Raw genomic sequence first — 113,945 nt, 5'->3', positions numbered from 1 at the left:
GAGACGCTGTCGACGGAACCGAGGGGTCCGTGAACGCGGTGCGAGCGGATGCGACCGACCCCGAGTCGCTCGGAGCCCTCCCCGACGCGCGCGCCGTCGTGTTCGCCGCCAGTTCGGGCGGGCGGGGAGCGGCGGCCGCTCGCGATGTGTACGTGGACGGGCTCGGAAACGTGATCGAGGAGTACGGTTCGCGGGCGTCGCCGCCGGACCGACTCGTGTACACGTCGTCGACCGGCGTCTACGGCGATCACGGCGGCGCGTGGGTCGACGAGGGGACACCGATCGAGCCGACGACCGAGAAGACGCGTGTCCTCGCCGAGGCCGAGCGGCTCGCGATCGAGGCGGCGGCCGAGGCCGAGATAGACGGAAGCGTCGCGCGCTTCGCCGGGCTGTACGGCCCGGGCCGGTACCGGCTCGACCGCTACCTCGACGGCCCGGTCACCGCCGGGTACCTCAACATGGTGCACCGCGACGACGCGGCGGGCGCGATTCGATTCCTCCTCGAATCGGACCGCGGACGCGGTGAGTCGGTTGTCGTCGTCGACGACGAGCCGGTCGACAAACACGCGTTCGCTGACTGGCTCGCTGACGAGTGCGGCGTGCCGCGGCCCGAGAAGCGGTCGAAGCGCGACCGTATCGCCGAGGGCGACCTCTCTGCGGCCGCCGAGCGACGGATCCGAACGAGCAAGCGGTGTTCGAACGACCGGCTCCGCGCGCTCGGGTACGAGTTCGCCTATCCGACCTTCCGAGAGGGATACCGAGACGCAGTGCGAGGGTTCCGCTCGTCAAACAGATAAACGGCTCGTTCACGGTTTGAGGACGTCGATTTGGGCAGATTAGAACGGTGACGAAGCTTCATGTGCCAGGGGGAAGTGAGATAGAAGTATGAGGGGCCTGACCACGGCCGACGAGTGGCTCTCGCTGGGGGTGTCAGTCGTCCGCGAGAATCCGGAACTGACGGCGGCTGCCGTGCTCGTCGGATTGGTCGTCGTCGCTGGGGGCTACCTCCTGCTCCGCGCGCACCGGACGCCTGGCATCCGGTTTCGTCGGTTGCTGGCCGAGCAGGACGAGATCGCGGTTCTAATGCATCCGAATCCGGACCCGGACGCGATGTCGGCCGCCCTCGGCGTCGCGTCGCTCGCGGACCAGCTCGACGTCGACGCGACCGTACAGTACCCCGGCCAGATTCGCCATCAGGAGAACCGGGCCTTCCGTACGGTGCTCAATCTCGAGTTAGATCCGATCGAGCACGTCAGCGACCTCGCGGCGGAGTCGGTCGTGCTCGTTGACCACAACGAGCCGCGCGGATTCGCCGGGGCCGACGGCGTGTTGCCCACGGCAGTCATCGACCACCACCCCGGCGACGGGTCCGGGGACGAGTTCACCGACGTTCGAACTGACTACGGCGCGACCGCCTCGGTCATTGCGGAGTACTTCAAAGAGAACGACGCCGTCCCGGTACCGCCGGACAAGCACGCGAGCGAGACGAACAGCGATCTCACGCTACCGACGGACACCGCGACCGGCCTCCTGTACGGGATATTGGCCGACACGAAACACCTCACCGTGGGCGCGAGCGAGCCGGACTTCGCGGCCGCCGCGTACGTATACCCAGGAGTCGACCAAGACAGCCTCGATCGGATCGCCAATCCCGCGGTCGACGCGGAGGTATTAGAAGTGAAGGCGCGGGCCATCGCGGGTCGTCGGATCGAAGGATCGTTCGGCGTCGCCGATGTCGGCGGCGTGAACAACGTGGACGCGATCCCGCAGGCCGCCGACGAGCTGATCCAGCTCGAAGGGGTCAGCGCGGTGATCGTCATGGGCGAGCGCGACGGGACGATCCACCTCTCGGGGCGGTCGCGGGACGACCGAGTCCACATGGGCAACGCGATCGACTCGGTGCTGTCGGGGATCGACAACGGAAACGGCGGCGGCCACTCCCGAATGGGCGGTGGGACGATCTCTCCGACGGTCGACCCGAACAGCGGCAACGCGGTAGAGACGGTGAACCGCGACGACCTCACCGACGCGCTGTTCCGCGCGATGGCCGGAGACGTGTGAGCAGCGGGAGGCGTCGGTACTCGGCAGAGATTTTACCTTCCGAGCGTGAGAACGGAGCGTATGAATATCGACCTTCCGACCGACGACGGCTGGCGCGCTCTCGCTGGCGTCGGCGCAGGCTACGCGGCTGCGACCGGACTGATCTTCGTGCTGTTCTTTCTCGTTCCGTTTCTGATCGTCCGAGCGCTGTAGCTGGGAAAGACGGTCTATCGACAACGGCCGGGAGAAACGCGACCCGCTGCGTCAGGCGAACGCCAGCGAGTCGTCGGCGCCGTGCTCGTCGTCCTGCTGGAGCTTCTCGTGGGCTTCGAGGAAGTCGTTCAGGGTGACTTCCGTGCGGTCGTCGCGAATCGCGAACATCCCGGCCTCGGTGCAGATCGCCTTGATGTCGGCACCGGAGGCGTCCGGCGTCATCTCGGCGAGTTCGTCGAAGTCGATGTCGCTCGCGAGGTTCATCTTCCGCGTGTGGATCTGGAAGATGATCTCGCGGCCCTCCGTGTTCGGCTTGGGGACCTCGATGAGCCGGTCGAACCGACCCGGACGGAGGATGGCGGGGTCGAGCATGTCGAAGCGGTTGGTCGCGGCGATGATGCGGACCTCGCCGCGCTCGTCGAACCCGTCCATCTCGGAGAGCAGCTGCATCATCGTCCGCTGGACCTCGGCGTCGCCGGACGTCTTCGAGTCCGTCCGCTTCGAGGCGATGGCGTCGATCTCGTCGATGAAGAGGACGGCGGGCTGATTCTCGCGAGCGACCTCGAACAGGTCGCGGACGAGCTTCGCGCCCTCGCCGATAAACTTGTGGACGAGCTCGGACCCGGCCATCTTGATGAACGTCGCGTCCGTCTCGTTGGCGACCGCCTTCGCGAGCATCGTCTTCCCCGTCCCGGGCGGACCGTACAGGAGGACGCCGCTCGGCGGCGTGATGCCGACGTCGGTGAACATGTCGGGGTGTTCGAGCGGCATCTCGACGGTCTCGCGGACCTCCTGCATCTGGTCTTCGAGGCCGCCGATGTCGGCGTAGGTGACATCCGGTGAGTGTTCGACCTGCATTACGCGGGCGCGAACATCGGTCTCCTTCTCCAGCTTCTTCACGACGGACAGCGAGTTGTTCACGGCCACTCGATCGTCGGGGTCGAGCTTCTCGCGCATCTCCGCCGTGATCTCGGTGAGCGCCTCTTGATTGTTCCCGTGTTGTTTGATGACGGCGCCGTCCGGCGTGATCTCCTGGACTGTCGCCACGAACAGCGGGGACTGCTTCAGCTTCTTGTTCTCGTGGGTGAGCCGCTCGAGCTTCTGCTGGTACTTGTTGTTCTCTGCGTTCGCGTCGAGCAGCTTGTCGCGCATCTCTTCGTTTTGCGACTCGAGCACGTCGAGCTCCTCTTGGAGCGACTCGATCTTCTCCTGTCTCGACGCTGTCCCCTCGTCGTAGGGCATCTCAACGTCGTCGACGGTATCGGTCATTGTCAGTTATAAGGCGTCTCGCGGGTAAGAGGTTTCGGGTGGGGGAGAGACTGGAACCCGCACGGGGAAGCGATTGGAATCCGAGCGGGGAAGCGATTGGAATCCGAGCGGGGAAGCGATTGGAATCCGAGCGGGGAAGACACTGGAGCTGCCACCCATAATCGATGCCCAATGGTAATAAATTAGGATAGTAAATATTATCTTCCGGCATGAGAGAGGGAGAGGTACGCATGAGTACGACCGACACCGTCGCCGCCGAGGAAACCGCGGGGGACCGCTGGAGCGCCGTCCGAGACCTTCCGCCGAGTGCGAAGCTCGTCGCAAAGGTGCTCGACTACAACGACACGCTCACCCAGAGCGAGCTCGCCGAGGAGACGCTGTTGCCTCCGCGGACGGTCAGGTACGCGCTCTCGCGACTGGAAGACGAGGGCGTCGTCGACTCGCGGTTCTCCTTCTCGGACGCGCGCAAGCGACTGTACACGCTCGCGCTGTGACGGCTTTTCGCCGCTGACGGCCTTCCGAAGTCGGCCTCGTATCTCGTCGTGGTGCCGACCGCTTATATCCGATACCGCCCCAGCGACCCCGTGGTCTCGACTATCGCCGTCAAACGGGCGCTGACCGCGCTGGCAACGCGAACGGACACCGCGAGAGGCTCGTACGTCGCGATCATCGACGAGGCCGACGCCGCGCGGGCCGACCTCCGCCGCGCCGCCGGATTCGTCGAGTCGGTGGGACTCGGCCGGCTCGACGAGGCGATCGGGGCCGCCGAGCGCGCTGGCGACAAGGAAGCGGCAGCGCGGGGCCGCGAGGCGCTCGCCGCGTACCGCGCGTTCCGGGAGGTCGCCAGCGGTGACGGGGGGTGAGCCGCGACGGAGCGTCGAGCGTCGACCACTTTCACCGCGGCCCCGGAACCCCTAAACCCGATACCGGCCAAGAACCGGCCAGATGACACGGGTGATCCACACCGGCGACACCCACATCGGGTACGCGCAGTACCACTCGCCGGTCCGACGCCAGGACTTCCTCGACGCGTTCGGCGCCGTGGTCGACGACGCGATCGACGGCGACGTCGACGCGGTGGTCCACGCGGGCGATCTGTTCCACGACCGACGACCGGAACTCGACGATCTGATGGGAACGATATCGATCCTCCGGCGGCTCGACGACGCCGGGATCCCCTTCCTCGCAGTCGTCGGAAACCACGAGTCGACGCGGGGCGGGCAGTGGCTCGACCTCTTCGAGCGACTGGGGCTCGCGACCCGACTCGGCGACGAGCCGACGGTCGTCGGAGACACGGCCTTTTACGGGCTCGATCACGTCCCCGTTTCCCGCCGAGACGAACTCGACTACGCGTTCGACTCACACGACGCGGAGTACGCCGCCCTGGTCGCCCACGGGCTCTTCGAGCCGTTCGGCTACGCGGACTGGGACACCGAGACGGTGCTCGCGGAGAGCACGGTGGCGTTCGACGCGATGCTCCTCGGCGACAACCACACCCCCGACGTCGCCGAGGTCGCGGACACGTGGGTCACGTATCCGGGCTCGACGGAGCGCGCGAGCGCGAGCGAACGCGAGGGACGCGGCTACAACCTCGTCGCCTTCGGCGTCGACGCCGCGGGCGACGACCGCGTGGAGATCCGCCGTCGAGCGCTCGACACTCGCCCGTTCGTCTTCGTTGAGGCCGATCTCCGTGAGGGCGAAGGCGAATCACGAGTCCGCGAGCGGGTCCGCGAGTACGACCTCGACGACGCCGTCGTCCTCGTCGACGTGACCGGCGAGGGCGACCCCGTCACCCCGGCCGCGATCGAGGAGTTCGCCACCGACGAGGGCGCGCTCATCGCTCGCGTGAACGACCGTCGCGAGGTGGAGGCCGACGCCGAGTTCGACGTGAGCTTCGCCGACCCGGAAGACGCCGTCCGCGACCGGATCGACGAGATGGCGCTCTCGACCGCCGCCCGCGACGTCGACGAGGCGGTTCGAGCCGAGACGATCCCCGACAGCAACGTCCGAGAGACGGTGAAAGGGCGCGTCGAAGAGCGGATCGACGACCTGGACTCCTTTGAACGGGGTGCGGCGGCCGCGGGTGACGAGGTGGATTCGGAGGATGGTGGCGAGGACACGGACACCGAGGGCGACGATGGGGACACGAACGCGGACGCGGAGGGCGACGATGAGGACACGAACGCGGACGCGGAGGGCGACGATGAGGACACGAACGCGGACGCGGAGGGCGACGATGAGGACACGAACGCGGACGCGGAGGGCGACACCTCGAACCACAAAAACGATCGACACGACGAGGAAAGCGCGACCACTGAAACGCCCGGAAACGACGGCCAGGTCTCCATGGAGGACTACCTGTGATCTTCGATCGAATCCGGCTCACGAACTTCAAGCCGTACGGCGACGCCGACCTCCGGCTCACCGACGGCGTCACCGTTATCCACGGACTCAACGGCAGCGGCAAATCCTCGCTGTTGGAGGCCTGCTTCTTCGCGCTGTACGGGTCGAAGGCGCTCAGCGGGACCCTCGACGACGTGATCACGAACGGCGAGGAGGAGAGCGAAGTAGAGCTGTGGTTCACCCACGACGGGGCGTCGTACCGCGTCGAACGCCGGCTCCGCGATTACGGGGACCGCGTCGACCACCAGTGTACGCTCGAAGCGACTGACGGGAGCGACGTGAGCCGCGACGGTGCCCGGGCGGTTCGCGAGTTCGTCACCGAGCTGCTGCGAATGGACGCCGAGGCGTTCGTCAACTGCGCGTACGTCCGTCAGGGCGAGGTGAACAAGCTGATCAACGCCAGCCCGCGAGAGCGGCAGGACACGATAGACGACCTTCTCCAACTCGGGAAGTTGGAGGAGTACCGCGAGCGCGCCGGAAACGCTCGCCTCGGCGTCGAGGACGTGCTGGAGAATCGGCGCGGGCGCCTCGACCAGCTCGACGATCAGATCGCGGAGAAAGAGGAGAAGGACCTCCACGACCGGCTCAACGGGCTCGAAAGCGACCTCTCGGCGGTCGCCGACGAGATCGATCGCTACGAGACGCAGCGCGAACAGGCAAAGGAGACTCGCGAGGCCGCCGCGGAGACGCTGTCGACCCACGCGGCGAAGCGCGAGGAACTGGAGTCGGTGGCGGCGGAGATCGACGAGATCGAAGCGGCGATCCGGACCGCCGAACGCGAACGTGACGCCCACCGCGACGCGGTCCGGGAGGCCCGCGAGCGGATCGAGGAGATCGAGGCCGCGATCGACGACCGGCTCGACGACGCCGGGCTCGACGCGGCGAGCGACGAGGCCGTCGCCGCGCGCCGCGAGGAGCTCGACGACCGAGAGAGCGAGGTCCGCGAGGAGCTCGACGACGAACGGGTGAGCGCCGAGGCGTTCCGCAACCAGGCGACGAACCTCGCCGGAAAGGCCGACGATCGCGCCGACCGCGCCGCGGAGGTCGAGTCGGCCGCCGAGGGCCTCGCCGACGAGGCCGAGGCGGCCGCGGACGAGGCCGACGACCGTGAGTCCTCGATCCAGGAGCTCGGCGAGGAGGCCGAACGGCTCCGCGAGCGGTTCGCGGCCGCCGACGCCGACGTGGGGCGCGACGGCGTCGCGGACGAGCGCGAGGCGCTTCGCGAGCGGCGGGGCGAGGTCCGCGAGCGGATCGCGGAGCTGTCGGCGGAGCTGAAGAACGCCCGCGAACGCGTCGCGGAGGCCGAGGAGCTGCTCGCGGCGGGGAAGTGCCCCGAGTGCGGGCAGCCGGTCGAGGACTCGCCGCACGCGAGCGGGGTAGGCGAGGACCGCGAGCGGGTCACCGAGCTGGAGGCGGAGCTTGAGGACGCCCGCGAACGCGAGGACGACCTCGACGACCGGATCGGGGTGCTGAACGGGCTCGCGAGCGCGGCGGACCGGCTCGACGATATCGACGAGACGGTCGAGACCCTCGAAGACCGTCTCGAAGAGAAGCGCGCGGAGGCGGAGCGGAAGCGGGAGGCGGCGGGAGAGAAGCGCGAGCGCGCCGCCGAACTCCGCGAGGAGGCAGAGGAGACCCGTGAGATCGCCGCACAGAAGCGCGAGGAGGCCGAAGAGGCCGCGGCGCGCGTGGAGGACCTCGAGGACGCGCTCGCGGCGGTCGAGGCCGCGCGGGAGGCGGTCGACGCGGTCGACGAGCGCCTCTCGGCCATCGCCGACGCGGAAGACGAGATCGAGCGTCGACGCGAGAAGCGCGAGAGCCTCAACGAGGTGAACGACGAGCGGCGCGACCGGCTCGGCGACAAGCGCGAGCGCCGCGACGAGATCGCGGACGCGCTCGACGAGACGGCGATCGACGAGGCGCGAGGGAAGAAGGAGCGGGCCGAGGAGTACCTCGAGAAGGTCGACGGCGAGCTCGACCGGCTCGCCGACCGGCGGACCGAGCTAGAGAACGCGATCGGCGGGGTCAACGGCGAGATCCGGGAGCTGGAGAACCGCAGGGCGGAGCGCGACGAGCTGGCCGAAACCGTCGCGGCGCTGGAGGACCTCCACGGGGAGACGAGCGAACTGGAGGCGATGTACGGCGACCTTCGGGCGGAGCTCCGACAGCGCAACGTCGCCGAGTTAGAGCGCACGCTTAACGAGACGTTCGAGCTGGTGTACGGAAACGACGCCTACTCCCACATCGAGCTCGACGGCGAGTACGTTCTCACCGTGTATCAGAAGGACGGCGAGGCGCTCGATCCCGAGCAGCTCTCCGGCGGCGAGCGCGCCCTCTTCAACCTCTCGCTACGCTGTGCGATCTATCGACTCCTCTCCGAGGGGATCGAAGGGGCGGCGCCGACGCCGCCGCTCATCCTCGACGAGCCGACCGTCTTCCTCGACTCCGGACACGTCTCGCGGTTGGTCCGGCTCGTCGAGGAGATGCGCGGGTTCGGCGTGCGACAGATCCTCATCGTGAGCCACGACGACGAACTCGTCGGGGCGGCCGACGAACTGGTTACCGTCGAGAAGGAGCCGCGCTCGAACCGCTCGACGGTTCGACGCGAGGACGCCGCCGAACTCGATATCGCGACCCTCACGGACGACTGAGCGGACGCGCTCGACGGACGGAGCTCAGTTCGTGAGTACGGCTCAGTCGTGAATCGTCCGAAAGTCGTCGTTGAGGCATGCGTTCGCTCGGCGTCAGAATCCGAACGGCTGGAACGTGTTCGAACGGCTCAACAGGTCCTTCGCGGTGCGCTCGTCGACGGCGTCGATCGCGTCTTCGAATCGAACGATACCGAGAAGGATGCCACCGCTGTCACACACCGGAAGCGCTGGATATCCGTGGGTCGCGAACGCGTCGGCGACGTCGGAGGCAGACGCGGACCCGGGGACGTCGACGACGTCCGCGGTCATCACATCCGTGACGGACGCGCCGCCGTCGGCGTTCAATAGCTCGCGGAGCGATGCGACGCCCGTTAGCCTGCCGTCCGCGTCCGTCACGTACACGTAATAGATGGTCGCTGCGGCCTCGGGCGTGTACTCCCTGACGGCGTCAACGGCCTCGTCGACGGTCGCGGCGGTGGTCACTGAGATGTACCCCTCGCTGATCAGTTCACGCGCTCGCGCCATGCGCGGCGATACGGTAACGTTCGTAATAGGTGTTTTTGCCAAAGTACGGATATACCGCTACCGTACCGGGTGAGCTACTGGTCGGGCCAGCGCTCGATGTACACCGTCTCGTCGGTGTAGAACCGGACGACGTCTTCGGCCTGTGCGTGGAGGTCACCGAAGAACGAGTCCTTCCGGCCGCCGAAGTGGAAGAACGCCATCGGCGCGGCGGTACCGACGTTCACGCCGATGTTGCCGACCTCCGCGCGGTTCCGGAACTCGCGTGCTTCCCCGCCCCGCGCGGTGAAGAGACTGGCCGCGTTACCGAAGTCCGTGGCGTTGAGCGTCTCGATGGCGTCGTCGAAGTCGTCGGCGCGGGCGATTCCGAGCACGGGTCCGAAAATCTCCTCCTGACCGATCTGTGAGTCCGTGTCGACCTCACCGAACACCGTCGGTCCGAGAAACGTCCCGTCCTCGAACCCGTCCACGGTCGCGTTCCGCCCGTCGCGGAGCAGTTCGTTCCCGTCCTCGACTCCGGCCTCGATCAGGTCGGCCACGCGCTCGGCGTGGTCCGGCGTGATCAGCGCGCCGATATCGGTCTCGGGTTCGAGGCCGTAGCCGACGACCTGACCGTCGACGACGTCGAGTACCTCCTCGACGAACGGTTCGTAGGCGTCGCCGACGACGACGGCGACGTCGTTGGCCAAGCAGCGCTCGCCGCCGCAGGCGAACGACGAGGAGACGGTCTTTTCGGCGGCGTGCCGGAGGTCGGCCGAGTCGGAGACGACCACGTAGTTCTTGGCCCCTCCCTGTGCCTGAACGCGCATGCCGGTCTTCGCGGCGGTCTCGTACACGTGCCTCGCGACCGGGGTGCTCCCCACGAACGACGCGCCGGCGAGGCTCTGGTTCTCCAGGAGCGCATTGACCGTGTCGGGACCGCCGTGAACGAGGTTCAACACCCCGTCGGGGAATCCGGCCTCGTCGATCAGGTGGAACAGGTACTGCGCGGTCAGCGGGTCCTGTTCGCTGGGCTTGAGAATGAAGGAGTTCCCGGTCGCGACCGCGTACGGGAGGAACCACAGCGGGATCATCCCCGGGAAGTTGAACGGCGTGATGGCGGCGAACGTCCCCAGCGGACGCCGAACTGCCGTCTCGTCGATGTTCGGTGCGGCGTTCTCGAGGAATCCGTCCTGCATGAGTCGAGGGATGCCGCAGGCGACCTCGACGTTCTCGATGCCGCGTCGGAGTTCGCCGCGGGCCTCGTTCAGGTTCTTTCCGTGTTCCTGAACGAGCACCCGTGCCATCGCGTCCTGATGCTCTTCGAGCAGCTGTTTCAGCCGGAAGACGGGCTGGATCCGGTCTTCAACGGCACGGTTCCGCCACTCCTCGTAGGCCGCGTCGCCAACGTCGACCGCTTCGTCGACGGCGTCGGGCTCGGTGAAGGGGACGTGGGCGAGCGTCTCGTCCGTTGCCGGGTTCACGACGTCCTTGCCGTCGTCACCGTCGATGACCGTCCATTCGCCGTTCACGTAGTTGCGAAGCGTTCCGTCGGTGATATCGTTGATTTCCATGATGTGGATCGTGTGGGTCGCGTCAGTTCGTGTGTGAGTTCCGTTCCTTCCGATAGGGGCGGCGCGTCCTCAGAACGCGTTGTACGGGAGGACGAACAGGATGACCGCCAGGTACGGCGTCAGCAGGATCAGCATCGTGATCGCGTACCCGAACATGTCGCGGGCGCGCATTCCGGTGATGGCGAGGAGCGGAATCGCCCAGAACGGCTGGAATAAGTTCGTGTGGGCGTCACCGACCGCGTACGCCATAATCGTGTGTCCGGGCTCGACACCGAGCGCCTGACCGGCCTCGAGCATGGAGCCGCCGATGATCGTCCACTCGCCGCCGCCGGACGGGACGAAGATGTTGAGGATTCCTGCGGTGATCCAAGCGATGACCGGGAACGTCTGGGGAGTAGCGATGCTGATCAGGAACTCGGTGACCGTGTTCACCAGCCCCGTCCCAGTCATGATACCGATAATCCCCGCGTAGAAGGGGAACTGGAGAATGATCCCGGCACTCGATTCGACGGCGTCGTAGAACTCTTCGAGGTAGTCGATCGGGCTGGTGTACAGCGCGAGTCCGATCATCATGAACCCGAAGTTGAGCACGTTCAGGTCGAGCGCGCCGAGGCCCTCGGTGAGGAACGTGTACGCCGTGACTCCGACGCCCGTCAGCGCGATGAGCCCGCCGAGAATCTTGTTGTTGTTGATGCGGTCGGCCGGCGTCGGTGTCGCGTCTTCCCCGCCGTCCGCGACCACGTCCGGCTCCTCGTCGGTGGACGTTCCGGCGTCGAGGTCCTCTTGTTCCGTGAACTCCTCGTCGTCGTGGTCAACGTCCATGTACTCGGTGATACCTCGGGCGTTCTCCTTCGGCGGACTCAGCAGGTAGAGGACGATGAGGGCGTAAACGATGCTGACGCCCGTGAGCGTCAGCGCGTACGGGTGGAAGATCGTCGCCGTTGTGCTGATGACGGCGTCGACGACGCCCTGTTCGATGAACACGTTTCCGGGGGTGTTCATCAGGAGTCCGGCGGAGCTGGAGAGCCCCCAGTGCCAGGTGAGGCTCATTCCCATGTACCCGGCGACACAGAGGAGCGGGTAGTGAACGGCCATTCCCTTTCTATCCGCGAGCTCGCCCATCTCGCGGGCAAAGATGGCTCCGACGATGAGGCCGAGTCCCCACGAGATCCATCCCGTTACCATCGAGACGAAGCCGACGAGGAGGATCGACTGGCGGCCGCTGTTCGGAATGCGGATCAGCCGGTCGATCACTGCCTTCACCCAGGGGTGATACGCGACCACGAACGCGGTCACGAGGATGAGTACCATCTGCATTCCGAACTGGAGAAGGTCCCAGAAGCCGCCGAACCAAGAGAGGGCGAGCTCCGTCGCACCGGCACCCTCGGAAAGGAACGCGGCGATTGCCGCGATGTACGTGAGGATGATCGCGAAGAGGAATGGACTCGGCATCCATCGTTCGACCCGAGCGGACATCGCCTGTCCGAACTTCTGTATCGCTGTGGGATCCGGATTGGTGCTAGACATGCACAACCCTCCGATCCTACCTTGTATTATTAAGTTTTTATCATTATACCAGAATACAAACATGTATTACAACGTATGTTTTATGGGAGAATACGCTCTTTAGCTCGCTCTAGTATTGCGATCTCATGTTGTGAACTCGCGTTTTGATTACTTGTATTTCTTGTATTACCATTCATCTGTTAATAACGTTGTTTCGGCATCGTCGAAACGCGCTTCGATACCGAGTAGCAGACGTTTCTACGCCGAATGACACGACAGCACCCGCTTCGGCGTGTTATCTCGCCTCGGGTGGGTCATGTCCGCGTGAGATGGGGGTGTCCGGGCCGAGATGCGCTTCGGCGATGCCGAACGGGCCGAGTCTCTGTGAGTTGTTCACAAACACTATACGTAGAGAAATGAACTACTGGTTATGTCGTCGGACACAGTGAGCGGTGACACGGTCCAAGCGAGCGAACGGACGCTCGCTATCGTCGAGGCGCTTGGCGACGGGGAAAAGCGGACCCTCACGGAGTTGGCCGCCGACCTGGATTTGCCTCGGAGCACGTTGCACGGATACCTTTCGTCCATGGTGAACGCGGAGTACCTCGTCAAGGAGGACGGCGCGTACCGCCTCGGACTGCGGTTTTTGGACCACGGCATCGCCGTCCAGCGAGCGAACCTCCTGTACGAGGCGGCCGGGCCGATCCTCGAACAGGTCGCCGACGAGACCCGGGAGAGCGTCTGGCTCGTCGTCGAAGAGTACGGACAGGCGGTGTGTCTCCGGAAGGCGAAGGGAGACCTCGCCATCCAGCCGTACAAAACGCTCGGCGGGAGGCTCCACCTCCACAGCATCGCGGCCGGGAAGGCGATCCTCGCGCACCTCCCCGAGTCGCGGGTTCACGAGATCATCGATCACCACGGTCTCCCCGCGTTTACCGACGCGACGATCACGGACCGCGACCGCCTGTTCGACGGGCTCGAACGGATCGCGGAGACGGGCGTCGCGTTCAACGACGGCGAGTCGCTCGAACGGTTCCGCGCCGTGGCCAGCCCCGTCTGTCTCGACGGGGAGGTACTCGGATCGCTCGTCGTCTCGGGACCGAAGAACCGGCTTCGCGGGGACCGGTTCACGGAGGAGATCCCGGACACGGTGACCGGAGCCGCGAACGCGCTCGAACTCGAGGTAAAGTGCTGACGAAGCGCCCGTTCGCTACCGCCACTTTTTGTCCGTACTCACTCCCTCCGGAGGAAATCGAGCGCGTCAACGGCAGTATCGGTTGCCTCGTAGCCGCGACGGTCAACCACCTCGGCCTCGTCGACCAAGCCCGCCGCCCGAAGTTCGGTGACCGTCCCGTGAAGGTCCGACTCGCACATATCAGCGGCGTCGAGCAGGTCGATCACGGCGAGCGGCCCCTCGTCCGCGATCACCGCGAGCAACCCGAGTGATCGGTCGTCGTGGACGGCCCGGAGCAGTTGACGGACCGACTCCGGAACGCCGGACGCGGCGGTCGTGAGCGGCGATTCGCCGTCGACGACGACCAACTCGTCGTTGTCGACGTATCGCTCCTCTCCCGTCGCCGGGTCGCGCACTCGGCTGGACTCGGCGGACCGTTTCACGAGGAGGTACGTCTTGTCCTCGCCGTCGCGAACCGTTTGCATAGATGAGAGAGAGTGGGCCGCCGGTTATGACGCTTCCGTGGGCGGGGTGTCATCGGATGGCGAGGAGTCCTCGTCGCCATCGGCGGTCGTCTCGGTGTCGGCCTCCTCGCGGTCGGCGTGTTCCGAATCGTCGGCTTCGGTCTCGCTCGGCTTCGTCGCGCTCGGCTTCGTCTCGTTCGGTTCCGTCTCGTTCGGTTCCGTCTCGTTCGGTTCCGTCTCGTTCGGTTCCGTCTCGTTCGGTTCCGTCTCGTTCGGTTCCGTCTCGTTAGCTCTCGCTTCCTCCGAGTCACGATCCGCTTTGGAGCGCTCCCACGCGCGGTACGTCTGATAGGTCCGAATCCCCGCGAGAAGCCCGGCGACGAGCAGCGCCGGTCCGATCCGCGACCAGCCCTCGAAGTACCACACCATCGGACCGAGCGCGACGAAGAGCACCGCGACGTTTGCGTAGATGACGGCGACGACGAACGCGCGGAGCGTCCCCGAGTCGACGTCGCTGGCCCCCTCGAAGTTGCCGCCGTCGTCGAACGTCTTCACCGAGGGCGCTTTCGGAATCTTGGGCGTCATCTTCCGCTCGGCGTCGGAGCTCTCGCCGAACGAGACTTCGCCCTCGTCGTCCTCGTCGAACGGAAACACGATGTCGAGTACGTCGGGGCGGGTCAAAGGGGTTCCGTCCGGAAAACCCGACGGTCCCGGTCAGGTCGCGTCGGCGAGCCGGACGGTTCGGCTCGCTTCGACCCACGCGAGGGGGTTCGCGGCGTCGAAGAGCACCACGTTCCCGTCGTCTTCGTACACCTCCACCTCGGCGGCGACCGCATCGCGACCGACCGGGCGAGACACCCTGCGTTCCGAACGTGGGTCCGAAGACATAGCCCGTGGTAAGGCATGACACATTAAAGCCCTTTCCGTGTCGGGAGTCTTCGCCGGACCCGAAAGCCGAGTTTTTTAGCCGGGTGACGCCGAAGTAGACGTATGACTCAGTCGGGGCTGTCAGACTTTTCGCCGACCGACGACGCCGGTGGCGGGTCGGGAGACGGTGCGGAGGCCGAGCGCGATGATCTGGCCGCTCAAGAGGCGGCCGTTATCGCCGGCGGTGGTCGAGGCCACGTCAGCGACGTCGTCGACATTGACGAGGCGAAGTTCCCGGAGTCGACGGGGACCGTCGAGCTGATGATCACGCAGATCGATTACGCCGTCGAGGGATACGGCAGCGACGAGTACCCGGTCGTTCACGTGTTCGGTCGTCGACCAGCAACGGACGCCGACGACGTCGATCACGACGTTCACGAGCACGTCCGCGTGCTCGGCGTGGAGCCGTACTTTTACGTTCCCACTGCCGACCTCGACCGTGACCCAGTCGAGGAGTACGATGTCGTCATCGGCACGCGCGAGGAGAACGCCGAGGGAGAGCCGTACGAGAGCATCCGCGGCGAGCCCCTCACCCGGATCGTCACCCGCACGCCCCGCGACGTGGGGAACATCCGCGACGACTTCGCGACGAGCTTCGAAGCGGACATCCTCTTCCCGAACCGCTTCCTGATCGACAACGGCCTCAACGGCAGTATGCGGGTGGAAGAGCGGCGGCTCGACGACGGCTCCGAGGCCATCCAAGTCCACGAGGGGATGCTCGAACCGGCCGAGGTCGACGCCGACCTCCGGGTGAACACCTTCGATATCGAGGTCGACGACCGCCGCGGCTTTCCCGAAGACGGCGAAGAGCCGATAATCTGTCTCACGAGCCACGACTCCTACGACGACGAGTACGTCGTCTGGCTGTACGACGCGCCGGAAGCCGAGGTGCCCCCGCCGGAAGACCTCCCCGACTACGAGGGGATCGTGGGCGACGGGACGGTCGATTTCCGCGTCGAAGTCTTCGAAACGGAGGCCGCGATGCTCGACGCGTTCGTCGGGTACATCGACGAGACCGACCCGGATCTCATGACCGGGTGGAACTTCGAGGACTTCGACGCGCCGTACCTCCTCGATCGGATGGAGGTGCTCGACGACGGAAGCCAGTACGACCTCTCCGTCGATCGCCTCTCCCGAATCGGCGAGGTGTGGCGCTCCGGCTGGGGCGGCCCGGACATCAAGGGCCGAGTCGTCTTCGACCTGCTGTACGCGTACAAGCGGACGATGTTCACCGAACTGGAGTCGTACCGGCTCGACGCGGTCGGCGAGCGCGAGCTCGGCGTCGGCAAGGAGCGCTACACGGGCGATATCGGGGATCTCTGGGAGCAAGACCCCGAACGGCTGCTGGAGTACAGCATCCGCGACGTGGAGCTGTGCGTCGAGATCGACCGGAAGCAGGACGTGATCGCCTTCTGGGACGAGGTGCGAACGTTCGTCGGGTGTAAGATCGAGGACGCGCCGACGCCCGGCGACACCGTCGACATGTACGTTCTCCACAAGGCGTTCGGGAAGTTCGCGCTCCCGACGAAGGGCCAACAGGAGTCGGAGGAGTTCGAAGGCGGTGCCGTCTTCGACCCGATAACCGGCGTCAAAGAGATGGTGACGGTACAGGACTTAAAAAGCCTCTACCCGATGTGCATGGTGACGATCAACGCCGGACCCGAGACGAAGGTCGACCCCGCCGAGTACGACGGCGAGTCGTACGTCGCACCCAACGGGACCCACTTCCGGAAGGAGCCGGACGGGATCATGCGCGAGATGGTCGACGAACTCCTCTCCGAGCGCGAAGAGAAGAAAGCGCTGCGGAACGACCACGACCCCAAGACCGAACCCTACGAGCAGTACGACCGTCAGCAGGGAGCTGTCAAGGTTATTATGAATTCACTCTACGGTGTGACGGGTTGGGATCGATTCCGTCTCTACGACAAAGAGGGTGCGGCAGCCGTCACAGCGACCGGCCGCGAAGTTATCGACTTCACCGAGGAGGCCGCAGAGGAACTAAACTATCAAGTAGCGTATGGGGACACCGACAGCGTTATGCTTTCTTTGTCTAACATGTCGAAAGCGGAGGCGATCGAGACCTCCTTCGAGATAGAGGACCACATCAACGAGCGGTACGACGACTTCGCGCGTGAGGAGTTGAACGCCGACGAGCACCGCTTCCAGATCGAGTTCGAGAAGCTCTATCGTCGGTTCTTCCAGGCCGGCAAAAAGAAGCGGTACGCGGGCCACATCATCTGGAAGGAAGGAAACGACGTCGACGACATCGACATCACCGGCTTCGAGTACAAACGGTCGGACATCGCCGGCATTACGAAGGAGGTGCAACAGAACGTCATCGAGACGATCGTCACGGGCGACGACATCGACGAGGACATGGAGGAGGTGAAGACGTACCTCGTGGACGTCATCGCTCGCGTGCTCGACGGCGACATGGATCTCGACGAGATCGGGATTCCGGGCGGGATCGGCAAGAAGCTGGACGCCTACGAGACGCCGACCGCGCAGGTCCGCGGCGCGAAGTACGCCAACCTCATGCTCGGTACCAACTTCGGGAGCGGATCGAAGCCGAAGCGGCTCTACATAAAGAAAGTCCATCCAGACTTCTGGCAGCGGATGGAGTCGGAGAGGGGACTCGACCCGCAACGCGATCCGTTGTACGGCGAGTTCAAACGCGATCCGGACGTGATCTGCTTCGAGTACGCCGATCAGGTCCCCGACGAGTTCGAGGTCGATTGGGAGAAGATGCTAGATAAAACGCTTCAAGGGCCGATAGAGCGCGTCATCGAGGCGCTCGGCATGTCGTGGGAAGAGGTGAAAACGGGTCAGGAACAGACCGGACTCGGCTCGTTCATGTGAGATTGAAGAACGACATCGGAAACCAGTTTTCGATCGGTGGAAAAATTCTTGCTGGATTTGAGAGATTTGACGGGTAAATGCGTAACCATTAACCTCCTCAGCCACCAGTGTGCAGGTACGAGGCACGAGACCACATATGGCAACTCTCGAAATTAACAATCTCCACGCACGAGTGGCTGAAGAGGGCGGCGAACGCATCCTTCGCGGCGTCGATCTCACGGTTAACTCCGGCGAGATTCACGCGCTGATGGGACCGAACGGCTCCGGTAAGTCGACGACGGCGAAGGTTATCGCTGGCCACCCGGCGTACGAGGTGACCGACGGCGAGATCCTCCTCCACCTCGACGAGGCGGACGTCGCCGACATCGACGTCGAACTCGACGACGAGGATTACCACTGGAACCTCCTCGAGATGGAGCCAAACGAGCGCGCCGCGCTCGGGATCTTCCTCGGCTTCCAGTACCCCGCGGAGATCGAGGGCGTCACGATGACGAACTTCCTCCGGCAGGCGCTCAACGCGAAGGCGGGCGAGCGCGAGGAGCTCTTCGAGGGCGAAGACGAGGAGAGCGAGGCCGACGCAGACGACGCGGGCTACGAGACCTCTCCGATGGAGGGCCCCGCCGACGACGGCGAAATCGGCGTCGCAGAGTTCCAGCAGATCCTCAGCGAGAAGATGGAACTGCTCGACATGGACGAGAAGTTCATGCAGCGGTACCTCAACGCCGGTTTCTCCGGCGGTGAGAAGAAGCAGAACGAGGTCTTGCAGGCCGCGATGTTAGAGCCGGCGATCGCCGTGCTCGACGAGATCGACTCCGGGCTCGATATCGACCGACTCCAAGACGTCTCGAAGGGGATCAACGCGCTGCGCGACGAGCAGGGCACCGGTATCCTCCAGATCACGCACTACCAGCGCATCCTCGACTACGTCGAGCCCGATCACGTTCACGTGATGCTCGACGGCAAGGTCGCGAAGAGCGGCGGTGCGGAGCTCGCAGAGCAGCTCGAAGCGGACGGATACGACTGGGTTCGCGAGGAAGCGTTCGCTGATGCGTAACGTATCGTGATTACACAACAACACTATACCCCTAAGACGGTAACCAATTGATATGAGTTCACAAGACCACCTGAAGGAGACGAACACCGAGGAGCGCTTCGAGTTCAAGAAGGAGGAAAAGTCCGCCTTCAAGAGCGAGAAGGGCCTCACCGAGGAGACGGTCCGCGTCATCTCCGAGGACAAAGACGAGCCCGAGTGGATGCTCGAGCGGCGCCTCCGCGCGTTGAAACACTTCCAAGAGATGCCGATGCCGACCGACTGGCCCGAGGCACCGGATCTCTCCGAGGTCGACATCGACGAGATCGTCCCGTACATCCGACCCGACATCGACGTGCGTGGCGGCGTCGACGACTGGACGGACCTCCCCGATGAGATCAAGGACACGTTCGACAAGCTGGGCATTCCGGAGGCCGAAAAGAACGCGCTCTCCGGCGTCGGCGCCCAGTACGAGTCCGAGATCGTCTACCAGAACATGCAGGAGCGGTGGGAGGAGAAGGGCGTCATCTTCTGTGACATGGACAAGGCGGTCCGAGAGCACGAAGAGCTCGTCAAGGAGTACTTCATGACGAAGGCCGTGCCGCCGAGCGACAACAAGTTCGCGGCGCTACACGGTGCGATCTGGTCCGGCGGCTCGTTCGTCTACGTCCCCGAGGACACGACGGTCGACATGCCGATCCAGGCGTACTTCCGGATGAACTCCGAGGGGATGGGCCAGTTCGAGCACACGCTCATCATCGCCGAGGAAGGTTCAGAGGTCCACTACATCGAGGGCTGTTCCGCGCCGAAGTACTCGGCGTTCAACCTCCACTCCGGCGGCGTCGAAGTGTTCGTCGGCGAGGACGCTCACGTCCAGTACTCGACCGTACAGAACTGGTCGAAGAACACGTACAACCTGAACACGAAGCGCGCCATCGCCGAGAAGGGCGGGCGCATGGAGTGGATCTCGGGGTCGATGGGGTCGAAGGCGACGATGCTGTACCCCTCGACGATCCTCAAGGGTCGCGGAGCGTCGGACAACCACATCACCATCGCGATGGCGGGCGAAGGGCAGGACATCGACACGGGCGCGAAGGTGTACCACAACGCGCCGGAGACCAAGTCGACGGTCGAGTCGAAGTCGATCGCGAAGGACGGCGGCCGCACGAACTACCGCGGACTCATCCACATCGCGGACGGCGCGGAGAACTCCTCGACCGCGGTCGAGTGCGACGCGCTGATGTTCGATAACGAGTCGACGTCGGACACGATGCCGTACATGGAGATCAACGAGTCGAAGGTCGACGTCGCCCACGAGGCGACGGTGGGGAAGATCGGCGACGAGGACATCTTCTACCTGCAGTCGCGCGGACTGGACGACGACGACGCAAAGCAGATGATCGTTTCGGGCTTCATCGAGCCCATCACCGAAGAGCTGCCCATCGAGTACGCGGTCGAACTGAACCGGCTCGTCGAACTCGAAATGGAGGGATCGCTCGGATAACATGAGCACGAAAGCAATAGAGAGCCTCTCAGAGGACACGGTACGACGCATCGCCGACGAACGCGACGAGCCCGAGTGGCTCTTGGAGACCCGTCTGAACGCGCTCGCAGCGTTGGAGACGGCGGAGCTGCCGAACGTCATCCAGACGCCGGGCCGCCGCTGGACCGACCTCGAGGCGCTCGACTTCGAAGCGCTCGTCGATCCGCTGAACCAGTCGGACGAGACCGATCGGGCCGCCGGTGACGACGACGTCGTCGTGCTCCCGTTTACCGAAGCGTTCGAGGAGTACGGTGACATCATCGAGGCGAACTTCGGCACCGTGCTCGACCCCGAGCACAACTACCTCACGGCGCTGTCCGTCGCGCTGTTCACGACCGGCACGTTCGTGTACGTCCCCGAAGGTGTCGACGTCGAGGACGTGACGGTTCGCGCGGAGATGAACTCGCGATCGCTGTTCAGCCAGACGCTCGTCGTCGCCGAGGAGTCGTCGTCCGTGACGATCCTCGAATCGATCACGTCCGGCGACGAGAGCGACACCGGCGTCGACGGCGACCGGTACTTCTCGAACCTCGTCGAGATCGTCGCGGGCGAGAACGCGAACGTCCAGTTCGGCTCGCTACAGAACCTCAACGACGACTCGTACACCTACTCGCTGAAGCGCGGCGACACCGACGCGTACGCCACGATCAACTGGATCGAGAGCAACTTCGGCTCGAAGCTCACGCGCTCCGACGTCGAGACGGATCTCAACGGCGACGGCTCCGAGAGCCAGATCGTCGGGACCTTCTTCGGTACCGACGCCCAGCACTTCGACATCAACGCCCGCGTCTGGCACAAAGCCGAGCACACGACGGCCGATCTCGTCACGCGCGGCGTGCTCGACGACACCGCCCGCTCCGTCTACGAGGGCGTCCAAGACGTCGGCGAGGACGCGTGGAACACCTCCAGCTACCAGCGTGAGAACACGCTGATGCTGTCGGACGACGCCGAGGCCGACGCGTCGCCGAAGCTGATCATCCACAACCACGACACCGAGGCGTCGCACTCGGCGACGGTCGGACAGGTCGACGCCGAGGACCTGTTCTACCTCGAGAGCCGCACGATCGACTCCCGGACGGCGCGAAACATGCTCGTCGAGGGCTTCTTCGTCCCCGTGTTAGAGGAGATCGCGGTCGACGAGTTCCGCGACGACGTCCAGGAGCTCGTCCTCGAACGACTGCAGTAGACGGATTCGGCCGTCGGTGGGTCCGCCCGTGGATCGGTCCGCCCGCTGCCGCGGGATCCGGCGACGAGCGATACCGATTCCGACGACGCCGTCGTGGGAACGAAACTGACAGACCGGCCGTGACGTTCATTATTTCGATTATGTTTTATTTTCATACTACCTACAGGACTATACGATCGAGAGCCGTAGGTACGGGAATGGCAGACGACAAGGACGGGCGAGACAAACAGGCACGAGACGCAAACGACCGCCAGCGACGACGCGACGTCGCCGCGGAGCTGGAACGCGGCGACGAGCCGGAGCCGGAGGTCGACGCCGCGGACCTCGGCGAGGTTGAGGCCGAGCTCGGATCGCTGGAGTTCCCGGCCTCGGGAGCAGAGATAATCGCGGCGATCGGAGACCGCGATATCGGGCCGTCGGACGAGCGATACACCGTCGAACAGCTGGTGCCCGAGACGGACGAAGTGCTGTTCGACTCGCCGGATCGCGTCCGTGTTCGGATACAGCGCCCCACGGTCGCCGCGGCCATGAAACGGATCGTGGAGCTCAGCGAGACGCTTCCGAACGAGGAGCTCGGCGGATCGCAACACGACGCCTACGAGAAGACCTTCCTCGAGCTCAAGCGGCTCAGTCCCGACGACGACGACGAGGAGATCGGAGTCATCCGGGACTGGGTCGTCGACCGGATCCGCGACAAAGAGAAGCTCCCGACCTCGCGGCAGATGCGTCGACAGGCGGCGAAGGTCTGCCGACAGAACGGGTACCCGATCCGGAAGGACGACTGGCTCGGGATCTGACATCCCCCTCACCGTGAACGGCGGGATTCTCCCCCTGATGCGGATAGCGCGCTGGCGTCGTCTCGGTTCAACATATTTCGAAGTCTGGTTTAGGCCCCCGATGACGATCGGTTCCCGCGCGCGGACTCGACGCGGCGGAGGGAACTTCTTAAGTCGGACTGTACCTGAGTTTACCTGTATGCGAACGGGCGTATCGAACGACGACGGGTGGTCGCGGTGAGTGTGAGCCAGCGGGTCACCTCCGACGACCAGCTCGCGAGACTGCTACAGATCGGGATCGTTTTAGAGGAGGTCGTTGAGGCGCGAGCCCATCATCACTACCAGAGCCTCGACGACGAGCTCGACGCGGAGATCGAAGCGCTGCTCGCGGACGCGGCCGAGGAGTCGGCCGATCACCGCAAGCGTCTGGAGACGCTGATCGAAGGGCTCGGCGTCGACAGCGTTCCGTTCGACGAGATCGAGTCGCTGGTCGGCGCCCGATACGGCCGGACGCGTCCGGAGGACTTCGACGGGGTGTTGTACGACCAGCTGTGTAACGAGGAGACCGCCTACAAGTTCTACGACGATCTCATCGAGGCGATCGAGGCGTCCGACGCCGAGTTCTCGATCGACCGCGAAACGTTACTCGACACGCTGGAGACGATTCGCGAGGAAGAGGCCGAGGGAGTCAGCGACGTCACCGATATCATGGAGCGACGATGAATCGGGAGTTCGAACCGCCGACGAGTGCCGACGGAGGAACGCCGTGAACACCGCAGACCAGTACCTCAAGACGATATACGTCGTGCAGAAACAGGAAGACGGCCCCGCTTCGACCGGGTCGATCGCCGACGCGCTCGACGTGAGCCCGGCCAGCGCCAACGAGATGATCGGCAAGCTCGAAGCGCGCGGTCTCGCCGAACACGAGAAGTACAAGGGAGTCCGCCTCACCGACGACGGGATCATCCGAGCCCGAGACGCGCTCCAGACCTACTGTATCATCGAGCGCTTCCTCGCGAACGTGCTCGGCGTCGAGGAGTTCCGCGAGGAGGCACACGAGCTAGAAGCGGTCATCGACGACACCGTCGCCGACCGGCTCGACACGATTATCGACCGGAAGCCGGAGTGTCCGGACTGCTTCGACCCCGAGACGGACGCCTGCGCGTGTCTGGAGATCGCGACCGCGCCCGTCGAATTCGACTGAATCGACTACCGCCGTGTCGACGGTCTCAGACGCCCGTCGAATAGCGAAGAATGCCCGCGATTCCGCCGAACGCGTCGAGCAGCTGCTCGCCCTTCTCGAAGTCCGTGGAAATGAACTTCGTATCGGTGCCGCGCTGGTCGGCGATGTTCATCAGGTGTTCGATGACGTCCTCGCGCTCGTCGACGGCGGCGTCTTGCCCGCACTCGGCGCACTCGTGATCGGGCGTAGAGTGTCGCGAGTCGACGACCTCGTACTCCTCGTGGCCGTTCGGACACTGGTAAACGACGACGTCCGAGCGGAGGTCCTCGGAGATGAGTAGACGGTCGACGGAGCCCATGATCAGGTTTCGGCGGGTCTGCTCGAACCCGTAGGTCGCCTCCTCACCGGTGTTGAGCTTCTCGAAGAACTCCTCCATGTTCCGTTTGTCCTCGACGATCTCCTGATCGGCGAGCGCCTCGCTCGCGTTGTCGACGAGGTCTTTCAGCCCGGACTCGTCGGTGTACGCGACGTCGAACTTGCCGAGCACCTTGTCTTGGAGCTCGTGGTGGAGGTAGTCGCCGTCGAGGAACTCGTCTTTAGTCGGCGAGGGGCCGCCGACGAGGATACCGTCGATCTCGTGGCGCTTGTCGACGAACAGGTCGTCCGCCATCCCCGCGACCTCCTGATAGAAGTTGTCGATCGCTTCGAGCCGGAGGCGGGCGAACCGCTGTGCGGACTGACCCCCTTTGCGCTGTTTGCCGGGAACGAGCGACGAAGCGGACTTGACGGGCTCGATCCGCTTGCCCTTCAGCCAGCCGACGTTCGCCTCGCGGCGGTCCAAGACGATGAGCCCGAACAGCCCGGCGTCCTCCAGCATGTGCTCGAGCGGCTCGGTGAGGAACTCCGAGTCGCAGTGGTAGCGGAACGACTCGACGGGCTGCGGCGGCGATTCCAGCGTCCGGGTGACCATATCGGTCTGCCCGCCGCCGGCGTCGATCGCTCCCGAGAATATCACCATGCCGTTCTCCGGCGGATAGGTGTCGTAGTAGCGGAGGCGGTCCTTGATCGACGTGAGTGCGTCCTGTACGGCCGTCCGGGTCTGCTTGGACTTGATGTTGGCCGCCTCGCTGTGCTCTTGGGTGACGTGCGCGACCACGTCGGAGACCTGCCGATCCTCGGGGATGTAGATGGTGACGAGCTGCGTGCCGGAGCCCTCGAAATCGCGGAGCTCCTCGATGACCTTGCGGAACTCGTACTTCCGCCGGTCCTCGCTCGCCTCTTTGGCGTCGCTACTCATTACCCTAAATACGGCGGCGTGCGTGTAAGTAAGCTTTGACCTGACTATTGGACCGAAGTCGGAACGCGCGGCGACGACACCTACCGAATCTACATCGACTCCGGCGCTTCGACGCCGAGCACGTCGAGCGCGTTCGCCATCGTGTGCTTCGCGGCCGCGACGAGGGAAACACGGGCCGCACGCACGTCGTCGTCTTCGGCGGTCACGACGGGGCATTCCCGGTAGAACGCGTTGTAGGCGTCGGCGAACTCGCGGGTGAACGTCGCGATCGTGTGCGGCTCCAAGTCGTCGGCCGCCGTGTCGATCACGGCCGGGAAGCGAGCGATCTCGCGGAGGAGCGCGCGGGCTTCGTCCGTTTCGAGCACCGACGCGTCGACGTCCGGGGCGGGCCCCGTCTCGGACACGTCCACACCGGCCGCGGCCGCCTCGTCGAGGATACCGCAGCACCGCGCGTGGACGTACTGGACGAACGGAGCGGACTGCCCCTCGAAGTCGAGCGCGTCCTCCCACTCGAAGGTGATCGCCTTCGCGGGCTGTTTCGAGACGATGTCGTATCGGACCGCGCCGACGCCGACCTGGCGGGCAATGCGTTCGACGTCCTCGTCGGTGAGGTCGTCGTCGCGAATGCGGTCGTCCATCCGCGTTTCGACCGCCTCGCGGGCGCGGTCGATCGCCTCGTCCAGCAGGTCGTCGAGCATCACGCCGGTTCCGCGGCGCGTGGACATCTTTCCGTCCGGGAGGTTGACGTACGAGTAGATGACGTGGCCGAGACGGTCGGTATCGTTTCCGAGCAGCTCCAAGGTCGCGTCGAGCTGGTCGGCCTGCAGCTTGTGGTCCTCGCCGAGCACCGTCACCGCGCGGTCGTAGTTCGCGAACTTCCACTCGTGGTGAGCCAGATCGCGGGTCGTGTAGAGGCTCGTGTCGTCCGAGCGCAAGAAGACGAGGTTCTTGTCGATTCCCCACTCGCCGAGCTCCAGCTGCCAGGCGTCCTCTTCGTAGACGGCCTGATCGGTCTCCTTGAGCCGTGCCGCCACGTCGTCGGTGGAGCCGTCGCGCATGAACCGCGTCTCCTTGACGAACTCGTCGAACTCGGCCGGGAGTCGAGCGAGACACTCCTTCATGCCGCCCAGCACCGTGTCGACGACCTCACCGACGCGCTCGTAGGTCTCTTCGTCGCCGGCTTCGAGCCCCTGAAGGATTTCGGTGATCTCCGCCTCCGCGGTCTCGACGTCGTCCGGGTCGGCCTCCTCCAAGTACGCGTTCCCCTTCCGGTAGTAGCGGACGAGGTCGTACTCGGCGCGGTCGCGGGCGGGTTCCCCGTCGAGATCCGACTCGTCGAACCGCTCGTACGCCCACGTGAACACCGCCATCTGGCGGCCCGCGTCGTTGACGTAGTAGTGGCGGTCGACGTCGTAGCCCGCGTACTCCAGGAGGTTCGCGACCGCGTCACCGACGATCGGGTTGCGCGCGCGACCGACGTGAACCGGGCCGGTGGGATTCGCGCTCGTGTGCTCGACGACGACGGAGGTGTCCCGGTCGGGGAGCGCGCCGTACCCCGCGTCGACCGCGGACGCGTCGAGGGTGTCGACGAAGTAGCGTTCGGTGACGTGGAAGTTGACGTACGGCCCGGCAGTGTCGACCGCACCGAGGTAGTCGTACCCGTCGAGGTCGATCGCCTCGGCGACATCCGCGGCCACGCTTGGCGGGGCAGCACCGACCTCGCCCGCGAGTCGGAAGGAGACGCTGGAAGCGAGCGTCGCGTCCATGTCATCTGGCGGGCGTTCGATACCGAGGTCGTCGGTCGGGAGGTCGAGCGAGGCGAGCGCGTCACCGAGCGCGTCGGCCACCTCCGACCGGAACTGCCTGAACATACCCTTCGTTCGTCGGTCGGGCTAAAAGGCCCTTCCGAAGCGGGCGAGCGGCGACGCGAGCGTGCCCGTCGATAGCGCGCCACCACCCATCGATGGCTGCGGGAGAGAGTCGGAATATCGCGATCACAGCGAAAGACAGTTGTGTGCAGACGTCGAAATACTGACCATGTCGAACTCAGACACCGAGACCGTCCGCATGTGGCTCGTCGAGCGAACGTACTCCGACGACGAGCAGAACATGGTGATCCTCACCTACGCCACGCCCGACGGCGAGCGCTACTTCCGAAAGGAGCGCGCGCTCACGTCCTTTTCGGACGTTCGGGATACGACGGCAGCCGTCGACGCGAGTCCGTCGAACGTCGGGACGGTCGACGACCCGGACGACCGCGAGCGGTACGCGACGGAGGCACAGCGAATGGCGAGCGTTCACGATCCCGAGGACGTGATTTAATCACCGGATCCGTCGCCGTGATCTGATCGCCGGATCCGTCGCCCTGTTCGGGTTTAAGAGACTGGACGCACAAGGATACGCACGACCATGCGCGCGACCCTCCAGACCCTCGCGATTATCGGACTGGTCGCGGTCGCTCAGAGCGCGCTTCGCCTCATCGGGATCGCCGGAATCTTCGCGCTCTCGGCCCCGCTATCGCTCGCGCCGTGGACCGTCGTCACCAGCGTGTACGCGCACGGTTCCATCGGTCACCTGCTGGCGAACGCCGTCGGACTGTTGCTCGTCGGCCCGCTCGTCGAACGGCGGACGACGACGATTCGATTTCACGCGTTCGTCGTGACTACCGGTGCGCTCGCCGGGATCGCACAGGTAACGCTCGGCGGACTCGTCGGTCCCTCTCCCGCGGTGTTGGGACTGAGCGGCGCGGTGTTCGCGCTCGGCGGGTATCTGCTCGCCGGCAACGTCGCGAGCGCCCGACTGTTCGACCGGCTCCGGCTCTCCCCGCGAGTGCAACTGCTCCTCTTCGGACTCGTCGCCGTCGTTCTCACCGTGATGACCGCCGCGCCGGGCGTCGCGCTCGTCGCCCACGCCGTCGGCGCGTTCTGCGGACTCGTCGCCGGACGAGTCGGTCTGTTAGATATCCGATGAAGCCACACTCGGCAGCCGGGGCCGAACCGGGCGTGACCGGTCGGTGAAAAATCGAAATCGAACGGCGGCAGCGCCGCTACGGGATGGTAAAACAAAGAGAGCGTGAAAGACGCCCTAGCGCTTAGTCTTCGAGAACGATCTCGATGCTGACGTCGTTCGGCACTTGGACGCGCATGAGCTGGCGAAGCGCGCGTTCGTCGGCGTCGATGTCGATCAGACGCTTGTGGACGCGCATCTCCCAGTGCTCCCACGTCGCCGTCCCCTCACCGTCCGGGGACTTTCGCGACGGGATCTCGAGCGTCTTCGTCGGCAGCGGGATCGGGCCCGACAGGGCGACTCCCGTCGAGTCCGCGATCTCGCGGACGTCGTCGCAGATGTCGTCGAGGTCCTCGGGGCTCGTGCCGGCGAGGCGGACGCGTGCCTGCTGCATCGATTATCGCTCGTTGACTTCGAGCACCTTGCCGGCCGCGATGGTCTGACCCATGTCGCGGATGGCGAAGCTGCCGAGTTCCGGAATCTCGCCGGACGGCTCGATGCTGAGCGGTTTCTGGGGGCGCACGGTGACGACCGCGGCGTCGCCGGACTTGATGAAGTCCGGGTTCTCCTCGGCGACCTCACCCGACGACGGGTCGATCTTCTGGTTGATCTCCTCGATCGTACAGGCGACCTGGGCCGTGTGGGCGTGGAAGACCGGCGTGTAGCCGGCGGTGATGACGCTGGGGTGCTGCATGACGACGACCTGCGCCTTGAACGTCTCGGCGACGCTCGGCGGGTCGTCGGCGGGGCCACAGACGTCGCCGCGACGGATGTCGTCCTTGCCGATGCCGCGGACGTTGAACCCGACGTTGTCGCCGGGGCCGGCCTGCGGCACTTCCTCGTGGTGCATCTCGACCGTCTTCACTTCGCCGCCGACGTCGGACGGCTGGAAGGAGACGTTGTCGCCCGTGTTGAGCATCCCGGTCTCGACGCGTCCCACGGGGACGGTCCCGATACCGGAGATGGTGTACACGTCCTGGATGGGGAGTCGGAGCGGCGCGTCCGTCGGCGGCTCGGACTCCGGCAGGTCGTTGAGCGACTCCAGCAGCGTGGGGCCGTCGTACCACGGGGTATTCTCGGACTCCTCGGAGATGTTGTCGCCTTCGAACGCCGAGATCGGCACGAACGTCGTGTCGTCGGTCGCGAAGCGAACCTGGTTGAGCAGGTTCTTGACCTCTTCGACGACGTCGTCGTACTTGGACTCCTGGTAGTCGACCAGGTCCATCTTGTTGACGCCGATGATGAGCTCGTTGATGCCCAGCGTGCGGGCCAGGAACACGTGCTCTCGGGTCTGGGGCGCGACACCGTCGTCGGCCGCGACGACGAGTACCGCGTTGTCGGCCTGCGAGGCGCCCGTGATCATGTTCTTCACGAAGTCACGGTGGCCCGGGCAGTCGACGATGGTGAAGTAGTAGTTGTCCGTGTCGAACTCCTGGTGGGCGATGTCGATCGTGACGCCGCGCTCGCGCTCCTCGGCGAGGTTGTCCATCACGTAGGCGAACTCGAAGCCGCCTTTGCCCTTCTCTTCGGCTTCCTCGCGGTGCTGCTCGATTACGTGCTCGGGGACGCTCCCCGTTTCGAAGAGGAGGCGACCCACGAGCGTACTCTTGCCGTGGTCGACGTGGCCGATAATGGCCAGGTTCTGATGCGGTTTGTCACTCATGGGGTAATCACGCGCTAAGGCGCTCTGTGAGTAAGTTTCGGTAGATTCCACTAAAACGGTTTCGATACGGACCACAGACAATCTCGCCGCCGTCCGGCGATCTCGACAACGCGGATCACGGGAACACAGCACACGGTCAGTTTCTGCGGCTGCGTTCGTGGAGTCGGTTCCTGTGGCTGCGTTCGTGGAGTCGGTTCCTGTGGCTGCGTTCGTGGAGTCGAGTGTGACCCGGCGACCGCGACGCCGCCGCTACTCCAGTCGACCCACGTCACCGAGGACTGCGCTGGCCGTCTCCGGGCCTCCCGCACCGCGCCCGGAGATGTTGAGTCGACCGGCGTGAGACGTCTCGATCTGAACGATGTTCTGCGTCCCCGAAACCGCGAGCGTCCCGTTCTCGGGGACGAGCCGCGGTGCGACTCGAACCGTCTCGCCCGTCGCCTCGCCGATGAGTCTGACCGTCCGCCCGTCCTCGGCGGCGAGTCGGAGCGCCGATCCGGGCACGTCACGTATCCCGGAGACGTCGGCGTCGTCGAGCGTGAACTCACGGGCGTCGGCCGGGTCGTCGGCCGCCCCGAACGAGAGCACGTTCGCGAGGATGACACACTTCAGCGCCGCGTCCGTCCCGTCGACGTCGAAGGAGGGGTCGGCCTCCGCCACGCCGAGGTCCTGCGCCTCCGCGAGCACGTGGTCGTAGTCGAGCCCCTCGGCGGCCATCCGGGTGAGAATGAAGTTCGCGGTTCCGTTGAGCACGCCCCGGACCGCCGTGACGTGTCCCGGTTCGATGTCTTCGACGGTCGACACCGCGGGGATCGCGCCGCCGACGGTCGCCTCGAACCGGATCTCGCCGGCGCTATCGGCGACGGCCGCCTGCAGGTCGCCGAACCGCTCCGCGACCGGGCCCTTGTTCGCTAACACGGCGTGGCGGTCGCGTTCGAGCGCCGTCGTCACGTGGGAGAAGCCGGGTTCGGCGTCGCCGAGCGTCGTCGGCGTCGCCTCGACGAGGACGTCGTAGTCGGCCGCCAGCGCGTCCGCGGGGTCGTCGTCGCCGACGATCCCCCGCTCCGCCTTTCGGGCCACAACGGCATCGGGGTCGACGCCGGCGTTTCGACCGTTCGCTCCGTCCGCGACGACCGCGGTCGAGGAGTCGGCGACCGCGACGATCTCGTGGCCGTACTCCGCGGCGAGGTCGACGACCGACCGACCGACCGCGCCCGCACCGATGACGGCGAGTCTCACGCCTCCACCCCCGTGAGCGGCTCGACCAGACGCAGATCCTTCTCGTCAGCGAGGTCACGAACCGCCGCGAGCGCCTGTTCCGTCTCGCCCGCGCGTGCCTCCAAGCGGAACCGGGCGCTCGACACTTCCTCGGTTCCTTGCGGTGCCGCGAGCGACACGTCGGCGACCGACGCCGACTCGCAGGCCTCGATCCGCGAGAGCGTGTCGGACAGGTCCGTGTCGATGAGGTGGCCGAACAACAGCAGCGTCACCTCCTCGGCGTACCGCTCCGTCCCCGCTTGCATCACATTCACGCCCTCGCTTCGAAGCGCTTCGACGATTCCCTCGAACCGCTCTTGGGTCGCCTCGAAGTCGACCTCGACCGGGATCCGGCCGCGAGGCGTCTTGTTCCCCCGCTCGTGGTAAATCGAGAGGAGGTTTCCCCCGTTGTCCGCGATCGGGTGGAGCGCCGCGAGCAGCTGTCCCGGCTCGTCGACGAGTTCGAGCCGCACCGTGTGCGTCGAGGGCGTGGTCGCAGCGTGACCGCCGTCGGGCGAGGCGTCGGCCCCGGCTTCCTTGCCGTCGACCGATTCAGGCGCACCGTCGCGACCGTCGCTCACGCGACCACCCCCGGGCTCGCGCTCGTCGATCCACCGGTCCAACGGGTCCGCTGGCACGTCCCTGTCGGCGACGCGGAGCGGTCGCTTACTGGCTCCATCGCGATGCGCCGAGCGGGAGTCGTGCCCGTCTGCATACGCGAAAGGAGTCGGGCGATCCGGTATAAGCCTTCGGCGATGGCAGGCGTTGCCTCGCGCGTCGGCGTGTCAACGTACGACATGAAATGTAACATGAAATCGGCGAGACGAGTTTCGACGGTTCGGATCAGAAGGGAAACGGCGGGAACGACGAATCTCAAATGCTGAAGAAAACCGCGAACGGCGAAACCGCGAAAATCGGCGAAACCGCAGAAGCCGAACCGGTCGATCGAGTTAGAAGTAGTCGATCGACGACGGCAGTTCGAGCTTCATTCCCTTGCGCTCGCGGATCTCCATGATCTTCTCGCGCTGGAGGTTGTCGACGAGCACGCGGAAGCCCGCGTTCTCGGTGTTCCACGAGGCGCGGCCTTCAGTGGCCGAACGAATGTCGGAGGAGAATCCGATCATCTCCTCGACGGGCGCGATGCCCTCGACGACCATGAGGTCGCCCTCCTGGTACATGTCGTCGACGCGGCCGCGGCGACCCTGAATCTCGCCGGACGCGGCGCCCATGTGCTCCGAGGGAACGTCGATCCGGACGTCCTGAATCGGCTCCAACAGGCGGACCTCGCCGTCGATCAGCGCGCGGTGGACCGCGTTGCGGACCGCGGGGATGACCTGTGCGGGACCGCGGTGGATGGTGTCCTCGTGGAGCTTCGCGTCGTGCAGGCGGAACAGCGACCCCTGGACCGGCTCGGCCGCGAGCGGCCCGTCGTCGAGGGCCTCCTGTAGCCCTTCGAGGACGAGTTCCATCGTCTCGTTGAGGTGCTGGATACCCTTCGTGTCGTCGATGAGGATGTTCGTCCGGTGGATATCCTCGACGTTCTGGGACGTGTCCTTGTCCATACCGGCTTCCTGCAGCGCCTCGCGGCGCTCCAGTTCGGGCATGTCCATGGAGACCTCGCCGAGCTGGATCGCGTCGACGATTTCCTGGGCCATCGGCTCGACCGTGAGGTAGAACTTGTTGTGGCGGTTCGGCGACTGTCCTTCGACCTCGCGGGACGCCTCCTGCGGCTGCTCGCGGAAGACCACGATCGGTTCGCCGGTGATGACCGGGATGCCCTGATTGTCGCGGATCCGCTGGGTGATCACTTCGAGGTGGAGCTCGCCCTGCCCGCTGATGAGGTGCTCGCCCGTGTCCTCGTTGATCTCGATCTGGATCGTCGGGTCCTCCTTGGCGACCTGCTGAAGCGTCTCGATGAGCTTCGGCAGGTCGTCCATGTTCTGCGCCTCGACGGACTTCGTGATGACCGGCTCGGAGATGTGCTCGATCGACTCGAACGGCGTCATCTCCACGGAGGAGACGGTGGAACCGGCGATGGCGTCACGCAGTCCGGTGACGGACGCGATGTTCCCCGCCGGAACGCGGTCCACCTCCTCGCGTTCGCTCCCCATGAAGAGCCCGACGCTCTGAATCCGGTTCTTGCCCGCAGTCCCGGAGACGTACAGCTCTTGGCCCTTTTCCAGGGTGCCGGAGAAGACACGGCCCGTCGCGATTTCGCCCGCGTGCGGGTCCATGGAGATGTCGGTAACCATGAAGACGACCTCGCCGTCCTCGTTGACCATCCGCATCGTGTCGGCCAGCTCGGATTCCGGGTCGCCGCGCCAGATACGCGGAACACGGCGGGGCTGTGCGTCGACGGGGTTCGGGAAGTGCTCACAGACCATGTCGAGCACGACGTCCGACAGCGGCGTGCGCTCGTGGAGCTCGTCGCGCTTGTCGTTCTGTTCGAGGTCCATGATGTCGCCGAAGTCCATGCCGGTCCGTTGCATCGACGGCATCGAGACGCCCCACTTGTACAGGGCGGACCCGAACCCGACCGTCCCCTCCTCGACGGAGACGGTCCAGTCGGTCGGGATGTCGTCCATGTTCTCGGCCATCCCGCGGATGAGCTCGTTGACGTCGGCGATGACGGCCATCAGCCGCTCCTGCATCTCCTGGGGACCTTCCTGCAGTTCGGAGATGAGGCGGTCGACCTTGTTGATGAACAGCGCCGGCTTCACGCCCTCGCGGAGCGCCTGCCGAAGCACCGTCTCCGTCTGGGGCATCGCGCCCTCGACGGCGTCGACGACCACCAGCGCGCCGTCGACCGCGCGCATCGCGCGGGTGACGTCGCCACCGAAGTCGACGTGGCCCGGCGTGTCGATGAGGTTGATGAGGTGGTTGGTGTCCCCGTACTCGTGCGTCATCGAAACGTTCGCCGCGTCGATGGTGATACCGCGCTCCTGCTCGTCCTCCTTGGTGTCCATCGCGAGCTGCTCGCCCGCGGTGTCCTGGGAGATCATGCCCGCACCCGCCAGCAGGTTGTCGGAGAGCGTCGTCTTGCCGTGGTCGACGTGGGCGGCGATGGCAATGTTCCGGATGTGCTCCGGGTTGTCCATCAGCCGCTCGCACTCTTGAACGATTTTCTTGCGTCGGCCCATTATACCGTCTGTTATCGACAGCAGGGTCAAAAGGGTAGTGTTTCGCCGCGGCGTTTCACCGCGGATCACCCCCAATCCCCGTCGATATCGTGCATATCAGTCGCACGATCGGGAGCGAGTCGACAGCGTCGCAGCCATGACGACCGCCCGCAGCGGTTCCGCTCCGCCGCTCCGACCGGTTTTAAGTAGCCGCTCGGAAACGGTCGCACATGAACGAGACGCTCTCACGGCTCGCCGACACGGGCGTCGTCGCGGTGCTCCGCGGCGTCGAGGCCGACCAGCTCATCGGAATCACGGAGGCGCTCCGCGAGGGCGGCGTCACCGCCGTCGAGATCACCGCGGACACGCCCGACGTGGGCGAGAAACTCGGCGAGGTCGCGGGCTCGTTCGGCGACGAGGTCGTCGTCGGCACCGGGACCGTCCTCGACAGCGAGACCGCCCGCGCGACGCTGATGGCCGGCGCGGAGTTCGTCGTCTCGCCGAGCCTCCACGAGGACGTCATCGAGACGTGCAACCGCTACGGCGCGGTCACCGCCCCCGGCGTGATGACCCCCACCGAGGCGATCCGCGGCTACGAGGCCGGCGCCGACTTCGTGAAGGTGTTCCCCGCGAAGACGGTGGGGCCGGACCACCTCGCGGCGATGAAGGGCCCGCTGGGGCAGATCCCGATGATGCCGACCGGCGGCGTCGGCCCCGGAAACGCCGCCGAGTACATCGCCGCCGGCGCGTTCGCCGTCGGCGCGGGCGGTGCGCTCGTCGACTACGACGCGGCCGCACGCGGCGACTACGACGTGATCACCGAGACCGCACGCGAGTTCGTGCAGGTCGTCGAGGACGCGCGCGACGACGACTGAGGCGGCGATCAATTCTGAGGCGGCGATCTACTTATAAAACGAAAGAGGAGGGCAGTAGCGGTGGCGCACGCCTCCGAGCGGCCGCTTGCAAGCGGCCGCGAGGAGCCCGTGCGAGGGAGTCGGACCGGCGCGGCTGCGCCGGTCCGACGAGGCTGGGGAGGCGTGAGGTGCGGTTGCGGGGCGGTGTGGGCGGGATTCAAAGGGGCAGCCGCGAGAGCGAGGGCGCGGGACGCAAGTAGCGAGGGAGCAAAGGTCCCTCGGAAAGCCGGCGGCGGAGCCACCGGCGAGACCGCAAGAAGCGAGTGGAGCGAGCGACTGAGGACCGCAGCGACCGCACCGAGTCCTCGCGGCTGGGGCTTTGGAGGCGTTCACCGCCTGAACGGAATCGATCACTTATAAACGACCGCCGATACCGGTCACTGCTTAAAAACCCGCAGAAAGCACAGGCTCACCTCAACCTCACATGAAGTCTGCAATGCCGGACTGCTTGTTGGTGTCGTCCTCGAAGATCGACTCCAGGGCCTCCTCTAACACCTTCAGCCGCTGTTTCGTGTACGGACGACAGCCGAACCGATCGGCGACCTCGATCGCCGTGTCGACGTACTTGTTCACCGACCCCTGATGCACGGTGAGGTTCACCCGGCCGCCGCACTCGCGGCAGTCCCCCGACAGCGGCATCCGGCGGTACTTCTCGCCGCAGTCGAGACAGCGCGTCTCCTGCCGCGAGAACGCTCGGAGATTGCCGATGATGTCCGGCAGGAAGTGGTACTCGATGACGCGCTCGGCCACGTCCGTCTCGTCGACCGCGCGCAGCTTCCGAGCCAGCTCCAACTGCGCATCCATCTTCTCCATCATGTCCCCGAGCGTCTTGTACGCCGAGAGATCCGGCCCCATCGCGATGTCCGTCGTGTCGTGGGTGTGATCGAACCCGTGGTACTCCGCGTCCGTCCCGAGCGTGTCCTCGCCGAGCTGGATCAGGTCCTCGACCGACTCCGGGTCCGCCATCTCCAGCGTCGCCTCGTAGAACTCGCGCGGGTACTCGCGCACGATGTCCATGTTGTGCGCCTCGTCGTCGATCTCCGAAGGGTCGATCCGCGAGGACATCACTAAGGGTGCATCCATGCGACCGCCGCGTTGGTCGGGGAGAAATTCTTTCGAGAAGTTGAGAAGTCCGTCCATAAGAAGCATCACGCAATCCTCGTCGCCATCGCAGTTCCGACGTTTCGCGGCGTGAAAGTACGGATGCGCGTATCCAACGGCGGCCGACGTGAATCCGACCACTCTCCCGACAGTTGCGGCGCTCGTGTGGGGGGCCATCCCGAAGACGAGCTCGCCGACGAGGTCGTCGCGTTCGTTCACCTCGTAAAATCGGGGAAGGCCGTAGAACTGTTCGAGGAGGTCGTCGACGAAGTCGGCGGTCTTCAGCATGTGCTCGGCCGCGCCGTCGGAGAGCACGATGTCCTGCACTCGGAGCTCGACGAGCTGGTCGTCGTGACGCAGCGGCTCGCCGTCGATGTCCGTCTCGTAGCCGATCTCTCGGAGGTGATCGGCCGTCACGTCGAGTTCCTCGGGCCGGACCGACGTGACGGGCAGGTCGGTCATGTCGTAGCGGACCGTCCCGTCTTTGAACGAGGTGACGCCGTTTTTCGCGCGGAGAACGCCCTTCTCCATCGGTTCGGGCGTCTTGTTCCGCGAGGTGAGCCCCTGAACTCCTTTGAGGATCTTGAACGACGCCTCGCGCTCGCCGACGGTCTCTAACGCCGAGTGGTACGCGTCGTTGACGTCGACCTCCTGGTAGGTCGCCGCGTTCACTTCCCACTCGCAGTGCGGGCACTCGACGCGGCCGGCCTCGTCGGGCTCGCAGACGGTCCCGCAGTCGCCGCACTCGTAGTGCGGCTCGGTGTGGACCTCGCAGTCCGGACACCGAGCCTGATAGGTGTGCGTGGTACACTCGGGACAGACCCGGTCGGAGACTTCGACTTCGTGTCGACCGCGGCGACCCTGGTCGTCCATCGTTCTGGCCGCTTCGGCGACGTCGCGCTGCGGTCCGCCCGCCTCGTTGATCGGAAAGAGCGTGTGGACCGCTGGCGAGAGGTCGCGGCTCTCCGATTTTTCCGGGCGTCCCATCCGGTTGCCGATCCGGGTCGGCGCGCGCTCCCTGATCTCGAAGGAGGCGACCTCGTTGACGGCTTTCACCGCGTTCGCGCCGTCGTCCCACGAGCGCGCCGCCGCGGAGAGGTCCTCGGGGTTCCACGACTTCCGAAGCCCGTCGTCGATTCCGATCGACCGCGCCAGCGGGCGCCAGGTGGGGATCCGGAGCGCGTCCGGCGTCGCGACGTGCTCGACGAGCAGCGACTCCAAGGCGTCTTGGGTCGTTTCGGTGCGCTCGATAGCGAGGACGCCTTCGACGACGTCGCCGTCCGCGACCGCCTCGGCGAGCGCCTCGAACGCGTCCACCGACACGTCGTGCCAGAGGTACGTGTACTCGGGGTGTAGCGGGCAGTCGTACTCGCGCACCCACGCGAGCGCCTCGTCGACACTCGGATGTTCGAGGTCGACGTGGGGATCGTCGCGCATCGCCTGCACGTCGGCACCGGCGGCCTCGAACTCCGTGACCCACCACTCGTACACGTACGACGCGGGCGCGAGCGGGTGGTTGTTCTCGACGAACTCGCCGTAGTTGACGAGGTACTCGCCGAGATCGAGCACCTTTTCGACGCCGTTCCGGACCTCCTTCGCCTCCTCGGGGTCGTCGATCCGGCGCACCTCGCCGTTGGCGAGCCGCACCGTCGGCCCCTCGATGGAGTCGACCGGGACGACGCCGTGGGCCTTCCCCGGACGCTCCGTCTTGATCTGGGTCCCGGCCGCGAGGAAGTCGTCGACGAGGTGCATCGTCGCGGGGTGGACACCCCCGGTCGCGAAGCCGTGGTTCCGCGCGCGACCGTATCTGAGCCGGAACCCGCCCGCCTCGCTCGGATGCGTGAAGACGGGTCGTCCCGCGATCAGATCGCGCAGGAACTTCTGTGACGGCTTCGAGCGTAGCGGACCGGTCGGCTCGTCCGCTGCCGCGTCGTCGCCGATGTCGACGTCGTCGTCGCCGTCGTTCTCCTGGTCTACCTCGGCACCGGCGTCGGCGTCGTCCGATTCTCCCCCCTCGTCGGACGCGTCGCCGTCTCCGGCGCCGTCCTTCCCGATGGTCCCGTCGATCAAATCCTGGAGCCACGGCCAGTCGACTTCGTCGAGGTCGCGGGTGTACCGCTGAATCTTCGGCGCTTTCAGCGCGATCCCCTCGGCGGCGACGAGGCACATCCCGCCGCGCGCGGAGTTGGTGTCGACCCGTTCGAGGTCCCGGAACCCGGACACTTCCTCGTCGCCCGTCGCCTCCCCGTCGAGCATGACCGGGATGTGCTTGGCGATGAACTTCGACTCCTTGTCCTTCGGCGTGTACTGGAGGCCGGTCTCCTTGTCGTATAAGGCGATCTCCTCGGCGTAGCGCTCGACCTCGATGTCCCGCGGTTTGTACTCGTCGATGCCCAGAAGCGACCGGGCGTAGTCGGCGACGAGCACCGACAGCGCCTGCGCGGTCCCGCCTGCAGAGCGGATCGGGCCGGCGTAATAGACGTTGACGAACTCGGTGCCGTCGTCGTTTTGTAGCAGTTCGACGCGGTCGATCCCCTCGATCGGCGCGGCGACGACCCCCTCGGTGAGCAGCGCGACCGCGGTCCGGACCGCGCCCTCGACTTTCCCCTCCCGGGAGTCGTAGTCGCCGACGTTGCCGTCGACGAAGTCCTTCACCAGCTCCAGGGCGGCCTCCTCGCGGGACATCTCTCCTTCCAGCTCGCGGACCCGCTCTGCGACCCCGTCGATACCGAGAATGTTCTCGACGCGGTCGGCCATGTCGCGGGCGACCGGGATTTCGACTTCGGGCTTCGGGTCGTATCCCTGACCCTTGGCGGCCCCCGCGAGGTCGAGCGCCTCGTCGAGTCGCTCTTCGATCCGCGCGAAGTAGCGCTCGTCGTCCGGCCTCATCGACGCGCGACCCGAGTCAGAGCCATAAGTCGAGGTCGGTCGTCGGGTCGTGGGAGCGCTCGAGCGGCTCGGCGAACGCGCGCAGGTGACACTCGCCCGCCCAGACGGTCGCGGAGTCGAGGTGTCCCGCGAGCGCCTGCCCGCTCGGCCGAGACAGCACGACGTGGGTGTGCGCGAACACGTCCCCGTCGAGCAGCGAGACGTTGCCAACACAGGCGGCGACCTCCAGCGGCTCCCCGAACGTGACCGATCGGTACTCGGTGTCCTCCTGGTCGTAGAACCAGACGTCGGCGTCCTGTACGGCGCCCAGCGCCGTGAACCAGCCCGCTTCGACGTCTTCCGCGCGGGCGAGGTCCTCGATCTCCTCGCGCCAGTCTGCCCCCGTCTCGAACCGCGCGACGTACTCCGCCGTCGATTCGACTTCCCGATGGTGCATAGGAATCGTCCACGACCGCCGGGGGCAAAAACCCTTCAGTCGCGGGGCGAACATCATTTCACGTATTGATATAGCGATATGCAATTTATTCTATGGCAGTAGGATCCTCCTGACAGAACAGAGACCGCGGTCTAAGCCGCTGAATCGACGAAAAGAAGCGACAACAAAAAAGCGAACTGCGAAGTTCGGCGTTCAGAACGGGGCCTGCGGCCCTTCGTCGTTCCCGTCGCCGTCGTCAGTCGTCTCACCGGGGAAGGAGGGAGACATACCACCGCTGCTGGTCCCGCCCAAGTCGCCGTCGGCGCCCGCGCCCATACCCGTGTCGGCGTGAACCGTCTCGATCTCGGGGATCTCCTTGACCATCCGAGATTTGATCGCTTGGATCGTCATCGGCGAGATACCGCAGCCGGAGCAGGCGCCGCCGAGCTGGATCGTTACCTCACCACTCTCGCGGTCGAGGTGATTGATGGCGGCGCTCCCGCCGTGCATCTGGATCTGCGGGAAGTTGCGCCGCAGGAAGTTCGTGATCCGCTCGCGGAGGTCGTTGTCCGCGTCAGTCGTTTCCGTGCTCATGTCTGCGCCTTGGTGGCCGGCGGGCTTATGCTCTGCGGTGCATGGCGGTAAAAACCTCGCCGTTCACGGCGGGGATACAGCGCTCGTCTTCATTTCACTTCACTGTGCATGGCGAATATTCACATTCCATCGCGTCGTATCGGGAACTGTGCGCGGAAAACTGGCAGTTGACTCGGTGTTTGCCACGGCGAGAGCCGAAACCAAAACAGTGAACCGACCGCGTCTCCAGAAATCTTCGACTTCTGGAAAGCGAACAAGACGTATTGCGCCTTGTCAACGCCGACCGATACAAAGTAACCAGATAACTCGCTACCCCACGCCGGGGACGAGTATCGGTAGCGTGGCACTGCCAGCGCCGTCGGCCGCAACCCATAGATTCCCAACCATCCGAATCGACGGGAGCAACAGCAGAACCTCGGGAAGCGTCGCCCGTTAGCGCGGCGAGGATGTCACGCCTTTGGATGACACGATACTGAGGCTAACGCGCCAGCGCGCTTATTCAGGGGGATCGACCCGCAGCGTGCGGTACAGCTCCGACTCGATCTGTTCGACGTACGCCGCCAGCGTCTCCTCGAACGTCTCGTCGTCGACGAGCACGCCTTGGAGTCGCTCACGGGGGTTCTCCGGTAGTTCGACGTAGAACTCGCCGTCCTCGTACATCGGCTCCGACTCGTTGAGCACCATCTGGTCGATCCCGTGGATCAGCTCGGAGTCGTGGCGGTCGTTCATGTAGTTGAAGGCGTTCTTGTACGCCCGCTGGAGCTCCTGAAAGTAGTGGACGTACTTGTCCTCGAACTTCTCTGGGTCGAACTCGTCAGCCATATCGACTGCGACGATCCGAATGGGAAAAAGCCGGTCGATTCGGCAGTCATCGGAGAGAAAAGCGTCGCAACGCCGTTTGTCCAACGATCGCGACGAGATCAATGGACGTCTCCAATCGGAGACGATCCAGTAATAAATGATATGTCGCGATATAAAATTGGATTCGGCGTTCGGCGAGAGGCAAGTCGGGGAACTGCTGAGGAGAAGAGCGTCGCCGGAGATCGGCGAAACGGTACGAGACGGGTTTCGGTGACACGTCGGGTGTCGAGAAAGTGAACTGACCGAGTCGGCCCGCGTGCCGACTGCCTACCGGAACCGGCCGAGCAGCTTGTACTCCTCGTCGGGATCGTACCGCCGGAACAGCAGGCTGTTCGTCAGCACGCTCACGCTCGACAGCGCCATCGCCCCCGCGGCCAGCACCGGCTGGAGGAGTCCGAGCGACGCGAGCGGAATCATCGAGGTGTTGTAGCCGAGCGCCCACACGAGGTTCTGTTTGATCTTCTGGAGCGTCGCCTCCGAGATCCGGATCGCTTTCACTACATCCAGCGGGTCGTTCCGCATCAGCGTCACGTCCGCGGCCTCGATGGCGACGTCGGTCCCGCTCCCGATGGCGGTGCCGACGTACGCGACGGCGAGCGCCGGCGCGTCGTTGACGCCGTCACCGACCATCATCGCCTGTCGCCCGTCGCGCTGGATCGCCTCGATGGCGTCGGACTTGTCCTCGGGGAGCACCTCGGCGCGAACTGATTCGGGGTCGATACCGACCTGTTCGGCGACCGCGCGGGCCGTCCGCTCGTTGTCGCCGGTGAGAAGCATCACGTCGAGTCCGCGATCGCGGAGAGCGGTGACCGCCGCCTTGGCCCGGTCTTTGACCGTGTCGGCGTTGGCGACGACGCCGAGGAGCTCGCCGGAGGCGTCTGTGCGGACCCGTGCGACGAGCATCGCGGTCTTCCCCTCTCGTTCGAGCCGTTGTAACGTCTCTTCGGCCGGTGACGGATCGATCCCCTCGTCGCGGAGCAGTTTGCGGTTCCCGACGAGCACCTCGTCGCCGTCCACGGTCGCGCGGATTCCGTGACCGGGAACGTTCTCGAACGTCTCCGGAGTTGCGAGGTCGAGTCCGCGGTCCTCGGCTCCGGCGACGATAGCGCGGGCGAGCGGGTGTTCGCTCCCGCGCTCGGCGGTCGCCGCGAGCCGGAGGACGCGGTCCTCGTCAGGAGCGCCGGGGGCGTCGGAGGCGCCAGTCGTCTCGTCACCGTCGGCTCGCACCGCATCGGCCGTGCCGCCGTCGGGAAGCGGGTCGCCGCTCGCGTCGAAGGCGACCACGTCGGTCAGGCGCATCTCGCCCTCGGTGAGCGTCCCCGTCTTGTCGAAGACGACGGTGTCGACGTCTTTCGCCCGTTCGAGGATGTCGCCGCCCTTGAACAGCACGCCGTGTTGGGCACCGATCGTCGTCCCGACCATCGTCGCGGCCGGGGTCGCCAGGCCGAGCGCGCAGGGGCACGCGATGAGCACCGCGGAGGCGAAGACGATGATCGAGAACTCGAAGACCGAGACGCCGCCGCCCGCCGGGGCCGGTCCGCCCGCGACCGCGCCCCACAGCGGGAGCCAGTCGACGAACGCGGCGAGCGCCTCGGGGAAGAGGAACCAGACGGTCCCCCAGAGGAGCGCGTTGGCGATGACCGCGGGGACGAAGTACGCGGAGATGCGGTCGGCGACGTTCTGGATCTCCGGCTGGCGCGACTGCGCCTCCTTGACCGTCCGGACGATCTGCTGTAACGCGGTGTCTCCGCCGACCTTGGTCGCTTCGACGACGAGGACGCCGTTCTCGTTGATCGTGGAGCCGACGACCTCGTCGCCCGACGTCTTCTCGACCGGCACCGACTCGCCCGTGACCATCGACTCGTCGACCGCGGACTGTCCGTCGACGACGACGCCGTCGGTCGGGACCTTCTCGCCCGGACGGATCTTCATCCGGTCGCCGACCGCGACCTCGTCGAGCGAGACCTCCCGCTCCGTCCCGTCCTCGTCGACCAGCGTGGCGGTCTCAGCCTCCAGTTCGAGCAGCGTCCGGAGCGCCTCCCCGGCCTGCCCCTTCGAGCGGGCTTCGAGGTAGTTCCCGAGCGTGATGAACACGAGGATGAACGCCGCCGTGTCGAAGTAGAGGCCGCCGGCGACGACCCCGGCGAGCACCGCGACGGAGTACAGGTACGCGGTCGTGGAGCCGAGCGCGATCAGCACGTCCATGTTGGCGCGGCCGTTCACGACCACCGCCTTGTACGAGTTCCTGTAGAACGGCTGGCCGAGGACGGCCTGGATCGGCGTCGCGAGCAGGAAGTGAATCCACCCGAACTCGACGCCGAAGACGGTGTCAGGGAACACCTGGCCGCCGAGCAGTAAGTGGTCGGCCATGAAGAGGAGGAACGGTGCGGAGAGAACGGCACCGAACAGCGTCAGCCGGAGGTGTTTGGTGATCTCGGCCTCGCGGGCGGCGTCGCGGGCGCTCCGTCCGTCACCGCCTCCGTCCCGAGCGTCGCCGTTGGCTGTGTCACCGTCGGTCGCGTCGCCCCCGACCGCGTCGCCGCCCGCACCGCGGCCCTCGCGAACCGGGGAGTAGCCCGCCGCCTCGATCGCGTCGTAGAGGTCGGAAAGCGAAACGTCGGCGGGGTTGTACGTGACTTGCGCCTCGTCGGTCGCGTAGTTCACGTCCGCCTCGATCACGCCGGGGGTCGATTCGAGCGCGTCCGCGTTGGCCTCCGCGCAGTTCGCACACGACATGTCGGTGATCGCGACGGAGGCCGTCTCGGTGACGACGCCGTAACCGGCCGCGTCGATCGCCGCGAATAGCTCGCCGAGCGACACCGCGTCGGGGTCGTACTCGACCGACCCCTCGTCGGTGGCGTAGTTGGCGTTCGCCGAGGCCACCCCGTCGAGGTCGGCGAGGGCGTCCTCGATCGACGCCGAGCAGTTTGCACAGGACATTCCCGTGATGTCCAGGTGGGCCGTTCTCGTTGGCATGGGTGTACGTACGGGGTCCACCCTTAGGCGGTTTTCTGCTTCGAGATCGGGGGTTCAACCGGAGTGAAACTGTAGATCACAAAGCGCCGTCGCGGGCGGGAGGTCGATGAGTGGGTGAAGGTAGAACGGTCAACGAGGTCGATTTAAGTAGTCAGGCAGTCGGCGCGGAGCGCCTCGCGGCTGGGGCTTTGTGAGTATTCCAGTGTCTTGCTCAGCCACTTATAAACGACCGACCCGCCAGATCAGACCCCTTCTTCTAACCGCTGATACCGCTCTTGAAACCGCGACAGGCAGGAGGAACAGCAGAAGTGATACACCTCGCCGTCGATCCGGGCCGTTTCGCCCTCGCTGTCGACCGTGTTCGAACACTCCGCACAGGTCAACGCGAACTCGACGCCGTCGACGGAGGGCGTCCACTCCACGTCGTCGACCAGCGTAACGGCATACTCCTCGATCGCGACCTCCTCGAACAGCCCGGCCACCCACTCCCGGGCGCTCCGGGCGTCGACGCGGGCGTAAAATCTGAGGTCGCCCTCGGCGGTGACGAACACGTGTTCGACCGCGTCGGCGTCGCGGAGACGCTCCCGCGCCGCGTCGAGCCCCGAAGCCGGGAGTTCCGCGTCGATCAGGACGGGAACGCCCGCCCGGAGCTTCGTCCGATCGATATCGATCGTGAACCCGTTGATAACTCCGGACTCCTCCAATCGCGTCACCCGATCGGAGACGGCCGGGCCCGACAGGCCCACCCGCTCGCCGATCTCGCTGAACGGGCGGCGCGCGTCCGCGGCCAGGAGCGACAGGATCTCGAGGTCGGTCTCGTCCAGATCGCGCATACTCCGGAGTTAGGTGCCGATATATAAGACAGTTGGCCGAGGGCGCTTTGGAATCGTAAGTAGTCCAGGAGTTCGATCCGTGATCGCGAAGCGGAAAACGACAAAGCCCTCCCGCCCCTACGTCATCTTGTCATGAGTCAGACGATCACCGTCGAAGGCATGTCGTGTGAGCACTGTGAACAGAGCGTCACGGAGGCGCTCGAAGGCGTCACGGGCGTCACGAGCGCGAGCGCCGACCGCGAGAGCGAGTCCGCGACCGTCGAGGGCGACGCCGACACGGACGCGCTCGTGAGCGCGGTGAGCGAGGCGGGCTACGACGCGTCTGCCTGAGACGGCACACGCATCCACTTAAAAGAAACAAGCACCGCAACGGCCGCGGAAATACCGCTCTGTTAGCGATTCAGCGTGTGAATCGCCTGTCCCTGCGCGTTCTCCGCGGCTTCCATCACCGCCTCCGCGAGCGTCGGGTGCGTGTGGACCGTCGCCGCCACGTCCTCCAGCGTCGCGCCCATCTCGACCGCGAGCGCGACCTCCGCGATCAGCTCCGAGGCCTCCGGGCCGACGATCTGCCCGCCGAGCACGAAGCCCGTTTCGCCGTCGGCGACGAGCCGAACGAATCCGTCGGTGTGCCCGGTCGTCATCGCTCGCCCGGAGGCGTTAAACGGCATCTCGCCGACGACGGGGTCGAACCCGGCGTCCTCGGCCTCGCTCTCGGTCATGCCGACCGTCCCGATCTCGGGGTCGGTAAAGACCGCGGCGGGCATCGCCTGCCGGTCGAGCGCCGCGGGCTCGCCCGCGATCACTTCGGCGGCGACGATCCCCTCGTTCGAGGCCGCGTGCGCGAGCATCGGGTCCCCGGTCACGTCGCCGACCGCGTGAATGTGCTCGACCCCGGTTCGGGTCCGGTCGTCCGTCTGGATGAAGCCGCGGTCGTCCGTCTCGATCCCGGCCTTCTCCAGGTCGAGCCCGTCCGCGACGGGCTGTCGACCGACCGCCACGAGGATCTTGTCGACGCCGTACGTCGACTCCTCGCCCGCTTCCGTCTCGGACCGCAGGAGGTAGCCGCCGTCGGCTCCCTCGGACCAGCCGCTCGCGCCCTCGCCGAAGTGGAACTCGACGCCGAGCTCCTCGGCGCGCTTGCGGACGATCCGTTTCACGTCGTCCTCGTACGGTTCGAGGATGTCGTCGAGCATCTCGATAACGGTCACTTCAGCGCCGAGCTTGGCGTACGTCGTCGCCAGTTCCATCCCGATGTAGCCGCCGCCGACGACCCCGAGCCGGTCCGGGACCGTGTCGGCGTCGAGCGCGTCCGCCGAGCTCCAGACGTGGTCCTCGGCGAACTCGAAGCCCGGAATTTGGATCGGCCGCGAGCCGGTCGCGACGATCGCGTGCTCGAACTCGATCGACTCGGAGCCCTGTCCGTCGCCGCCGTGAGCGACGCGGACGGTGTGCTCGTCGGCGAACGAGGCCGTCCCCTCGACGAGGTTGACGCCGTTCGCCTTACAGAGCTTCTCGACGCCGCCGGTCAGCTGATCGACGACGCCGTTCTTCCACTCGATCATCTGCCCGAAGTCGACGGCGGGGTCCGCGTGGACGCCCATGAACTCGGCGTTGCCGGCCTCGTGAGCGAGTCCGCTCCCCGTGATCAGCGCCTTCGAGGGGATACACCCGCGGTTCAGGCAGGCGCCCCCGTAGGCGTCCTTCTCGACGAGCGTCGTGTCGAGCCCTTTCTGTGCGGCGCGGATGGCGGCGACGTAGCCGCCCGGTCCGGCGCCGATGACCAGTACCTCCGTTCCGGTTGCGATGTCTCCGACGACCATTATTGGTTCAAGAGTAGCAGCGGTGTTTCAAGGTGATCCATGACGGTGTTCGCGAACTCGGCCGCGACCGCGCCGTCGATGACGCGGTGGTCGATCGACAGCGACAGCGGGAGCGTGGGGGCCGCGACGACCTCGCCGTCGCGGACGACCGGCCGTTCCTCGATGGCCCCCAGCCCGAGAATTGCGGTCTCCGGATAGTTGATGATCGGCGTGGCGTACTCGCCGCCGATGGCGCCGAAGTTGGTGATGCTGAACGTTCCGCCCTTCATCTCCGCCGGTTTGAGTTTGCGCTCGCGGGCGCGCGAAGCGAGGTCCCTGACCTCCTCGGCCAGCTCGAACAGCCCCTTCTCGTCGACGTTCTCGACGACGGGCACCATGAGTCCGGCGTCGGTCGCGACGGCGATCCCGAGGTTGTACTCGCCTTTCAACACGATCTCCTCGTCGTCTTCTCGGAGCTCGCTGTTGAGGTACGGGTACTCCTTCAGACCGGCGACGATCGCTTTCATCACGAACGGCATGTACGTGAGCCGCACGCCCTGCTCCTCCGCTTTCGGCTTCAGCTGCTCGCGCGCCTCGACGAGCGCGTCGACCGCCACCGTGTCGTGGTGGGAGACGTGCGGCGCGGTGTACACGGAGCGCTCCATCTGTTTGCCGATGGTGCGGCGCACCCCGCGGTACGGCACCGTTTCGTCTGCAGAGACGGACGCGTCCTGAGCCGAGACAGGGCCCGCGTCGGCGGCGACCGACCGCGGCTCGGGGGCACCGGCCGCTTCGGTGCCCGATTCGAGCGCGTCGGCGTACGCCTGCACGGCCTCGTCCGCGACGAACGCCTCGCCGTCGCGGGTCTCGTCGGTCGGCACGTCGTCGATGTCGACGCCGAGCTCGCGGGCGAGCTTGCGGGTCGCCGGCGTCGCGAGCGTCGTCTCTCGGTCGGCTGGCTCGGGGGCCGAGCTGCCGGCCGTGGCCGCATCGGTCGTCGACGACCCCGATCCGGCGGTCGAACTGTCGGACGCGCCGCGCTTGCTGACCGCGGACTTCCGGTCGGCGGAGCCGACGTCGGTCGGAGCGGGCCGCGGCTCGGCGGTGTCACCCGCGTCGGCACCGGAGTCGCCACCGGTGGTACCGCCCTCGGCGGCCGCGCGCACGTCGCCCTCGCTCACCCGGCCGCCCGGACCGCTCCCGTCGACCGCGGCGATGTCGACGCCGAGCTCGCGGGCCAGTCGGCGGGCCGACGGCGGCGCGAACGTCCGGCCGGACGGCGTGTCGGGTTCCGCGCCGGCGGCTGTGTCGGTATCACTGCTGTCATCGGCCCTGTCGCTGGCGGCGGTATCGTCGGCGGCCTCCGCGTCGGCTGCCGCGTCGGCGTCGTCGGACGCCGCCTCGTCCCCCGCTCCGTCCTCGTCGACGCGGAACGAGATGATCACGTCGCCGACGGGGACGACGTCGCCCTCCTCGACGAACAGCTCCTCGACGGTCCCGTCGTACCGCGAGGGGACCTCGACGAGCGCCTTGTCCGTCTCGACCTCCGCGACCGGCTGGTCTTCCTCGACGCGGTCGCCGGGCGCGACGAGCCAGCTGACCAGCTCGCCCTCGGCGACCCCTTCGCCCACGTCGGGCAGTTTGAACTCTTTGACCGGCATGGTCAGAACTCCACCGCCTCCCTGATACCTTCCTCGATGCGGGTCGCCGTCGGGAGGTAGTAGTCCTCCAGCGCGTACAGCGGGTACGGCACGTCGAACCCGGTGACTCGCTTCACGGGCGCCTCCTGGTACAACAGCGCCTCCTCCTGGATGATCGCCGTGATCTCCGCGGCGAGCCCGCCGGTCTTCGGCGCTTCGTGAACGACGACCGCCCGACCAGTCGCCTCGAACGCCTCGACGATCGCCTCGCGGTCGAGCGGCGAGATCGTTCGGAGGTCGACGACCTCGCACTCGACCCCGTCCTCGGCGAGCGCCTCGGCGGCTTCGAGTGTGGGCCGGGTCATGGCCCCGTACGTGAACACCGCGACGTCCTCGCCCTCGCGTCGCGTGGCGGCCTCGCCGATCGGCACGGTGTACGGCTCTTCGGGGACCTCCTCGCGGAAGGCCCGGTAGATGAGCTTCGGTTCGAGGAAGATCACGGGGTCGGGATCTCGAATAGACGCCGCGAGCAGCCCCTTCGTGTCGTGCGGCGTGGACGGAATGACGACCTTCAGTCCCGCCTCGTGCGCGTAGAACGCCTCCTTCGATTCGGAGTGGTGTTCCGGCGCGCGGATCCCGCCGCCGTACGGCGCGCGGAGCGTCATCGGGAGCGTGTACCGACCGCGGCTCCGGGCTCGGAAGCGGCCCATGTGCGAGACGATCTGATCGAAGCCGGGGTACATGAACCCGGAGAACTGGATCTCGGGGACGGGTCTGAGTCCCATCGCCGCCATGCCGACCGCGGCGCCGACGATTCCCGACTCAGCCAGGGGGGTGTCGACGACGCGGTCGCCGCCGAACTCGTCGAAGAGGCCCTCCGTCGCGCGGAAGACGCCGCCGTTCTTCCCGACGTCTTGGCCCAACACGAGGACGTCGTCGTCTTCGCGCATCTCCGTGTACAGTCCGTCTCGTACCGCCTGCACCAATGTGAGGTTCTGTGTCTCGCTCATTTATTCCTCCAGAAACGCCTCGTCGCCGTGCGCCTCGCGGAAGGCGGCGAACTCCTCGTACTGTCGCTGCAACTCGGGCGGGATTTCGGCGTAGGCGTGTTCGAACAGCTCGCTCGGCTCGGGCCGCGCCTCGGACTCCGCCGCGTCGATGGCGTCGGCGACCCGCCGTTCGACCGTCGACCCGATCTCGGCGACGCGCTCGTCGTCCAGAATCCCCTCGCTACGGAGGTACGCCTCCAGCCGCGGAATGGGGTCTTTCGCTTTCCAGCGCTCGACCTCGTCGTCGTCGCGGTAGACGGTGGGGTCGTCGGCGGTCGTGTGCGCGCCGAACCGGTACTGGATCGCCTCGATCAGCGTCGGTCGCGGTCGGTCGGTATCAGGGTTTCGCGCCTTCTCCACGGCGGCCTTCGTGACGCTGTAGACGGCCAGCGGGTCCATCCCGTCGACCTGGACGCCGTCGATTCCGTACGCCTCCGCCTTTTGCGCCAGCGTCGCGCTCCGAGTCTGTCGCTCTCGCGGCACCGAGATGGCCCACTGGTTGTTGTTACAGAAGAAGACGGTCGGCGTGTCGAACACGCCCGCGAAGTTGACTCCCTCGTGGAAGTCGCCCTCGCTCGTGGCCCCGTCGCCGAAGTAACAGAGGAACACCTCGTCGGTCCCTCGGAGCTTCGTCGCCCACGAGGCGCCGGTCGCGTGCGGGACCTGCGAGGCGATCGGGACCGCGACCGGGAACACGTTGACCCCCTCGGGCGCCTTGTTTCCGGCCTCGTGGCCCATCCAGTAGAGGAGCGTCTGTTTCAGCGGGAGCCCCCGGACCAGAGCGGCTCCGTGCTCGCGGTAGGAGGGGACCATCCAGTCGTCCTCGTCGAGCGCCGCCGCGGAGCCGATCTGGGCGCCTTCCTGTCCCGACAACGGGGGATACGTTCCCATCCGCCCCTGCCGCTGGAGGCTCACCGCCCGGCCGTCGAAGTGACGAGCGAGCCGCATGTGTCGGTACATGTCGACGAGTTCCTCGGCGTCGAGGTCGGGAATATCGCCGACGACCTCGCCATCTTCGTCGAGCACGCGAACCGGGTCGTCGTACGCTCTGTCGAACACGCTCACGGTCGGACCCACCTGTTCATGTGCGAACGGTTCGCCGCCCGGGTAATATTGTTTTCGTAAATAATTTAGTATGAGCAGAAATCACAGATACCAGTGAGAAACTGTCCACCAGTATCGAGAAGAATCAAACGATTTTAGAGAATACGCGCGGCTCTCGGCAATATTTTCGTCAACATCGGCGTTTCTCCAAACAGTAACGGACAATCGGGACAGTTTCTCTCCGGATCGGAACTGAACGGTGACCGTGATCGGGTGGCTACTCACGGACGGACGCCCGGAGTTGCCTCAGTTGAGCCGAGCGAGAACTCACGGCCAGCGAGAACCCCGTAGAAACGACGGACAGACAGCTATCCGAGCCGGAACGAGGGTTCGTCCGCCTCGCCGTCGAGATCCTCTAGCTGGATCACGTCTTCGTCGCCGTCTTCCAGCTGCTCGCGGAGGTAGTTGACGTACCGTTTGTGTTCCTCGAGCTGCTCGCGGAGGTGGTCGGCTTCGAGCTCGAGCCGCTCGTGTTCGCGAACGAAGCTCTTCGGGACCTCGATCTTCGGGGGGAACGACTCGCCGCCCTCGCCCATGCTCTCGAGTTCGGCCTCCGGCACGACCCGGACCTGTCCGTCGTGGGCAACCAGCGTATCCACGTAGTCCCGGAAGACCGCCGACAGCGAGATGTCCCGCTCCTCGGCGATGTCGCGGAGGGTCTCGAACGCGTCTTCGTTGACGCGGAAGGAGATCGTCTTGTTCTTGTTGCCCATTACCGGATTGTTGGTCACGCGGACTACTTAAACATTTGTCAGACGGTCACAGGGGCGAGACCGCGGGCGGACGCGGCGACCCGTCAGGAACTCGCAGCGTCGGGGCGACGATCGAAGCCCTCAGGGCTCCGGCGCGTCAGCCGGGTCCGCGCCGTCGCCTGCAGCGGGTTCGCCGTTAGCGAGCTCGTCGCCGTCACCCGCGTCGAGGTCTTCGAGCGCCGACAGCGCCGCGGCCTTGTACGTCTCCGGGTCGAGTTCGTACTCCTCGCGGGCCATCCGCGCGTACTCGTTCCCGTCGTCGTCGAACGCGGCGACGCGTTCGATCGTTCGCTTTGCCGTCTCCGCGACCCATCGGTCGCGGGTGGCGGCGTCGACCTCGGTGATCGACTCGGGGCGGACGGAGACCCGGACCGTACCGTCGTCGGTCTCGTAGGTCCGGGGTTTCCCGACGACGGCGACGTAGGCGGGCGGCTCCAGGTCGCGGAGCTTCGAGGCGGCCTCGGGCTGGTACTGTCCCGCGTACACGAAGAACGTGCCCGTCGGGTCGACGATGCGGCCGCGCCAGTACTCGGACTCCTCGCCGACGTCCTCCTTCTCCGTGAGGGTGCCGACGAAGAACACGCGGTTCGCGGACTCGCCGGTCGGGAGCAGCGCGTAGACGGGCGCGCGCTCGTCGTCGGATTCGGTGAACGTGAAACCGGCGTCGTTGAATTCGCTCGCGAACGCGCGCCGGGCGACCTCTCGGGTGGGGGCAGACTGGCTCATTTATATCGACCTCGCTTCGATCAGCGCCGTTTCAACGTCGACCGCACCGGGGTTTTCCATCTCGTCGACCAGGACGTACCGGCCGAAGGTGGGGCCGGTGACGCGGTAGTATCGCCCGAGCACGTCGTCGCCCATCTCCTCGGCGACGACGGTGGTGTCGAGCGCGTCCATCGCCATGTCCTTGGCCTCCTCCAAGCCCATCCCGGTGAGCTCTTCGGTGGCCTCGCGGTCGAAGATGACCTCGGTGACCGTCTCGCCGTCGTCGAGGACGCCCTTGATTCGGAGGTCGAACTCGCCTTCGACCTGTCCGTGCTCGGAGCACCGACCGTTCTGGAGGACGCGGGTGCAGTCCTCCTCGGGGCAGCGCTTGATCAGCCCGGAGCCGGACTGGATGTCGACGAGGGCTCCCTCGACGGTGTCGGCGTTGTCGCCGACCTCGACCTCCTCGTCGATCTCGGTGATCTGGGTGGTCCGATTGAGCTTCACCGAGTAGTTGCCCTCGTACTCGTCCGTGACGACGTTGGAGAGCTCGTAGCACGCGCCCTCGTCCAGCTCGGGCAGCTCCGACGTCTCGAACGAGACGAACTTGATCGTGCCGGACTCGTCGCCGAGGAGGCCGACCTGCGAGATAGAGTCGCTGCGGGGCTCCCACAGGTCTACCAGTTTCACGCGCAGGTCGACCCACTGCTCGTCCTCGTCGATGTCGTTGACGAGCACCGATTCGCTGCCGCCGCGGCCGAGCTCGTCGCGCTCCATCCCGGCGTCTTCGAGGTAGCTGTTGGTGACGCTTCGGCGCGCCTCGTCGAGCGGGACGCGGTACTCGTCGACGAGCGTTTCCAGTCGCTCTTCGACGTCGTCGGCGTCGACGCTCAGGTGGTCCGAGAACTGTTCCGCTATCGCTTCCGCTTCCTGTCGCAGTTCGCTCATTGGGTATCTCCGCCTCCGGTCGTGTTTCAATGGGAGGCGTACGCCGATTGGTTCCTCACGGTATTAAAAATCCCGCAACCGCGGCGAAAGTGGACGTATCGGTCGGTTCCAGCGGCTCTTCCATCATTTTCTCGCCAGCCAGCGATCGATCGAATCGGCCGGAACCGCGCCCGCGTCAGACGAGCGTCAGCCAGACGCGGGCGCGGTTTCGAGTGGAACGGTACCACACGCCGACAGCGACGCCGACGCCCCGCGGACGGCAACGGACCTATATCCCGAGCGCCGAAACGAGAGGTATGGACGACCGACTCGAGCGCGTCATCCGCCAGCAGCTCCGAAAGGCGGGAAAGCAGTTCGAGGAGGCCAAGCAGGCGTACGCGGAGGGCCGCGGCGACCCCGACGGCGACAACGCGGGCACGGAGCGCTACGACCTCCCGACGGACGAGGAGGGCCGCGCGCGGATCGTCTGCCGCCGACACGCGGAGCGACGGGCGATCCCGGTCGACGCGGAGGGACGCCCCGCCTGTTTCGAGGGCGACCACCCCGACTGCGAGGGCTGCGCGGAGGATATCCGCGAGGGATTTGTCGAGACGTGGTGAGTGCCACCACAACACGTTTTTACGCTGCTCGTCTGTGGTGACCCATGCAACGGACGAGGGTCGTCGCGGCGCTGCTCGTCGTCGTCGCCGCGGGGCTCGCGCTCTCCGGGTTCTTCAGCGACGGACTGGAGGAACGCCCCGTCGTCGAGGTCGACGACGACGCGCTCATGGCGATCGACGGCGACTACCGCGTCTGGCAGTACACGAGCCGGAGCGAGTCCCCCGAGGGTCGGACGCTCGCGATCAACGTCGTATTCCACGGTGACGGCGAAACGGTTCGCGAAACGCTCGAAGCACGACCCGACGCGGAGTGGGAGGAAACGGACGAAGAAGCGAGCGACGCGGACCCCGAACTCGTCAGCGAAATCGCCACCCGCGACTGGGAGGACGCTCACGGATCGACCCGATACACGTACTTTGAAGGCCCCGACGGGGGCGAATGGGTGACCGAATCGTTCGAACTCCACGACGGCGAGTACCTCGGCTCTCGGGATCACATTCGCGCGTACGAGTCGCCCGACGGAGCGTACACCGCCGTCCAGATCCACGAGGAGTACTACGACTGGTTCCGCCTCCGTCACACCGTTCCCGACATCAACGACCCGGCGGTCCGACTGGAGGACGACTTCATCGAGAGCAACGGCGGCGAGTCGGTCAGTCGCGAGTACCGCGGGATCGAGGAAGGACTAAGTGACGGCTGGATCACCGTCATCGAGCTCGCGCTCCTCGTCTCGGTGACGGGCGCGCTGCTCGGACGGCAGACGAAAACCGCGGCGCGCGAGTTCGCCCGACGCGCTCGGGGGGAGGCGGCGCGACACGCCGATGCCGCCCTGCTCGGGGCAGCGCTCGCGGCGGTGTTCATCGGCGTTCGCGTCGCTGGCATCGCGATAGAGGTCGCGTATCCCTCGCTCCCACCCAAGACGATCGCCGCGCCGCTGTATCTCGTTATCGCGGTCGGCCTCCCGGCGCTGATCGTCTCCCAGGCCGATCGGTCCGACCCGGCCGCGGCGTTCCTCGGCGTGGGCGTCGGTCTCGGCGCCGGATTCGTGCTCGATTTCGCCGCGCTCGGCGTCGCAGTGCCTCCCGGGCTGATCGTGCACCGCGTCGCGCTGCTCGCCGCGCTGGGGATCGTCGCCGTCGGGCGCGCGGCCGACGACCGCCCCGCTCTCGCCGTCGGACTCCTCGCGTGGGTGATCGGGCTGGCGCTGCCGCTCGCTGGCGTGATCTAGATTCACGTCGCAAAACACCGGTCGTTGCTCCCCTGAGTCGGCCGTCTCCGTGCTATTTGTCACCGATATTGACAGAACGGGTCCAAGGACGACGGCGGAGTGTCCCACCACAGAAGAGATATACATCGGGGCCGAAAGAGAAACGAACAGATGACGCGGCGGATCAGTCGGCGAGACGCGCTCGCGGGGATCGGTGCGGCGACCCTGAGCGCTGGCTGTATCGGTCGCGCGCGGAATATCGCGGGAAGAGACCGCGCGTCCCAACTCGATCTGGAGATCATTACCACTCCGGCCGACGAGGACCCGAACGGGATTCGAATCGCCCGACAGCTCGCCGAGAACGCGACTGCGGTCGGTATCGACACGCGGATCAACACCATGGGTCAGATGGACCTCCGACGACGAGTTCTGCTCAACCACAACTTCGACGTGTACGTCGGCCAGTACCTAGAGGCGGAGCCGTTCGACCCGGACGCGCTGTACGCGTTCACGCACTCCCAGTTTATCGCCGAGACGGGGTGGCAGAACCCGTTCGGGTTCACCGAGTTCTCAGTCGACGAGCTGCTGGCGGAACAGCGGACCGCCACGGACGGCCAACGGAAGCGCGTCGTCGGCGAGTTGCAGTCAGTGCTCTGTGAGCTGCAGCCGTTCACCGTCGTCGCGTTCCCCGATGCACTCACCGCGATACGGGACAAGCGGTTCGAGGGATGGGGAAGCAACCAGCCGCTGTCGGTCAACGGATTGCTCGGGTTGGAGCGTGGGGAGTCGACGGACACCGAGACGGAAACGGCGCTCGAACTGGTGACCACCGACCAGCGCATCACGGAGAACTGGAACCCGATCGCACCTGAGTACCGTCGGCACGGCACGTTCACCTCGCTACTGTACGATCAACTGGTCCGCATGATCGACGGGGAACCGGTCCCGTGGCTCGCCGAATCGGTGGAGTGGAGCGACGCGGGGACGGTAGATGTCACCCTTCGGGACGCGCAGTGGCACGACGGCGAACCCGTGCAAGCCGCCGACGTCGCGTTCACGTACGACTTCCTTCACGACACGTCGATGGGGAACGTCGAGACCCCCGTCCCGGCTCCGAAGTTCCGTGGGCGCTCGTCGCTCGTCGAGTCGGCGACCGCTCGCGGAGACCGGACCGTCCGACTCGAAATCGAGACGGTCAACCGGCGCGTCGGAACGCGAGCGCTGCAGATCCCGATTCTCCCCGAACACGTCTGGCGCGATCGGACGTCGGTCGCGACGATAGCCGGGGTCGAGTTCGACGGAGAGACGACCGAGGCGGTGGTGTCGAACAACCCCGATCCGGTCGGCAGCGGCCCGATAGAGCTCGTCTCGGCGACGCCGGAAGAGTCGGTGACGTTCGCGCGGAACGCTAACCACTTCCTCGTGCGCGGCGGACGAGACGACGGGGACGAGGGGGCGGGCGACGATACGACCGACGACGACGACGACGGAACGACCGACGACGACGGAACGACGGGCGGCGACGAAACGACCGACGACGAAACGACCGACGAAGACGGGACCGCGAACCACGGGGAGACGACCGACGATCACCCGACTGCCGCGGGAATTCCGGAGCGGTTCCACGGGAAGCCGGTGTTCGACCGGCTGGTCGTGGAGGTCCAGCCGTCGGACATCGCCGCAGTGCAGGCGGTCGGCGACGGCCGAGCCGACGCAACCATCTCAAATCTCGGACCGGACTCAGTGCCCCGGATCGGTCGTGAGGCGGATGCACGGCTCGTAAGCACCCGGTCAGCCGCGTTCTATCACGTCGGGTACAACGCGCGGCGAGCGCCGCTGTCGAATCCGCGGTTCCGCGGAATTCTGTCGTCGCTCGTCGACAAGGCCGCACTCATCGACGACGCGTTCGAGGGGTACGCGCAGCCGGCCGCCTCGCCGCTCGCCGCTTCACCCGAGTGGGTGCCGAGTGATCTTCGATGGGGCGACGACGACACGGATCCGGTCCACCCGTTCCTCGGAGAGGACGGCAGCGTGGACGTCGAAGCGGCCCGTGAAGCGCTCAGAGACGCGGGATACCGATTCAACGATGACAGAGAACTGCTGTCACGGGACCGATGAACCCGCTCGTATCGGTCGCGCTGTCGCTACTCGCGTGGGTCGGGACGATGCTGTTCGTTGCGAGCGTCGTGATCATCGGCCCGCGTCGGCTGTACGACCTCTGGAACGAGACGATTCCACGGCTGCGCGAGTCCAAATACGCGCTGGCCATGCTCGGAGGAGTGCTCCTCGTGAGCGCTGTCGGGCGCGGCGCGCTGGCGAGCGTGTCGACTATTGTCGGCCTGCAGCTGACGGGGACGATCTACGCGATAGAGGGCGACTTCGTCGCGTGGGTGCAGGCGAGCTTCGTCGTCCCAGAGCTGACGATGTACTTCTCGTGGGTGTACGTGTACGGGTACGTGTTCCTGCTCGCGTTCCCGTTCGTCGCGTACCTCGCGTTGCCGAAGACGACGACGCTGAAGCGGCTGATCGTCGCATACGCGCTTAACTACGCGATCGGGCTCGTGATATACACCATCGTGTTCGCACACGGTCCCCGGAACGTCATGCCGGACATGGTGACATCGCTGTTGTATACCTATAATCCCGAGTTTCAGGCGCTGACCGACGAAGTGAACGAGAACACGAACGTGTTCCCCTCGCTGCACACGTCGCTGGCGGTCACGGCCGCGACGTTCGCCGCCCTGACCCGGGATGAGTATCCCCTGTGGACGCCGATCGCCGCGTGGTTCGCCGTCTCTGTCGTGATCGCGACGATGTACCTCGGTATCCACTGGCTGACCGACGTGATCGGGGGGATCGTCCTCGCGCTCGGAGCCGTGTTCCTCGCGTACCGGTTCGTCGATCCGGCGGACGGCGATTCGCGGTCGGAGGATGAGACGGAGGCGGTTCGCGGTGCTGACGTGGAACCGACGGCTACGGACGAATAACGGCGATCAGACGCCTTCGACGAGACGTTCGAGATGCTCGGGCGGCACCGCCCCACGGGCGGCGTGACCGTCGTAGGCGAACGTGGGGACGCCGGTGATTCCGCGCTCTCTGGCCGCCGCGAACAGCGTCGTCACGCGGTCACGGAGGTCCCCGTCCGCGAGTGCGGCGTCGACGATGTCGGCGTCGAGTCCCTCGACGTCGCCCGCGAGCTCTCTGAGTACCTCACGGTCCCCGATGTCTCGACCGTCCTCCCACAGCGCCGCGAACACCGCGTCGTCGAAGGCGGGCCACGCGTCAGGCACGGTCTCGGAGACGTGAAACGAGACGATCTGCGCCGGTAGCGAGTCGACCTCGACGGCGATCTCCTGGGCCATGTCGACGTCGTACTCCTCCTGGAGCCGTCGGACGTTCTCTCGCGCCTGCGCGTAGTAGTCGTCGTCTTTCCCGTCGTCGACCGCGTGGTCGATCGTGCCGTCCGGGTTACGCTTGCCCGCACGGAGGTCGAACGGATGCCAGTCGACGGCGAGGGGCTCCTCGCGGGTCTCCTGGTACCGCGAGAGCGACGCGCGACCGAGGTAACAGAAGGGGCAGACGTAGTCGGAGTAGACGGTGATCGGGTCGGCCGCGCTCGCGTCGCTCGCAGCCGCTTCGCTCGCCGAACCGTCCTCGGGAGATGCGTTCGTCATGCGACCGCTACGTGGGCGACGGGCAAAGGGCGTTCGGCGGCAGCGATCGCCACGAATTAATATGACTGGATGGTACCACCTATATATGCCAACCGCGTACGAGCCCGTCTCGCCGCCGGTCGCGCTCGCGATCGCCGGGAGCGACAGCGGCGGGGGTGCCGGGGTCCAGGCGGATCTGAAGGCGATGACCGAACACGGCGTCTTCGGGACGTCGGTCGTGACGGCGACCACCGCCCAGAACACCCGCCGCGTCGCGGGGGTTCACGCGCTCCCGGCGGACCACGTCGCGGCCCAGTACGACGCGGTCGTCGAGGATTTCGACGTGGGGGCAGTGAAGACGGGGATGCTGGCCACGGCCGAGACCGTCGAGACCGTGACCGAGCTACTCGCTCGATTTCGGGGGCCGGTCGTCGTCGATCCGGTGATGGTGGCGGCGACGGGCGACCGGCTGCTGTCGCCGGCGGCGGAAGACGCGTACGACGCGCTGATCGAGGCGGCGACGCTCGTCACCCCGAACGCCGACGAGGCCGCGGTGCTGACCGGCGAACCGGTCGAGACGGTCGCCGACGCAGAGCGTGCCGGTCGGGAACTCGTCACGAGCGGCGTCGACGCCGCCCTGATAAAGGGAGGCCACCTCGACGGCAAAGGTAGCGAGGGCGATACCGGCGAGGGCGATACCGGCGAGGATGAAGCGGGTGCGACGGTGGTGGACACGCTGGTCGTGGGCGATGGAGAGGGAGACGGCGACCGCGACGACGCGTCAACCGCCGACCGCGATCCCACAGTCGTTCGATTCGAGAACCCTCGGATCAAGACGGACGCGACGCACGGGTCCGGCTGCACGCTATCGAGCGCGATCGCGGCGCGGCTGACGCGGGGCGAGCGACTGCGAGAGGCGGTTGCCGCCGCAGTCGAGGAAATGAGCGAGGCGGTCAGGAACGGGTACGACGTTGGCGATGGGCCCGGAGCGGTCGATCCGACCGTGCTCGACCAGAGCTGAATTTTGTGTGAAGTGGATAAACAAACAACAGAGTGAACGACTCGCGGTGTGGGGCGTAACGCTACGCAATCCCGCGAACGAGACCGATAAGGAGCGCGAGCAGCAGTAGCATCGTCATCAGTAGGAGCGCAGTGAGCTTCGATCCGAGCCCTCGACCTCGTTGACCGAAATCCGCCGGAGGCCACGCGCAGGCACGACGACTGTGCGGCCGAATAGACGAACTCATGCCGAGGGGCCTCCGGAGTCCGCCTCCGAGGGCGATCCGCCATCGTCGACGGTAGTGCCGTCGGCGGCGGTTTCGGCGTCGTCGCCATCGGCGGTGTCGGTATCGGCGTCGTCGCCATCGGCAGTGTCGGTATCGCCGTCAGAGGACTCTTTGCCGTCGGTCGAATCGGCCTCTACGCTCGATTCCTCGTCGGACGAATCGGCGGGGTCGTTCGTAGCGTCCCCGTCGTCAGCCGTGACTCCTTCGTCGCCGTCGTCAACCGTGTCCCCTTCGTCGGAATCATCGGACTCACCGGGCCCGGTGTTGGCTGTGTCGACCGGTTCATCGTCGACAGCCTCGGGAGACTCCGATTCGGAGACGTTGCCATCCGGTGTCGCGCTTTCGTTGCCGATCGGATCGATTGCCGTCGATCCGTTTTCGATCGAGTCGTTTTCGATCGAATCACTCTCGGGCGGGGTGCCGTCTACTTCGGGCGCTTCGGAACCGTTTTTCGTGGTGTTCTCTGTCGCGTCGTCACCCTCGCCATCGAGTGGTATTTCGAATTCGTCGGTCTCGAAGGAGCCTGACACCTCGGCGCTCGCCGAGAACAGCGCGACGGTGTAGCCGCCGCCGAAGGCGACGCTCCAGACGAGCATCGCGGCCACAGCGAAGGCAGCCAGCCGCCGGGTCGGAGTCATCGCTCCGCCTCCGCGGCACCGTCGGCGATCATCGGTGGCTCGCTCGACGGGGGTGCGTCCTCGCCCGTCCCGGTGGGATCTGCCACATCGACCTCGTCAGCGGCCGTGTTGGTCTCCGACATCGAATCGGAGCGACGTAGAAGCCCCGTCGCCGAGACCCAGACGGCGACCGCTCCGAGGAGCAGCATCGTCGCCGCAATCGCGACGGTGAGCGAGAGCGCAGTCAGTGACTGCGACGCGACGTAGACGCTGTAGGGCGCGAACGCGAGCAGTACCGCGGCGGCGCCGACAACCGCGTCGAGCGAGACGCCGACCGGTTCATCCGAGGCGGCCTCGGTGGTAGCAGCCGTGCCGACGTCGTCGGCAGTATCGGCAGCGACGACGGCGTCGGCGGTCCCCGGAGCCGCACTGCGGGCCCGGACGATCGACCAGAGCTCAGAGAGCGCCAGCAGTCCGAAGGGGACGACGACGAGCGCGACGAATCCGAGCGGCGAGCCGGCGAACTGGATCACGTACCCGATGTACGGGATCGTGATCGCTACCACGCCGAGGACGTTCTCGCCCGATACGAGCGAGGCGTCGGGGCCGCCGTTCGCGTCGCCCTGCGTCTCGAAGGCGACGCCGTTCGCCCCGTCGACGACGTCGATCACGCGGTGCGTCACCGGGACCTCGTTACCGCTGCGGACGAACGTGATGACGTCGCCTTCGGCGATGGTCGCCGGATCGCGCTCGTCGACGATCACCACGTCGCCGGGGGCGATCGCCGGCGTCATGCTCGCCGTGAGCACGACGAAGCTGTGTTCCGCCCCGACGATCCCCGGCACCGCGTACACCACGAAGGGCGCGACGAGGGCGATCAACAGGACGATCCCGAGTGCGTTTGCGAGTGTTTTGAGTGATATGGGTAGGTTCATCAGTTGTCCTCCACCGGACCGTCGTCGGTCGGCTGTTCACAGATCGGTCCTTTTCCAGCGACCTCACCGGCGACCAGACGGTAGCGGGGGGCGTCGGACGGGCCGAACAGCTGTCCGACGGAGAGCTCTTCCGAACAGCTCGTGTGGACCTCCAGGCCCGGCGGGCGACCGTTGTTCCCACCGTTTCCGCCCCCGTTGCCGTCGCCCTGCGATTCGCTATTGCCATTGCCGCCACCGCCTCCAGTCCCCTGCGATCCGCCGGGCTGATCGTCGCTTCCGTCGTCGAGGTAGAGGTTCGTCCCCAGCTCGCCGTCGTCGCCGACTGACGCCCCGTCAGCGGTGAACGTGCCGCCTGGCGAGACTGGTCCTTCGAACGCGACGCCGACCTGTCCCGCACCCCGCGATCTCGCGGCGACGTGAGCGTCGTCCGACCCGAGGTACTCGAACGTCAACCGAGCGAACCGATCGCCGTCCTCACAGACGGCGCACTCCGGTAGCTCGTCGCAGGGACCGAGCCCAGCGAACGGATTCGATCCGGTTGCGTCGTCCTCGGAGACGTGCCGGCACTGCTCGGCGTACAGTCGGAACGCGAATTCGGTTCGCGAGCCCCCGAGGGAGTCGTCGACGTCTCCCGGGAGCCTCCAGTGGAGCGTGACCGGAACGCCCTCGTCCGGCGGGAGACACCCGTCGTCGAGGCGGAGTCCGTCGACGAACACCCGCCGGAAGGCGGCGAACGACCGCCAGCCGCCGGAGACGGGTCGATCGTCGACGGTCAGTCGCACGTCGAGTGCCGCAGCGAGGTCGTCGCCGTGCTCGGGGCAGTCGGTCGCGAGCCACACGCGGGCGGCGTTGGTCCGAACACCGAGCGTGAGCGTTTCGGCTCCCGACGCTCCGCGATCGATACCGCTGACGGTGATCTCGATCGGACCGTCGACGACGGCGCCATCGATCAACAGGTCGAGGGTCCCGGTGCCGATGTCGTTGCTCGCGAGCGTCTCGCGGTCCGAGAGGTACGCGAACGTGCCAGATCCGCTCGCCGCACCGACCGCGCCGACCGCGCCGAGCGAGGAGAGGAGCCGACGACGGCTCAGACCGGAGACTCGGGTGTCGGACCCGGAGCGGTCTCTGGAAGCGGTCATGCGACCACCTCGCCCTCGCCGTCGCGGTCGAACGGATTCTCCGGTCGGTCGCACGAGACGGCGTGGAACGTCACGTCGAAGTCGATCGCGCCGCCCTTTCCCACGTTCCCCTCGCCGGGCGGGAACGCCCAGACGAACGTGAGACAGCGTCGCTCGCCGGGACCCAGACACCCGTTGTCGAAGAGTCCGGGGTCGAGTTCGATCCCCGACGCGAGACCGTCGGTGCCGGCGAGATCGGCGAACGTCCCGGAGAATATCTCCTCGCCGAAGCCGACGAGCTCGTCTTCTGCGCCGGCGCATCGACCGATGCCGAGAACGCCGGTGTCGTAACGGACGTCGAGAGCGATCCGGCCCGCGAGCGCCTCGTTTCGCGTCCGCTGTGCGGCGTTGTCGTCGTCGAGGTTCGCCTCGATCTGCATCCACACGCGAGCGCCCTCGGGGACCAATTCTCCGGGGTCCTCCAATCGGAGGCCGACGCTCGCGGTGCCCTCGTCGCCGGGGAGGACGTTGCGCAGGGCCGTCGCCGGGATGAGGGAGACGTCGATGTCGTCGACGTCGTCGCTCGGGCTCTCGCCCACGACCGCCCCGTTGTACGTGCTCCGCCAGCCGACGAGCAGCCGCGTCGGCGTGTCGGACTCGGCGTACGTGTAGTTCGTGTATTCGTTCCAGCTGGCGGTCGGGCGTCCCCGGCCCATGCCGAGGGTCGCGAAGCCGACGGCTCCGGCGCCCGCGAGTGCCTTTCGCCGCGTTAGTTGTGGATCTTCTTTCGTCATTCGTGTCTCCGTGTCGGCTTCGGACGGCCGCTCGTCTTCGGGCGTTCAAACGCCGCCTGCGGTCCTATGTATGCGTGACCTACCTGACGAGCACACGCTCGTCGTTCCCGACAACTCCGTCCTACCGAGGCGGCAGGGAGTCCCTGCCGAGCGGCCCCGAAGGCGATATCGGGAGGTCGCGGTCGGCGGCCCGCTGTCGACGCTCCGAGCGTCGGGTCGGCGCTGCTCGGTTCGGCTACTCGTCGTCCGAGTCCGATCCCGCCGCTCCGTTCGCGAAGGGGTTCTCCGGGTCGGCGTTGTGCCGGCACTGCTCGGTGTAGAAGGACAGGTCGAACGACAGCGAGTCGCCCTGCACTTCGTTGCCGACGGTCGTCGGGAGGCACCACTCGAAGCCGATGAACGACGTGTTCGACGGCTGGAAGCACGCCCCTCCGTTCTCGGCGGGCGGCAGTTCGCCGTCGTCACCGACAGCACAGACGTAGAACCGGAAGTTGCTGATCGCGTACGGCTCCCCGCCGGGTGCGAGCGTCGTGGCGACGGAGCCGCTCGTCTCGCAGTCGTACAGCGTCGGGAGGCCCTCGCCGGGGGCGATGCCCTCGGGACCGCCTTTCAGAGTCACCTGGCAGATCGGAACGGTACTCGACCACGCGAAGCCGATCGGCTCGTCGTCTTTGTACGTCACGTCCGTGAGCGTGATGACGACCGCGGTCCCATCGGCGAGCGTGTACTCGAAGGTGTCACCGGCGGCGAGGCCGTCGATGACCGCGCCGTCGTCCTCCTTGGGGAGCGGAGTACAGGCCGCCCCCTCGTCGATCGGGACATCGGCGTCGTCCGGAATCAGCGCCTCCGGCGGCTCGACCGGCATCGGATCGGGCGTCAGCAGCGTACCGTCGCGGAGCGCGTCGAGCACCTCGCGGAGCGTGCCGGAGACGATCTGCGGTTCGCCCTCGTCGAAGACGTTGTCGCCGTCGTCGTACCACGCGCGGGCGACGATCTCGTCGGCGAGCTGCGGAACCCCTTCCTCGCCGTCCGGGTGGTCGCCGCTCGTTTCCGACTGCAACAGCCCCTGTAACCAGATGTATCCGGGGTTGTCACAGAGCTTGACGCCGAACGTGATCTCGCCGCAGTCGCCCGGCTTCACGTCGTCGAGCTCGATGAGCGCGTCCTCGTTCGGCCCGAACGAGGGCTCGTCGAACGTCGCGATCTCCGAGCAGGCGAACTCGAGGTTTCTCCCCGCTTTCGCGGCTTCCTCGGGATCGTCGTAGGCGTCGAGGTCGACGTACTCGTGGACGCCGTCGCCCCGCTCGAACGACTGGAGGCCGTTGCCGTCGCTGTCGGGGTACGCGTTGACGAACGGGCGCTCCGCGCTCCCGTAGTCCTGTGCGCGTGACGATTGCGGTCCGCCGTAGTACAGCTGCTGCCACGTGACGCTCAGATCGAGCTGTCCGGCGGTGATCGCGTTGCCCTCGAACGACTCCCGGTCGCTGAAGTAGGCGGTCGTGCCGAGTCCCGCGCCCGCGGACGCGACGCCGACGGCACCGAGGCCGGCGAGCACCTTGCGCCGCGAGAGTCCGATAGTTGAGTTGGTGTCGGTCATGATTGGTCCCCGAAGGGAACTCCCACCGACGGAGTCGAACCGTCGTACCGGCCGCCTCATTGCGAGGTCCGTGTGGGGGTGAGCGACGATGTCGCTCGTGAACGCGCGCCTATGCCGTCGAGTTCTCAACGAAGGGGTTCTCCGGGTCGGCGTTGTGTCGCGACTGCTCGGCGTAGAAGCCGATGTCGAACCCGACAGAGTCCGTCTGGACTTCATTGCCGACGTCGGTGGGGAGCCACCACTCGAACCCGAGACACTGCGTCAGTGCACCCGCGTACGGCACCGTTTCCTCGGTTGCGCGGTTTCCGTCGAGCAACATCCCGCCATCGAGCACACTCATCAGCTCGGCGAGCGAGCCGCGGAAGATCTCCTCCTCGCCGGTGATCGACCCGGCGATCTGGCCGAACACCTGCTGGATCGCATTGATATCGCCCGCGTCGTACGCGTCGTCGGGCGAGGACGCCATGTTCTGCATGAGCTGGAGGTCAGCGCCCGTACCGTACGCGATCGTGAACACGCGGATACCCGCGTCCTTCGCAGCCTGCGCGGCGTCGATCGCCGCTTGGTTGTGGTTTCCGGACGAGGTGACGGATCCGTTCGGATTGTACCGCCGGTTCGCCTGCCCGTCGGTCAGAAAGACCATGACCTTGTCCGCGCCAGCGCGGTCGTTGCCGCTGGGGTTCGTCGTCAGGTCGATCCCGAGCTCGTCGTTCGAGAAGTCCTCGTCACCGAGAAGTTCCTCCGCCGCGTAGATGACACCGCCTTGGATGTTGGTGAATCCGCCGGGATTCAGCCCGTCGATGGCGGTCTCCAGATTGCCTTTTCCCTGTGCGTCCATGGCCGTAAGATCGAACTCACGGGTGGCCCCGGTCTGGTAGGAGACGAGCGCCCCCTGATCGCTGTCCGCGAGTTCGTTCACGAGCGTCTTCGCTCCGTTTTTTGCGGGGGTGAAGATGTTGTTCATCGACCCGGAGACGTCCATCACGACGGCGACATCGACCTCGCCGGTCTCGCCGCTGCCCTCGTAGATGTTGTTGCAGTTCTCATCGTACCAGAGTCGGGTCTCGATTGCGTCGGCCAACTGGCCACCGAACGGAGTGTCGTCGTGATCGAAGTCGCCCTCGTCGAGCGCTCGGTGTTCGGGATCGGTGTAGCCGTTCTGCGCGTTCTCCGTGAGCTCGCCGCGCATCCACATCCACGCGGGGTTGTCGCAGATGTGGAGGCTGATCGTCACCTCGCCGTAGTCGCCGGGCTTCACGTCGTCCAATGTGAACACGGGAATTTCGTCTCCGTTGATTAGCTCCTCGGCAATACTACCGTGACAGAAGTCCGCCTCGCGGACGACATCCTCCCACGCGTCGCTGTCGGATGCCGGGACCTCACCGAGGAGGTAGACGCCGTCCGCTTCCTCGACCACGTCGAACTCCGGGTAGTACTCCTGGATCTCGTCGAGTCGCCCCGGGCCGCCGTTGTACGTGGCCCGGTAGTCGAGTTTGAGATCGAGTTCGCCGGCGGTAATCGCGTTGCCGTCGAACGACTCTTGGTCACTGAAGTAGGCGGTCGTGCCGAGTCCCGCGCCCGCGGACGCGACGCCGACGGCACCGAGGCCAGCGAGCACCTTGCGCCGCGAGAGTCCGATTGATTGTGTTTGCTTTTCAGTCATGATTGGTCCCCTCGCGGGGAATTCCCATCGGCGGAGTCGAACCGCCGCGTCGCAGACCGGATCCGCGTCACGAGTATCCGGTGGAAACCGAACCGGAGCATCGTGGTCCAAATGGGGTGTGACAGGGTAGCCAGCCGTCAGGACGCGGGGGTCCTAGCCGACGATGGGGGCGTCGTCGATCGGAACGCCGGCGCCCTCCGGATCGTTGTGGCGGCACTGCTCGGCGTAGAGTCCGAGGTCGAACACGAGCTCGGCACCCTGCACGTCGTTGTTGTCCAACTCCGCCTCGTCGTCGGTCGACCGGATCGGGAACTCCCAGCTGAAGCCGAGACAGTGGGTCACGTCCGTCTCGAAGCACTCCGCGCTGTCGTCGAGCGGGCTGCCGTTGAGGACCGTCCCGTAACCGCTCTCGAAGCCTGTCAACACGTCGGCGAGCGTCCCGCAGGTGATGACCTGTTCGGGCAGAATCTCCAGCGCGACCTGCGCGAACACCGACGGGATCGACGTCGGGTCGGCGATGTTGAAGAAGAACGCCGGATCGCCGCCGAAGCTGAACGGGTCGCCGCCGAAGTCGGCCGCGACCGCGCCCGAGACGTCGATGGCAATCCCCGCCGGGCCGGCGAGCACCCGCTGGGTGAACTCGGCTTTCGGGCGCGACGTGTCGTCTCCGAGGACGAAGATGTTCGACGCGTAGTCCGGGTGCGTCCGAAGTTCGTTCGCCGCGGTGAGGAGGTCCTCGTACCGCTGATTCGGAATGCTTCCGGATCCCGGCGGGAACGGCTCACCGTCGGTGAACGTCAGCGACTTCGCGCTGCGGGAGTCGTCGCTGCGGTTCTCGAACATGCCGACGGCCGTCTCGTACGCCTCTTCGAGCGTGGTACCGACGTCGATCGAGCCAGCGCTCGCGAACGGATCGAGGGGCCCGCCGACGATGTCGGCCAGCTGTTCGCGGAGATTCCGCAGCGGGGCTTCCCCGTCCGAGTCGAGCGTGATCAGGTCTCCGAGGTCCTCGTCGAACGCGATCTCCACGATGTTGGGATCGTCGAGGTCGCTGTCGGCGTAACCGTCGAACAGCAGTCCGCCGACGCGGATGTCCCCGGCGTCGACGTTCGGGTCCGTGGCGATCGCGTCGAGGAGCAGATCGATGAAGTCGACGACGCCCTGTTCGACGAGGTCGATCGTCGTGGTCTCGTCGTACGACGTTTCGCCGTAGCCGCCGTCGATCGTGATCTCGTCGTCGAGAACCGGCGCGCCGTAGCGCTCGTAGAACATCGACCCGGAGACGTCGATCATCAGGAGGATGTCGGACGGTTCCAGATCGTCGAACACGTTGTCGCAGTCGTCGTCGCGCCAGACCTTCGCCATCAGGTGGTCCGCGAGGTTCCCGTCGCCCTGTCCGGGCGTTTCGCTCGTGATCTCGCCGTTCATCCAGACGTACGCGGGGTTGTCACAGACGGTGAACCCGAAGGTGACCTCCCCCTTGTCGCCGGGTTTGACGTCGTCGAGGTCGATGATCGGGCGCTCGCCGCCGTCGAGATCGGTGAAGTCGTTACACGACAGCGGAAGGTTCCGCCCCGTCGCGGGGTCGTCACTCGGGTCGTCGACGTACGCCCGGTCGCCGAGCGACTGGATGCCGTCGCCGTCGTCGTCGGGGAACGCGTTCACCCACGGTCGGCCAGCCCCGCCGTAGTCTCCGGGGCGGACCGACTGGTCGGCGCCGTAGTACAGCTGCTGCCAGCTGCCGAACATCGCGAGCGTGCCCGCGGTGATCGCGTTGTCGTCGAACGACTCCTGGTCGCTGAAGTACGCGGTCGTGCCGAGGCCGGCACCGGCGCTGGCGACGCCGATCGCTCCGAGACCGCCGAGGAGCTTTCGCCGCGAGATGTCGAACGTTGATGAGTGGTCGTCAGTCATGATTGTACACCCCTCCGTGGGGAGTCCCGCCGACGGAGTCGAACCGTCTTGTGGCCGCGGTCAGTGATGACCGTCCACGGGGGAGTGAGTCGGTTCGCAGGTGCGAGTCGACTCGGAGCGAATCGGCCCGTGAGGACCGAGGGGTCGGCGAACGGTTACTCGACGACGACGTCGAACGCGACGCCCTCCTCGGCGTCCGTGTCGTAGTCGCCTTCGAGCGTGACCGTCACGTCGCCGCTCAGCACGAAGCCGTCCGCCAGCAGTGCGGGGTTCGCGTTCATCACGAGGTACCGGAGGTCGCGACCCGAGCCGTCGTTGCTCGCGGTGACGCCGTCGGGACCGACCAGCGCGATCGGGACGCCGTCGGCGTCGGCGAGCGCGAGGTTCTCGACGTCGATCGTGGCCTGGTCGGCCTTCGTCTGAACGCCGATACGTCCCTGCGGTTCGCCGCCGCTCGCGGTAACTTCGACGCCGTCCAGATCGAACGTCGAGACGTCGGCGTCGCCGTCGTACTCGAAGCTGAAGGGGACGGATTCGCCGGACGCCCACGGGTAGTTCGCCTCGTCGTCGGTCTGAGACGACTCCCAGATTCCGACCTCCCAGGTCTGGGGACCGCCGCCGTCGCCGAACCGCCCGCGTGCGTTCATGCTCGCCTGGGCGAACTCCTCTTCGACCGTGACGAACCCGTCGCCGACTTCCGTCTCGGCCTCGCGGCCGAGGAAGGACGCGAGGTCGTTGTGGCGGCACTGCTCGGCGTGGAAGTCGACACCGAACGTCGAGACTGCACCCTGCAGCTCGTTACCGACGGTCGCCGGGATCTCGATCTCGACGCAGAACTCGACGGGCTCGTTGGGCTGGTGACAGAACTCCTCTGCCGACGACGGAACGGGGATGCAATCGTCGAGAGCATCGAACAGTCCGGAGAGGCCGTTCTCGTACACGACGACCTCGGATCCGTCAGCGAACGTGAGCGTCGCCGTTGCGTTGGCGGCCTCGCCGATCGTGATCATGTCCTCGTCTGCGTCGACGTCGTAGAGGTCGGCGGCGAACGCGTTGCCCGCCTCGGCACCGGTCTGCTCGTCCGCGTCGAAGCACACCTTCGCGAATCCGGGGTTACCGTCGATCTCCACGTGCCAACAGAACTCGTACTCGTCGCCGGGCTTCGCGTCCTCGATGACGATCTCGTCGGTGACGACGGCCTCGTCGTCGGATTCCGCGAGCGCCTCCATGAAATCCAGCTCGTCCGGGCCGATGCCGTCCTGATTGACGCGAACGACCTTCTGCTCGACGAGCAGCGCGAGCGTGCCCGCGGTGAGCGTGTTGTCCGTGAAGCTCTCCTCGTCGCTGAAATACGCCGTCGTACCGAGTCCCGCACCCGCGGAGGCGACGCCGACCGCGCCGAGGCCGACGAGCATCTTACGCCGCGAGAGTCCGATGTTGTTGTCTTCGGGGTTCATGATTGGTTTGTGTCCGACGCGTTGCCGTTCCGACGGCGGCATCGGTTACTCCCCTCTGAGCGAGATACCCACCTAGTTACGAGCAGCCACGTCATCGTCGAACGCCGGCTTCGATCCGGTGGAACGAGGCGTTCGACCGGCGGTTCGACCGCCCTACTGGGAGCAAAAACGGCGGCATGATCGCCATACTCGGGACGAAAATGACGGTATGAACACCGTGCCGCCGCGAGCGCGATGCGCGGAGCGAGACACCGGCAGAGAGCGAGCGTACAGGGCCGCAGTCTATCGATTTTCTCGGAGGAGAACGGCACCGTACGGCCCGACAAGTCAGGGGTATTTGACGCATACATATGCCCTCAACGAGAGTGAGAGTGACCAACGACCGACACGTCGCCCTAGCGGGGTGTCGGAGGCCCGTCCATGAAATTCCGAACCGACATCCTCCCGGCCGAACAGGTGTACGCCGTCCTCGCGAACGAGCGCCGCCGCCGCGCGCTCGAACAGCTCGAAAGCGTCGGCGGCGCGGTGACCGTCCACGAGCTGTCGTCGCTGATCGCGGGCCGCGAGACGGGCGAGAGTCCGCCGCCGAAGCGGTGTCGCGAGAGCGTGTACACCTCGCTCGTCCAGACGCACCTGCCGAAGTTAGCGGAGCTCGGCGTGATCGAGTACGACCGGGAGACGCAGACGATCGAGGTCTCGCGGCACGCTCGCGACGTCTCCTTATACACGGAGATCGTCGCGGCGAACGGCGTCACGTGGTCGGAGCTGTACCGCGCGCTCGGCATCGTCTCGCTGACGGTGCTGCTCGCTGCGCTCCTCGGAGCGCCCGTCGTCGGCGCGGTCGATCCGGTGTTGTGGGCGAGCCTCTTCCTCGCGGCGTTCGCCGTCGCGGGCGCGTATCAGCTGTGGGTCAACCGCTTCTCGGTGCTGCGGCAGTTCCGCCCGAGTCGGTGAGAGCGGGGCGAGTTCGTTTGCGGCCGGTATACGGAGCGCAGCCCGGCGCGTCGTACGTTTATAACGAAGCTCCGGTGAAATCCGTAGCAAGGGATAGATCCGAGTCCGGTTTCGGTCAGTACAGACACGAGATGACTGATGACGGGAGCGGGTATATCGGGTTAGCTGAGTAGTTGGTTATAAGCGATCGACTGGCGTTGCGGTCGACTATTTATACGAGATTGACGATTCTGCGCCAAGCACCTCCAAAGCCCCAGCCGCGAGGACTCGCGCGACTTGTTGTGCGCTTCAGTCGCTCACCTCCGTTCGCTCCTTCCAGTGCTTACGTCGCCGTGCTTCGTCCTCGCGGCAGGGCGAGAGCGGAGCTCTCGCTTGCAACCGGCGCCACGCGCCGGTGACTGCCCCTTCGAGTCCCACCCAGCACAGCAACCGCATCCCCTCACCTCCCCGATCTCGTCGGTGGTCCTCCGCTTCGCTCCGGACCACCGACTCCCTCGCACCGTCGGTTAGGAGAATGGGTTTATAACTAAAACGCCGGTCGCAACGCAGGGAGCGACCGCCTCACGCGGCCGTCGCGACGGACGGGGGGAGGTCCATCTCGAAGAGGCGCGCGTCGCAGTCGAGACATCGCCCCGCGACGACGTCGTAGCTCGCACAGCAGGACTCGACCACCCGCTCTTCGAGCGCCACGGTGCCCTCGCAGGTCGGGCAGGTCTCGACGAACAGCCGAAGCGCGCCGAGCACGCCGCTTCGCGCCGCGAGCGGGAGACGCTCCCAGTCGTCGAGCCGGTCGGCGAGGACGCGGTCCGCGGCGAGGTCGGCGAGGAACGCCGCGCGGGACTCCCAGTGGCCGATGCGAGCGCCGTCAGCGCGGGCGTACGCCGCCCCGCCGCGCCAGTCGATCGAGAGCGCCTCGGCGTCGGCGCCGGTGAGCGTCGCGAGAGCGGCGATGTCGGCGGGGGCTTTCGCGCCGTCCGCGGTCGAGTCGGTAGCGACCGGGTCCGAGCCGTCCCGAGCCGACTCGTCGGCCACCTCGTCCAACTCGACGAGGCGAGACCACCACGCCGACTCGAACCACGGCGCGAACGCGAACTCCGTCCCGTCGGGCGTCTCGATCAGCACGTCCGCGGCGAGGAGGTACGACTCGGCGTCGATCTCGGCGGGCGGCGCGGCCTCCCGCCCTTTACCGAACAGTCGCAGGACGCGCTCGGGGAGGTAGCGCTTCGTGAGCTCGGGCGTCCCCGGGACGAGATAGCCGCGCAGCCAGATAGCCGCGAGTGAGACGGCGAAGACGAGGGCCGCGAGTTCGACCGCAAAAAGCACGGTGACCGCGGCGGCGACGACGCTCGCGATACCGACGTTGACGATAGCGCAGGGGAGACAACGGTTCTCGCCGGTGTACTCCGCCTGCCGGAAGCGGTCGAGGCCGGTTCGCCGCGTGGCCGCACGGTGCGTGGACGCGTCGCGTGCTGGCACGTCGTGTGACGGTGTCATACCGTTCTTTGGCACGGATCGGGCGTATGTATGACCGGCCTACCGGGACCGACAACGGCGACATCGTCCCCGATTAACTGGCGGCCGAACTCCCGCATCGGCCGACGGCGTATCTCCGCGTACTCAGGTTGCGATCCCGGTCGCTCAGAGGTCGCTCCGGACGCCGGATCGCGATCGCGATCCATCACTCGACGTAAATTAACGACGGAATAATATCCCGATTCGAATGGGTGCGTGCCGACAAACGTCCGCTATCCCGTCGTCGGTCCCCGTCAGACATACCAATAGATACTGATATGTTCTTTGACGTTGATTAACAAGACGGTAACTCCCCCTAACCCAGTTATGACATCACAACTCATTCGCAACGATGGGACGGCGTCGAGCGATGTCGACGGCCCGTCTAGGGACGAAGTGTTTACCGCGTTGAGCAACCAGCGGCGGCGAAACGTGATCACCTATCTGAAAGAGCGCGGTGACGACGCGAAGGTACGGGATATCGCCGAGCAGCTGGCCGCGTGGGAGAACGACCTCGAGATCAACGAGGTCACGTACAAACAACGCAAGCGCGTCTACACGGCCCTCCACCAATCGCACCTGCCGAAGTTGGCGGGAAGCGGGTTCATCGACTACGAATCGGATCGGGGACTGGTCTCGTTGACGGACGAAAGCAAGCAGCTGGAGGTGTACCTCGAGGTCGTTTCGGAAAACGAGATCCTCTGGAGCGAGTACTACATCGGACTCGCCGTCGTCTGCGGGCTGCTCGGCGGGGCCGCGTGGATCGGTACCGTCCCGTTCGCGAGCGTCAACGGGTACGCGTACGCGGTGTTGTTCGCCCTCCTGTTCGGGGTCTCGGCGGTGGTACACCGGACGGTAACGCGGCGGAATCGGATCGGGTGACGCGGTGGAATCGGATCGGGTGACGGGCGTCGTTCGCCGCCGCGCCGCCGCCGACGCGACGCCCCCGAGCGTGCGACGCGAACCCGCGACCGACACCCGTAGGGTTTTACCCGCCGACGGCGGGAGTACGGACATATGCCAACGGGGATCGTCGGGGAGTTCCTCGATCTCAAAGCGGAGACCGACGCGGACGTCCTCGCGATGCAGTGCGGCGACTTCTACGAGTTCTTCGCGGACGACGCGGAGCTCGTCGCCGACGAGCTCGATCTGACCGTCTCACAGAAGTCCTCGCACGGCTCGTCGTACCCGATGGCGGGCGTGCCGCTCTCGGAGCTGACGCCGTACGTAAAGGCGCTCGTGGAGCGCGGGTATCGCGTCGCCGTCGCGGACCAGTACGAGACCGACGACGGCCACGCCCGTGAAATCACGCGGGTCGTCACGCCGGGCACCCTCCTCGAAACCGCCGACGACGACGCGCGGTACCTCGCGGCGGTCGTCCGCGGGAGCGACGAGGCAGGCGGGCCGTACGGGCTCGCGCTCGCCGACGTGACCACCGGACGATTCCTCGTCACCGAGGTCGACGACGCGAGCGATCTCCGGGCGGAGCTGTACCGGTTCGACCCCGCCGAGGTGCTTCCGGGGCCTGCCGTTCGGAACGACGACGCCCTCCTCGGTGCGGTCCGCGAGGAGCTGTCGGGGTCGGTGTCGCTGTTCGACGGGGAGGCGTTCGCCCCCGGCCGGGCGACGCACGCGGTCCGCGAGCAGTTCGGTCGGGAGACCGCCGACACCGTCGGGCTCGACTCCGAGCTGGCGCTCCGCGCTGCGGGGGCCGTACTGCGGTACGTCGAGGAGACCGGGACGGGTGTGCTGGCGTCGATAACGCGGCTAAACGCGTATGAAGACGACGATCACGTCGAGCTCGACGCGACCACGCAGCGGAACCTGGAGATCACGGAGACCATGCGCGGGGACGCCGAGGGCTCCCTGTTCGCGACGGTCGATCACACCGTCACCGCCGCCGGGGGACGGCTCCTCCGGGAGTGGCTCACGCGCCCGCGCTGCGACCGCGCGGCCCTCGATCGACGGCTCGACGCGGTCGAGGCGCTGGCGTCGGCCGCGCTCGCACGCGACAGGCTCCGCGAGACGCTGGGGGACGCGTACGACCTCGAACGGCTCGCCGCGCGGGCGACGAGCGGGAGCGCGGGCGCGCGCGAGCTCCTCTCCGTGCGGGACACCCTCGATCTGGTGCCGGCACTCGTCGACGCCGTCGAGGGAACCTCGCTCGCCGACTCACCGGTCGCCGCGGTCCTTCGCGATCTCGACCGCGACCGAATTTTAGCCCTCCGCGACGAACTCGCGGACGCGCTCGCCGACGACCCGCCGAAGACGAAGACGCAGGGCGGACTGCTCCGAACGGGGTACGACGACGAGCTCGACGGGCTGATAGAGCGCCACGAGGAGGCCGTCGAGTGGCTCGACACGCTCGCGGAGCGCGAGAAGCGCCAGTACGGGCTCAGCCACGTCACCGTCGATCGCAACAAGACGGACGGCTACTACGTCCAGGTCGGCAAGTCCGTCGCGGACCAGGTTCCCGAGCACTACCGAGAGATCAAGACGCTGAAGAACTCGAAGCGGTTCGTCACCGAGGAGCTGGAGGAGCGCGAACGCGAGGTGCTCCGCATAGAGGAGGCGCGCGGCGAGCTGGAGTACGAGCTGTTCGAGGCGCTTCGCGAGCGCGTCGCGAGCGAGGCCGAGCTGCTCCAGACCGTCGGACGCGCAGTGGCCGAGCTCGACTCGCTGGCCTCGCTCGCGACTCACGCCGCCGGCAACGACTGGGTGCGCCCGGCGCTCACCGACGAACGCCGGCTCGACGTCGACGCGGGGCGGCACCCGGTCGTCGAGCAGACGACCGACTTCGTGCCGAACGACCTCCGATTGGACGCCGATCGGAGCTTCCTCATCGTCACCGGTCCGAACATGAGCGGGAAGTCGACGTACATGCGGCAGGCGGCGCTGATCCAACTGCTCGCACAGGCCGGGTCGTTCGTCCCCGCGCGGGCGGCCGCGATCGGGATCGTCGACGGGATCTACACCCGGGTGGGCGCGCTCGACGAGCTCGCGCAGGGCCGCTCGACGTTCATGGTCGAGATGCAGGAGCTGTCGAACATCCTCCACTCGGCGACAGACGACTCGCTCGTCATCCTCGACGAGGTCGGCCGCGGCACCGCCACCTACGACGGGATATCCATCGCGTGGGCGGCGACGGAGTACCTCCACAATGAAGTGCGCGCGCGGACCCTCTTCGCCACGCACTACCACGAGCTGACGACGCTCGCCGACCACCTCCCGCGGGTCGCGAACGTCCACGTCGCGGTCGACGAGCGCGACGGCGACGTCACGTTCCTCCGAACCGTGCGCGACGGCCCGACGAACCGGTCGTACGGGGTTCACGTCGCCGACCTCGCCGGCGTCCCGACGCCCGTGGTCGGTCGCGCCGACGAGGTGCTCGATCGGCTCCGCGAGGAGAAGGCGATCGAGGCGAGAGGGTCGCGGGACAGCGGGGAGGCTGGCGGAGCCAGACCCGGAACCGGCAGCGGCGAGGGGACGAAACAGGTCGTCTTCGACCTCTCGTCCGGGTCGTTCGCGGGCGACGACGATAGCCCCGTGTCGCGTTCCGCGTCGCCGCCGAGAGACGACGGCTCCGAGGAGGGCCGAAACGGGACGGGCCCGGGGTCGGCGTCGGCCGACGCCAAGGGTGCCGCCGGGACACCGGAGGCCGACCGAATCGATCCGGAGACGGCAGCCGTGATCGAGGAGCTGAGTGATGTCGACATCGCGGCGACCGCGCCGGTCGAACTGCTCTCGCGGGTACAGAAGTGGCAGGAACGCCTCGGCGGGCGCGACTGAGACCGCGGGGAACGTGGCTCGACAGCCTGCGTCTGACGTAAGAACTAATGTCTGACATCGTCGTGTAGTGTGTATGGGTATTATGAGCAAGATCCTCGGCGGCGGCGGCAATCGCTCCGTCGACGACTACGTCGAGTTGAACCTCGACGACTTCGCCGAGGCGCACGCGGAAACGGGCATGCAAGTACACATCGCGGAGATCGGCGACCAGGGCGACGTGATCCCGATTAAAGACGCCGTCTACGACGGTGACTTCGTCATCGCGGACATCACCCGCCACTCGACGTCGGACCGAACGATCGAACACATCATCGACGAACTCCGACAGGTCGCTCAGGAAGTCGACGGCGACATCGTCCAGAAGGGGGACGATCAGCTCGTCCTCACGCCGACCGGCGTCAGCATCTCCCGAGAGAAGCTCTGAGGTCGGCGGTCGACCCGTGGTCATAGGCTCCATTCCGGCGTATGAGGACTGAGTAGACCGCGATCCGCCGGTACGCGTGCGAACCGTGGCATATATGCCCGTCTCCCGCCCACGTCCGACTGAATGGACGAGCCGGTCCTGCTGACAGGCGCCGGTGGACGGGTGGGGCAAGCCATCCTCCGCGGCATCGGCGACGACTACGAGTGGCGGCTCCTCGATAGAGAGCCGCTGCCAGCGGCGAAGGTCCCCGATCGGGTTCCCGACGCCGACCGGTACGTCGCCGACATCACCGACGGGCGCGCGGTCCGCGAGGCGATGGAGGGCGTCGGCGCCGTCATCCATCTCGCAGGGGATCCGCGGAAGACGGCGCCGTGGGACTCCGTGCTCCGAAACAACATCGACGGGACGCAGGTCGTGATGCGCGCGGCCGTCGACGCCGGCGTCGAGAGGTTCGCGTTCGCCTCTTCGAACCACGCCGTCGGCGGGTACGAGACCGACGACCGGACTCCGGATATGTACCGCACCGACGACGAGTACCGTCTCGACGGGACGGAGCTCCCGCGGCCGGGGAACCTCTACGGCGTCTCGAAGGCGACCGGCGAGGCGCTTGGACGACTCTACCACGACGAGCATGACATGAGCGTCGTCTGCGTCCGCATCGGGAACCTCACCAAGGGACATCCGCCGCGCGAGTACGAGCGCGGGCAGGCGATGTGGCTCTCACACCGCGACTGTGCCCACCTGTTCGACCGGTGTCTGCAGGCGGAGTACGGCTACGAAATCGTCTACGGTATCTCCAACAACGACCGTCGGTACTATTCTATCGAGCGCGCCCGCGAGGTGCTCGGATACGACCCGATCGACAACTCCGCCGACTACACTTTTGAAGGCGTGCCAAAGGACGGCGGGTCGACCGGTGCTGATAGCGACGCCGACGCAGGCGCGGAGAAAGACGAACCCGCCAAGCCGAACTTCCCCGCAGAGACCGACTCACCGACGAACGGCGGGTGAGGTCTCGCCCACTACGGGCGGATCAAAAGAGGTCGGCGACGTCGCGACGCTTTCTGTCGGCCAGTTCCACGTGATCCGCCAGCCGCGCGGCGACCTGCGGACGCGTCTCGGGTTCGCGACAGAACGCGAACAGCAACTCCGTGAAGGTCGTCTTACCGGTCCCTCGCTCCTCGCGGGCGAGGGCCACAGCGCGCTCGAACACCGGTGCCGTTCTCACGTCGACAGCCCCCACGTCGACAGCCTCCCCGTCAACAGCCTCCGCGAGGGCGGGCGCTGCGAGCGACACGGCCCGCAGGTCGAGGGCGTCGAATCCGGGCACTGCGTCCCCGATTCGAAGTGACGGCGGACTCGCGCGCTCGACCGTCTCCGGGTCGGCGGCGAGTCGTCGACACCAAGCGCGGACCGGAGCGAGGTCGACGCCGCGAGGTCGGTCGGTGAGGCCAGCGAGGTGCTCGACCGCGTTCTCCGCGCAGCCGGTCGCGCCGGTCCAGTTCCGCGACCGGGCGTGATGCGTCGCGGCGACGAACGCGATGAGTCCGTGGAGGAGTCGCTCGTCGGTCGCCTCGGCGTCGCCGAGGGATTCGTCGAGGGATTCGTCGAGGGGTTCGTCGAAAGGTTCGTTGAGGGGTTCGTCGATCGATCGATCAGTCCCGGAGTCGAGCGGGAGCCACGCGGCCTCCCACGGGTCGTGAGCGGCGAGCACGTGGCCTTCGTTGTACAGAGCCGCTCCCGCGAGGAGTGCGGACGCGACGCTCGGTGCGTCGGGGTCGCGGGTGTGAGTATCGCGTACGTCGGTCCGATCGCCGAGACCGTCCTCCCCGTCGTCCATACCCGTCGTCGGCGGCGAGGATACAAAAGGAGTGAGGCCGGAGCGGGGAATCGCGACCGAGATAGCGGGAGCTGGCGCGCGAGCCGACGCCGAAACTGACGGCCGACTCGTCGGTCGGGATCAGCGGAGAGCCGCACCGACGAACACGACGACCGCCAGCGCGACCGCAGCCGCGACGGGGAACGCAGCGGCGACGAGCAACGCGTGGAGCGCCGCGACGGCGACGATCGCTCGTGGGGACTGTCGACGGGGAGCCGGGACGGGGCCACCGTTGAGACCTCGATACGCTTCGCGTTGTTCGGGTGAGAGGGGTCGTTGCATAGTAGTGTCGTAGGGTGTTGCGGATTGTTTCGGGGTATTTCGGGGGTTGTGGGGTGTCGTGAGGGAGGTGGCACGACGGACTCGCGCCGTGGTCGAAGCCGATTCGTCAGACGGGGAGCACATCGAGAGCACCGCGGTCGCTGGACCGCGCGGCGGCCGGGTGTCGATGACGACGATGGACGTGACCGAACGTTGATTTCACGCCGGAAGTCGGCGCGATACCGTCCAGATCACTGCGTCGGAAAACGGGAAGAGAAGGCGGCGATCGCCTCGGAAGACGGACGTTGTCCGCTCCCGCGGTGGATTACGCGGCGACGGTGTCGAAGCGAGCGACGACCGTCCCGCCCTCCCCGGATCCGACGCGCTTCCAAAGAGCGATCGTCGGGGTGGGAACGCGGGTGGTCATGGGTCTGCGCCCAGTCGGAGCGCCGACCAGGCGTGCTCTCACGTAACGAGGCGACCGAAATAATTGTATCCCGACTGTGGGAACCAATGGCGTGATTAGTGGACGCGAATCAATTTCTCTCAGTAATACGTTCGACGGTGACGACGGCCTTCGGCCGCCTCGCGGTGCTCGCCGGTTGGTGTGTCCGAAAACGTCCTGACGGAGATTTGAACTCCGGTCCCTGGCTCCGCAAGCCAAGAGGATAGTCCACTACCCTACCAGGACTCAACTCATCGTACCCCGGTGGAACATAAGACGGTTACGGTCCACGCCCCGCGTGGCGAGGGGTCTCATGCCTTCACAAATCGAAACGAGGAGCGACGCCGAAAAGAGATACCTCGTGCGCTGAGAAAGCACGGTGCGCAGTCGATAGCAGCTACTTATATCCTCAGCAGTCGTCGGAAATGGCATGTACAGACGGGCCCTCCTCGCCACGACCGCAGCGACCATCGCGGCCGGCTGCACCGGCGTCGGCGGATCCTCAGAGGGGTCCGACGGCGACGACGCCGGTGCAGGCGGGCGAAACGGCGCGGGCAAACAAAGCGACGTGGACCCCACCGCCGATCCGGACCTCCGCTCGACCGACATCGTCTCGGTCGACGCCGCGAGCGTCGACGAGACCGCAGTCGAGTTCACCCCGAACGAGGTACACGTAGCCGGAACGCTCGTCGGCGAGACGGGCTGTCACGGCGTCGCCGTGTCGGACGCGACGACCGAGGACGGAACGTTCCGCGTCGTCGTCGCGGCCGTCGATGACGCGGAGCCCGAACAGCTGTGCACGCAGGCGCTGACCGAGGTCGGCTACGAACTGGACGCGACGTTCGGGGACGGCGTGCCGCAGTCCGTGACGGTGGTCCACGACGACGCACACGGAGTGGAGACGGCGGCGAGCGCGGAGCCGGTCGGCGGGAGCAGCGAGTAGCGACGCACGAAGACCGGAAGCGACGCGCGAAAGAGCGGACGGGAGATCGCGCGGGGGTCGACAACGCTCCACACCCGATCCGAACTGCACACTCCTCACCCGATCCGAACTGCACACCTTTTGTATCGAAGGGCCCCAGACACGAGTATGACGATGTTTCGCTCCGCGACGATCCCGCCGCGGAACCGACGTGAGGAGCCGCCGGTTTCGGCCGCGAAACCGGGTCAAGGACAACGCTTATGCGCGGAGTCGACAACGGGGGAGGTACGCGTATGGGAGTGATAGAGGACGTCTACGAGGACCTCGACACGGACGTCGAGTTCGAGGAGTTCGAGGCGGCCGTCGAGGACAAAGTCGAGCAGATGGGCGGGCTCGCGGACGACGAGACCGCGGCGATGCTCATCGCTCACGAGCTTCGCGACGAGGAGGCCGAGACGATCGCCGACATCGAGCCGGGGATGAACGACGTGAAGTTCCTCGGAAAGGTCACGTCCATCGGCGAGATCCGCACGTTCGAGCGTGACGACGAGGACGCCAATGAGGGACGTGTCTGCAATATTGACGTCGCGGACGCGTCGGGGTCCGTCCGCGTCGCGCTCTGGGACGAGATGGCGACCGCGACCGAGGAACAGCTGCAGGTCGGGCAGGTGCTCCGCATCATGGGACGGCCGAAAGAGGGCTACAGCGGACTCGAAGTGAGCGCCGATAAGGTCGAGCTTGACGAAGACGCCGAGGTCGACGTGCAGGTGCTCGACACCTACCGAGTCGAGGACCTCTCGCTCGGCGCCTCCGACGTCGATCTGATCGGCCAGGTGCTCGACACGGACGCCGTCCGCACGTTCGACCGCGACGACGGCAGCGAGGGACGAGTCGCGAATCTCACCGTCGGCGACGGGACGGGCCGCGTACGGGTTACCCTGTGGGACGACAAAGCCGACCTCGCAGACGAGTTCGAGGCCGGCGAAGTCGTCGAAGTCGGCGACGGGTACGTCCGCGAGCGAGACGGCGACCTCGAACTCCACGTCGGCGACCGCGGCACCGTCGAGCGCGTCGACGAGGACGTCGAGTACGTTCCGGAGACGACCGACATCGCCGACCTGGAGATCGATCAGACGGTCGACATCGGCGGCGGCGTCATCGAGACGGATCCGACACGGACCTTCGACCGCGACGACGGCAGCGAGGGACAGGTCCGGAACGTCCGTATCAAAGACGAGACGGGCGAGATCCGCGTCGCGCTGTGGGGCGACAAAGCCGACACGGAGATCGATCTGGCCGACCACGTGGTGTTCACCGACGTGGAGATTCAGGACGGCTGGCAGGACGATCTGGAGGCCTCCGCGAACTGGCGCTCGACCGTGTCCGTCCTCGACAAGGAAGCGGGCGGGCCGAGCGTCGACGGCTCGACCGGAGGTGAGGTCGGCGGACGGGGTTCCAGCGGAAGCGACGCCGGCGGAAGCGACACTGGACTCGGCGCGTTCGCCGACGACGGAGCCAAGGCCGCCACCGAGGCCGTCTCCGCGGGAACGGCCGGGAACGCCGACGCGAGCGGAACCGCCGAGGCGGCCGAGAGCGGTGGTGCGACGGCCGCGACCGCCGAACGCGACGCGGCGGCGGACGTCGAGTTCACCGGGACGGTCGTCCAGACCGGCGATCCGGTTGTCCTCGACGACGGACAGAAAACGAAAAGCGTCGAGACAGATGCGAACCTACGTCTCGGCGAAGAGGTAACGGTGCGGGGAGCGGAACGAAACGGGACGATCGACGCCGACGACGTGTTCTGAGGCGTCGATTGCGGGTCGGTGTCGCATCCGTCGGTCGGTGAAGGACGGGAACGAGGAGATACGTCGGAACGGTAGCGGGACGGACAGAGTGACGACGACGACGCCCCTCGGGCGCAGAAACGCCGGTAACGGAAAGCGTTATACGGTACACGGACGCGACTGTGTGTATGAGTGTCGAGTTGCCGTTCGCGCCGGTCGACGGGATCATCCGGCGGAACGCCGGTGAACTCCGCGTGAGTGCGGACGCCGCCGAAGAGTTGGCTCGCCGGATCCAAGCACACGGCGCGGAGCTGGCGATCGACGCCGCCGAACAAGCGACCGAAGACGGGCGGAAAACGCTGATGGCGTCCGACTTCGGCGTCGAGCAGGTCATCAGCCGAGGGGAGCTCACGCTCCCCGTCGCTCCCATCGACCGAATCGCGCGGTTGCGAATCGACGACCGGTATCGGGTCGGCGTCGACGCCCGGATTGCGTTGGCCGACATTCTCGAAGACTACGCGGACAACGTCGCGAGCGCGGCCGCGACGCTCGCGCGTCACGCCGACCGGCGAACCGTACAGGCCGAGGATATCGAGACGTACTTCGCGCTGTTCGAGTAGATGCGATTCGGCTACAGCGAGCGGTGTCTCGCACATGACACGGGGGAACGACATCCCGAGAACCCGGACCGCCTGCGCGCGATCCGCCGCGGACTCGCGAAGCGACACAGCGTCGAGTACACCGATGCTGACCCGGCGACCAAAGACGAGGTCGCGGCGGTTCACGACGAGGCGTACGTCGACGAATTGGAGGCGTTCGTCGACGACGGCGGCGGCAGTTGGGACCCCGACACGGTCGCCAGCGAGGGGACCTGGGACGCAGCCCTCAGCGCAGCTGGCCTCGCACAGTGGGCGGCTCGAACGGCGCTCAACGGTTCGAACGGGCGAGACACGCCGTTTTCTATCGGGCGACCCCCGGGGCATCACGCCGTTAGGGACGACGCGATGGGGTTCTGCTTCTTCAACAACGCCGCCGTCGCAGCGCAGACCGTCCTCGACGACGGGACGGCCGACCGCGTCGCGATCTTCGACTGGGACGTCCACCACGGGAACGGCACGCAGGACATCTTCTACGACCGCGGCGACGTCCTCTACGCGTCGATCCACGAGGACGGGCTCTATCCGGACACCGGCGACATCGATGAGACCGGGAACGGAGAGGGCGAAAACGCGACGGTGAACCTTCCGCTCGCGGCCGGCGCCGGCGACGCCGACTACTGCTACGCCATCGACGAGGCGATCGCGCCGGCACTGACGCGGTTCGATCCCGACCTCGTGATCGTCTCCGCCGGTTTCGACGCCCATCGCCACGATCCGATCTCGCGGATGCGCGTCTCCTCGGAGGGATACGCGCTGATGACCGACCAGATCCGGACGGCCGCCGACGAAGCCGGTGCGGCCGATGCCTACGTGCTCGAAGGGGGATACGGGCTCGACACGCTGGCCGAGGGGGTTTCGATGGTCCACGAGACGTACGACGGACGGACGCCCGTGGCGGACGACGGTGAGCCGGACGCTAAGACCGAGAGTCGCGTCGATGAACTGCGGTCGCTGCTCGATTTATAAGCCGGAAGTACCGGTGGGCCGCTCTCGGAACTGACTCTCGGTGAACTCTCGGAGAGGAGACTGCTCGCTCCACTCCCCGATTCGAATCCCTATGGAACGGTTCATCGCCGCCGGACTCGTTCGTCGCTTCGCTCCTCACTCGTAATCGGCGGCGACAGAAGACGCCCGGAGCGGGATTTGAACCCGCGTCACGACCGTGACAGGGTCGTATGATGGGCCACTACACCATCCGGGCAAACAGCGACAGCGCCCCGAACTGTGGGGACGCCCGGAGCGGGATTTGAACCCGCGTCACGACCGTGACAGGGTCGTATGATGGGCCACTACACCATCCGGGCTTGTCGCACTCATTCGTACCCCTGTCTGGCAAATAAGGCTTGTCATCGCCGCCGACGGTGGGGGTGCGTGACAGGGTCGAAGGAGTCACATCGGGGAGGCGATCGGCGGTACTCTTTTGTGTACGACCCGCATGGATCGAGGTATCGCACGCCCCCGTCGCCATGAGCCGTGCGCAGCGGCGTCAGTTGGCAAGTCTTATGCCGTTGGCGCATGTAGCGATCTGTAGTATCTCGTGATAGCTTCTCTCAACAACCACCACCCATGGTAGACGTAAGCCAACACGAACTCGTCCCGAACCACGTCCTGCTCGATCCCGAAGAGATCGACGAGGTTCTGGTAGAGTACGACGTGAAGCGGACGAACCTGCCGAAGATCAAACGCACGGATCCCGCGCTCCCCGACGAGGCCGAGGTCGGCGACGTGGTGAAGATCGTTCGAAACTCCCGCACGACCGACGAGGCGGTCGTGTACCGATTAGTCGTCTCATGAACAGGCAAGACCGACGCGTGGTCTCACGCGAGTATTTCTCCGACGAACGGCTCGCTGAACATCACTTCCGCTCGTTCAACAACTTCCTCGACCGCGGCATGCAGGAAGTCGTCGACGAGAAGGAGACGATCGAGACCGACATCGGCGACAAGGAGGGCCAAGAGCCCGTCTACGTCGAGCTCGGCGACGTGCGGATGGTCACTCCGCGCGTTCGCGAGGCGGACGGATCCGAGGAGCTGCTGTACCCGCAAGAGGCCCGGCTCCGAAACATCACCTACTCCGCGCCCGTGTTCATGGAGATGTCCATCGTCCGCGGGGGCGAGGACGAGCCCGAACAGGTCGTCGACACGACCGAGACGAAGGTCGGCCGGATGCCGATCATGGTCGGCTCGAACAAGTGCAACATGGCCGGCTTCTCCGACGAGGAGCTCATCGACATCGGCGAAGACCCGGTCGACCCCGGCGGCTACTTCATCGTCAACGGCTCCGAGCGCGTGCTGATGACCTCGGAGGACCTCGCACCGAACAAGATCCTCGCCGAGTACGACTCGAAGTACGGCGACGAGATTCAGGTCGCGAAGACGTTCTCCCAGCGGCGCGGGTACCGCGCGCTGGTGCTCTGTGAGCGCAACCGCGAAGGGCTGCTCGAAGTGTCGTTCCCGTCCGTTTCGGGCTCGATCGACTTCGTGACCCTCGTCCGTGCGCTCGGCCTCGAATCCGACGAGGAGATCGTCCACCGGGTCTCCGACGACCCGGAGATCGTGAAGTTCATGCTGGAGAATCTGGAGGAGGCGTCGGTGCAGACCACCGAGGAGGCCATCGAGACCCTCGGGGAGCGCGTCGCCTCCGGTCAGGGGAAGAACTACCAGCTCAAGCGGGCGAACTACGTTATCGACCGGTACCTCCTGCCGCATCTCCACGAGGAGGGCGTCGACGAGGAGGACGTGCGGATCAACAAGGCGTACTACCTCTGCCGGATGGCCGAGGCGTGTTTCGAACTCGCCTTGAACCGCCGCGAGGCCGACGACAAGGACCACTACGCGAACAAGCGCCTGAAGGTCTCCGGCGACCTGATGCGCGACCTGTTCCGGACCGCGCTGAACAAGCTGGCCCGCGACGTGAAGTACCAGCTGGAACGCGCGAACATGCGTAACCGGCAGCTCACCGTCAACACGGTCGTTCGCTCTGACGTGCTGACCGAGCGGCTCGAACATCCGATCGCGACGGGCAACTGGGTCGGCGGGCGGTCCGGCGTCTCCCAGCTCGTCGACCGGACGGACTACATGGGCGTCCTTTCGCACCTGCGCCGTCTGCGCTCGCCGCTGTCGCGGTCGCAGCCGCACTTCGAGGCGCGGGACCTCCACGCGACCCAGTGGGGTCGCATCTGTCCCTCCGAGACGCCGGAGGGACCGAACTGCGGGCTCGTGAAGAACTTCGCGCAGGCGATGGAGCTCTCACAGACGGTCGACGACGAACAGGGGCTGAAACGAGAACTGGCGTCGATGGGTGTCGAGGGGATCCCCGGCATCGAGGGCGTCGAACGACAGACGGCGGACGACTAATATGGCTCAGGCAGAACGCGAAGCGAAAGTGTACGTCAACGGGAGCCTCGTCGGGACCCATCCGGACCCCGAGGCTCTCGCCGAACAGATTCGCGAGGCGCGCCGACGCGGCGACGTCTCGGAGATGGTGAACGTCTCGGTCAAGGACCGAACGCGAGAGGTGATCGTCAACGCGGACGCGGGACGCGCCCGGCGACCGCTCATCGTCGTCGAGAACGGCACGCCGCTCCTCGGTGACGAGGAGGTCGAGGCGGTCGAGCGCGGCGACGTCGAGTTCGAGGACCTCGTCGAGCGCGGCTACGTCGAGTTCATCGACGCCGAGGAGGAGGAGGACATCCTCGTCGCCGTCGACGAAGAGGACGTGACCGACGACCACACGCACCTCGAGATCGACCCGCAGCTGGTGTTCGGTATCGGCGCGGGGATGATCCCGTACCCCGAGCACAACGCCAGTCCACGGATTACCATGGGCGCGGGGATGATGAAGCAGTCGCTCGGACTCCCCTCCGCCAACTACCGGATCCGTCCGGACACGCGTCAGCACCTGCTGCACTACCCGCAGCTGGCGATGGTGAAGACGCAGACCTCGGACCAGATCAGCTTCGACAAGCGCCCCGCGGCGCAGAACTTCGTCGTCGCCGTGATGAGCTACGAGGGGTTCAACATCGAGGACGCGCTGGTGATGAACCAGGGCTCCGTCGACCGCGCGCTGATGCGCTCGCACTTCTTCCGGACCTACGAGGGCGAGGAGCGTCGGTACCCCGGCGGCCAGGAGGACCGCTTCGAGATTCCCGACCAGGACGTGCGCGGCGCGCGCGGTGAGGACGCGTACACGCACCTCGACGAGGACGGCCTCGTTAATCCGGAAACGAAGGTCGACGAGTCCTCGGTCCTGCTCGGCAAGACGAGCCCGCCGCGCTTCTTAGAGGAGCCCGACGACATGGGCGGGCTCTCTCCGCAGAAGCGCCGCGAGACGAGCGTGACGATGCGCTCGGGCGAGGACGGCGTCGTCGACACGGTGACGCTGATGGAGGGCGAAGACGGATCGAAGCTGTCGAAGGTGAAGGTGCGCGACCAGCGCGTTCCCGAACTGGGCGACAAGTTCGCGTCCCGACACGGCCAGAAGGGAGTCGTCGGCCACCTCGCACCGCAGGAGGACATGCCCTTCACGGAGGAGGGGGTCGTCCCCGACCTCGTGATGAATCCTCACGCGCTGCCGTCGCGGATGACGGTGGGCCACGTACTGGAGATGCTCGGTGGGAAGGTCGGCTCGCTTCGCGGCTCGCGCGTCGACGGAACGCCGTTCCAAGGCGAAGACGAGGAGGAACTCCGCGGCGGCCTAGAGGACCACGGCTTCAAGTCCTCCGGCAAGGAGGTCATGTACTCGGGCGTCACCGGCGAGAAGGTCGACGCGGAGATCTTCGTCGGGACCATCTTCTACCACAAGCTGTACCACATGGTGTCGAACAAGCTCCACGCCCGCTCGCGCGGTCCGGTGCAGGTGCTCACGCGCCAGCCGACCGAGGGGCGCGCCCGCGAGGGAGGCCTGCGAGTCGGGGAGATGGAGCGCGACACGATCATCGGCCACGGCGCGTCGATGGTGCTCAACGAGCGGCTCTTGGAGTCCTCTGACGCCGAGACGGTCCACGTCTCCGCGGAGACGGGGCTCGTCGCCGTCGAGGACCGCGAACAGCGCCGCGTGTACGACCCGGTCACGGGCGACGAAGACGACATCCACGAGCTCGAAGTGAGCTACGCGTTCAAGCTGTTGCTCGATGAAATGATCGCCCTCGGCATCCGACCGAAGCTCGAACTGGAGGACGCAATTTAAATGTCAATGCAAACACCGAAAGTGCTCGGCGGCATCGACTTCGGCCTCATGGACCCGGAGACGTACCGGGACATGTCGGCGACGAAGGTGATTACGGCGGACACGTACGACGACGACGGCTACCCGATCGACATGGGGCTGATGGACCCGCGGCTCGGCGTCATCGACCCCGGCTTGGAGTGTCGGACGTGCGGTTCTCACTCCGGCTCCTGTAACGGCCACTTCGGCCACATCGAACTCGCCGCGCCCGTCATCCACGTTGGCTTCACGAAGCTCATCCGGCGGCTGCTCCGTTCGACGTGCCGCGAGTGCGGGAAGCTCGCCTTGGACGAGGCGCAGCGCGACGAGTTCCGCGAGCGCTACGAGCGCGCCGAGGAGCTCGGCGACGACCAGCACGACGTCCTGAAGGCCGCCGTTCGGCAGGCGCGGAAGGCGTCGACGTGTCCGTTCTGCGGCGAGCCGCAGGCGGACATCAAACACGAGAAGCCGACCACGTACTACGAGGTACAGGACGTGCTCTCCGGCGAGTACTCCGAACGCATCGCGGCCGCGATGCAGCCGGACGAGGAAGAGGACGACCCGGGAACCTCCCCGCAGGAACTCGCCGAGAAGACGGATATCGCTCTCGATCGGATCAACGAGATCATGGCCGGGGAGTTCCGCCCGCGGAAGGAGGACCGCCGCGCTATCGAGAAGGCGCTCGACATCGACCTCACCGAAGAGGACATGAACAAGCTGATGCCCTCGGACATCCGCGACTGGTTCGAGGACATCCCGAACGAAGACCTCGAAGTCCTCGGCATCGACTCGGAGGACTCCCGACCGGAGTGGATGATTCTGACCGTCCTCCCGGTGCCGCCGGTGACCACGCGACCGTCGATCACGCTCGATAACGGCCAGCGCTCGGAGGACGACCTCACGCACAAGCTGGTCGACATCATCCGCATCAACCAGCGGTTCATGGAGAACCGCGAGGCGGGCGCCCCGCAGCTGATCATCGAGGACCTGTGGGAGCTGTTACAGTACCACGTCACGACGTTCGTCGACAACGAGATATCGGGAACGCCGCCGGCGCGACACCGCTCCGGCCGTCCCCTCAAGACCCTCAGCCAGCGGCTGAAAGGGAAGGAGGGCCGCTTCCGCGGATCGCTGTCCGGGAAGCGCGTCAACTTCTCTGCCCGGACCGTCATCTCGCCCGACCCGACCCTCTCCCTGAACGAGGTCGGCGTCCCCGACCGGGTCGCCATGGAGATGACCCAGACGCTCAACGTCACCGAGCGCAACGTCGACGAGGCGCGTCAGTACGTCCGAAACGGACCGGAAGCGCACCCCGGCGCCAACTACGTCCGCCGACCGGACGGACGCCGTCTGAAGGTGACCGAGAAGAACTGCGAGGAGCTCGCCGAGAAGGTCGATCCCGACTGGGAGGTCAACCGACACCTCGTCGACGGAGATATCGTGATCTTCAACCGGCAGCCCTCGCTCCACCGGATGTCCATCATGGCTCACGAGGTCGTGGTGATGCCGTACAAGACGTTCCGGCTCAACACCGTCGTCTGTCCGCCGTACAACGCCGACTTCGACGGCGACGAGATGAACATGCACGCGCTCCAGAACGAGGAGGCCCGCGCGGAGGCTCGCGTCCTCATGCGCGTCCAAGAGCAGATTCTGAGCCCCCGCTTCGGCGGGAACATCATCGGCGCGATCCAGGACCACATCTCCGGGACGTACCTGCTCACGCACTCGAATCCGGAGTTCACCGAGACGCAGGCGCTCGACCTGCTCCGGGCGACCCGCGTCGACGAGTTGCCCGAGGCCGACGGCGTCGACGAGGAGGGCCGCGAGTACTGGACCGGCCGGACGCTGTTCTCGGAGCTGCTCCCGGACGATCTCTCGCTGCACTTCACGTCGTCGACCGGCGACGACGTCATCATCGAGAACGGCCAGCTCGTCGAGGGGACGATCGACGAGGACGCCGTCGGCGCGTTCGGCGGCGAGGTCGTCGACACCCTCACCAAGGAGTACGGCGAGACGCGCTCGCGCGTATTCATCAACGAGATCGCGTCGCTGGCGATGCGCGCGATCATGCACTTCGGGTTCTCGATCGGGATCGACGACGAGTCGATCCCGCCGGAGGCCGAAGAGCAGGTCGACGACGCTATCCAGAGCGCGTACGAACGCGTCCAGGAGCTAATCTCAACGTACGAGGCGGGCGAGCTGGAGTCCCTCCCGGGCCGCGGTGTCGACGAGACGCTGGAGATGAAGATCATGCAGACCCTCGGGAAGGCCCGTGACTCGGCCGGTGAGATCGCCGATCAGCACTTCGGCGACGACAACCCGGCGGTCGTGATGGCCCGCTCCGGCGCGCGTGGTTCGATGCTGAACCTCACGCAGATGGCCGGCTCCGTCGGTCAGCAGGCGGTTCGCGGCGAGCGGATCAACCGCGGCTACGAGGACCGGACGCTCTCGCACTACAAGCAGAACGACCTGTCCGCGGAGGCGCACGGCTTCGTGGAGAACTCCTACCGCGGCGGGCTCACGCCCGAGGAGTTCTTCTTCCACGCGATGGGCGGGCGCGAGGGGCTGGTCGACACGGCGGTCCGGACCTCGAAGTCCGGGTACCTCCAGCGTCGCCTCATCAACGCGCTCTCCGAGCTGGAAGCGCAGTACGACGGCTCGGTCCGGGACACCTCGGGCCGAATCGTCCAGTTCGAGTTCGGCGAGGACGGCACCTCGCCGGTGAAGGTGTCCTCGGGCGAAGGCGACGGTATCGATGTCGACGACATCGTCGACCGCGTCGTCGACTCGGAGTTCGACTCCGACGAGGAGAGAGAGCGGTTCCTCGGCGAGCGCGCGCCGCCGACCAACCTCTCGGAGCACGCCGGACCGGGCCTCAACAAGGCCGCGGGTACGGGGGTGGAGTCCGATGACTGAGTACGACCACGTCACCGACGACATGGAAGCCGTCGTCGAGGCGACCGAACTCCCGTCGCGGCTCAAGAGCGAAGTGTACGAGGCGATCGATCGCAGGGCAGCGGAGACCGGCGAGCTCACGATCGAACAGGCGACGGACATCGCGACCGGCGTCGAGAACCGGTACATCGAGACGCGTGTCGACCCCCTCGATCCGGTCGGAACCGTCTCTGCACAGTCGATCGGTGAGCCCGGGACGCAGATGACGATGAACACCTTCCACTACGCGGGTGTTGCGGAGATCGACGTCACCCAGGGGCTCCCGCGGCTCATCGAGCTGGTGGACGCCCGGAAGACGCCGGACACGCCGATGATGACCGTCCACCTCGACGGCGAGTACGCGACGGACCGCGAGAAGGCCCACGAGGTCGTCTGGTCCATCGAGGCGACGCGCATCCTCGCGCTCGGCGACGTGTCGACGAACGTGGCGGACATGCTCGTCCGCATCGACCTGAACGACGACACCCTCCTCGAACGGTGGCCGACCCACTCGGACCCGTCCGAGATCGCCGCGATCATCGCCGAGACCATCGAGGACTCGCTCGGCGTCGACGCTCGACAGTCGGGCAGCGTCATCGAGTTCGGCCCGAACGAGCCGAGCTACCGCGAGCTGCTCCAGCTCGTCGAGCGCCTGCGCGAAATCGTGTTCAAGGGGATCGAAGAGATCGAACGCGTCGTCATCCGAAAAGAGGAGATCGACGGCGACGAGGAGTTCGTCCTCTACACGGAGGGGTCGGCGTTCGGCGACGCACTCGACATCGAGGGCGTCGACGCCTCGCGGACCACGTGTAACAACATCCACGAGATCTACCGCAACCTGGGCGTCGAGGCGGCCCGCGAGACGATCATCGACGAGACGAAGAACACGCTCGAAGAGCAGGGGCTCGACGACGTGAACGTCCGGCACCTCATGCTCGTCGCGGACATCATGACGAACAACGGCGAGATCGACTCGATCGGTCGGCACGGTATCTCGGGCTCGAAAGACTCCGTGCTCGCCCGCGCGGCGTTCGAGGTGACCGTGAATCACCTGCTCGACGCGGCGATCCACGGCGAGTACGACGAGCTCGACGGCGTCATCGAGAACGTCATCGCCGGCAAACCGATCTCGCTGGGAACCGGCGACGTCGACCTCCGGATGGGGTCGCGCGTCGTGAGCGACGACTGATGTACGTCGAGCTCTCCGACGAGGCGCGGCGCTACATCGGTCGCTTCGACGAGCTGACCGGGGTCGCACCGAAGGACTGCCTCGTGGAGAGCGATCGGCTCGTGTTTCTCGTGCCGGCCGGCGAGATGGCCGCCGCGATCGGACAGGCCGGGGAGACGGTCGAGGAGGCGGAGCGACGGCTCGCCAAGTCCGTCGATCTCGTCGAAGACGCCGATACGCCCGAAGCGTTCGTCGCGAGCGCGCTCGCACCCGCGCCGGTCAACGCCGTGACTATCTCGGAGCAGAACGACCGCGTCGCGTACGTCGAGGTGCCGGAGCCCGACCGCGGCGTCGCCATCGGAGCCGACGGCGAAAACATCGAAACGGCCCGACGGCTGGCGAAGCGACATCACGATATCGACGACATTCAGCTGACCTAGGCGGCGGTGAGGGCGACGACGGGTCCGTTCAGCGGCAACGGGCTCGCTCGGCGATCGCACCGAGCGGTCCCCGCCGACCAGCGGTCTTTTTGTGCCGGAGAAATTTCACGGGGTATGGACCGGAGACGCTTCCTCACCGGCACGGGCACGGCCGTCGCGGTCGGAATCGCCGGCTGTGCCGGCGCGGGATCCGATCGGCCGTTCGACGACGCCGACTGGCGCGACGGCGACGGGCTGGATCTAACCGTCCTCGCCGAACGCCACACGGAGGCGCTCGTCGATGCCGGCGGAGTCACGCTCTTTTCGACCGCCGAGACGGACCACGACGGCGAGGAGCAGCCGAACCCGTGGCTCCCGTCACAGGAGTACGAATCCGGGTACGATCTGGAGAACGAGCGACAGTACGTCCGCCAGGAGATCCCCGACGACGGGGAGCCGGAGGTCTCGGAGCTGTTCATCGCCGACGACGAGGCGCTGTTCCGACAGCGGATCGGCGACAGGGTGCAGTACGACCGCCAGCCGATCAACCTGACCGGCGACCAGCTCGCGGAGACGATGCGATCCGAGGTCGTGACCGGGATCCGCGTCGAGGGAGAGACCGCCGCGGGCGAGACGGAGTACGAGGGACTGAACCTGTGGAACCCGACGAGCGACGGCGAAGGCTCGGTGCGCGGCGAGCCGACCGCGCGGTTCGTCTCCGACGCGTTCGACGGCGATCGAACCATTCCGTCGACGATCGAGACCGCGTCGGCGACGGCGCACGTGTTCGAATCGGGGATCGTCCCGCGACTCACCCAGTCCTGGGAGGGGGACCACGACGGTCAGGTCGTCACCGTCGACATCGGAATCGACTACCGAGACCCCGGCGCGGAGATTTCGGAGCCCGAGTGGCTGGCGGACGCGCGGGAGGCGACAGGCGCTGAGGGCGACTGAGCGTCGCGGTGGCGGGCGGGCGGATTCGAGACCCGAGCCGGGAATGACTCGGACCGAGAACGACGGGCGCTCGCGTGCGCTTACCGGCTCAGCGGGGACGAGCGCCCGTCCTTTACGATCTGCGTGTCAGAAGAAACACCCTCAGAACGGACGAGAGGTACCGCTCGGGCGATCTGAGGGCGTTTCGTCGCATCGAAAGACGACGCTTAAGTAGCTTCGCTTGGAAGTGGGTGTACGATGGCGAACGGCAAATACGCGGCCCGTAAGCTCAAACAGGACCGGCAGAAACGCCGCTGGTCCGACTCCGAGTACGCTCGGCGAGAGCGCGGGCTCAAGAAGAAGTCCGACCCCCTCGAAGGCGCCCCGCAGGCTCGCGGGATCGTCCTGGAGAAGGTCGGGATCGAGGCAAAGCAGCCGAATTCGGCGATTCGAAAGTGTGTCCGCGTGCAGCTCATCAAGAACGGGAAGCAGGTCACCGCGTTCTGTCCCGGTGACGGCGCTATCTCGTTCATCGACGAGCACGACGAGGTCACCATCGCCGGGATCGGCGGAGCCAAGGGTCGCGCGATGGGCGACCTCTCCGGCGTCAACTACAAAGTCGAGAAGGTCAACGGCGTCTCGATGATCGAACTGGTTCGCGGAAACGCGGAGAAGCCCGTCAGATGAGCGGGGAAGAAGCCGAGGCGGAGCCCGACGAGGAGGTCGCCGCCGACGAGCCGGAGCCGGACGCGCCCGCGTCCAGCGAGGCCGCCGACGAGAACGCGCAGCTGTTCGGCGTCTGGGACGTCACCGAGATCGCCTACGACGACCCGTCGACGAAGCGCTACATGACGGTGACCCCCATCGCCCACACGATGGGTCGTCACGCGTCGAAGCAGTTCAAAAAGAGCGAGATCTCCCTGGTCGAGCGGCTGATTAACCGCCTGATGCAGACCGAGGAGAACACGGGCAAGAAACAGCAGGCGACGCGGATCGTCCGCGACGCCTTCGACATCATCCACGAGCGGACCGAGGAGAACCCGGTACAGATCCTCGTCACCGCCGTCGAGAACGCCGCGCCCCGGGAGGAGACCGTCCGTCTGAAGTACGGCGGGATCTCCGTTCCGAAGGCCGTCGACGTCGCGCCGCAGCGCCGCGTCGATCAGGCGTTGTTGTTCATCTCCAGCGGCGTCGCCAGCGCGACGTACAAGTCGACCACCTCCGCGGCCGAAGCGCTCGCGAACGAGCTCATCGCCGCGGCCGACTACGACGCGAGCGCCTACTCCATCTCACAGAAGGAAGAGCGCGAGCGCGTCGCCGCCGCGGCCCGCTAACGCCGCCGAACCGTTTTTCTCTCGTCTTTTTACTGCGACGAGCGATAGCGCTGGGCGAATCGAAAACGCACAAGATACTGTCGGGTTGACACTACGCGTAGCGAAATACGAAGAAAACAGGGTAGCAGCGGGCTCAGTCGTCGGCGGGCGCCGCGTCGGAGCCACCGTCGTGCTGCTGTTTGACCCACGAGAGCTTGCCGCCGGACGCGAGGATCTCGCGTTCGCGCTCGGAGGCGTCGAGTTCGGCCGTGAACTCCCAGTCGCCGTTGACGCTGACGGTGAACTCCTCCTGACCGGAGCGGACACCGGCGGGCACGTCGTCGACGATATGGATGTCGTCGCCCTGGTCGATCTTCTCGTACGTCCCCACGTCGATGGTGAGGGGGACGATACCGAAGTTGAACAGGTTCGCCTTGTGGATGCGGGCGAAGCTCTGCGCGAAGACGGCCTCGATGCCGAGGTACATCGGACAGAGGGCCGCGTGTTCACGCGAGGAGCCCTGGCCGTAGTTCTCGCCGGCCACGAGGACGCCGCCGTCGGCGTCGAGCGAGCGCTGCGCGAACGTGTCGTCGACGCGCGAGAGCGTGAACTCGGAGAGCTTCTCGATGTTCGAGCGGAACTTCAGGATGTCCGCCGTCGCCGGGATGATGTGGTCGGTGGTGATGTTGTCCTCCATCTTGAGGAGCGCTTCACCGCCGATGTCGGCGTCGATGCCGTCTTTGAGCGGCACGTCGCCGATGTTCGGGCCCTTGACGAGGCCGTCGTCGATCGCCTCGTCGGGCGAGATGATGTCGGCGTCGTCCCGTCCCATCCCGGGACCGTACTTGGTTCCCATTTCGAGACCGGGCGCCTCGAGGTCGCCGAGGTCGTCGGCGAGGTCACGCGGGTCGATGATCTTGCCGGTGATGGCCGCCGCGGTGGCGACCTCGGGCGAGCAGAGGAAGACGGAGTCGTCTTCGATACCGGATCGGCCCTCGAAGTTGCGGTTGAAGGTGCGCAGCGAGACGGAATCGGAGGCGGGCACGTGACCGATACCGATACACGCGCCACACGTCGCCTCGGAGAAGTTGACGCCTGCCGCCATCATCTCCGCGGTCCAGCCCTCACGGGCCAGCATCTCGGAGGCCTGCTTGGAGCCGGGCGCGACGATCATCTCGGTCTGCTTGGCGATCTCGCGACCCTCCAGCATCTTCGCGCTGGGGAGGATGTCCTCGTAGGCGCCGTTCGTACAGGAGCCGACGATGACCTGCTCGACGTCGGTGCCCGCGTACTCGCTGACGGGGGCGACGTTGTCGGGCATCGACGGTGCGGCCACGAGCGGCTCGAGCTCGCTGAGGTCGACCTCGATGGTCTCCGCGTACTCCGCGTCGTCGTCGGGCTGGAGGTCGACGAACTCCTCTTCGCGGTCCTGGCGCGCGAGCCAGTCCTTCGTCTTCTCGTCGGTCGCGAAGATCGAGGAAGTGGCGCCGAGCTCGGTACCGAGGTTCGTGATCGTGGTCCGCTCGGGGATCGAGAGGTTCTCGGCGCCGGGGCCGGTGTACTCGAAGATCTTACCGACGCCGCCCTTGACCGTCAGCTCGCCGAGCAGGTGGAGCGCGACGTCCTTCGCGGTCGCCCACTCGGGAAGCTCGCCTTCGAGGTGGACGTTGACGACTTCCGGCATCTCGACGTAGTAGGGGCCGCCGCCCATCGCGACGGAAATGTCGAGTCCGCCCGCACCGATCGCGAGCTGGCCGAGCCCGCCGGGGGTCGGCGTGTGCGAGTCGGATCCGAGAAGCGTCTTGCCGGGCGCAGCGAAGTTCTCCTTGTGGACCTGGTGGCAGATACCGTTACCGGGTCGAGAGAAGTACGCGCCGTACGTGCCGGCCGCAGAGCGGAGGAAGCGGTGGTCGTCGGTGTTCTTAAAGTCGAACTGGTACGTCTGGTGGTCGCAGTACTGCGCGGCGAGTTCCGTCTGGACCTCGTCGAGGTCCAGCGCCTCGAACTGGAGCCACACCATCGTTCCGGTCGTGTCCTGCGTCAGCACCTGGTCGATCTCGATGCCGATCTCCTCGCCGGGCGTCAGTTCGCCCTCGATGAGATGGTCATCGAGGATCTTCTCCGTAATCGTTTGTCCCATATCATCCGGAGGTCGCTCTCCCGTGAATATAAAACCCGCGAGTTTTCCGAAAGATCGACCGTGTTAGATTCGCCGGATCGGCAACTATTGAGGCGATAATCGGATGGTATCAATTACCATGACACAGAAGATCGTAACGAGTATTTAAGGATCATAAAGGGTCGAAACGACCGATATCGGCTATATTACGAGAGGTAACCGATTCGGACGCGCGGCGGCCGCCGTCGCGATCGCCGTGGCGACACCGTTTAGTCTCGCCCGCGGATTCGGGCGGATATGTTTGACTCAGGCGCGTCGGTCGCGGCGGCACTCGAAGCGGGCGGCGCCGCCCTCGATAGCGAACAGCGACAGCCCAACGGCGTCGACCTCACGCTCGGAGCGGTGTTCGAACAGGCCGAACCGGGGTTCGTGGGGCGAGACGAGAAACGCGTCGCCGAGCGCACGGAGCTCACGGCCGACGACGGACGCTATCGGCTCGGTCCCGGTACGTACGTGGTCCGCTACGGCGAACCGGTCCGAATCCCGGAGGGCCGGATCGGCTTCGTGCTCCCGCGCTCGACGCTGCTGCGGAACTCCTGTACGCTCGACACCGCCGTGTGGGACGCGGGCTACGAGGGCGTCGGAGAGGGGCGACTCGACGTCGGCCACGCCGTCGAAATCGAGCCCGGCGCGCGGATCGCCCAGATGGTGTTCGCTCGCGCCGACCACGAGGGGACGTACGACGGGGCGTATCAGGGCGAAGGGCTCTAAGGAGACGCCGCCGCCGTCACTCGCGCTCCCAGTCGCCGCCGACGCGGTCGAGTCCCATCATGTTCTCGCCCGCGTGCTCGGTGAACACGACCTTCACGTTCGGCTCCGGAACGCCGAGCTCCGCGACCGCGTGCTCCATCACGGCGACCGCGAACGCCCGCTTGTACTCGAACGGGCGGCCGTCGCGTATCTCGGCGTCGAGGAAACACAGCGGGCCGTCGACGCCTCGACCGATCGCCATCGCCGACGGCTCGTGCTCGGCGATGGTCACCGCGACGTGCCCGGCCGTCGTCTCCATCTCGTCGGTGTATCGGTCGGTGACGAACGCGATGAGCGACTCGCGCTCCGACGGCGACAGCGACAGCGTCGTCGCGAACTGTAACAGGGGCATACCGGACGGTCGCGCGACGAGGTCTTGGGCCTGTCGGCGAACGACGGGTTCAGCGGCGGCGCAGCGGCTCGGATTCGAAAGGAAACGAACGCCCCGCCGTGCCGGGAAAAGGTGGCACGGCGCAGCGTTCAGTAGGTCCCCGCTGACGCTTCGGCCCTCCAAGCGAAGCGTCACGCGTTATGAGCGCTGGAATCCACTTAAGCGTGCCGGGGGCGGCAGAGTTCTCGTATTAGAAAGCGGCAACGTCTTCACAAGACACGGGTGCGCGGAAGGCCTCGATCCGGGAAGACGGACCCTGATCCGCCTACTGTCTGGCCGGATGATCGTCTCGGAGCCGGGGCTGACCGGGCCCGAGAAGCCGCTCGCGAAGGGTGCTTCCCGAGTTTCCCTCGTGGGCCGCAGCAGTCGGGTCCGGAACCAGACCGCGCTCGCGCAACTCGGGGACGACGAGGTCGACGAAGTCAGTCAACGAGTCGGGGCGAACGACCTCCTTCACGTTGAACCCGTGGACGCCGACCGCCTCGTGCCAGTACTGGAGTTCGTCGGCGACGTGTTCGGGCGTGCCGACGATCGTCGGCGACGTGGTGCCGAGCCCGCAGAACTCCGCGACCTCGCGGACGGTCCAGTCGCGGTTCGGCTGGGACTTCGTGAACGCGTTCATCGTGCCCTGAATGGCGTCCGTCTCGATGTGTTCGACTTTCTGATCGGGATCGAGCTCCGAGAGATCCATGTCGAGGAACCCCGAGAGCAGCGCGAGCGTCGCCTCGACGTCGACGTGGCGTGTGTACTCCTCGTGTTTCGCCTCCGCGAGCGCCTGCGTCTCACCGACGATCGGGACGACGCCGATGAAGAAGCGGAGACTTTCCGGGTCGCGCCCGTGGTCGGCCGCCCGAGATTTCACGTCCGTCACGTACTCGCGGACGCCTTCCTCCGTCGGTTGGCTAGCGAAGACCGCTTCGGCGTTCGCGGCCGCGAACTCGCGCCCGCGGTCGGAGGATCCGGCCTGATACACCACCGGGGTCCGCTGCGGAGACGGTTCACAGCCGTGCGGGCCGGGCACGGAGAAGTGCTCGCCCTCGTGGCCGATCGCGTGTACCTTCTCCGGGTCCGTGTACCGGCCCGATTCGCGGTCGATTTCGACCGCGTCGTCGTCCCACGACTCCTCCCACAGCTTGTAACAGACGTCGAGGAACTCGTCGGCGCGGTCGTACCGCGTCTCCTTGTCCATCCGCTCGTCGAGTCCGAGGTTCTCCGCGGCCGACTGCAGATAGGAGGTGACGACGTTGATCGCGATCCGTCCGTCCGTGAGGTGATCGAGCGTGGAGAACTCCCGCGCGAGCTGATAGGGGTGGGTGTACGTCGTCGAGCGGGTCACGGCGAAGCCGAGCTCGTCCGTGACTTCCGCCATCGCGGGGACCACGAGCTGCGGGTCGCTCGCGGGCGTCTGCACCGCCTTCTCGACGGCCGTGTCGCGGTCGTCGCCGTACACGTCGTACACCCCGCGGACGTCGGCGAAGAAGACCGCGTCGAAGCCGCCGCGCTCGGCGGTTCGGGCGACCTCGGTCCAGTACTCGCGGTCGGCGTACTCCGGGGACCGGTCGCCGGGGTAGGTCCACGACCCCGGCGAGACGTGCTCGACGGAAGCCATGGTGAAGAGGTTGAGGTGCAGGTGGTCGGACATAGCCGACGGTAGGCGATCCGGGGGTAATACCCCACAGAAAGGGGCGGCACTTGACGGCGTCGGGGACGCGTCGAGGCTCGTCGAGCCTCGACGGGAGGACCCCCGCCCCCTACTGCGACACCGTCTCGGGAGCGGAGACGTACGCCGCGAAGTCGGAGGTCGTGATGATCCCGATCGGCGCGTCGCCGTCGACGACGGGGACGTGGTGGAAGCCGTGCTCGACCATCGTGGCGGCGACCGCGGCGACGGAGTCCTGCGCGCCCGCGGTGATCGGGTCCGGCGTCATGTATCGCTCGACGGTCGTCTCCGCTTTCGGCTGGCTCTTGGCGACGATGTCGACGAAGTCCGTCGAGGTGAGGATACCGACGAGGTCGCCGTCGTCGTCGACGACCAGCGCCGAGCTGATGTCGTTGTCGAGCAGTACGGCCGCCGCGTCCTCGACCAAAGTGTCGGGCGTCACGGTGTGAAGCTCGCTCGTCATCAGGCGTGCGACGAACACGTCATCGATGTCGTCCATACCCGTACGTTCCGCCGTCGACGTATAAAGCGTTGCCACGCGTAACGCGACCCCGCTCACGGAAACGCCGCTCACAGGAACCGCGAGAGCCCCGACTGCCGGCGCGGACCCACTCCATCCGGGTCGGCTACCCACGCGGTTCGCTCGTCGCGGAGGCGGTCGCGCTCGGTCGGTGGAACGGTATCGCGCTCAGGCCCCGGAGTGTCGCCACGCCCGGTCGCGGGCTCACACGCGTCACAGCCCGCGCCGCACTCCCGCCCCGGGTCGACGACCCGCTCGAAGTGCGCGCAGTACGGCCGACCGTCGTCCGTCGCGGTCGCGTGCGCGCAGTCGGGGAGAGACGGACGCCACCCCTTCCCGTAGGCGCGCTCGGCGATCCGCCGGCGCTTCCGGGCCTTCGCGTCCGGGGCGACGAGCGCAACGTCGGTGCGGAGTCCGCGTTCCTCGCGGATCTCGGTGCCGGGGTCGTCGGGGTCGAGCGGCGTCGGCTCCCGGACGACCTCGCGCTCGCCGGTCTCGGGATCGAACCGCCAGACGCCGACCGGGTCGGGTATCCGGTTGAGATGTGCGCGGGTGACGTACGAGGCGGTCGCGAGCACCACCTCGTCGAACAGACCGAGCGCGACGTCGTACCGCAGTTGCGCCGCCAGATCACCGGGCGTGCCGAGGTCGGGCTTGTTCTCGATCGCCGCCAGCGAGCCGATCCAGTCGGTCGGATACCGTGCGGTCGCGCGAACGACGGGCCTACCGCCGTGTCGCTCGCGTTCGAGATAGCCGATGTCGACCGCGCGGTCGACGACGGCGGCGGCGCGGCTCGGCGGAAGATCGAACGCGTCAGCGACGGGAACCGCTGCACCCGACCCCACGTCGGCCTCGATAGCGGGGGCCGGGATGCGATCGGGCGTGATCGCCGCCCGCCGATCGAACTCGGGCCCGGGGGTCAGCACGCAGACGTCGACGATCCGCCCGCCCGGGTTCGTGATCCCGGCTCCGAGCTGCCGAGCGACGACCCTATCGGGTGATTCGAGCGCGGCGCACAACGCCAGCTCGAACCGGTATTCCATGAACGAGCGTGGGACGCTGGCGGGTAAAGCGCATCGGCGAACTCGCCGCCGGAGCCGCCGCGGGCGAAACCGGTATTCCCCGGCGGCACCAACGCCAACCATGCGCCCGGTCACCCGAAACCTCCTCATCGCAATCGGGCTGGTCATCGTCGCCCTGCTCGCGTTGGGTGCCCTCCCGAGCTATCTCGGTAGCGGCGACCCGTACTATCTCACCGCCGAGCCGATCGAGACGGACCAGACCGCGGTCGACGTGAACAACGTCTCCGAGCGGCGGTATCCGTACCTGATCGGGGCGCTCACGACCGGTGACGGGCGCTCGGAGGGGTATCAGCTGGGACCGTACGGGATGAAAGAGTGGTTCACCCACACGCCGTTCGACGAGGTCGACGCGCTCACCCAGCAGGTTCCGGAGGCCCGCGACGGCGACGGGGTCCGCGTGAGCTACGACGGCGGGACGTATTACGTGGAGGTGGTGCAGCCGTGACCGGAACAGCGGACGACCCGACAGAAAACGGGTCGGTAGACGAGAGGCCGACCGACCGCGAACCGGCCCGCGACCTCCGCGACCTCCCCGCTTTTGCAGACGGGCGACTCCACTCGCTGCCCGGCGAGCCGGAGTGGCCGGTTCGGGAGGTCGCCGTCGAGTACGACCCCGGCTGGTTCGTCGGCGGATACGACCGCGTCGAGCAGCCGGACGGCTCGGAGAAGAAGTACTACTGGGCGGAGCTTCCGCCCGCGACCGTCGTGATCGCGGTCGCCGACGACCGAGTGCTGTTCGTCGAGCAGTACCGCCCGACCGTCCGGAACACCCAACTGGAGCTTCCCGCGGGGATCGTCGAACCCGGCGAATCGTACACCGCGGCAGGTGCGCGCGAGCTCGCCGAGGAGACCGGCTTCGCGCCGTCGTCGACGTCGCTCCTCCAGGAGGTGTGGTGTTCGACCGGCGTGTTGCGTCACACGCGCGGGTACGTGTTCGCCGAGGGACTGGAGCCGGTCGACGTCGACCACGACAGCAACGAGTTCCTCGTCCCGCGGACGGTCCCGATCGACGAGGCGCTGGAGGTCGCCCGCGAGCCGCCGACGAACGACGCGACGCTGGAGGGCTTGTTACTGGCCGACCGCGACGGTCTGCTGTAGTTGTCCGAAGCGGCCCGCCGAGAGGACCGTACGGCCCGAGCCTCGGCCGAAGCGACCAATACGTCGCAGACGCGATCCGAGGCCATGAGCGACGAGCCGGCGGGTGCCCCCGCGACGACCGCGCCCGGCGACGACGCCAGGACCGCGCCCGACGACGTCCCCCCCGTCCACGTCGGCTCCGAGACGGTCGCAGGGTTCCTCGCGCTGTCGGTTCCGGCGGTCGTCCTCGTTGCGCTCGGCGCCGCCGGCGCGGCCACGTCCGACGCTGGGACGCCGCTCACAGCGCTCGTCGCCGCAGTCCTGACCGTCACTGCCGCCGCGGTCGTCGTCGGGGCCCGCGCGGAGTGGTCGGCCCTCCGTGCGGCGCTCGCTCGCGGGAGCGAGGGCGGCGTCCTCCGCCCCTCGCTGGTGGAGGCGCGCGATCTCGTGGCGATCCCGATCGCCGTCGTCATCGGAGCGATCTCGACGTACGGGCTCGCAGTCGAAGCCGGGGTCACGCCCGTCGTCGGGGCTGGAGCGGTCGGTGTGACGGCCGCGGTCCTCGCACCGACCCGGGCCGTACCGGCGTACTGCGGCGCGTTCGTCGGGATGACGTCGCCCGCGCTGTTCGACACCTACGTCGCGACGACCGCCGCCGCCGGGGTCGCAGCCGTCCTGTTCCTCGCGGCCCGGCCGGTGTACCACGGCGTCGGAGGAAAACTCGGAACGACCGCCTTCGTCGGCGTCACGTTCACCGCGGCCGCCACGGCCCGGCCGTTCCCGACCGCGGCGATCCCCGGCCGGGAGACGGTGCTCCTCGTCGTCGTCACGGCCGTGATCGCAGCGGTCATCACGTTCTCGCTGCACGTCCGCGTCGGCGGGAGCGCCGTGGCCGCGTCCGGCCTCGTCGGCGTCGTCGCTGGGACCGGCTTTCCCCTCGCGCTGGGTCCGGAGGGGACGCTCCCCGCGGCGGCCGCCTTCGGAGCGTCGTTCGCGGGGATGAGCGGCACGGGTCGGCTTCCGGACGAACGGTGGGTCGCGCTCGCCGGGGCCCTCGTCGGGGTGATCGTCGTCTACACGTCGCCGTTCCTCGCGGGTTCCGGCGGGAAGCTCGGGACGATCGCGTTCGGGTCCTCGATCGCGGTTCACGGCGGGCTCCGTACCACGCACCTCGTCCGGTTCCGCCGCCGACTCGACGCCGCACGCGAGCGGGACACGACGTGACATCGTGGCTGTCGAAGCGTCGGAATCAGACGCGCGTCCAGTTCGGCAGCGCGACGGGGAGGTATTAGTCGTCTCGGTACCTCACGTCGTTCATGAGCCAGCATACGGAGCAGTCGGTGTTGCTGTCGGACGACCCCCCGCTCGACCTCCGCCTGTCGGATGAGGAACTGGCGGCGACCCGCGAGCGAATCGTCGCGTTCATCGCGGACCTCGTCGACGACGCGGGCGCGGAGGGAGCCGTCCTTGGGCTCTCGGGGGGGATCGACTCGACGCTGACTGCTTACCTCGCCGTCGAAGCGCTCGGCGAGGACGGTCTCCGCGGGATCACGATGCCCGCCGAGGTGAACGATCCGGACGTGATGAGCGACGCCGAGCGCGTCGCCGACGACCTCGGGATCGAGTACGACGTGGTGGAGATCCAACCGATCGCGGAGCGGTTCTTCGGGGCGTTCCCGGAGGCGGCAGAGAGCCAGATGGCGAAAGGGAACGTGTACGTCCGGACCCGAGCCGTCCTGAACTACTTCGTCGCCAACGCGGAGAATCGGATCGTTCTCGGGACGGGGAACCGCGCGGAGGCGATGACGGGGTACTACACGAAGTACGGCGATCAGGCCGTGGACTGCAACCCGATCGGGAATCTGTACAAACAGCAGGTCCGGCAGCTGGCCGCACACGTCGGCGTGCCCCGCGACCTCGTGATGCAGGAACCGACCGCCGGGATGTGGGAGGGGCAGACCGACGCGGCGGAGCTCGGCCTCGACTACGACACCGTCGACGCCGTCCTCGCGGTCCACGTCGACGGCGGACTCTCCCGGTCCGCGACGGTGCGGGAGCTCGACGTGCCCGCGGAGGCGGTCGATCGGGTGGTCGAGCTGTCCGAGCGCAGCGCTCACAAGCGAGCGATGCCCCCGGCTCCGGACCGGTAGGGTCGACCGCAGGCAGGTCGGGTCGGCGGACGGCAGCACGACGGCATAGAAGCGGACGCGAAACGGCGGAAGCCCCGGCTGAGTCCGTTTTCAGGCGTCGTGCGCCCGTTGTTTCGTGACCTCCGCGATACCGGCGTTCGCCGAGCAGTTCGGGCAGGCGTGGATCCGGCCGCGCGCGTCCGAGAACACGCGGGCGAACCGGTCCGAGACGTGCGCGTCGCAGTGTTCACACGTCGGCATCGTCGGTGAGCACCTCGTGTTGCGTGTGGTCGTGTAACATGGTGGGTCTCTGCATGCGATAGTTGGTCACGAGCACCTAAGTGGGCTTTCCGAACTCAGTCCGAAATTCCTCCAAAAAGTCTCAGACGACGGCCGAGGCGAGTCGAGCGTCGGGGGGCGTATCGCCCTCAGAACGCCTGCAGCGCTTCGAGCACCGCGAGCGCGGAGCCGTCGTCGATCGCCTCGCGAGCCGTCTCTAGTCCGGCTTCGATAGAGTCGGCGTCCTCGCGGGCGTAGATCCGGAGCGCGGCGTTGACCGCGACCGCGTCCGCGAAGGCGTCGTCCCGCTCGCCGGCGAGCACGTCTTCCGTAATGCGAGCGGACTCGACGGCGACGTCGTCGACCGCGAGGTCGTCCTCTTCGAGGTCCATCCCGTAGTCGGCGGTCTCGATCTCGAAGTCGGTGAAGCTCGCTCCATCGCTGCCGGCGTCTCCCGCGTCGTCCTCATCGGCTGCGGTCCACTCGGCGACCTTCGTGTAGCCGGGGCGAACGTCGTCGTACCCCTCCATTCCCTGGAACATCAGCACCCTGTCGAGACCGTGGAACTCGCTCTCGACGAACGTGTCGACGACCTTCTTCGCGAACGCGAGGTGATAGAAGGAGCCGAGGTGGACCGAGGCACCGGCGGGGTTCGCCAGCGTCTCGATCGTGTTAACGAACGTCCGGACGCCCATCTGGTCGCGGCGGTCGAACAGGTCGTCGATCGCGGGGTTGAACGCGGGCTGGTAGTAGAAGCCGAAGCCGGTCTCGTCGACCATGTCGGCGGAGTCCCGGGGCGTCAGCTCAGTCGCGACGCCCAGTTCGTCGAGGACGTGTTTGTACGCGTCCTGCTTCTGCGTGGGGACGCGGTCGCCGGAGTGAACGACTATCGGGGTGCCCGCGGCGGCCGCGACGACGCCCGCCGCGACGCCCAAGATCGCGGTGCGCCCCTTACCGTCGTAGTTCGCGCCGCAGTCGACGGGGTCGCAGTCGGGTTCGGCGTAGTCGACGCGCTCGCACATCACGTCGACGTACGCGCCCAACTCTTCGGCCGTGTTCCGCTTCCAGCGGTTCGCGAGCCAGAACGCCCCGAGCGTCGTCGGGTCGGGCTCGTCCGCGAGGATTCGCTCGAACGCCTCGGTCGCCTGCGCGCGCGTCAGGTCGTCGGCCGACTTGTGGCCGGAGCCGCAGACCTCGGTCATCAACCGCTTGAGGGGCCACTCGCCGAACTCCTGGGTCGCCTGAGCCATACGCGTCGTTCGGCCTTCCGAACGAAAAGTCCCTCGCTCGGCTCCCGGACGGCGGGAACAGCAGAGCGGCCCGACAGAGAACAGCAGCGGAGGAGCGCGGCGGGGGTGACCGCGCGCGAGCCGGATAGCGGGGGCGTCGGCTCGATTGCGTCGCGATCATGAGAACAGATCACATACTAGTAGTGGACATTCTTTCAATTAAGTTCTTGTTATCTTCATGAGTAGCTACTTCTATCTCGTTCGAGTATCATAATCGAGCTGAATACGCGACAGAATTATATACTCGTCCATCTATGAGAGAGACGTACCCGATGACGTCCAAATCCGTCGCCACCGCACTCACGCTGTATCGCGCCCGCACGTTGACCCTCGAACAGGCCGCGACCGTCGGCGGCTGCTCCGCGGCGCAGTTGGAAGCGAGCGCGCGGGCGTTCTCGCCGACGCCGGAGAAGTCCTCTGCTGACGAGTAGTCCTCCGCGAACACCCTCGGACCCCTTCGAGGAGGCCGTCTCCGAGACCGGGTGTCGAAACCCGTAGATACCTCCGTCCCCTTATCCGAGTAATGAGTCTGGACGCCGACTGGCGGGCCGGAATCGACGCGGTCGACGCCGCGCTCATCGACGAGTACCAGAGCGGCTTCCCCGTCGAACCGCGCCCGTTCGAGCGGGTCGCCCGGGAGATCGCGGCCGAGACGGGCGTCGAGGTCGACGCCGACGAGATTCTCGACCGCGTTCGCAGCCTCCGAGAGCGTGGCGTGTTCCGACGGTTCGGCGCGGTGCTTAACCCTCCGGTTATCGGTTCGTCGACGCTCGCGGCGGTGCGTGCGCCCGAGGACCGATTCGACGAGATCGCCGAGATAATCAACGGCTACCGGCAGGTGAATCACAACTACCGGCGCGATCACGAGTGGAACCAGTGGTTCGTCGTCACCGCGGGCTCCCGAGAGCGACGCGACGAGATACTCGCCGAGATCGAGGAGCGAACCGGCTGTGCGGTGCTGAACCTCCCGATGTTGACCGATTACTACATCGATCTGGAGTTTCCCGTGGTCAATAGGGACCGGTTCGCGCGCGAGTCTCTCGAAGAAACTGACGTTTCCGCCACCCGCATCTCGGAAGACGCCCGTGGCGATCTGAGTTCGGTGGAGGCCGACCTCCTCTTGGCGATCCAAGACGGCTTCCCGCTGTCGGCGACCCCCTACGCCGACATCGCGGCCGAGATCGACGCCCCTCTCGACGACGTACTCGCCGCGGTCGAGCGGCTGCTCGCCGACGGCTGTATCAAGCGGATCGGCTGCGTCGTCAATCACATCGTCACCGGGTTCACGAGCAACTGCATGGTCGTCTGGAACGTCCCGGACGACGAGTTGGACGAGCGCGGCGAAGCGGTCGGGAGCCTCCCGTACGTCACGCTGTGTTACCACCGCCCGCGCCGCCCGGATCAAGACTGGGAGTACAACATGTTCACGATGATCCACGGCCGCGAGGCCGAGGCGGTCGACGCGAAGATCGACGAGCTGGCGGCCGAGCACCTCCCGTTCGAGCACGAGCGACTCTACTCGACGGAGACGCTGAAACAGACCGGCGCGGGGTACGAGTCGCTCGTCGCCGACGAGCGCTGACCGGCGATCAGTCGTCCGCCGTGGCGGCGACGAAGTCGACCGTCGAGACGACGTCGAAGGAGACGAGGCGGAACGTCTCCCTCGACGCGGTCGACAGGCCGATCCCTTTTACGCCGACGGCGGTCGAACCACCGCATATGACAGACGCGTTCGACCGACTCGGCTACGGGACATACAGGCTCGACGACGGCGAGGAGTGCGCCGCTGGCGTCGCTCACGCGATCGAGACGGGATACCGACACGTCGACACGGCACAGGGGTACGACAACGAGGCGTCGGTGGCGGCCGGGATCGACCGGACCGACGTCGACCGCGACGAGCTGTTCGTCGCGACGAAGCTCTCGACGGATAACCTCTCGTACGAGGACGCGATCGCGACCGCCGAGGAGAGCCGCGAGCGCCTCGGCGTCGACTCGATCGATCTGCTGTACGTCCACTGGCCGATCGACACGTACGATCCGGCAGAGACGCTGCCCGCGCTGGACGACCTCGTCGACGACGGCGTCATAGACCGGATCGGCCTCTCGAACTTCGAGCCGGACCAGCTGGCCGAGGCGATCGACCGGCTCGACCACGACGTGTTCGCTCATCAGGTCGAGTGCCACCCGCTCCTCCAGCAGCGCGAGCTTCGCGAGCGTGCGGTCGACGACGATCACTGGCTCGTAGCCTACTCCCCCATCGCGCGGAACCGCGTCGCCGACGTGGATCTCCTCCGAGAGATCGGCGAGGCGTACGACGCGAGTCCCGCGCAGGTGAGCCTCGCGTGGCTGCTCTCGAAAGACCGTGTCGCGCCGATCCCGAAGGCAGCCACTCCCGAGCACGTTGAAGCGAACTGGGCGGCGCGGGAGCTCGCTCTCGACGACGCCGATATCGAACGGATCGACGGTCTCGACCGCGGCGAGCGCGTCGTCGACTTCGCGGAGGCCCCGTGGAATCGGGCGTGAAACGTCGACAGGGTAGTGGAGATATATAGCACTAATAAGGCGCGTAGGGCGCTATATCTGCCACATAGTCGAGTTTACGTTGCGCGGCGAGAATCGGCCAAGCGTGAGTCGAGCGTGACCGCCTCCGATTCCAGAGACCGGCCGACCCTGCTCGTTGCGACGCCGAGCGCAGATCGGGTGACCGAGTGGCTATGGACACTCATCGCGCTGGCCGGGACCTTGACGCTGCTCGTGGTGCTGTTCACGGTCGAGTTGATGCTCCGACTTTGACATCCTCCCCGCGCTGAAGGGCGAGGATTCCCACGGCACCGCACCGCTGGGTTGGGATATTGTGGTTTACGACGTAACCTGTTCTTGAGGCGCGAACGCGCCAGTTTCCTTGTCAAACAAGAACGTCGATGGCTGTGCCAACCAGCCGTTACTCCTATTCACCGAGAGATTCGGTGAACTCGGAGATACTTTTTGCCGAATGTTCTCAGCGCCGTTCACATCTGCATTCGCCACTGTACCGCACTCATCGCAGACATACAGTCCGCGTTCAACACGATTCGCATCACGCGTCTGGCCACAGCACGAACACGACTTCGAGGTATCCCGCTCAGACACGTGCTCGACCGTGATGCCTTCCATCTCCGCTTTGTATTCGAGCAGATCGGTGAAGCGGTCGAACGCCCACGAGTGTAGCTCGAGATTACCGTTCGTGCCCCAGTCTTTTGACTCACCGTTCTCCTCATCCTCACGGATGCCGGAGAGATCGCCCACCACAATCGTTCCAATTTCCTCCTCAACACATCGCTGAACGATGTGTTTCGAGAGCGTGTGGAAGTAGTGTGTGCGGCGGGCCGACTTCTTCTGGTTCAACCGCGTGGCCTGCTCGGAGTCCGAGTTGTCACACCGAGCGATTCGCTTGCTGAAGTAGTAGTCGTCCTGTTTCAAACAGTTAAGTGGGTACAACTCGCTGTGGCCGTCTTCATACGCGAGCGCGGCGAAGTTGTTGATACCGAGATCAACACCCACCGTCTTCTCACCGGGGGCTTCAGCCACGTCGATCTCGACCTTGCAGACGAAGTGGATCTCCCACTCGTCGCCTGTCCACACAATCTTGACTTGTTGGACGTTCTCCACTGTGGAGAGGTCAACGTCGGGGCGAGTCTGGTACTTGCACAGGACGAAATCCGACCAATGTTCTTTCAGGTTTGATCCCTGTGAGAGTCGAACTCGGTCGTACTGAGTGTCGAGTTTGAAGCCTTTCTGCTTGAATGTGACTGTGGAACGCGGGTGTTCGTCGCCGTGTTTGCGGTAGCCGGGCGGGTTCGCTTTTGTATCTCCGTTGCGTCGGTTGCCGTACCAACCGTTGAACGCCTCAGCGAGTTCTTGAAGGACTCGCTGACTTGACTGAGAATGTAAGTCATCATAGCGTTCGTGGGTTTTGAGGTACGTGGTGAGTTCGTTGTGGTTAGGGATGTGATCAATTTCATCCCAGATCCGACTACACGTCCATCGGCCGACGTTCCAGAGTTTCGAGGCGGCAAACCCGAGCGAATCAAGGTCGTCTCGTACCCGCGACTGGTTCCGTATGGAAGCAGTGTAGGTACGAGTAACGACCTGTTTCGCCATATGTAACCTATGTAGATAAAATTACTTGAAGGTGTCCATTGGAGCAGCGTGGAATATCCAGCCGTGCCATCGAACGATGGACTGTGAAGGGTAGTGTCGGATTCATCCACGCGCTAAAGCGCGAGGCGTTCTCCTCGACTCTCCGTAACTCGGTCGAAGGTCGACGGAGACGCGCGGCCCACCCCGACGCTCACTCCGACGATCGCGGCTCAACTCGGGCCGAGAGGGTCCCGTCGGGTTCGACGACAACGGCCAACGAGACGTGCTCCGAGCCCCAGGCGACCTCGGGGAGTCGACCGACGATCGCGGCGTTCGACAGGGAGAGGTCGGTCGCACTCCCGCTGCCGTCCGTTCGTCGCGCACGGATCGCGTACGGCGCCGGATACGAGACGGAGGGACCGCGGAGGACGGCCGACGCGCCGTCGTCCCCGGTCGGAGCGAGCGCGACCTCGTGAACCGTGTCGTCACGGTCGCCGGACTCGTCGATGACCGAGACCGCTACGTTAACCGGCTCATCGGAGTCGTTTTCCGTCGATAGCGGCCGAAATCTGAGGTGGTTCCGAGTCGCGTACTGCTGGACGGCGACGCCGCCACCGATCGCCGCGGCGAGGCCGCCGACCGCACCGGCGAGGAGGGCGCGTCGGCTAGTGGAGGGCATGTGAGCGGGTCGAGGAGCGGGTCACTGATAAAAGGGCGCACGGCCGATCGCACCGGATCGATACACCGGATCGATGCACAGGACCTGTACGGCACCCCACCGACCGTCGAGGCGGAACTGAACGCCCACCCGCGCCGGACGGACAGGTCACGCCGCCTGCCCAGAGGTTTCACTTTCGCTTTCGGGCGCGTTTTTAAAAGGTGTCGGGACGACAGGTCGGGTATGGGCCAGTCCACGTTCGACGACGACGACCTGTTCGGCGAGGCGGCGGCGGAGACCCGCGCGGAGGTCGAAGAGCACCTCGCGGCCGCCCGCGCGGAGCTTCCTGATCCGGATGCGGTTTGGGAGACGGACGCGGACAACGTGCTCGGGGCGCTCAACGGGCTGAAATCCGCCCTCGACGTCGGCGACGCGCTCGACAGCGTCCGCTCGGCGAAGAAGGCGTACGTGCTCGGTGAGCGCGCAGACGCCTTCGAGGACGCCGACGATTTAAAAGAAGAAATCGAGGATCTGGAGTCGCTCGTCGGAGACATCGAGACCGCGGCCGAAGAGGTCGCCTCGCTCACGGGTGCCGTGCCAGCGATCCGCGGCGCGCTCCAGGACGCGGCGGAGGCGAGCGAGAGCGAGGACGACGACGCAGACGAGGAGTAGCCGTCGGCGCGTTCCTTTTAAGTTGACTCCCGAGCGACGACCGCGGTAGCGAGCTCCGCGAGCGCGTCGCTCGCGAGGCCCAGCAGCTCCTCGCCGCGCTCGGCGTCGCCCGCGGTCGGATCGCCGACCACGCCGTTCGCCGTGAACTCGTCGCTGTCGTGCGCGAGGTTCACCCCGGAGACCCACTCCCCCCAGCGCTCGGCCGCGTCGGCGGCGGCCTCGTCGATCCGGTCCTCACGCACGAGGTCGGGGCGTGTCGCGCGCAACAGCGCCGTCTCCAGCGGGCCAGCGTGACCCATGTCGCTCGCGTGCTCGCCGACCGTGTCGAACCACGTGAACGCGACCGCGTAGCCCGCGTGAGAGGGGTCCCGCGAGAATCGGCGCGCGACCTCCGCGAGCGCCTCCACGTTGCCGCCGTGACCGTTGACGAACACGACCCGGTCGATGCCGTGATTCGGGAGGGATTCGGCCGCTTCGCGGACGTACGACCGGAACGTCTCGGGCGAGACCCACATCGTCCCGTCGAACGCCCGGTGCTCCTCGGCGACGCCTATCGGGATCGGGGGGGTGACGGCGACCTCGTCGAGCGTCGACTCGGCGGCGGCGGTCGATGGTTCGGCCGAGTACGCCGCCGCGCCCGCCTCCGCGACGGCGACCGCGTCGAGGGTGTCGGTCCCGAGAGGCGCGTGCGGGCCGTGCTGTTCGGTGCTACCGACGGGAACGAACGCGACGTCGACGTCGGCGTCACGCACGTCGGTCCAAGTGGCGTCCGCGAGGTGCATACCGGGTCAATGGCGGGACGCGCCGTATAGGCGGCGGTCGCCGAGCCGGGCGACGACGTCCGAGCCGAACGGCGGCCTCCAAATCGGGCGGCGGCCGTTGGAATTAATTCCCTCGCCGATAAGTTGGTCGTCATGGCGACTGAGAACGAGGAACACACGCGGGCGTGCGGGGTCACGTTCGGGGCGCTGAAGCGGGCGCTCAGAGAGCACCGGTACCCGGTGACCGTCGCTGAACTGGCCGAGCAGTACGGCGGGTTCGAGCTGGAAACGCCGACCGGCACCGAGAGCGTCGAATCCGCGCTGCGAGCGTGCGAAGCGTCACGGTTCACCGAGCCCTGGGAGGTGCGGGACGCAATCGTGGAGGGGGTAAGCGACGAGGCGAGGAGCGGTGCCGCGGACGGAACGGAGGGGACGTGCGAAGAGGACGAGGGAACCGCGGTCGGCGACTGGAGTCAGCTGTCGGTCTGAGGCGGCGAGCCGCCGCTTCCCGAGTCTCAGTCAGTCGTCGTCGCTCTCGGCGTCCTCGATCAGCCGCGCGGTGCGCTCCTGTGCGCGGTCGATAAACTCTTGCGGAAGCTCGTCGATTTCGCCCGCCTGCACGCCCCAGAGGTGCGCGTACAGTCCGCCGTTTTCGAGCAGTTCCGCGTGCGTCCCGCGCTCGGCGATCTCGCCGCCCTCCAAGACGAGGATCGTGTCCGCGTCCTTGATCGTGGAGAGGCGGTGCGCGATGGCGAACGTCGTGCGGTCCGCGGTGAGCCGGTCGAGCGAGCGCTGGATCAGCATCTCCGTCTCGGTGTCCACGTCGGAGGTGGCCTCGTCGAGGATGAGGATGTCGGGGTCTTTCAGCACGGCCCGCGCGATGGTGACGCGCTGGCGCTGACCGCCGGAGAGCTTGACGCCGCGCTCGCCGACCATCGTGTCGTAGCCGTCCGGGAGGTTCTCGATGAACTCGTGGGCCTCGGCCGCCTGCGCCGCCTCGCGCACCTCCGCGTCCGTCGCGTCGAAGCTCCCGTACGTGATGTTCTCGCGAACGGTGCCGTAGAAGAGGTACGACGACTGCCCGACGTAGCCGATCGACTGGCGGAGGGATTTGAGCGTCACGTCGCGGACGTTTTGCCCGTCGATGCGGATCGCTCCCTCGTCGACGTCGTACATCCGGAGGAGAAGCTTGAGAACGGTCGACTTACCGGCGCCGGTCGGCCCCACGAGCGCGAGGGTCTCGCCGCCGGCGACCTCGAAGTCGATGTCGGAGACGATCGTCTCCTCGTCGTAGCCGAAGCTGACACGGTCGTAGACGACCTCGCCCTCGCCCACGAGGAGCTCCTCGGCGTCCGGATCCTCTGCGAGTCGCGACGGCTCGTCCATCAGCCCGAAGATCCGCGCGGAGGAGGCGCGAGCTCGCTGGTACATGTTGATTATCTGCCCGAACTGCGCCATCGGCCAGATGAACCGCTGCGTGTAGAGGATGAAGACGACGAACATCCCGATCGACAGCTCTCCCGTGAACGGCCCCGGCGGCGCGTCCTGAAACACCCAGAGTCCGCCGATGATGAACGTGATCACGAAGCCGATGCCAGCGAGCACGCGCAGCGCCGGGAAGAACTTGATCCGGGTCGTGATCGCGTCCCAGTTGGCGTCGTAGTAGTCCATCGACACGTCGTCGACGCGGTCGGACTCGTACGGCTCGGTGTTCGACGACTTGATCACCTGAATGCCGCCGAGGTTGTTCTCCAGCCGGGAGTTCATCTTTCCGACGGAGGAGCGCACCTCGGCGTACTTCGGCTGGATGATCTTGATGAACAGGTAGGTGAATCCGCCGATGATCGGTACTGGCAAGAGCGCGACCAAGGCGAGCTGCCAGTTGATCCAGAACAGCAGGGCACCGATCCCGACCACCATCACGGAGAGGCGGAACAGCGAGTTCATCCCGTCGTTTAAGAACCGTTCGAGCCGGTTCACGTCGTTCGAGAGGATCGACATCATCTCGCCCGTCTGCTTGTCGGAGAAGAACTCCATGTTCAGCCGCTGCATCTTGTCGTAGGTGTCGGTGCGAACGTCGTGCTGGATGTTCTGTGCGAAGGAGTTGAACCCCCAGTTGCGGACCCAGTGGAACGCCGCGCCGATCCCGAACGCGCCGCCGACGACTGCGACGATGAACCAGAACTGGTCGATCTGGCCGGTCGGGAGCCACTCGGCGGGAAGCAGCACGAGGGGGATCTGTTCGCTGAAGCGCGCGTCCTGATAAAACACCGCGTCGATGGCGATCCCGAGCATCAGCGGCGGGAGGAGATCGAGGAGGCGCGCGAAGACGCTGGCGACGATGCCGACGGAGACCTGTGGGAGGTAGTCGCGACCGTATACGGCGAACAGTCGCTTCATTGGGTTCTCGACGTTGTCCCGTTGCTCCTCGAACGGGTCGTCGTCTTCCCAGTCGACGCTACTCATTACCGAACGCTATCGGACTGCGACGCAAATAGGTTTCCTTCGACTCGAAATACATCGGCGGAAATCACCGGTTTTGGCGGGTTTTGACGGGGTTTGCGCCTCACATATTACGGGGGCATCGGGAGAGAGAGCAGTGGTTCGCGGTGTGCGACGATCGGCGACTGGGGACGCTCGCCTCGTCGTCGAGCGGCCGGTAGGTCAGATCTCGCGTCGCTCGACTGCGGGGTCGACCTCGGCCGCGTCGAGATCC

102 protein-coding genes, 3 tRNA genes and 2 pseudogenes (2 of these 107 running past the window's edge) are annotated in these 113,945 nt (G+C 66.3%); 53 read left to right on the top strand and 54 right to left on the bottom strand.

The features are described 5' to 3' along the window. The 3 genes from ACNSN4_RS00805 to ACNSN4_RS00795 form a co-directional block, all read left to right on the top strand. Window positions 1-797, top strand: the 3' portion of a protein-coding gene (locus ACNSN4_RS00805) for an NAD-dependent epimerase/dehydratase family protein (protein ID WP_418283865.1). The gene continues 127 nt to the left of window position 1, outside the view; only the last 797 of its 924 coding nucleotides appear in the window; its start codon lies off the left edge, out of view; it ends in the stop codon at window positions 795-797. Window positions 798-885: 88 nt separating this feature from the next. Beyond that, window positions 886-2,061 (top strand): DHH family phosphoesterase, encoded by a 1,176-nt coding sequence (locus ACNSN4_RS00800; RefSeq protein ID WP_418283864.1) that lies wholly within the window; start codon window positions 886-888, stop codon window positions 2,059-2,061. A gap of 60 nt (window positions 2,062-2,121) precedes the next feature. Further along, entirely contained in the window at window positions 2,122-2,253 is a 132-nt protein-coding gene (locus ACNSN4_RS00795) for a hypothetical protein (protein WP_418283863.1), read from the top strand. Between the two features lie 51 nt (window positions 2,254-2,304). On the opposite strand, the gene pan1 is transcribed toward ACNSN4_RS00795, so the two are convergent. Then, the gene (gene pan1, locus ACNSN4_RS00790; RefSeq protein WP_418283862.1) at window positions 2,305-3,522 is read right to left on the bottom strand and encodes a proteasome-activating nucleotidase Pan1; all 1,218 of its coding nucleotides are present in this window, start codon (window positions 3,520-3,522) and stop codon (window positions 2,305-2,307) included. 230 nt (window positions 3,523-3,752) lie between these two features. On the opposite strand from pan1, the gene ACNSN4_RS00785 reads away from it, so the two are divergent. From ACNSN4_RS00785 to rad50, 4 genes and pseudogenes are all read left to right on the top strand, one after another. Then, complete coding sequence (locus ACNSN4_RS00785) at window positions 3,753-4,016, top strand: winged helix-turn-helix domain-containing protein (RefSeq protein ID WP_418283861.1); 264 nt, start codon at window positions 3,753-3,755, stop codon at window positions 4,014-4,016. A 90-nt stretch (window positions 4,017-4,106) separates the two neighbouring features. Further along, window positions 4,107-4,471, top strand: a pseudogene (locus ACNSN4_RS00780) (DUF7966 family protein). Continuing rightward, window positions 4,468-5,886 carry a DNA double-strand break repair protein Mre11 gene (mre11, locus tag ACNSN4_RS00775; RefSeq protein ID WP_418283860.1) on the top strand — a complete coding sequence of 473 codons (1,419 nt, stop codon included), beginning with the start codon at window positions 4,468-4,470 and terminating at the stop codon, window positions 5,884-5,886. Before ACNSN4_RS00780 ends, mre11 begins: the two are co-directional and overlap by 4 nt. Continuing rightward, window positions 5,883-8,576, top strand: a complete 2,694-nt coding sequence (gene rad50 / locus ACNSN4_RS00770) for a DNA double-strand break repair ATPase Rad50 (protein WP_418283859.1) — start codon at window positions 5,883-5,885, stop codon at window positions 8,574-8,576. Before mre11 ends, rad50 begins: the two co-directional genes overlap by 4 nt. Before the next feature lie 93 nt (window positions 8,577-8,669). Here rad50 and ACNSN4_RS00765 read toward each other — a convergent pair whose 3' ends face one another. The 3 genes from ACNSN4_RS00765 to ACNSN4_RS00755 form a co-directional block, all read right to left on the bottom strand. Next, window positions 8,670-9,101 (bottom strand): CBS domain-containing protein, encoded by a 432-nt coding sequence (locus ACNSN4_RS00765; RefSeq protein WP_418283858.1) that lies wholly within the window; start codon window positions 9,099-9,101, stop codon window positions 8,670-8,672. Window positions 9,102-9,175: 74 nt separating this feature from the next. Then, window positions 9,176-10,651: a CoA-acylating methylmalonate-semialdehyde dehydrogenase gene (locus ACNSN4_RS00760; protein WP_418283857.1), complete on the bottom strand. Its 1,476-nt coding sequence runs from the start codon at window positions 10,649-10,651 to the stop codon at window positions 9,176-9,178. A 69-nt stretch (window positions 10,652-10,720) separates the two neighbouring features. Then, a complete protein-coding gene (locus tag ACNSN4_RS00755) occupies window positions 10,721-12,178 on the bottom strand; it encodes a short-chain fatty acid transporter (RefSeq protein WP_418283856.1) in 1,458 nt (485 codons plus the stop codon). Between the two features lie 409 nt (window positions 12,179-12,587). On the opposite strand from ACNSN4_RS00755, the gene ACNSN4_RS00750 reads away from it, so the two are divergent. Then, a complete protein-coding gene (locus ACNSN4_RS00750) occupies window positions 12,588-13,352 on the top strand; it encodes an IclR family transcriptional regulator (protein WP_418283855.1) in 765 nt (254 codons plus the stop codon). A 38-nt stretch (window positions 13,353-13,390) separates the two neighbouring features. Here the strand turns inward: ACNSN4_RS00750 and ACNSN4_RS00745 are convergent, their stop codons facing one another. The 3 genes and pseudogenes from ACNSN4_RS00745 to ACNSN4_RS00735 all read right to left on the bottom strand — a co-directional run bounded on the left by ACNSN4_RS00745 (window position 13,391) and on the right by ACNSN4_RS00735 (window position 14,683). After that, window positions 13,391-13,816: a DUF7346 family protein gene (locus ACNSN4_RS00745; protein WP_418283854.1), complete on the bottom strand. Its 426-nt coding sequence runs from the start codon at window positions 13,814-13,816 to the stop codon at window positions 13,391-13,393. A gap of 299 nt (window positions 13,817-14,115) precedes the next feature. Beyond that, window positions 14,116-14,449 (bottom strand): annotated as a pseudogene (locus ACNSN4_RS00740) (DUF7322 domain-containing protein); the annotation flags it as partial. A 60-nt stretch (window positions 14,450-14,509) separates the two neighbouring features. Next, a complete protein-coding gene (locus tag ACNSN4_RS00735) occupies window positions 14,510-14,683 on the bottom strand; it encodes a DUF7331 family protein (protein ID WP_418283853.1) in 174 nt (57 codons plus the stop codon). A 102-nt stretch (window positions 14,684-14,785) separates the two neighbouring features. On the opposite strand from ACNSN4_RS00735, the gene ACNSN4_RS00730 reads away from it, so the two are divergent. From ACNSN4_RS00730 to ACNSN4_RS00700, 7 genes are all read left to right on the top strand, one after another. Further along, on the top strand, window positions 14,786-17,581 hold the full coding sequence (locus ACNSN4_RS00730) for a DNA-directed DNA polymerase (RefSeq protein WP_418283852.1): 2,796 nt from the start codon (window positions 14,786-14,788) through the stop codon (window positions 17,579-17,581). 136 nt (window positions 17,582-17,717) lie between these two features. Further along, complete coding sequence (locus ACNSN4_RS00725; RefSeq protein ID WP_418283851.1) at window positions 17,718-18,635, top strand: ABC transporter ATP-binding protein; 918 nt, start codon at window positions 17,718-17,720, stop codon at window positions 18,633-18,635. A gap of 52 nt (window positions 18,636-18,687) precedes the next feature. Next, window positions 18,688-20,115: a Fe-S cluster assembly protein SufB gene (gene sufB / locus ACNSN4_RS00720; RefSeq protein WP_418283850.1), complete on the top strand. Its 1,428-nt coding sequence runs from the start codon at window positions 18,688-18,690 to the stop codon at window positions 20,113-20,115. Between the two features lies 1 nt (window position 20,116). Beyond that, entirely contained in the window at window positions 20,117-21,340 is a 1,224-nt protein-coding gene (sufD, locus tag ACNSN4_RS00715; RefSeq protein WP_418283849.1) for a Fe-S cluster assembly protein SufD, read from the top strand. Window positions 21,341-21,537: 197 nt separating this feature from the next. Next, window positions 21,538-22,137, top strand: a complete 600-nt coding sequence (locus ACNSN4_RS00710; protein WP_418283848.1) for a DUF5789 family protein — start codon at window positions 21,538-21,540, stop codon at window positions 22,135-22,137. A 216-nt stretch (window positions 22,138-22,353) separates the two neighbouring features. After that, the gene (locus ACNSN4_RS00705; protein ID WP_418283847.1) at window positions 22,354-22,839 is read left to right on the top strand and encodes a ferritin-like domain-containing protein; all 486 of its coding nucleotides are present in this window, start codon (window positions 22,354-22,356) and stop codon (window positions 22,837-22,839) included. A 43-nt stretch (window positions 22,840-22,882) separates the two neighbouring features. Next, on the top strand, window positions 22,883-23,320 hold the full coding sequence (locus ACNSN4_RS00700) for a metal-dependent transcriptional regulator (RefSeq protein WP_418283846.1): 438 nt from the start codon (window positions 22,883-22,885) through the stop codon (window positions 23,318-23,320). Between the two features lie 25 nt (window positions 23,321-23,345). On the opposite strand, the gene prf1 is transcribed toward ACNSN4_RS00700, so the two are convergent. Together prf1 and argS are read right to left on the bottom strand one after the other, a co-directional pair. Then, a complete protein-coding gene (gene prf1 / locus ACNSN4_RS00695) occupies window positions 23,346-24,596 on the bottom strand; it encodes a peptide chain release factor aRF-1 (RefSeq protein WP_418283845.1) in 1,251 nt (416 codons plus the stop codon). A gap of 89 nt (window positions 24,597-24,685) precedes the next feature. Further along, a complete protein-coding gene (gene argS / locus ACNSN4_RS00690; RefSeq protein WP_418283844.1) occupies window positions 24,686-26,467 on the bottom strand; it encodes an arginine--tRNA ligase in 1,782 nt (593 codons plus the stop codon). 166 nt (window positions 26,468-26,633) lie between these two features. Here argS and ACNSN4_RS00685 point away from each other — a divergent pair, with 166 nt between their 5' ends. Continuing rightward, window positions 26,634-26,918 carry a DUF7967 family protein gene (locus ACNSN4_RS00685; protein WP_418283843.1) on the top strand — a complete coding sequence of 95 codons (285 nt, stop codon included), beginning with the start codon at window positions 26,634-26,636 and terminating at the stop codon, window positions 26,916-26,918. Window positions 26,919-27,005: 87 nt separating this feature from the next. Further along, window positions 27,006-27,566, top strand: a complete 561-nt coding sequence (locus tag ACNSN4_RS00680) for a rhomboid family intramembrane serine protease (protein WP_418283842.1) — start codon at window positions 27,006-27,008, stop codon at window positions 27,564-27,566. 121 nt (window positions 27,567-27,687) lie between these two features. Here ACNSN4_RS00680 and rpsJ read toward each other — a convergent pair whose 3' ends face one another. From rpsJ to ACNSN4_RS00655, 5 genes are all read right to left on the bottom strand, one after another. Further along, the gene (gene rpsJ / locus ACNSN4_RS00675) at window positions 27,688-27,996 is read right to left on the bottom strand and encodes a 30S ribosomal protein S10 (RefSeq protein ID WP_004048854.1); all 309 of its coding nucleotides are present in this window, start codon (window positions 27,994-27,996) and stop codon (window positions 27,688-27,690) included. Between the two features lie 3 nt (window positions 27,997-27,999). After that, window positions 28,000-29,265, bottom strand: coding sequence for a translation elongation factor EF-1 subunit alpha (tuf, locus tag ACNSN4_RS00670; RefSeq protein WP_418283841.1), 1,266 nt, complete (start codon window positions 29,263-29,265; stop codon window positions 28,000-28,002). Window positions 29,266-29,514: 249 nt separating this feature from the next. Then, window positions 29,515-30,501, bottom strand: coding sequence for a homoserine dehydrogenase (locus ACNSN4_RS00665; protein ID WP_418283840.1), 987 nt, complete (start codon window positions 30,499-30,501; stop codon window positions 29,515-29,517). Continuing rightward, window positions 30,498-31,100: an amino acid-binding protein gene (locus ACNSN4_RS00660; RefSeq protein WP_418284342.1), complete on the bottom strand. Its 603-nt coding sequence runs from the start codon at window positions 31,098-31,100 to the stop codon at window positions 30,498-30,500. The genes ACNSN4_RS00665 and ACNSN4_RS00660 overlap by 4 nt, the downstream gene beginning before the upstream one ends. A gap of 369 nt (window positions 31,101-31,469) precedes the next feature. After that, window positions 31,470-33,659 carry an elongation factor EF-2 gene (locus ACNSN4_RS00655; protein WP_418283839.1) on the bottom strand — a complete coding sequence of 730 codons (2,190 nt, stop codon included), beginning with the start codon at window positions 33,657-33,659 and terminating at the stop codon, window positions 31,470-31,472. Window positions 33,660-33,868: 209 nt separating this feature from the next. On the opposite strand from ACNSN4_RS00655, the gene ACNSN4_RS00650 reads away from it, so the two are divergent. Continuing rightward, entirely contained in the window at window positions 33,869-34,513 is a 645-nt protein-coding gene (locus ACNSN4_RS00650; protein WP_418283838.1) for a bifunctional 4-hydroxy-2-oxoglutarate aldolase/2-dehydro-3-deoxy-phosphogluconate aldolase, read from the top strand. A gap of 459 nt (window positions 34,514-34,972) precedes the next feature. On the opposite strand, the gene ACNSN4_RS00645 is transcribed toward ACNSN4_RS00650, so the two are convergent. The 6 genes from ACNSN4_RS00645 to ACNSN4_RS00620 form a co-directional block, all read right to left on the bottom strand. Further along, window positions 34,973-38,542 carry a DNA polymerase II large subunit gene (locus ACNSN4_RS00645; RefSeq protein ID WP_418283837.1) on the bottom strand — a complete coding sequence of 1,190 codons (3,570 nt, stop codon included), beginning with the start codon at window positions 38,540-38,542 and terminating at the stop codon, window positions 34,973-34,975. 16 nt (window positions 38,543-38,558) lie between these two features. Continuing rightward, the gene (locus ACNSN4_RS00640; RefSeq protein ID WP_418283836.1) at window positions 38,559-38,978 is read right to left on the bottom strand and encodes a PPC domain-containing DNA-binding protein; all 420 of its coding nucleotides are present in this window, start codon (window positions 38,976-38,978) and stop codon (window positions 38,559-38,561) included. A gap of 192 nt (window positions 38,979-39,170) precedes the next feature. Further along, window positions 39,171-39,551: a NifU family protein gene (locus tag ACNSN4_RS00635; RefSeq protein ID WP_418283835.1), complete on the bottom strand. Its 381-nt coding sequence runs from the start codon at window positions 39,549-39,551 to the stop codon at window positions 39,171-39,173. Window positions 39,552-40,046: 495 nt separating this feature from the next. Next, the gene (locus tag ACNSN4_RS00630) at window positions 40,047-40,373 is read right to left on the bottom strand and encodes a DUF5783 family protein (RefSeq protein WP_418283834.1); all 327 of its coding nucleotides are present in this window, start codon (window positions 40,371-40,373) and stop codon (window positions 40,047-40,049) included. A gap of 306 nt (window positions 40,374-40,679) precedes the next feature. Then, complete coding sequence (locus ACNSN4_RS00625) at window positions 40,680-43,388, bottom strand: heavy metal translocating P-type ATPase (protein ID WP_418283833.1); 2,709 nt, start codon at window positions 43,386-43,388, stop codon at window positions 40,680-40,682. Window positions 43,389-43,630: 242 nt separating this feature from the next. Then, on the bottom strand, window positions 43,631-44,221 hold the full coding sequence (locus ACNSN4_RS00620) for an AsnC family transcriptional regulator (RefSeq protein WP_418283832.1): 591 nt from the start codon (window positions 44,219-44,221) through the stop codon (window positions 43,631-43,633). A 132-nt stretch (window positions 44,222-44,353) separates the two neighbouring features. Here ACNSN4_RS00620 and ACNSN4_RS00615 point away from each other — a divergent pair, with 132 nt between their 5' ends. After that, on the top strand, window positions 44,354-44,551 hold the full coding sequence (locus ACNSN4_RS00615; RefSeq protein WP_418283831.1) for a heavy-metal-associated domain-containing protein: 198 nt from the start codon (window positions 44,354-44,356) through the stop codon (window positions 44,549-44,551). A gap of 62 nt (window positions 44,552-44,613) precedes the next feature. On the opposite strand, the gene lpdA is transcribed toward ACNSN4_RS00615, so the two are convergent. From lpdA to ACNSN4_RS00580, 7 genes are all read right to left on the bottom strand, one after another. Then, window positions 44,614-46,041 (bottom strand): dihydrolipoyl dehydrogenase, encoded by a 1,428-nt coding sequence (lpdA, locus tag ACNSN4_RS00610; protein ID WP_418283830.1) that lies wholly within the window; start codon window positions 46,039-46,041, stop codon window positions 44,614-44,616. Next, window positions 46,041-47,681 carry a 2-oxo acid dehydrogenase subunit E2 gene (locus ACNSN4_RS00605; RefSeq protein ID WP_418283829.1) on the bottom strand — a complete coding sequence of 547 codons (1,641 nt, stop codon included), beginning with the start codon at window positions 47,679-47,681 and terminating at the stop codon, window positions 46,041-46,043. Before ACNSN4_RS00605 ends, lpdA begins: the two co-directional genes overlap by 1 nt. A gap of 2 nt (window positions 47,682-47,683) precedes the next feature. After that, window positions 47,684-48,670, bottom strand: a complete 987-nt coding sequence (locus ACNSN4_RS00600) for an alpha-ketoacid dehydrogenase subunit beta (RefSeq protein WP_418283828.1) — start codon at window positions 48,668-48,670, stop codon at window positions 47,684-47,686. Continuing rightward, the gene (pdhA, locus tag ACNSN4_RS00595) at window positions 48,671-49,774 is read right to left on the bottom strand and encodes a pyruvate dehydrogenase (acetyl-transferring) E1 component subunit alpha (RefSeq protein ID WP_418283827.1); all 1,104 of its coding nucleotides are present in this window, start codon (window positions 49,772-49,774) and stop codon (window positions 48,671-48,673) included. A 347-nt stretch (window positions 49,775-50,121) separates the two neighbouring features. Beyond that, on the bottom strand, window positions 50,122-50,526 hold the full coding sequence (locus ACNSN4_RS00590; RefSeq protein WP_418283826.1) for a DUF8146 domain-containing protein: 405 nt from the start codon (window positions 50,524-50,526) through the stop codon (window positions 50,122-50,124). Between the two features lie 120 nt (window positions 50,527-50,646). After that, window positions 50,647-51,291, bottom strand: coding sequence for an RPA family protein (locus ACNSN4_RS00585; RefSeq protein ID WP_418283825.1), 645 nt, complete (start codon window positions 51,289-51,291; stop codon window positions 50,647-50,649). Further along, window positions 51,292-52,218 (bottom strand): replication factor A, encoded by a 927-nt coding sequence (locus ACNSN4_RS00580; protein ID WP_418283824.1) that lies wholly within the window; start codon window positions 52,216-52,218, stop codon window positions 51,292-51,294. Window positions 52,219-52,514: 296 nt separating this feature from the next. Between ACNSN4_RS00580 and ACNSN4_RS00575 the strand changes: the two genes are divergently transcribed. From ACNSN4_RS00575 to ACNSN4_RS00560, 4 genes are all read left to right on the top strand, one after another. Then, window positions 52,515-52,817 carry a DUF7091 family protein gene (locus ACNSN4_RS00575; RefSeq protein WP_418283823.1) on the top strand — a complete coding sequence of 101 codons (303 nt, stop codon included), beginning with the start codon at window positions 52,515-52,517 and terminating at the stop codon, window positions 52,815-52,817. A gap of 44 nt (window positions 52,818-52,861) precedes the next feature. After that, on the top strand, window positions 52,862-54,046 hold the full coding sequence (locus ACNSN4_RS00570; RefSeq protein ID WP_418283822.1) for a hypothetical protein: 1,185 nt from the start codon (window positions 52,862-52,864) through the stop codon (window positions 54,044-54,046). 150 nt (window positions 54,047-54,196) lie between these two features. Then, window positions 54,197-56,143, top strand: coding sequence for an ABC transporter substrate-binding protein (locus tag ACNSN4_RS00565; RefSeq protein ID WP_418283821.1), 1,947 nt, complete (start codon window positions 54,197-54,199; stop codon window positions 56,141-56,143). Next, window positions 56,140-57,012 carry a phosphatase PAP2 family protein gene (locus tag ACNSN4_RS00560; protein WP_418283820.1) on the top strand — a complete coding sequence of 291 codons (873 nt, stop codon included), beginning with the start codon at window positions 56,140-56,142 and terminating at the stop codon, window positions 57,010-57,012. Before ACNSN4_RS00565 ends, ACNSN4_RS00560 begins: the two co-directional genes overlap by 4 nt. A 6-nt stretch (window positions 57,013-57,018) precedes the next feature. Here ACNSN4_RS00560 and ACNSN4_RS00555 read toward each other — a convergent pair whose 3' ends face one another. After that, entirely contained in the window at window positions 57,019-57,699 is a 681-nt protein-coding gene (locus ACNSN4_RS00555) for a DsbA family oxidoreductase (protein WP_418283819.1), read from the bottom strand. A gap of 85 nt (window positions 57,700-57,784) precedes the next feature. Here ACNSN4_RS00555 and ACNSN4_RS00550 point away from each other — a divergent pair, with 85 nt between their 5' ends. Beyond that, a complete protein-coding gene (locus ACNSN4_RS00550; protein WP_418283818.1) occupies window positions 57,785-58,699 on the top strand; it encodes a hydroxymethylpyrimidine/phosphomethylpyrimidine kinase family protein in 915 nt (304 codons plus the stop codon). Between the two features lie 222 nt (window positions 58,700-58,921). Here ACNSN4_RS00550 and ACNSN4_RS00545 read toward each other — a convergent pair whose 3' ends face one another. The 8 genes from ACNSN4_RS00545 to ACNSN4_RS00510 form a co-directional block, all read right to left on the bottom strand. Continuing rightward, window positions 58,922-59,602 carry an ICP22 family protein gene (locus ACNSN4_RS00545; RefSeq protein ID WP_418283817.1) on the bottom strand — a complete coding sequence of 227 codons (681 nt, stop codon included), beginning with the start codon at window positions 59,600-59,602 and terminating at the stop codon, window positions 58,922-58,924. Then, on the bottom strand, window positions 59,599-60,516 hold the full coding sequence (locus ACNSN4_RS00540) for a signal peptidase I (protein WP_418283816.1): 918 nt from the start codon (window positions 60,514-60,516) through the stop codon (window positions 59,599-59,601). Before ACNSN4_RS00540 ends, ACNSN4_RS00545 begins: the two co-directional genes overlap by 4 nt. Further along, complete coding sequence (locus ACNSN4_RS00535) at window positions 60,516-61,655, bottom strand: SipW-dependent-type signal peptide-containing protein (protein ID WP_418283815.1); 1,140 nt, start codon at window positions 61,653-61,655, stop codon at window positions 60,516-60,518. Before ACNSN4_RS00535 ends, ACNSN4_RS00540 begins: the two co-directional genes overlap by 1 nt. Continuing rightward, window positions 61,652-62,428, bottom strand: coding sequence for a hypothetical protein (locus tag ACNSN4_RS00530; RefSeq protein ID WP_418283814.1), 777 nt, complete (start codon window positions 62,426-62,428; stop codon window positions 61,652-61,654). Before ACNSN4_RS00530 ends, ACNSN4_RS00535 begins: the two co-directional genes overlap by 4 nt. Before the next feature lie 235 nt (window positions 62,429-62,663). Continuing rightward, window positions 62,664-64,025 (bottom strand): SipW-dependent-type signal peptide-containing protein, encoded by a 1,362-nt coding sequence (locus ACNSN4_RS00525; protein ID WP_418283813.1) that lies wholly within the window; start codon window positions 64,023-64,025, stop codon window positions 62,664-62,666. Between the two features lie 109 nt (window positions 64,026-64,134). After that, window positions 64,135-65,688 (bottom strand): VWA domain-containing protein, encoded by a 1,554-nt coding sequence (locus tag ACNSN4_RS00520; RefSeq protein WP_418283812.1) that lies wholly within the window; start codon window positions 65,686-65,688, stop codon window positions 64,135-64,137. Window positions 65,689-65,841: 153 nt separating this feature from the next. Further along, complete coding sequence (locus tag ACNSN4_RS00515; RefSeq protein WP_418283811.1) at window positions 65,842-67,602, bottom strand: SipW-dependent-type signal peptide-containing protein; 1,761 nt, start codon at window positions 67,600-67,602, stop codon at window positions 65,842-65,844. A 155-nt stretch (window positions 67,603-67,757) separates the two neighbouring features. Next, window positions 67,758-69,059, bottom strand: coding sequence for a choice-of-anchor W domain-containing protein (locus ACNSN4_RS00510; RefSeq protein WP_418283810.1), 1,302 nt, complete (start codon window positions 69,057-69,059; stop codon window positions 67,758-67,760). A gap of 420 nt (window positions 69,060-69,479) precedes the next feature. On the opposite strand from ACNSN4_RS00510, the gene ACNSN4_RS00505 reads away from it, so the two are divergent. Continuing rightward, window positions 69,480-70,013 (top strand): DUF7344 domain-containing protein, encoded by a 534-nt coding sequence (locus tag ACNSN4_RS00505; protein ID WP_418283809.1) that lies wholly within the window; start codon window positions 69,480-69,482, stop codon window positions 70,011-70,013. Between the two features lie 561 nt (window positions 70,014-70,574). Here ACNSN4_RS00505 and ACNSN4_RS00500 read toward each other — a convergent pair. Continuing rightward, window positions 70,575-71,507: a DUF8054 domain-containing protein gene (locus tag ACNSN4_RS00500; protein WP_418283808.1), complete on the bottom strand. Its 933-nt coding sequence runs from the start codon at window positions 71,505-71,507 to the stop codon at window positions 70,575-70,577. Between the two features lie 345 nt (window positions 71,508-71,852). Here ACNSN4_RS00500 and ACNSN4_RS00495 point away from each other — a divergent pair, with 345 nt between their 5' ends. The 4 genes from ACNSN4_RS00495 (at window position 71,853) to azf (ending at window position 76,749) form a co-directional block, all read left to right on the top strand. Then, window positions 71,853-72,407 (top strand): DUF7344 domain-containing protein, encoded by a 555-nt coding sequence (locus ACNSN4_RS00495; protein WP_418283807.1) that lies wholly within the window; start codon window positions 71,853-71,855, stop codon window positions 72,405-72,407. 135 nt (window positions 72,408-72,542) lie between these two features. Beyond that, window positions 72,543-75,314: a DNA mismatch repair protein MutS gene (mutS, locus tag ACNSN4_RS00490; RefSeq protein WP_418283806.1), complete on the top strand. Its 2,772-nt coding sequence runs from the start codon at window positions 72,543-72,545 to the stop codon at window positions 75,312-75,314. 73 nt (window positions 75,315-75,387) lie between these two features. After that, window positions 75,388-75,738, top strand: a complete 351-nt coding sequence (locus ACNSN4_RS00485; protein ID WP_418283805.1) for a cell division protein SepF — start codon at window positions 75,388-75,390, stop codon at window positions 75,736-75,738. Between the two features lie 123 nt (window positions 75,739-75,861). Further along, entirely contained in the window at window positions 75,862-76,749 is an 888-nt protein-coding gene (gene azf / locus ACNSN4_RS00480; protein WP_418283804.1) for an NAD-dependent glucose-6-phosphate dehydrogenase Azf, read from the top strand. Window positions 76,750-76,771: 22 nt separating this feature from the next. Here azf and ACNSN4_RS00475 read toward each other — a convergent pair whose 3' ends face one another. The 3 genes from ACNSN4_RS00475 to ACNSN4_RS00465 all read right to left on the bottom strand — a co-directional run bounded on the left by ACNSN4_RS00475 (window position 76,772) and on the right by ACNSN4_RS00465 (window position 78,569). After that, window positions 76,772-77,578, bottom strand: coding sequence for a DUF309 domain-containing protein (locus tag ACNSN4_RS00475; RefSeq protein WP_418283803.1), 807 nt, complete (start codon window positions 77,576-77,578; stop codon window positions 76,772-76,774). A 120-nt stretch (window positions 77,579-77,698) separates the two neighbouring features. Then, a complete protein-coding gene (locus tag ACNSN4_RS00470; RefSeq protein WP_418283802.1) occupies window positions 77,699-77,899 on the bottom strand; it encodes a hypothetical protein in 201 nt (66 codons plus the stop codon). A 597-nt stretch (window positions 77,900-78,496) separates the two neighbouring features. Next, window positions 78,497-78,569: transfer RNA gene (locus ACNSN4_RS00465), tRNA-Arg, on the bottom strand. Window positions 78,570-78,753: 184 nt separating this feature from the next. Here ACNSN4_RS00465 and ACNSN4_RS00460 point away from each other — a divergent pair. The 4 genes from ACNSN4_RS00460 to ACNSN4_RS00445 all read left to right on the top strand — a co-directional run bounded on the left by ACNSN4_RS00460 (window position 78,754) and on the right by ACNSN4_RS00445 (window position 82,654). Beyond that, a complete protein-coding gene (locus ACNSN4_RS00460) occupies window positions 78,754-79,266 on the top strand; it encodes a hypothetical protein (RefSeq protein ID WP_418283801.1) in 513 nt (170 codons plus the stop codon). Between the two features lie 272 nt (window positions 79,267-79,538). Beyond that, window positions 79,539-81,050, top strand: coding sequence for a single-stranded DNA binding protein (locus ACNSN4_RS00455; protein WP_418283800.1), 1,512 nt, complete (start codon window positions 79,539-79,541; stop codon window positions 81,048-81,050). Window positions 81,051-81,217: 167 nt separating this feature from the next. Then, window positions 81,218-81,649, top strand: a complete 432-nt coding sequence (locus ACNSN4_RS00450; RefSeq protein WP_418283799.1) for a histone — start codon at window positions 81,218-81,220, stop codon at window positions 81,647-81,649. Further along, window positions 81,650-82,654, top strand: a complete 1,005-nt coding sequence (locus ACNSN4_RS00445; protein ID WP_418283798.1) for a histone deacetylase family protein — start codon at window positions 81,650-81,652, stop codon at window positions 82,652-82,654. It abuts the gene before it with no gap. 162 nt (window positions 82,655-82,816) lie between these two features. Here ACNSN4_RS00445 and ACNSN4_RS00440 read toward each other — a convergent pair. Both ACNSN4_RS00440 and ACNSN4_RS00435 read right to left on the bottom strand, forming a co-directional pair. Continuing rightward, window positions 82,817-82,889 (bottom strand) — tRNA-Asp (locus tag ACNSN4_RS00440). Between the two features lie 30 nt (window positions 82,890-82,919). Next, window positions 82,920-82,992 (bottom strand) — tRNA-Asp (locus ACNSN4_RS00435). Window positions 82,993-83,254: 262 nt separating this feature from the next. Between ACNSN4_RS00435 and ACNSN4_RS00430 the strand changes: the two genes are divergently transcribed. From ACNSN4_RS00430 to ACNSN4_RS00390, 9 genes are all read left to right on the top strand, one after another. After that, window positions 83,255-83,482 (top strand): DNA-directed RNA polymerase subunit H, encoded by a 228-nt coding sequence (locus ACNSN4_RS00430; protein ID WP_418283797.1) that lies wholly within the window; start codon window positions 83,255-83,257, stop codon window positions 83,480-83,482. Then, complete coding sequence (locus ACNSN4_RS00425) at window positions 83,479-85,044, top strand: DNA-directed RNA polymerase subunit B'' (protein WP_008002121.1); 1,566 nt, start codon at window positions 83,479-83,481, stop codon at window positions 85,042-85,044. The genes ACNSN4_RS00430 and ACNSN4_RS00425 overlap by 4 nt, the downstream gene beginning before the upstream one ends. A 1-nt stretch (window position 85,045) precedes the next feature. Next, window positions 85,046-86,875, top strand: coding sequence for a DNA-directed RNA polymerase subunit B (rpoB, locus tag ACNSN4_RS00420; protein WP_418283796.1), 1,830 nt, complete (start codon window positions 85,046-85,048; stop codon window positions 86,873-86,875). A 6-nt stretch (window positions 86,876-86,881) separates the two neighbouring features. After that, complete coding sequence (locus ACNSN4_RS00415; RefSeq protein WP_418283795.1) at window positions 86,882-89,809, top strand: DNA-directed RNA polymerase subunit A'; 2,928 nt, start codon at window positions 86,882-86,884, stop codon at window positions 89,807-89,809. Further along, window positions 89,802-91,016 (top strand): DNA-directed RNA polymerase subunit A'', encoded by a 1,215-nt coding sequence (rpoA2, locus tag ACNSN4_RS00410; RefSeq protein ID WP_418283794.1) that lies wholly within the window; start codon window positions 89,802-89,804, stop codon window positions 91,014-91,016. The genes ACNSN4_RS00415 and rpoA2 overlap by 8 nt, the downstream gene beginning before the upstream one ends. After that, a complete protein-coding gene (locus tag ACNSN4_RS00405; protein WP_418283793.1) occupies window positions 91,016-91,435 on the top strand; it encodes a NusA-like transcription termination signal-binding factor in 420 nt (139 codons plus the stop codon). Before rpoA2 ends, ACNSN4_RS00405 begins: the two co-directional genes overlap by 1 nt. A gap of 114 nt (window positions 91,436-91,549) precedes the next feature. Then, a complete protein-coding gene (locus ACNSN4_RS00400; RefSeq protein ID WP_418283792.1) occupies window positions 91,550-92,368 on the top strand; it encodes a hypothetical protein in 819 nt (272 codons plus the stop codon). Between the two features lie 237 nt (window positions 92,369-92,605). Next, the gene (locus ACNSN4_RS00395) at window positions 92,606-93,034 is read left to right on the top strand and encodes a 30S ribosomal protein S12 (RefSeq protein ID WP_004048726.1); all 429 of its coding nucleotides are present in this window, start codon (window positions 92,606-92,608) and stop codon (window positions 93,032-93,034) included. Continuing rightward, window positions 93,031-93,681: a 30S ribosomal protein S7 gene (locus ACNSN4_RS00390; protein ID WP_418283791.1), complete on the top strand. Its 651-nt coding sequence runs from the start codon at window positions 93,031-93,033 to the stop codon at window positions 93,679-93,681. Before ACNSN4_RS00395 ends, ACNSN4_RS00390 begins: the two co-directional genes overlap by 4 nt. Window positions 93,682-93,814: 133 nt before the next feature. Here the strand turns inward: ACNSN4_RS00390 and ACNSN4_RS00385 are convergent, their stop codons facing one another. Continuing rightward, window positions 93,815-95,800 (bottom strand): aconitate hydratase, encoded by a 1,986-nt coding sequence (locus ACNSN4_RS00385; protein WP_418283790.1) that lies wholly within the window; start codon window positions 95,798-95,800, stop codon window positions 93,815-93,817. Window positions 95,801-96,076: 276 nt separating this feature from the next. Here ACNSN4_RS00385 and ACNSN4_RS00380 point away from each other — a divergent pair, with 276 nt between their 5' ends. After that, the gene (locus tag ACNSN4_RS00380; protein ID WP_418283789.1) at window positions 96,077-96,550 is read left to right on the top strand and encodes a deoxyuridine 5'-triphosphate nucleotidohydrolase; all 474 of its coding nucleotides are present in this window, start codon (window positions 96,077-96,079) and stop codon (window positions 96,548-96,550) included. A gap of 16 nt (window positions 96,551-96,566) precedes the next feature. On the opposite strand, the gene ACNSN4_RS00375 is transcribed toward ACNSN4_RS00380, so the two are convergent. The 4 genes from ACNSN4_RS00375 to ACNSN4_RS00360 form a co-directional block, all read right to left on the bottom strand. After that, window positions 96,567-96,941, bottom strand: a complete 375-nt coding sequence (locus ACNSN4_RS00375; protein ID WP_418283788.1) for a tautomerase family protein — start codon at window positions 96,939-96,941, stop codon at window positions 96,567-96,569. 304 nt (window positions 96,942-97,245) lie between these two features. Then, window positions 97,246-98,622 (bottom strand): LLM class flavin-dependent oxidoreductase, encoded by a 1,377-nt coding sequence (locus ACNSN4_RS00370; protein WP_418283787.1) that lies wholly within the window; start codon window positions 98,620-98,622, stop codon window positions 97,246-97,248. A gap of 109 nt (window positions 98,623-98,731) precedes the next feature. Next, window positions 98,732-99,139, bottom strand: coding sequence for a CBS domain-containing protein (locus ACNSN4_RS00365; protein ID WP_418283786.1), 408 nt, complete (start codon window positions 99,137-99,139; stop codon window positions 98,732-98,734). A gap of 71 nt (window positions 99,140-99,210) precedes the next feature. Next, window positions 99,211-100,203 (bottom strand): DUF5787 family protein, encoded by a 993-nt coding sequence (locus ACNSN4_RS00360; RefSeq protein WP_418283785.1) that lies wholly within the window; start codon window positions 100,201-100,203, stop codon window positions 99,211-99,213. Window positions 100,204-100,303: 100 nt separating this feature from the next. Between ACNSN4_RS00360 and ACNSN4_RS00355 the strand changes: the two genes are divergently transcribed. From ACNSN4_RS00355 to ACNSN4_RS00340, 4 genes are all read left to right on the top strand, one after another. Then, window positions 100,304-100,687 carry a hypothetical protein gene (locus tag ACNSN4_RS00355; RefSeq protein ID WP_418283784.1) on the top strand — a complete coding sequence of 128 codons (384 nt, stop codon included), beginning with the start codon at window positions 100,304-100,306 and terminating at the stop codon, window positions 100,685-100,687. Next, a complete protein-coding gene (locus ACNSN4_RS00350) occupies window positions 100,684-101,340 on the top strand; it encodes an NUDIX hydrolase (RefSeq protein WP_418283783.1) in 657 nt (218 codons plus the stop codon). The genes ACNSN4_RS00355 and ACNSN4_RS00350 overlap by 4 nt, the downstream gene beginning before the upstream one ends. Window positions 101,341-101,424: 84 nt before the next feature. After that, on the top strand, window positions 101,425-102,543 hold the full coding sequence (locus ACNSN4_RS00345) for a hypothetical protein (RefSeq protein WP_418283782.1): 1,119 nt from the start codon (window positions 101,425-101,427) through the stop codon (window positions 102,541-102,543). Window positions 102,544-102,635: 92 nt separating this feature from the next. Then, a complete protein-coding gene (locus tag ACNSN4_RS00340; protein ID WP_418283781.1) occupies window positions 102,636-103,469 on the top strand; it encodes an NAD+ synthase in 834 nt (277 codons plus the stop codon). A gap of 90 nt (window positions 103,470-103,559) precedes the next feature. Here the strand turns inward: ACNSN4_RS00340 and ACNSN4_RS00335 are convergent, their stop codons facing one another. Both ACNSN4_RS00335 and ACNSN4_RS00330 read right to left on the bottom strand, forming a co-directional pair. Beyond that, window positions 103,560-103,709 carry a DUF7563 family protein gene (locus ACNSN4_RS00335; RefSeq protein WP_170938266.1) on the bottom strand — a complete coding sequence of 50 codons (150 nt, stop codon included), beginning with the start codon at window positions 103,707-103,709 and terminating at the stop codon, window positions 103,560-103,562. A 167-nt stretch (window positions 103,710-103,876) separates the two neighbouring features. Beyond that, a complete protein-coding gene (locus ACNSN4_RS00330; RefSeq protein WP_418283780.1) occupies window positions 103,877-104,977 on the bottom strand; it encodes an anthranilate phosphoribosyltransferase in 1,101 nt (366 codons plus the stop codon). A gap of 311 nt (window positions 104,978-105,288) precedes the next feature. On the opposite strand from ACNSN4_RS00330, the gene ACNSN4_RS00325 reads away from it, so the two are divergent. From ACNSN4_RS00325 to ACNSN4_RS00310, 4 genes are all read left to right on the top strand, one after another. Next, a complete protein-coding gene (locus ACNSN4_RS00325; protein ID WP_418283779.1) occupies window positions 105,289-105,447 on the top strand; it encodes a DUF7317 family protein in 159 nt (52 codons plus the stop codon). Window positions 105,448-105,539: 92 nt separating this feature from the next. Next, entirely contained in the window at window positions 105,540-106,598 is a 1,059-nt protein-coding gene (ahbB, locus tag ACNSN4_RS00320; protein ID WP_418283778.1) for a siroheme decarboxylase subunit beta, read from the top strand. Window positions 106,599-106,735: 137 nt separating this feature from the next. Then, window positions 106,736-107,542 (top strand): aldo/keto reductase, encoded by an 807-nt coding sequence (locus tag ACNSN4_RS00315; protein WP_418283777.1) that lies wholly within the window; start codon window positions 106,736-106,738, stop codon window positions 107,540-107,542. Between the two features lie 114 nt (window positions 107,543-107,656). After that, window positions 107,657-107,812: a hypothetical protein gene (locus ACNSN4_RS00310; protein WP_418283776.1), complete on the top strand. Its 156-nt coding sequence runs from the start codon at window positions 107,657-107,659 to the stop codon at window positions 107,810-107,812. 66 nt (window positions 107,813-107,878) lie between these two features. On the opposite strand, the gene ACNSN4_RS00305 is transcribed toward ACNSN4_RS00310, so the two are convergent. Both ACNSN4_RS00305 and ACNSN4_RS00300 read right to left on the bottom strand, forming a co-directional pair. Continuing rightward, the gene (locus ACNSN4_RS00305) at window positions 107,879-109,159 is read right to left on the bottom strand and encodes an RNA-guided endonuclease InsQ/TnpB family protein (RefSeq protein ID WP_418283775.1); all 1,281 of its coding nucleotides are present in this window, start codon (window positions 109,157-109,159) and stop codon (window positions 107,879-107,881) included. Between the two features lie 190 nt (window positions 109,160-109,349). Next, a complete protein-coding gene (locus tag ACNSN4_RS00300; RefSeq protein WP_418283774.1) occupies window positions 109,350-109,817 on the bottom strand; it encodes a hypothetical protein in 468 nt (155 codons plus the stop codon). Window positions 109,818-110,039: 222 nt separating this feature from the next. On the opposite strand from ACNSN4_RS00300, the gene ACNSN4_RS00295 reads away from it, so the two are divergent. Then, the gene (locus ACNSN4_RS00295) at window positions 110,040-110,468 is read left to right on the top strand and encodes a DUF5790 family protein (protein ID WP_418283773.1); all 429 of its coding nucleotides are present in this window, start codon (window positions 110,040-110,042) and stop codon (window positions 110,466-110,468) included. 17 nt (window positions 110,469-110,485) lie between these two features. Here ACNSN4_RS00295 and ACNSN4_RS00290 read toward each other — a convergent pair whose 3' ends face one another. Beyond that, on the bottom strand, window positions 110,486-111,250 hold the full coding sequence (locus ACNSN4_RS00290; protein ID WP_418283772.1) for a creatininase family protein: 765 nt from the start codon (window positions 111,248-111,250) through the stop codon (window positions 110,486-110,488). A 132-nt stretch (window positions 111,251-111,382) separates the two neighbouring features. Between ACNSN4_RS00290 and ACNSN4_RS00285 the strand changes: the two genes are divergently transcribed. Then, window positions 111,383-111,718, top strand: a complete 336-nt coding sequence (locus ACNSN4_RS00285) for a DUF5789 family protein (RefSeq protein WP_418283771.1) — start codon at window positions 111,383-111,385, stop codon at window positions 111,716-111,718. Between the two features lie 30 nt (window positions 111,719-111,748). Here ACNSN4_RS00285 and ACNSN4_RS00280 read toward each other — a convergent pair whose 3' ends face one another. Together ACNSN4_RS00280 and ACNSN4_RS00275 are read right to left on the bottom strand one after the other, a co-directional pair. Continuing rightward, window positions 111,749-113,695 (bottom strand): ABC transporter ATP-binding protein, encoded by a 1,947-nt coding sequence (locus ACNSN4_RS00280; RefSeq protein ID WP_418283770.1) that lies wholly within the window; start codon window positions 113,693-113,695, stop codon window positions 111,749-111,751. 198 nt (window positions 113,696-113,893) lie between these two features. Further along, window positions 113,894-113,945 carry the final stretch of a DUF7538 family protein gene (locus ACNSN4_RS00275; protein ID WP_418283769.1) on the bottom strand. 254 nt of this gene lie beyond the right edge of the window, so only the last 52 of its 306 coding nucleotides appear in the window; its start codon lies off the right edge, out of view — the gene reads right to left on this strand; the stop codon is at window positions 113,894-113,896.

This window comes from Halorubrum marinum, from assembly GCF_048381195.1.
GTDB lineage: Archaea > Halobacteriota > Halobacteria > Halobacteriales > Haloferacaceae > Halorubrum.
The sequence above is the reverse complement of the archived record's forward strand: the minus strand, read 5'-3'. Positions and strand labels throughout refer to the sequence as shown.

Coding starts and splice junctions, on each gene's coding strand:
- sufD (WP_418283849.1), top strand. CDS start 20,117: ATGAGCACGAAAGCAATAGAGAGCCTCTCAGAGGACACGGTACGACGC.
- ACNSN4_RS00735 (WP_418283853.1), bottom strand. CDS start 14,683: ATGTCTTCGGACCCACGTTCGGAACGCAGGGTGTCTCGCCCGGTCGGT.
- ACNSN4_RS00360 (WP_418283785.1), bottom strand. CDS start 100,203: ATGGAATACCGGTTCGAGCTGGCGTTGTGCGCCGCGCTCGAATCACCC.
- ACNSN4_RS00370 (WP_418283787.1), bottom strand. CDS start 98,622: ATGTCCGACCACCTGCACCTCAACCTCTTCACCATGGCTTCCGTCGAG.
- ACNSN4_RS00430 (WP_418283797.1), top strand. CDS start 83,255: ATGGTAGACGTAAGCCAACACGAACTCGTCCCGAACCACGTCCTGCTC.
- ACNSN4_RS00760 (WP_418283857.1), bottom strand. CDS start 10,651: ATGGAAATCAACGATATCACCGACGGAACGCTTCGCAACTACGTGAAC.
- azf (WP_418283804.1), top strand. CDS start 75,862: ATGGACGAGCCGGTCCTGCTGACAGGCGCCGGTGGACGGGTGGGGCAA.
- ACNSN4_RS00615 (WP_418283831.1), top strand. CDS start 44,354: ATGAGTCAGACGATCACCGTCGAAGGCATGTCGTGTGAGCACTGTGAA.
- lpdA (WP_418283830.1), bottom strand. CDS start 46,041: ATGGTCGTCGGAGACATCGCAACCGGAACGGAGGTACTGGTCATCGGC.
- ACNSN4_RS00450 (WP_418283799.1), top strand. CDS start 81,218: ATGAGTGTCGAGTTGCCGTTCGCGCCGGTCGACGGGATCATCCGGCGG.
- ACNSN4_RS00315 (WP_418283777.1), top strand. CDS start 106,736: ATGACAGACGCGTTCGACCGACTCGGCTACGGGACATACAGGCTCGAC.
- ACNSN4_RS00455 (WP_418283800.1), top strand. CDS start 79,539: ATGGGAGTGATAGAGGACGTCTACGAGGACCTCGACACGGACGTCGAG.
- ACNSN4_RS00620 (WP_418283832.1), bottom strand. CDS start 44,221: ATGCGCGATCTGGACGAGACCGACCTCGAGATCCTGTCGCTCCTGGCC.
- ACNSN4_RS00460 (WP_418283801.1), top strand. CDS start 78,754: ATGTACAGACGGGCCCTCCTCGCCACGACCGCAGCGACCATCGCGGCC.
- pan1 (WP_418283862.1), bottom strand. CDS start 3,522: ATGACCGATACCGTCGACGACGTTGAGATGCCCTACGACGAGGGGACA.
- ACNSN4_RS00565 (WP_418283821.1), top strand. CDS start 54,197: ATGACGCGGCGGATCAGTCGGCGAGACGCGCTCGCGGGGATCGGTGCG.
- ACNSN4_RS00485 (WP_418283805.1), top strand. CDS start 75,388: ATGGGTATTATGAGCAAGATCCTCGGCGGCGGCGGCAATCGCTCCGTC.
- ACNSN4_RS00545 (WP_418283817.1), bottom strand. CDS start 59,602: ATGACTCCGACCCGGCGGCTGGCTGCCTTCGCTGTGGCCGCGATGCTC.
- ACNSN4_RS00655 (WP_418283839.1), bottom strand. CDS start 33,659: ATGGGCCGACGCAAGAAAATCGTTCAAGAGTGCGAGCGGCTGATGGAC.
- ACNSN4_RS00305 (WP_418283775.1), bottom strand. CDS start 109,159: ATGGCGAAACAGGTCGTTACTCGTACCTACACTGCTTCCATACGGAAC.
- ACNSN4_RS00650 (WP_418283838.1), top strand. CDS start 33,869: ATGAACGAGACGCTCTCACGGCTCGCCGACACGGGCGTCGTCGCGGTG.
- ACNSN4_RS00560 (WP_418283820.1), top strand. CDS start 56,140: ATGAACCCGCTCGTATCGGTCGCGCTGTCGCTACTCGCGTGGGTCGGG.
- ACNSN4_RS00335 (WP_170938266.1), bottom strand. CDS start 103,709: ATGCCGACGTGTGAACACTGCGACGCGCACGTCTCGGACCGGTTCGCC.
- ACNSN4_RS00300 (WP_418283774.1), bottom strand. CDS start 109,817: ATGCCCTCCACTAGCCGACGCGCCCTCCTCGCCGGTGCGGTCGGCGGC.
- ACNSN4_RS00395 (WP_004048726.1), top strand. CDS start 92,606: ATGGCGAACGGCAAATACGCGGCCCGTAAGCTCAAACAGGACCGGCAG.
- ACNSN4_RS00710 (WP_418283848.1), top strand. CDS start 21,538: ATGGCAGACGACAAGGACGGGCGAGACAAACAGGCACGAGACGCAAAC.
- rpoB (WP_418283796.1), top strand. CDS start 85,046: ATGGCTCAGGCAGAACGCGAAGCGAAAGTGTACGTCAACGGGAGCCTC.
- ACNSN4_RS00570 (WP_418283822.1), top strand. CDS start 52,862: ATGCAACGGACGAGGGTCGTCGCGGCGCTGCTCGTCGTCGTCGCCGCG.
- ACNSN4_RS00340 (WP_418283781.1), top strand. CDS start 102,636: ATGAGCCAGCATACGGAGCAGTCGGTGTTGCTGTCGGACGACCCCCCG.
- ACNSN4_RS00505 (WP_418283809.1), top strand. CDS start 69,480: ATGAAATTCCGAACCGACATCCTCCCGGCCGAACAGGTGTACGCCGTC.
- ACNSN4_RS00750 (WP_418283855.1), top strand. CDS start 12,588: ATGTCGTCGGACACAGTGAGCGGTGACACGGTCCAAGCGAGCGAACGG.
- ACNSN4_RS00425 (WP_008002121.1), top strand. CDS start 83,479: ATGAACAGGCAAGACCGACGCGTGGTCTCACGCGAGTATTTCTCCGAC.
- ACNSN4_RS00380 (WP_418283789.1), top strand. CDS start 96,077: ATGTTTGACTCAGGCGCGTCGGTCGCGGCGGCACTCGAAGCGGGCGGC.
- sufB (WP_418283850.1), top strand. CDS start 18,688: ATGAGTTCACAAGACCACCTGAAGGAGACGAACACCGAGGAGCGCTTC.
- ACNSN4_RS00535 (WP_418283815.1), bottom strand. CDS start 61,655: ATGACCGCTTCCAGAGACCGCTCCGGGTCCGACACCCGAGTCTCCGGT.
- ACNSN4_RS00515 (WP_418283811.1), bottom strand. CDS start 67,602: ATGACTGACGACCACTCATCAACGTTCGACATCTCGCGGCGAAAGCTC.
- ACNSN4_RS00765 (WP_418283858.1), bottom strand. CDS start 9,101: ATGGCGCGAGCGCGTGAACTGATCAGCGAGGGGTACATCTCAGTGACC.
- ACNSN4_RS00800 (WP_418283864.1), top strand. CDS start 886: ATGAGGGGCCTGACCACGGCCGACGAGTGGCTCTCGCTGGGGGTGTCA.
- ACNSN4_RS00640 (WP_418283836.1), bottom strand. CDS start 38,978: ATGCACCATCGGGAAGTCGAATCGACGGCGGAGTACGTCGCGCGGTTC.
- ACNSN4_RS00630 (WP_418283834.1), bottom strand. CDS start 40,373: ATGGCTGACGAGTTCGACCCAGAGAAGTTCGAGGACAAGTACGTCCAC.
- ACNSN4_RS00555 (WP_418283819.1), bottom strand. CDS start 57,699: ATGACGAACGCATCTCCCGAGGACGGTTCGGCGAGCGAAGCGGCTGCG.
- ACNSN4_RS00325 (WP_418283779.1), top strand. CDS start 105,289: ATGACGTCCAAATCCGTCGCCACCGCACTCACGCTGTATCGCGCCCGC.
- ACNSN4_RS00510 (WP_418283810.1), bottom strand. CDS start 69,059: ATGAACCCCGAAGACAACAACATCGGACTCTCGCGGCGTAAGATGCTC.
- ACNSN4_RS00540 (WP_418283816.1), bottom strand. CDS start 60,516: ATGAACCTACCCATATCACTCAAAACACTCGCAAACGCACTCGGGATC.
- ACNSN4_RS00285 (WP_418283771.1), top strand. CDS start 111,383: ATGGCGACTGAGAACGAGGAACACACGCGGGCGTGCGGGGTCACGTTC.
- prf1 (WP_418283845.1), bottom strand. CDS start 24,596: ATGAGTAGCGACGCCAAAGAGGCGAGCGAGGACCGGCGGAAGTACGAG.
- ACNSN4_RS00365 (WP_418283786.1), bottom strand. CDS start 99,139: ATGGACGACATCGATGACGTGTTCGTCGCACGCCTGATGACGAGCGAG.
- ACNSN4_RS00475 (WP_418283803.1), bottom strand. CDS start 77,578: ATGGACGACGGGGAGGACGGTCTCGGCGATCGGACCGACGTACGCGAT.
- ACNSN4_RS00730 (WP_418283852.1), top strand. CDS start 14,786: ATGACTCAGTCGGGGCTGTCAGACTTTTCGCCGACCGACGACGCCGGT.
- ACNSN4_RS00280 (WP_418283770.1), bottom strand. CDS start 113,695: ATGAGTAGCGTCGACTGGGAAGACGACGACCCGTTCGAGGAGCAACGG.
- ACNSN4_RS00625 (WP_418283833.1), bottom strand. CDS start 43,388: ATGCCAACGAGAACGGCCCACCTGGACATCACGGGAATGTCCTGTGCA.
- ACNSN4_RS00290 (WP_418283772.1), bottom strand. CDS start 111,250: ATGCACCTCGCGGACGCCACTTGGACCGACGTGCGTGACGCCGACGTC.
- ACNSN4_RS00635 (WP_418283835.1), bottom strand. CDS start 39,551: ATGAGCACGGAAACGACTGACGCGGACAACGACCTCCGCGAGCGGATC.
- ACNSN4_RS00390 (WP_418283791.1), top strand. CDS start 93,031: ATGAGCGGGGAAGAAGCCGAGGCGGAGCCCGACGAGGAGGTCGCCGCC.
- rpsJ (WP_004048854.1), bottom strand. CDS start 27,996: ATGCAGCAGGCACGCGTCCGCCTCGCCGGCACGAGCCCCGAGGACCTC.
- ACNSN4_RS00525 (WP_418283813.1), bottom strand. CDS start 64,025: ATGACCGACACCAACTCAACTATCGGACTCTCGCGGCGCAAGGTGCTC.
- ACNSN4_RS00500 (WP_418283808.1), bottom strand. CDS start 71,507: ATGACACCGTCACACGACGTGCCAGCACGCGACGCGTCCACGCACCGT.
- argS (WP_418283844.1), bottom strand. CDS start 26,467: ATGTTCAGGCAGTTCCGGTCGGAGGTGGCCGACGCGCTCGGTGACGCG.
- ACNSN4_RS00590 (WP_418283826.1), bottom strand. CDS start 50,526: ATGGGCAACAAGAACAAGACGATCTCCTTCCGCGTCAACGAAGACGCG.
- rpoA2 (WP_418283794.1), top strand. CDS start 89,802: ATGACTGAGTACGACCACGTCACCGACGACATGGAAGCCGTCGTCGAG.
- ACNSN4_RS00470 (WP_418283802.1), bottom strand. CDS start 77,899: ATGCAACGACCCCTCTCACCCGAACAACGCGAAGCGTATCGAGGTCTC.
- ACNSN4_RS00405 (WP_418283793.1), top strand. CDS start 91,016: ATGTACGTCGAGCTCTCCGACGAGGCGCGGCGCTACATCGGTCGCTTC.
- tuf (WP_418283841.1), bottom strand. CDS start 29,265: ATGAGTGACAAACCGCATCAGAACCTGGCCATTATCGGCCACGTCGAC.
- ACNSN4_RS00295 (WP_418283773.1), top strand. CDS start 110,040: ATGGGCCAGTCCACGTTCGACGACGACGACCTGTTCGGCGAGGCGGCG.
- ACNSN4_RS00530 (WP_418283814.1), bottom strand. CDS start 62,428: ATGACGAAAGAAGATCCACAACTAACGCGGCGAAAGGCACTCGCGGGC.
- ACNSN4_RS00385 (WP_418283790.1), bottom strand. CDS start 95,800: ATGGGACAAACGATTACGGAGAAGATCCTCGATGACCATCTCATCGAG.
- ACNSN4_RS00785 (WP_418283861.1), top strand. CDS start 3,753: ATGAGTACGACCGACACCGTCGCCGCCGAGGAAACCGCGGGGGACCGC.
- ACNSN4_RS00550 (WP_418283818.1), top strand. CDS start 57,785: ATGCCAACCGCGTACGAGCCCGTCTCGCCGCCGGTCGCGCTCGCGATC.
- ACNSN4_RS00375 (WP_418283788.1), bottom strand. CDS start 96,941: ATGCCCCTGTTACAGTTCGCGACGACGCTGTCGCTGTCGCCGTCGGAG.
- ACNSN4_RS00445 (WP_418283798.1), top strand. CDS start 81,650: ATGCGATTCGGCTACAGCGAGCGGTGTCTCGCACATGACACGGGGGAA.
- ACNSN4_RS00400 (WP_418283792.1), top strand. CDS start 91,550: ATGGACCGGAGACGCTTCCTCACCGGCACGGGCACGGCCGTCGCGGTC.
- ACNSN4_RS00600 (WP_418283828.1), bottom strand. CDS start 48,670: ATGAGCGAGACACAGAACCTCACATTGGTGCAGGCGGTACGAGACGGA.
- ACNSN4_RS00645 (WP_418283837.1), bottom strand. CDS start 38,542: ATGAGGCCGGACGACGAGCGCTACTTCGCGCGGATCGAAGAGCGACTC.
- ACNSN4_RS00585 (WP_418283825.1), bottom strand. CDS start 51,291: ATGAGCCAGTCTGCCCCCACCCGAGAGGTCGCCCGGCGCGCGTTCGCG.
- ACNSN4_RS00680 (WP_418283842.1), top strand. CDS start 27,006: ATGCGCGCGACCCTCCAGACCCTCGCGATTATCGGACTGGTCGCGGTC.
- ACNSN4_RS00795 (WP_418283863.1), top strand. CDS start 2,122: ATGAATATCGACCTTCCGACCGACGACGGCTGGCGCGCTCTCGCTGGC.
- ACNSN4_RS00415 (WP_418283795.1), top strand. CDS start 86,882: ATGCAAACACCGAAAGTGCTCGGCGGCATCGACTTCGGCCTCATGGAC.
- ahbB (WP_418283778.1), top strand. CDS start 105,540: ATGAGTCTGGACGCCGACTGGCGGGCCGGAATCGACGCGGTCGACGCC.
- mutS (WP_418283806.1), top strand. CDS start 72,543: ATGCCAACGGGGATCGTCGGGGAGTTCCTCGATCTCAAAGCGGAGACC.
- ACNSN4_RS00755 (WP_418283856.1), bottom strand. CDS start 12,178: ATGTCTAGCACCAATCCGGATCCCACAGCGATACAGAAGTTCGGACAG.
- ACNSN4_RS00575 (WP_418283823.1), top strand. CDS start 52,515: ATGGACGACCGACTCGAGCGCGTCATCCGCCAGCAGCTCCGAAAGGCG.
- ACNSN4_RS00355 (WP_418283784.1), top strand. CDS start 100,304: ATGCGCCCGGTCACCCGAAACCTCCTCATCGCAATCGGGCTGGTCATC.
- ACNSN4_RS00685 (WP_418283843.1), top strand. CDS start 26,634: ATGTCGAACTCAGACACCGAGACCGTCCGCATGTGGCTCGTCGAGCGA.
- ACNSN4_RS00345 (WP_418283782.1), top strand. CDS start 101,425: ATGAGCGACGAGCCGGCGGGTGCCCCCGCGACGACCGCGCCCGGCGAC.
- ACNSN4_RS00330 (WP_418283780.1), bottom strand. CDS start 104,977: ATGGCTCAGGCGACCCAGGAGTTCGGCGAGTGGCCCCTCAAGCGGTTG.
- ACNSN4_RS00745 (WP_418283854.1), bottom strand. CDS start 13,816: ATGCAAACGGTTCGCGACGGCGAGGACAAGACGTACCTCCTCGTGAAA.
- ACNSN4_RS00520 (WP_418283812.1), bottom strand. CDS start 65,688: ATGACTGAAAAGCAAACACAATCAATCGGACTCTCGCGGCGCAAGGTG.
- mre11 (WP_418283860.1), top strand. CDS start 4,468: ATGACACGGGTGATCCACACCGGCGACACCCACATCGGGTACGCGCAG.
- ACNSN4_RS00580 (WP_418283824.1), bottom strand. CDS start 52,218: ATGAGCGAACTGCGACAGGAAGCGGAAGCGATAGCGGAACAGTTCTCG.
- ACNSN4_RS00725 (WP_418283851.1), top strand. CDS start 17,718: ATGGCAACTCTCGAAATTAACAATCTCCACGCACGAGTGGCTGAAGAG.
- ACNSN4_RS00495 (WP_418283807.1), top strand. CDS start 71,853: ATGACATCACAACTCATTCGCAACGATGGGACGGCGTCGAGCGATGTC.
- ACNSN4_RS00605 (WP_418283829.1), bottom strand. CDS start 47,681: ATGCCGGTCAAAGAGTTCAAACTGCCCGACGTGGGCGAAGGGGTCGCC.